Source organism: Bacteroides faecis MAJ27 (genome assembly GCF_900106755.1).
GTDB lineage: Bacteria > Bacteroidota > Bacteroidia > Bacteroidales > Bacteroidaceae > Bacteroides > Bacteroides faecis.
Map to the genome: position 1 here is coordinate 173,015 of NZ_FNNN01000004.1, position 96,319 is coordinate 269,333.

The 96,319-nt window shown below is 43.8% G+C and carries 76 protein-coding genes and 1 rRNA gene (1 of these 77 only partly in view); 32 read left to right on the forward strand and 45 right to left on the reverse strand.

Going from position 1 to position 96,319, the window contains the following annotated elements; genetic code table 11:
• From BLW31_RS05255 to BLW31_RS05275, 5 genes are all read right to left on the reverse strand, one after another.
• A protein-coding gene (locus BLW31_RS05255; protein ID WP_010539001.1) for a glycoside hydrolase family 3 N-terminal domain-containing protein crosses the window boundary here: on the reverse strand, positions 1-2,695 show its 5' portion. The gene continues 170 nt to the left of window position 1, outside the view; the window shows 2,695 of its 2,865 coding nt (coding positions 1-2,695); the start codon lies at positions 2,693-2,695; its stop codon lies off the left edge, out of view.
• Positions 2,696-2,724: 29 nt separating this feature from the next.
• Positions 2,725-4,944, reverse strand: coding sequence for a glycoside hydrolase family 3 C-terminal domain-containing protein (locus BLW31_RS05260; protein WP_010539002.1), 2,220 nt, complete (start codon positions 4,942-4,944; stop codon positions 2,725-2,727).
• Positions 4,945-4,994: 50 nt separating this feature from the next.
• Positions 4,995-5,903 carry a family 43 glycosylhydrolase gene (locus tag BLW31_RS25125; protein WP_371441477.1) on the reverse strand — a complete coding sequence of 303 codons (909 nt, stop codon included), beginning with the start codon at positions 5,901-5,903 and terminating at the stop codon, positions 4,995-4,997.
• A 1,424-nt stretch (positions 5,904-7,327) separates the two neighbouring features.
• Positions 7,328-8,173, reverse strand: coding sequence for a patatin-like phospholipase family protein (locus BLW31_RS05270; RefSeq protein WP_010539004.1), 846 nt, complete (start codon positions 8,171-8,173; stop codon positions 7,328-7,330).
• Complete coding sequence (locus BLW31_RS05275; protein ID WP_010539005.1) at positions 8,151-10,376, reverse strand: cation:proton antiporter; 2,226 nt, start codon at positions 10,374-10,376, stop codon at positions 8,151-8,153. The genes BLW31_RS05270 and BLW31_RS05275 overlap by 23 nt, the downstream gene beginning before the upstream one ends.
• A 185-nt stretch (positions 10,377-10,561) precedes the next feature.
• On the opposite strand from BLW31_RS05275, the gene BLW31_RS05280 reads away from it, so the two are divergent.
• A complete protein-coding gene (locus BLW31_RS05280) occupies positions 10,562-11,080 on the forward strand; it encodes a hypothetical protein (protein ID WP_010539006.1) in 519 nt (172 codons plus the stop codon).
• A gap of 195 nt (positions 11,081-11,275) precedes the next feature.
• On the opposite strand, the gene BLW31_RS05285 is transcribed toward BLW31_RS05280, so the two are convergent.
• Complete coding sequence (locus BLW31_RS05285; protein WP_224207205.1) at positions 11,276-11,605, reverse strand: DUF4907 domain-containing protein; 330 nt, start codon at positions 11,603-11,605, stop codon at positions 11,276-11,278.
• Entirely contained in the window at positions 11,592-12,638 is a 1,047-nt protein-coding gene (locus tag BLW31_RS05290; protein WP_029425661.1) for a Kelch repeat-containing protein, read from the reverse strand. The genes BLW31_RS05285 and BLW31_RS05290 overlap by 14 nt, the downstream gene beginning before the upstream one ends.
• A gap of 193 nt (positions 12,639-12,831) precedes the next feature.
• On the opposite strand from BLW31_RS05290, the gene BLW31_RS05295 reads away from it, so the two are divergent.
• From BLW31_RS05295 to BLW31_RS05305, 3 genes are all read left to right on the forward strand, one after another.
• A complete protein-coding gene (locus BLW31_RS05295; protein ID WP_010539009.1) occupies positions 12,832-14,160 on the forward strand; it encodes a DUF4270 family protein in 1,329 nt (442 codons plus the stop codon).
• Positions 14,157-15,362, forward strand: coding sequence for a BamG family beta-barrel-assembly machinery protein (gene bamG, locus BLW31_RS05300; protein WP_010539010.1), 1,206 nt, complete (start codon positions 14,157-14,159; stop codon positions 15,360-15,362). The genes BLW31_RS05295 and bamG overlap by 4 nt, the downstream gene beginning before the upstream one ends.
• A gap of 101 nt (positions 15,363-15,463) precedes the next feature.
• On the forward strand, positions 15,464-16,648 hold the full coding sequence (locus BLW31_RS05305) for a C1 family peptidase (protein WP_010539011.1): 1,185 nt from the start codon (positions 15,464-15,466) through the stop codon (positions 16,646-16,648).
• 110 nt (positions 16,649-16,758) lie between these two features.
• Here the strand turns inward: BLW31_RS05305 and BLW31_RS05310 are convergent, their stop codons facing one another.
• The 3 genes from BLW31_RS05310 to BLW31_RS05320 all read right to left on the reverse strand — a co-directional run bounded on the left by BLW31_RS05310 (position 16,759) and on the right by BLW31_RS05320 (position 19,749).
• Entirely contained in the window at positions 16,759-17,487 is a 729-nt protein-coding gene (locus BLW31_RS05310; protein WP_010539012.1) for a LytR/AlgR family response regulator transcription factor, read from the reverse strand.
• On the reverse strand, positions 17,487-18,701 hold the full coding sequence (locus tag BLW31_RS05315; RefSeq protein WP_010539013.1) for a sensor histidine kinase: 1,215 nt from the start codon (positions 18,699-18,701) through the stop codon (positions 17,487-17,489). The genes BLW31_RS05310 and BLW31_RS05315 overlap by 1 nt, the downstream gene beginning before the upstream one ends.
• 196 nt (positions 18,702-18,897) lie before the next feature.
• On the reverse strand, positions 18,898-19,749 hold the full coding sequence (locus BLW31_RS05320; RefSeq protein WP_022302511.1) for a helix-turn-helix domain-containing protein: 852 nt from the start codon (positions 19,747-19,749) through the stop codon (positions 18,898-18,900).
• 250 nt (positions 19,750-19,999) lie between these two features.
• Here BLW31_RS05320 and BLW31_RS05325 point away from each other — a divergent pair, with 250 nt between their 5' ends.
• The 10 genes from BLW31_RS05325 to msrC all read left to right on the forward strand — a co-directional run bounded on the left by BLW31_RS05325 (position 20,000) and on the right by msrC (position 35,593).
• A complete protein-coding gene (locus tag BLW31_RS05325) occupies positions 20,000-21,340 on the forward strand; it encodes a DUF4925 domain-containing protein (protein WP_022302510.1) in 1,341 nt (446 codons plus the stop codon).
• A 45-nt stretch (positions 21,341-21,385) separates the two neighbouring features.
• On the forward strand, positions 21,386-24,232 hold the full coding sequence (locus tag BLW31_RS05330; protein ID WP_010539016.1) for a TonB-dependent receptor: 2,847 nt from the start codon (positions 21,386-21,388) through the stop codon (positions 24,230-24,232).
• Between the two features lie 509 nt (positions 24,233-24,741).
• On the forward strand, positions 24,742-25,422 hold the full coding sequence (locus BLW31_RS05335; RefSeq protein WP_029425662.1) for a hypothetical protein: 681 nt from the start codon (positions 24,742-24,744) through the stop codon (positions 25,420-25,422).
• Between the two features lie 199 nt (positions 25,423-25,621).
• Positions 25,622-26,494, forward strand: a complete 873-nt coding sequence (locus tag BLW31_RS05340) for an electron transfer flavoprotein subunit beta/FixA family protein (RefSeq protein ID WP_010539018.1) — start codon at positions 25,622-25,624, stop codon at positions 26,492-26,494.
• 2 nt (positions 26,495-26,496) lie between these two features.
• The gene (locus tag BLW31_RS05345) at positions 26,497-27,516 is read left to right on the forward strand and encodes an electron transfer flavoprotein subunit alpha/FixB family protein (RefSeq protein WP_010539019.1); all 1,020 of its coding nucleotides are present in this window, start codon (positions 26,497-26,499) and stop codon (positions 27,514-27,516) included.
• A 6-nt stretch (positions 27,517-27,522) separates the two neighbouring features.
• Positions 27,523-29,229, forward strand: a complete 1,707-nt coding sequence (locus tag BLW31_RS05350) for an acyl-CoA dehydrogenase family protein (protein WP_010539020.1) — start codon at positions 27,523-27,525, stop codon at positions 29,227-29,229.
• Positions 29,230-29,449: 220 nt separating this feature from the next.
• A complete protein-coding gene (locus tag BLW31_RS24370; protein WP_010539021.1) occupies positions 29,450-29,626 on the forward strand; it encodes a hypothetical protein in 177 nt (58 codons plus the stop codon).
• Positions 29,627-29,634: 8 nt separating this feature from the next.
• A complete protein-coding gene (locus BLW31_RS05355; RefSeq protein ID WP_010539022.1) occupies positions 29,635-30,054 on the forward strand; it encodes a hypothetical protein in 420 nt (139 codons plus the stop codon).
• 30 nt (positions 30,055-30,084) lie between these two features.
• Positions 30,085-35,115: a DUF4132 domain-containing protein gene (locus BLW31_RS05360; RefSeq protein WP_010539023.1), complete on the forward strand. Its 5,031-nt coding sequence runs from the start codon at positions 30,085-30,087 to the stop codon at positions 35,113-35,115.
• A gap of 7 nt (positions 35,116-35,122) precedes the next feature.
• On the forward strand, positions 35,123-35,593 hold the full coding sequence (gene msrC / locus BLW31_RS05365; protein ID WP_010539024.1) for a free L-methionine (R)-S-oxide reductase MsrC: 471 nt from the start codon (positions 35,123-35,125) through the stop codon (positions 35,591-35,593).
• A 110-nt stretch (positions 35,594-35,703) separates the two neighbouring features.
• Here the strand turns inward: msrC and BLW31_RS05370 are convergent, their stop codons facing one another.
• The 7 genes from BLW31_RS05370 to BLW31_RS05400 form a co-directional block, all read right to left on the reverse strand.
• Positions 35,704-36,018, reverse strand: coding sequence for a chaperone modulator CbpM (locus tag BLW31_RS05370; protein WP_010539025.1), 315 nt, complete (start codon positions 36,016-36,018; stop codon positions 35,704-35,706).
• 14 nt (positions 36,019-36,032) lie between these two features.
• Positions 36,033-36,998: a DnaJ C-terminal domain-containing protein gene (locus BLW31_RS05375; RefSeq protein ID WP_010539026.1), complete on the reverse strand. Its 966-nt coding sequence runs from the start codon at positions 36,996-36,998 to the stop codon at positions 36,033-36,035.
• A gap of 157 nt (positions 36,999-37,155) precedes the next feature.
• Positions 37,156-38,859 carry a phosphoethanolamine transferase family protein gene (locus BLW31_RS05380; protein WP_010539027.1) on the reverse strand — a complete coding sequence of 568 codons (1,704 nt, stop codon included), beginning with the start codon at positions 38,857-38,859 and terminating at the stop codon, positions 37,156-37,158.
• A complete protein-coding gene (locus BLW31_RS05385) occupies positions 38,846-40,039 on the reverse strand; it encodes a BamA/TamA family outer membrane protein (protein WP_032837195.1) in 1,194 nt (397 codons plus the stop codon). Before BLW31_RS05385 ends, BLW31_RS05380 begins: the two co-directional genes overlap by 14 nt.
• Before the next feature lie 90 nt (positions 40,040-40,129).
• On the reverse strand, positions 40,130-41,143 hold the full coding sequence (locus BLW31_RS05390; protein ID WP_010539029.1) for a threonine aldolase family protein: 1,014 nt from the start codon (positions 41,141-41,143) through the stop codon (positions 40,130-40,132).
• Between the two features lie 52 nt (positions 41,144-41,195).
• Entirely contained in the window at positions 41,196-41,570 is a 375-nt protein-coding gene (locus tag BLW31_RS05395; RefSeq protein ID WP_010539030.1) for a hypothetical protein, read from the reverse strand.
• Between the two features lie 11 nt (positions 41,571-41,581).
• A complete protein-coding gene (locus BLW31_RS05400; RefSeq protein ID WP_010539031.1) occupies positions 41,582-42,130 on the reverse strand; it encodes an RNA polymerase sigma factor in 549 nt (182 codons plus the stop codon).
• Positions 42,131-42,285: 155 nt separating this feature from the next.
• Here BLW31_RS05400 and BLW31_RS05405 point away from each other — a divergent pair, with 155 nt between their 5' ends.
• Positions 42,286-42,702 (forward strand): DUF6249 domain-containing protein, encoded by a 417-nt coding sequence (locus BLW31_RS05405; protein ID WP_010539032.1) that lies wholly within the window; start codon positions 42,286-42,288, stop codon positions 42,700-42,702.
• Between the two features lie 83 nt (positions 42,703-42,785).
• On the opposite strand, the gene BLW31_RS05410 is transcribed toward BLW31_RS05405, so the two are convergent.
• Positions 42,786-43,004, reverse strand: coding sequence for a winged helix-turn-helix domain-containing protein (locus BLW31_RS05410; protein WP_010539033.1), 219 nt, complete (start codon positions 43,002-43,004; stop codon positions 42,786-42,788).
• Between the two features lie 236 nt (positions 43,005-43,240).
• Between BLW31_RS05410 and BLW31_RS05415 the strand changes: the two genes are divergently transcribed.
• The 4 genes from BLW31_RS05415 to BLW31_RS05430 all read left to right on the forward strand — a co-directional run bounded on the left by BLW31_RS05415 (position 43,241) and on the right by BLW31_RS05430 (position 47,506).
• Entirely contained in the window at positions 43,241-44,980 is a 1,740-nt protein-coding gene (locus BLW31_RS05415) for a thiamine pyrophosphate-dependent enzyme (RefSeq protein WP_010539034.1), read from the forward strand.
• Between the two features lie 178 nt (positions 44,981-45,158).
• Positions 45,159-46,076, forward strand: coding sequence for a DUF2157 domain-containing protein (locus BLW31_RS05420; protein ID WP_029425666.1), 918 nt, complete (start codon positions 45,159-45,161; stop codon positions 46,074-46,076).
• The gene (locus BLW31_RS05425) at positions 46,060-47,016 is read left to right on the forward strand and encodes a DUF4401 domain-containing protein (RefSeq protein ID WP_010539036.1); all 957 of its coding nucleotides are present in this window, start codon (positions 46,060-46,062) and stop codon (positions 47,014-47,016) included. The genes BLW31_RS05420 and BLW31_RS05425 overlap by 17 nt, the downstream gene beginning before the upstream one ends.
• Positions 47,003-47,506 carry a GDYXXLXY domain-containing protein gene (locus tag BLW31_RS05430; protein ID WP_010539037.1) on the forward strand — a complete coding sequence of 168 codons (504 nt, stop codon included), beginning with the start codon at positions 47,003-47,005 and terminating at the stop codon, positions 47,504-47,506. The genes BLW31_RS05425 and BLW31_RS05430 overlap by 14 nt, the downstream gene beginning before the upstream one ends.
• Positions 47,507-47,766: 260 nt before the next feature.
• On the opposite strand, the gene BLW31_RS05435 is transcribed toward BLW31_RS05430, so the two are convergent.
• The 5 genes from BLW31_RS05435 to BLW31_RS05460 all read right to left on the reverse strand — a co-directional run bounded on the left by BLW31_RS05435 (position 47,767) and on the right by BLW31_RS05460 (position 55,373).
• Complete coding sequence (locus BLW31_RS05435) at positions 47,767-48,888, reverse strand: OmpA family protein (RefSeq protein WP_010539038.1); 1,122 nt, start codon at positions 48,886-48,888, stop codon at positions 47,767-47,769.
• A 125-nt stretch (positions 48,889-49,013) separates the two neighbouring features.
• The gene (locus BLW31_RS05440; protein ID WP_118036761.1) at positions 49,014-51,932 is read right to left on the reverse strand and encodes a PL29 family lyase N-terminal domain-containing protein; all 2,919 of its coding nucleotides are present in this window, start codon (positions 51,930-51,932) and stop codon (positions 49,014-49,016) included.
• Between the two features lie 373 nt (positions 51,933-52,305).
• The gene (locus tag BLW31_RS05450) at positions 52,306-53,244 is read right to left on the reverse strand and encodes a tyrosine-type recombinase/integrase (protein ID WP_022302501.1); all 939 of its coding nucleotides are present in this window, start codon (positions 53,242-53,244) and stop codon (positions 52,306-52,308) included.
• Positions 53,245-53,411: 167 nt separating this feature from the next.
• The gene (gene groL / locus BLW31_RS05455; protein WP_010539042.1) at positions 53,412-55,049 is read right to left on the reverse strand and encodes a chaperonin GroEL; all 1,638 of its coding nucleotides are present in this window, start codon (positions 55,047-55,049) and stop codon (positions 53,412-53,414) included.
• 51 nt (positions 55,050-55,100) lie between these two features.
• Positions 55,101-55,373: a co-chaperone GroES gene (locus BLW31_RS05460; RefSeq protein ID WP_010539043.1), complete on the reverse strand. Its 273-nt coding sequence runs from the start codon at positions 55,371-55,373 to the stop codon at positions 55,101-55,103.
• Positions 55,374-55,614: 241 nt separating this feature from the next.
• Between BLW31_RS05460 and BLW31_RS05465 the strand changes: the two genes are divergently transcribed.
• On the forward strand, positions 55,615-56,661 hold the full coding sequence (locus BLW31_RS05465; protein WP_074759484.1) for a L,D-transpeptidase: 1,047 nt from the start codon (positions 55,615-55,617) through the stop codon (positions 56,659-56,661).
• Between the two features lie 45 nt (positions 56,662-56,706).
• Positions 56,707-57,402, forward strand: coding sequence for a murein L,D-transpeptidase catalytic domain family protein (locus tag BLW31_RS05470; RefSeq protein ID WP_010539045.1), 696 nt, complete (start codon positions 56,707-56,709; stop codon positions 57,400-57,402).
• 487 nt (positions 57,403-57,889) lie between these two features.
• Here the strand turns inward: BLW31_RS05470 and BLW31_RS05475 are convergent, their stop codons facing one another.
• Positions 57,890-58,441 (reverse strand): NUDIX hydrolase, encoded by a 552-nt coding sequence (locus BLW31_RS05475; RefSeq protein WP_029425668.1) that lies wholly within the window; start codon positions 58,439-58,441, stop codon positions 57,890-57,892.
• A 291-nt stretch (positions 58,442-58,732) separates the two neighbouring features.
• Between BLW31_RS05475 and BLW31_RS05480 the strand changes: the two genes are divergently transcribed.
• The gene (locus tag BLW31_RS05480; protein WP_010539047.1) at positions 58,733-59,398 is read left to right on the forward strand and encodes a hypothetical protein; all 666 of its coding nucleotides are present in this window, start codon (positions 58,733-58,735) and stop codon (positions 59,396-59,398) included.
• Positions 59,399-59,494: 96 nt separating this feature from the next.
• Here the strand turns inward: BLW31_RS05480 and BLW31_RS24375 are convergent, their stop codons facing one another.
• Positions 59,495-59,656, reverse strand: a complete 162-nt coding sequence (locus BLW31_RS24375; RefSeq protein ID WP_022302496.1) for a hypothetical protein — start codon at positions 59,654-59,656, stop codon at positions 59,495-59,497.
• 256 nt (positions 59,657-59,912) lie between these two features.
• Here BLW31_RS24375 and BLW31_RS05485 point away from each other — a divergent pair, with 256 nt between their 5' ends.
• The 5 genes from BLW31_RS05485 (at position 59,913) to BLW31_RS05505 (ending at position 67,825) form a co-directional block, all read left to right on the forward strand.
• Entirely contained in the window at positions 59,913-61,382 is a 1,470-nt protein-coding gene (locus tag BLW31_RS05485; RefSeq protein ID WP_022302495.1) for a 4Fe-4S dicluster domain-containing protein, read from the forward strand.
• Entirely contained in the window at positions 61,363-62,400 is a 1,038-nt protein-coding gene (gene hydE / locus BLW31_RS05490) for a [FeFe] hydrogenase H-cluster radical SAM maturase HydE (protein ID WP_010539049.1), read from the forward strand. Before BLW31_RS05485 ends, hydE begins: the two co-directional genes overlap by 20 nt.
• Before the next feature lie 4 nt (positions 62,401-62,404).
• Positions 62,405-63,823, forward strand: a complete 1,419-nt coding sequence (gene hydG / locus BLW31_RS05495) for a [FeFe] hydrogenase H-cluster radical SAM maturase HydG (RefSeq protein WP_010539050.1) — start codon at positions 62,405-62,407, stop codon at positions 63,821-63,823.
• A 158-nt stretch (positions 63,824-63,981) separates the two neighbouring features.
• Positions 63,982-65,199 carry a [FeFe] hydrogenase H-cluster maturation GTPase HydF gene (gene hydF / locus BLW31_RS05500; protein WP_010539051.1) on the forward strand — a complete coding sequence of 406 codons (1,218 nt, stop codon included), beginning with the start codon at positions 63,982-63,984 and terminating at the stop codon, positions 65,197-65,199.
• Between the two features lie 88 nt (positions 65,200-65,287).
• Positions 65,288-67,825, forward strand: a complete 2,538-nt coding sequence (locus BLW31_RS05505; RefSeq protein ID WP_029425670.1) for a S9 family peptidase — start codon at positions 65,288-65,290, stop codon at positions 67,823-67,825.
• Positions 67,826-67,889: 64 nt separating this feature from the next.
• Here BLW31_RS05505 and BLW31_RS05510 read toward each other — a convergent pair whose 3' ends face one another.
• The gene (locus BLW31_RS05510) at positions 67,890-69,290 is read right to left on the reverse strand and encodes a carboxylesterase family protein (protein ID WP_010539053.1); all 1,401 of its coding nucleotides are present in this window, start codon (positions 69,288-69,290) and stop codon (positions 67,890-67,892) included.
• Positions 69,291-69,473: 183 nt separating this feature from the next.
• Here BLW31_RS05510 and BLW31_RS05515 point away from each other — a divergent pair, with 183 nt between their 5' ends.
• The gene (locus BLW31_RS05515) at positions 69,474-70,046 is read left to right on the forward strand and encodes a DNA-3-methyladenine glycosylase I (RefSeq protein WP_010539054.1); all 573 of its coding nucleotides are present in this window, start codon (positions 69,474-69,476) and stop codon (positions 70,044-70,046) included.
• A 136-nt stretch (positions 70,047-70,182) separates the two neighbouring features.
• On the opposite strand, the gene hisS is transcribed toward BLW31_RS05515, so the two are convergent.
• The 8 genes from hisS to BLW31_RS05555 form a co-directional block, all read right to left on the reverse strand.
• Positions 70,183-71,544: a histidine--tRNA ligase gene (gene hisS / locus BLW31_RS05520; protein ID WP_010539055.1), complete on the reverse strand. Its 1,362-nt coding sequence runs from the start codon at positions 71,542-71,544 to the stop codon at positions 70,183-70,185.
• Positions 71,545-71,729: 185 nt separating this feature from the next.
• The gene (locus tag BLW31_RS05525) at positions 71,730-72,410 is read right to left on the reverse strand and encodes a zinc metallopeptidase (protein WP_010539056.1); all 681 of its coding nucleotides are present in this window, start codon (positions 72,408-72,410) and stop codon (positions 71,730-71,732) included.
• Between the two features lie 119 nt (positions 72,411-72,529).
• Entirely contained in the window at positions 72,530-73,846 is a 1,317-nt protein-coding gene (locus tag BLW31_RS05530; protein WP_029425671.1) for an alpha-L-fucosidase, read from the reverse strand.
• Between the two features lie 118 nt (positions 73,847-73,964).
• Positions 73,965-75,236 carry an adenylosuccinate synthase gene (locus tag BLW31_RS05535; RefSeq protein WP_010539058.1) on the reverse strand — a complete coding sequence of 424 codons (1,272 nt, stop codon included), beginning with the start codon at positions 75,234-75,236 and terminating at the stop codon, positions 73,965-73,967.
• Complete coding sequence (locus tag BLW31_RS05540) at positions 75,233-75,721, reverse strand: Fur family transcriptional regulator (RefSeq protein ID WP_008767710.1); 489 nt, start codon at positions 75,719-75,721, stop codon at positions 75,233-75,235. Before BLW31_RS05540 ends, BLW31_RS05535 begins: the two co-directional genes overlap by 4 nt.
• 170 nt (positions 75,722-75,891) lie before the next feature.
• Positions 75,892-76,560 (reverse strand): DNA alkylation repair protein, encoded by a 669-nt coding sequence (locus tag BLW31_RS05545; RefSeq protein ID WP_010539059.1) that lies wholly within the window; start codon positions 76,558-76,560, stop codon positions 75,892-75,894.
• Between the two features lie 8 nt (positions 76,561-76,568).
• Entirely contained in the window at positions 76,569-78,617 is a 2,049-nt protein-coding gene (locus tag BLW31_RS05550) for a dipeptidyl-peptidase 3 family protein (protein ID WP_029425672.1), read from the reverse strand.
• A 94-nt stretch (positions 78,618-78,711) separates the two neighbouring features.
• On the reverse strand, positions 78,712-79,176 hold the full coding sequence (locus tag BLW31_RS05555; protein ID WP_010539061.1) for a helix-turn-helix domain-containing protein: 465 nt from the start codon (positions 79,174-79,176) through the stop codon (positions 78,712-78,714).
• A gap of 270 nt (positions 79,177-79,446) precedes the next feature.
• Here BLW31_RS05555 and recQ point away from each other — a divergent pair, with 270 nt between their 5' ends.
• Positions 79,447-81,252 (forward strand): DNA helicase RecQ, encoded by a 1,806-nt coding sequence (gene recQ, locus BLW31_RS05560; protein ID WP_010539062.1) that lies wholly within the window; start codon positions 79,447-79,449, stop codon positions 81,250-81,252.
• A 179-nt stretch (positions 81,253-81,431) separates the two neighbouring features.
• Here recQ and BLW31_RS05565 read toward each other — a convergent pair whose 3' ends face one another.
• The 3 genes from BLW31_RS05565 to cysK all read right to left on the reverse strand — a co-directional run bounded on the left by BLW31_RS05565 (position 81,432) and on the right by cysK (position 84,414).
• Positions 81,432-82,520: an acyltransferase gene (locus BLW31_RS05565; protein WP_010539063.1), complete on the reverse strand. Its 1,089-nt coding sequence runs from the start codon at positions 82,518-82,520 to the stop codon at positions 81,432-81,434.
• 114 nt (positions 82,521-82,634) lie between these two features.
• Complete coding sequence (locus BLW31_RS05570) at positions 82,635-83,453, reverse strand: tetratricopeptide repeat protein (protein ID WP_022302484.1); 819 nt, start codon at positions 83,451-83,453, stop codon at positions 82,635-82,637.
• A gap of 10 nt (positions 83,454-83,463) precedes the next feature.
• Entirely contained in the window at positions 83,464-84,414 is a 951-nt protein-coding gene (cysK, locus tag BLW31_RS05575) for a cysteine synthase A (RefSeq protein WP_010539065.1), read from the reverse strand.
• 88 nt (positions 84,415-84,502) lie between these two features.
• Between cysK and BLW31_RS05580 the strand changes: the two genes are divergently transcribed.
• From BLW31_RS05580 to BLW31_RS05590, 3 genes are read left to right on the forward strand one after another with little or no spacing between them, the layout of a single operon-like run.
• Positions 84,503-86,338, forward strand: coding sequence for an LTA synthase family protein (locus BLW31_RS05580; RefSeq protein WP_029425673.1), 1,836 nt, complete (start codon positions 84,503-84,505; stop codon positions 86,336-86,338).
• A 38-nt stretch (positions 86,339-86,376) separates the two neighbouring features.
• A complete protein-coding gene (gene lpxF, locus BLW31_RS05585; RefSeq protein ID WP_010539067.1) occupies positions 86,377-87,060 on the forward strand; it encodes a lipid A 4'-phosphatase in 684 nt (227 codons plus the stop codon).
• An 8-nt stretch (positions 87,061-87,068) separates the two neighbouring features.
• Positions 87,069-87,698, forward strand: coding sequence for a class I SAM-dependent methyltransferase (locus BLW31_RS05590; RefSeq protein WP_010539068.1), 630 nt, complete (start codon positions 87,069-87,071; stop codon positions 87,696-87,698).
• Between the two features lie 5 nt (positions 87,699-87,703).
• Here the strand turns inward: BLW31_RS05590 and BLW31_RS05595 are convergent, their stop codons facing one another.
• The 8 genes from BLW31_RS05595 to rrf form a co-directional block, all read right to left on the reverse strand.
• A complete protein-coding gene (locus tag BLW31_RS05595) occupies positions 87,704-89,023 on the reverse strand; it encodes a DUF4784 domain-containing protein (protein WP_010539069.1) in 1,320 nt (439 codons plus the stop codon).
• Positions 89,024-89,227: 204 nt separating this feature from the next.
• On the reverse strand, positions 89,228-90,289 hold the full coding sequence (leuB, locus tag BLW31_RS05600; protein WP_010539070.1) for a 3-isopropylmalate dehydrogenase: 1,062 nt from the start codon (positions 90,287-90,289) through the stop codon (positions 89,228-89,230).
• Between the two features lie 61 nt (positions 90,290-90,350).
• Positions 90,351-91,895: a hydroxymethylglutaryl-CoA lyase-like TIM-barrel protein gene (locus BLW31_RS05605; RefSeq protein WP_010539071.1), complete on the reverse strand. Its 1,545-nt coding sequence runs from the start codon at positions 91,893-91,895 to the stop codon at positions 90,351-90,353.
• The gene (gene leuD / locus BLW31_RS05610) at positions 91,871-92,470 is read right to left on the reverse strand and encodes a 3-isopropylmalate dehydratase small subunit (RefSeq protein ID WP_010539072.1); all 600 of its coding nucleotides are present in this window, start codon (positions 92,468-92,470) and stop codon (positions 91,871-91,873) included. The genes BLW31_RS05605 and leuD overlap by 25 nt, the downstream gene beginning before the upstream one ends.
• Before the next feature lie 25 nt (positions 92,471-92,495).
• On the reverse strand, positions 92,496-93,890 hold the full coding sequence (gene leuC / locus BLW31_RS05615) for a 3-isopropylmalate dehydratase large subunit (RefSeq protein ID WP_010539073.1): 1,395 nt from the start codon (positions 93,888-93,890) through the stop codon (positions 92,496-92,498).
• A gap of 76 nt (positions 93,891-93,966) precedes the next feature.
• Positions 93,967-95,463, reverse strand: a complete 1,497-nt coding sequence (locus BLW31_RS05620) for a 2-isopropylmalate synthase (protein ID WP_010539074.1) — start codon at positions 95,461-95,463, stop codon at positions 93,967-93,969.
• Between the two features lie 396 nt (positions 95,464-95,859).
• On the reverse strand, positions 95,860-96,102 hold the full coding sequence (locus BLW31_RS05625; protein WP_010539075.1) for a hypothetical protein: 243 nt from the start codon (positions 96,100-96,102) through the stop codon (positions 95,860-95,862).
• Positions 96,103-96,225: 123 nt separating this feature from the next.
• Positions 96,226-96,319 (reverse strand): 5S ribosomal RNA (rrf, locus tag BLW31_RS05630); the annotation flags it as partial.

The window sequence follows — 96,319 nt, forward strand, 5'->3', positions numbered from 1 at the left end:
TGCCTGTGTTTTTTACACTTACCCACACAGTCTTTTGATTCTTTACAAGATTTTCTTCTACTTTAGACACAGTAAGATCAAAATTAGCCCCAAATTCATGCGTATAATTGAGCATCCCTGTGACTCCCTTTTTGTTATCACTATAGCCTACACTATGTTTGATTTCATTCTTAGCTACATAATCAGGACTCATTCCTCCTATCATGATTTTGAACTCACCCTTTTCCACGACTCTGTCCATCCGGTCATTGAGCAATGATATGTCATAAGGAGTCATTTCAAAAGAAACCGTCTTCGACTCTCCCGGCTGCAAATGAATACGGGTGAAGTCTTTCAACTCCATAACACGGGTTTTCACACTGGCATACATATCTGTCACATACAGCTGGGCAACTTCATCACCGGCACAGCTTCCTACGTTCTTCACTGTAGCCTGCACTTCTACATTTCCATTCGCCTTTTCCTGTATTTTCAGATTAGAATATTCGAATGAAGTGTAACTGAGTCCGAATCCGAAGCGATAAAGAGGATAATATTCCATATCTACATATTCGTAACGGCGTCCGGAAGTCTTGAAGTTATAATACAGCGGAAGCTGTCCTACGTGACGTGGGAATGTCATCGGCAAGCGACCGGCAGGATTATAGTCACCGAACAGTACATCTGCCATTGCCGGACCACCTTCCTGTCCCGGCAACCAGTTTACTAGAATAGCTTTACACATTTCAGACGCTTTCAGGATATCATAAGGACGCCCTGCCTGAAGAATCAGTATCACCGGTTTTCCGGTTGCACAAACTGCTTCCAGCAATTCCTGCTGTTTGCCCGGCAGGATTAAAGTCGCCCAGTCATTATTTTCCCCACATGTCTTGCGGACATCATTGGTCGCTTCACTGGTAGAGCAATCGCCCAGTACCATGATTACAACATCCGACTGGGAAGCTGTCTTCACGGCTTTAGGAATATTCGTAGCGTCCGGATTCGTAAAGTCGCATCCCTGTTCATAAAGCACTTTTGTCTGCTTGCCCACCGCACTTTTAATACCGGTCAGAACCGATTTCAATTGTCCCGGCAACAGCTTCGGCGTATAATCGCCCGGTTGAAGATCATCTGCACCGGGACCTACTACCGCAATCGTACGCAGTGTCTTGGACAAAGGAAGAAGATTCTCTTTGTTTTCTAACATTACAATAGACTCACGTGCTGCCTGACGTGCCATTTCTTTATGGCTGTCCGAGTTCCATCCCGGATATATCTTCTTCCAGTCCAGCGGTTTGCAAGGATTCTTCTCAAAGAGCTCATTACGGAACATAGTACTCAACATCGTACGGCATACATTGTCCAGATCTTCCATATTGATACGTCCGTCTTTTGCAGCCTGAATCACTTCTTTATTATTGTAGGTATCTCCACAGTTGGTTGCAATACCGGCAGCCAGTGCCTGATTGGCAGCTTCAATCTTATCTTTTGCCGTGTAATGTTTGCGGGCTGTCAGATTTCCGATAGCACCGCAGTCACTAACGATGAATCCATTGAATCCCCATTCCTGACGCAGAATCTGTTGCAGCAGTTCTTTGCTTTTAGCAACCGGAACACCCATATAATCAGAATAAGCCATCATCAAAGACTGGCAATCATAATTGCGGATTGCATGGCGGAACGGAACCAGATGAATCTCTCTCATTTCACGTTCAGACAGTCCTATGTCATGTGAATCGCGCCCACCTAACGGAGCACCATGTCCGCCAAAATGTTTGGGTGTAGTAAACAGCCCTCTGGATTGGTAACCTTTGATCCATGCACCTCCCATCTGTGAAACCAAGACAGGGTCTTCACCGAAGGTTTCTTCGCAACGTCCCCAGCGTGCATCTTGCGCCACATCCAGCACCGGCGACCATGCCTGTTTTGTATTGGCAGCCACTGTCTCGTCACCGATCACCATTGCTACTTCTTCCGTCAGTTTCTTGTTCCAGGTAGCTCCCATCGCCAGAGCTTGAGGAAAAATAGTGGCGCCACTACCGTAAGAAAAGCCATGTACGGCCTCTACCTTTGTAATAGGCGGCACATACAAATGAGGAATACCGGGAATACCCCATCCTTCACGAATCAGTTCCATTTTATCTTCCGGTGTCATCACAGCCAGCAGGCTCTCTACACGCTCTTCTACCGGAAGCGATACATCCATATAGCGACGGTCGGTTACTTCTCCTTTGCTGTCTGTCAGTACTTTCTCTGCCACAAGTACAGAAATCTCTTTTAAAGAGAAAGGTTTATCCAGTCTTCCTGACTTGAAATTCAACTTCACATGGGCACCATATTTAGGAGTAAACTTGACTTTCATCTGTTTGTCATTCCCCTCGATCCGATAGTTTACGGGAGTTCCCAAATTCATAGGGTCGTAAGTGACAAAGATATCCAGCACCTCTTTCAGTTCATTCTTACCGACACCCTGCATCTGAAGGTCCAGTTCACAGACATCCCCGGGCTGCTGAATGGTAAACATCAGCCACTGTTCAGCCTTCAACGCCTGAGAGGGTAATGTCCACATCGTTTTTACATTCTTGTCAAAAGCTAAAGCGGCATTTTCTGCATTGGCAGAAGCCGATACCGATAATATATCGCTTTGTTGCTGAGCCATGGCTACTGAACATGACAATAGCCCTGCTGCCAACATCCATTTCATTTTGTTTTTCATACAATATTTGTTTTTCAACTATTATTAAATCATTGTTTATCTATCGTGTGTGTATTTCCTGTAATCTTTAACGTAGCTCCTACCCCCTTGAAAGGAGCAGCCAAAGTAGCTACGGGTGAAGAGCCGCCAACCTGTATCTTAACCGTACCCGCCCATACTTTACGAATACCATTTTCGTCAACACAGGACAGATCTTCCGAAGACAAAGAGAAAGTAACCCGTTGAGCTTCACCGGCTTTTAGCTGTATCCGCTTAAAACCTTTCAATGCTGTCAACGGAACCAGTATCTTTTTATCGGGATGAGATACATAGAGTTGCACTACCTCTTCCCCTTCGGTATGCCCCGTGTTTTTCACTGTAACCGTTACCTCTATTTCTTTGTCTGTGGTGCGACACACTTTAGGTAATTTCAATGAAGAATAAGCAAAACTGGTATAGCTCAATCCGTAACCAAAGGGATATAAAGCCTTCCCATTAAAATAACGATAGGTACGTCCCTGCATATCATACGATTCAAAATCAGGTAAATCACTGTCCTTCGCATAAAAAGTCACCGGAAGTTTTCCGGAAGGATTATAGTCTCCGAACAATACATCGGCAATAGCTTCCCCTCCGTATTGTCCGCCATACCAGGCATTCAATATCGCCGGAACATTTTGCGCTTCCCAAGGTATAGCCAATGCACTTCCTGTCATCATCACAAATACAGTCGGAATATGTTCGGCAACCCATGCTTTCATCATCTGAGTCTGAACGGCAGGCAGAGCGATTGTGGTGCGGTCGCCTCCATCGAACCCGTCTTTACTGACCGGCATTTCTTCACCTTCCAGCCGCGGGCTGATACCGCCTATAAAGATCACCGCATCTGCACCTTTTGCCCGATTCACATATTGTTTCAGGTCATCTGCCGAAATAGTGTTCACATGATCCACTCCTTCTATGTATTCCACTTCCGTCCATCCGCCCAGACGCTCACGAATAGCCTGCAAAGGTGTTAACATGCGGGAAGGATTTCCATTATAGTTTCCAAGCAAAGATTCTCTGCTGTCTGCATTCGGGCCCATCACTACCACCTTTTTCAGTTTATTCTTTTGGAGCGGAAGTAACTGGTCGTTTTTAAGAAGCACCATTGATTCACGTGCCAATTGTTTTGCCAAGTCCTGATGTTTTCGGCATTCCAATATAGAAATGGGAATACGCGCATAATCTACCAGTTCCACCGGATCAAACAATCCCAGGCGGAAACGGATGGTGAACAAACGCTTTACAGAAACATCCAACTGTTTTTCTGTGATAATTCCATCTTTCACCGCTTTCACCAAAGCCAGGTAAGCACTGTGTCCGCAATCCAGATCGGTTCCGTGAAATACGGCATCGGCAGCTGCCGTCGCTGCGTCCGGATGTGTTTTGTGATGATTGAAAATATCATCAATAGCTCCACAATCGGAAGTGACGTATCCCGTAAAGTTCCATTTGTCACGCAGAATAGACTGCATCAGCAAATCATTTCCACAACACGGCTGGCCTTGAAAAGCATTGTACGCACACATTACGCCGGAAACTTTCGCATCGACTACCAATGTACGGAAAGCCGGCAGATACGTATCCCATAAGTCGTAGGTGCTTACATCCGAATTGAAACTATGCCGGTTTTTCTCCGGCCCGCTATGTACTGCGTAGTGTTTGGCGCAGGCGGAGGCTTTCAGATACCGGGGATTGTCCCCTTGAAGTCCCTGAACAAAGGCTTCACCTATTCTGGCGGTCAGATAAGGATCTTCGCCATAGGTTTCCTGCCCGCGTCCCCAACGGGGATCACGGAATATATTTATATTAGGCGTCCAGTAAGTTAATGCGTGATATTGGCTGTAGTCTTCTTTTCGTTGTGTGTCGTTATAGATGGCACGTCCTTCGTCGGCTATGGAAGAAGCGACTTCCTTAATCAAAGCGTCATTCCAGGCCGCAGCCATTCCGATAGCCTGTGGGAATACGGTTACATGATATTTAGTGCGTCCGATGCCATGCAGACATTCATTCCACCAGTTATAGGCAGGGATTCCCAGCCGTTCAACAGGAGGTGTGCTATTCAGCATTTGCTTTACTTTTTCTTCCAGCGTCAGGCGAGAAACCAGATCTTCCACACGTTGTTCGACAGGAAGTTGCGGATCTCTGAACGGAAACTTTTCCTGTGCCAAAAGATGCAGGCTCATACTGCATGCAAGGATAGTTAACAAGTCTCTTTTTATATTCATACTATCAGTTTTTTAATTCACAAGCAAAAATAGAAGGTCCGATGTATCTGTTATTTAGTTTGCTTTACCATTTTTATAGTACCATCCGGATTGTAGTACAGCTTGTCCACACAAATGGAACGCAACCAATCCTGACCGGACAGTGCACTGTTGTGATAGAAAGAATACCATTGTCCTTTGAACTCGACAATAGAACCATGATTGGTATAACTGTCGGTAGGTTCCATATAAATTCCCTTGTATTCCCAGGGACCCAGAGGCGAATCACTGATTGCATAACACATCCGGTTGTGTTTTTCCCCGTCGTCATGATTGTCCGAATAAGACAAATAATATTTTCCGTTATGCTTATGTATCCAAGTAGCCTCATGGAAATCTACCAGCCCTTCCATAGTCCGCATGGTACCATCCAGTTCTATCATATTATCTTTCAGCTTCCCTCCTTTGCAGATGCCACCACCGCCATTATAAATGTAAGCTTGTCCGTCATCATCCACAAATACACAAGGATCAATCATCGGGTCCATTCCTTCAATATATCCCTGCACTTTAAATCCTTCTGCGGGTTTATTGCTGGTAGCCACACCAATCTTCCAGCTGTCATTCCAATCCGTTTCACTGGGATGAGGGAAATAAAAATAGTAGGTACCATTTCTGTAAGCACAATCCGGGGCCCACATGAAACCTCCTTCTTTCCGTCCCCACGGCACTTGCTCAGAACTCAGGATTTCTCCATGATCCGTCCAATTGATCATGTCATCGGTGGAGAACACATGATACCGGTCCATCAAGTCGCATCCACGCGGAGGAGCAATATCATGCGAAGCATACACATACAATCTGCCATCTTTCCAGACATGTGCTGACGGGTCAGCAGTGTACATGTGCCTGATAAAAGGATTCGGACCAGCCGGATTCAGTTTAGTATTATATGCTATCGCTTTTTCCTTTCTCAGAATCTTAGCAGCTTCCCCCACCAATTTCAAATAATGATCGCTTTCTACTCCTTCTTCAATAGGTACAAATGTACTTTTCCCTACAGGGACCTTTTGGGCGCATTTAAAGATGGCAGTCCCTTCATCTATTTCATCAAACATAGCTACATAAATCATTTCGGCACCTGCACGAATGGCTCCCGTCAATTGCGTCCAAAGGAAAGAACCTTTATTGCGGGGAATAAACGAGTTATGATCTTTTCCTTTCAGATTTCCCCATGAAAAACCGGGGAAAACCAACGGAGCGTAATCCACCTGATTCTTCTTTGCCCACTGAATATCTTCTTCCACCAATTTCTGGTACTTGGGATAAGTCGTTTCATTATAACGCCCTACAAACCAAGGCATCATAATATCACATTTGCGGATGAGCTCATGCAGTCGGGGGTCCGACTCCGTATCTCCTTCCAGCGCACGCCACTGAGTAGGTACTCCAAGCATCACACTGAATCCTTGTGATTTCAAGCCATCAATAATATGAGCAACTTCTTTCAGTCCGTAACGGTGATTATCATTAAATCCGACTCCCCAAACCGTAACCAGCGGTTTACCGTTGTGATACAAATAAGACGGATTCTTTGCATGGTCTTTTAATGAATAGCGTTCTGATATTTCTGCGATGTCTTTCAGCAATAACCGCTCTTCTCCCGGCTGCATGCCGCTCAGGTCGTACATCACACAGATAGCCCGTTCGTATTTATTAGCAGACTTCATCGCTGAGTTCAACACCTTATTAAAGTGTTTCAATCCGCTTTCATTTCGTATTTCTGTGATAAAACGCTGCATGAAGACACCATCCAGTCCATACTCCTTCATCCATCTGAAATGGACATCTACGGTAGATTCATCATGAGAAGAAAACACATAAGCCGGTTTGCCGTCAGCAAAGGAAAATTCGGTCTTATAGAGTTTCTTATACTCCGACACTTCCGGCCAAAGATCCACCGAACATGAGCCCGGACGGAACCCGTTGCGTCCATTATAATGATGCCAACCACGGCCCGAGCCGTCACCAGGGGTGTTGAACCACCCCTGATAACCTGCCATGACCAATCCTTTGTAAGAATTATACTGTTTCCCACCGGATTGTGCCATCACCCCTATTGAAAACAATAAATACACCAACAACCAATCAAACCTTTTTACCATGTTATTTTTTTATTTTTCATGTTATGTTATTAAGTCTGCCAAAAATTATTTTTCAGCAAAGTAAAGGGGCATCCCTTAATAAATACCACAAAAACCAATTAATAATGACTTAAAATCGAATTAATTGAGGCAAAAGAAGAGTATTTGTAGAAATATTATACAGAAATATATAAATATCACAGTTTGTAGTCCGCATTTCTCATGCGAACTACAAACAAATCAGGTCATTTATTATTTACTTAAACTTCGAACAGGTTTCTTGCACAGTCGTATCCTTCTTCATAAAATTCCGTCAGTTTCTGCACATCCCGTTCAATCCGGTCCACCATAACCGGCTTCAGCGGACGAATGACGATAATCTTTCCTTCATCTTCCATTTGTTCCACCATTTCCAGCTGCTCATTGTAAACAGCACACCGACGGCTCAACGCTTCGCGCAACTTCGGATATTTCCGGTAAACAAAGGATGGAATACGGATATCTTTGGTATCTTTCCGATAACCGCGATTACGAGTAAGTACAACCACATTACGGGTGCAACCGTCAGCAATAGCCCGCTGCAAAGGAATAGAGTCTACAATCCCCCCATCGAGCATCGGAACATCATCCACATAAGTAATAGGACAAACAAAAGGCAGGCTACTGGACGCCCGTACAATATCAATCACGCGGCTTTTATCCCGTTTCTCTTCGAAATAGTTGGCTTCGCCCGTCACACAATTCGTTGTTACCATCACGAAACGTTCGGGAGAAGCAAAGTATGTATCATAATCATAGGGAAGAATATGTTCGGGAAATTCATTGAAAAGCAAATCGAAGTCAAGGATATTACGTTTCCTGAGCAAATGTTTCAAACCGATATAATTGTACTTCTCCAACAAGTCGATATTGCTGAACTTAGCGCGCCCACGCTGGCGGGATGCATACGACAAACCATTGCAAGCTCCTGCCGACACCCCGATCGCATAAGGAAAACGAATATTATGATCCATAAAATAGTCGAGTACACCGCAGGTGAATACTCCCCGCATTCCTCCCCCTTCAAGTACTAACCCTGTATGCTCATCCAATTTCCAGTCTTTCATTTTTTTCTCCCTTATTCTTATTCCTGCGGATGACCAGCAAAGATGACAATTCCCGCATCACAAGTTCATCCTCGGATAATTTTGTATACGAAAGATGGCTCATTACCAACAATCCATCTTTCTCCTTGGTTACTAATTCTTCTATTCCTACAAACCGTACCATCGTTATCTGACCGGAATAACGAGCCTGCAAGTCATTCATGCACCGACAGAACTCCTCATCGTCCGTATCAAAAAGAAAAAGACGCACCGAATGACCGTTTTGCAACATTATACTAATATACGAAAGCAAGAATATATCGATCATTCCTCCCAAAACAAAGCTAACCAGCGCTCCCTCCCGATAACCGCGATTCACAAATACGGCAACAGGACACTTCACCTGTTCCATTATGTCATCAATCTTATCACGGAAAAGCGTCAGCCACAAAATAGCTCCCGGAGTTCCCGGCATTTCGGGACGGTAATGGCTTCCGGCTCCCAAAAGCAACATATCAGGATGTTCTTTGCGGATAAAGTGAATCATTTCCTGCACCAGTTTATCCGTCACCCGATAATGATTGTCCACCTGAATATTCAGTTCGGCAGCTCTTTGATTGAGCAAAGCAAAACTTTCGCTTTCATAATGTTCGGCATCTAACGGATTCAAATCCGTACCCACCGTATAATGCGCTGCAATCACATGTTCTTTCTTCAACTGCTTCCCAAACAATAAATCATAAATGGAAAGCAGACTACGTCCGGATTCCGGACGACCAAAGCAAAATATAAGTTTGCGCTTCAAAGATAACTTTTCTTCCCGATGTACAAAGAAACGTCCGACCAAATGTAGCAGCGGAGTAGTCATAAAGGTTGTAACTAGCGCCATAATGACCAAAATTACGAAAATAGACGGAGGTAGTACTCCCATTTCATAACCGATATTCAATGCAACCAATTCCATCAATCCGCGTGTATTCATCAAGGTGCCGACCGTCAGACTGTCTTTCCACGACTCACCCACCAGACGGGCAGCTATGGCACAACCTCCAAGTTTGCCGACGATAGCCACTGTCACCAACAGCAAACACACCATCCACAGTTCCGGACTGTTGATCAGACCTATCTCCGTACGCAACCCCGTAAACGCAAAGAACAACGGCAGGAAAAAGACCAAAGAAATATCTTCCACCTTTTCCATCATCACCTTGCGGAAACCCAGATTCGAGGGCATCACCACCCCCGCCATAAAAGCTCCAAACAAAGCATGAATACCGATAATCTCGGTCAGGCAGGAAGAAATGATAAGAATCAACAGGATAAATGCCACAAACGTTTTATTGATTGCCTCCTTATTGGCATATACCTCCCCCACCTTTTTCAGAAACGGACGGACCACCAGAAACATTACTGCAATATAGACTACGGCCAACCCTACGGAATAAAGTGCACTGGCAAAGCTACCCGCCTTTGAGATAGCAATAACCACAGCCAGCAAACACCAGGCAGTTACATCATCATTGGCAGCAGAAGCAATCGCAAGAGTCCCCAAGGGAGTTTTGGTCATATTTCGTTCCTGAATGATACGCGCCAGCACAGGGAAAGCGGTAATACTCATGGAGATACCTATAAACAAGGCAAAAGGTAAAAAGGGCGTATGATCGGCGGCATACGTTTCATAAATCCAGTAAGAGGACAGGATACCGAGAAAGAAAGGTACCAAAATCCCGGCATGACTGATCACCAGCGTTTCATTAATCTTATTTTTCAGCACACTGAAATCCAGTTCCATGCCGATAACGAACATAAAAAGGATCAATCCGACCTGGCTCAGCAGTTCAAGATTGGTCAGCGAGTGGACAGGGAACAGAAAGTGAAAAGCTTCCGGGAAAAAAAATCCCAGGACAGAAGGCCCCAAGACAATGCCGGCTACGATTTCCCCAATCACCCCCGGCTGTCCGATGAGACTAAACAAATAGCCGAAAAGACGTACCATTAATAATACGGCAATAATCTGGATAAGCAATGTCGTCAGCGGATGATGCAGATTATCTTGCATAAATTGAAGAAACATGGCAAAAGGACCCTCCTGTACCATGTTTAACGTATTTGCCGCGTGATGTGAAAACCTGTCGCCTTCTTCAATAGCAACATAAATCAGCCCTCCAAACAGAAGGAGCATAAGTACATAGATGATGTAATTCTTCCGGGCTTTATTCTGCATAAACTTGTTTTTTGCTATTTGTTGCATAATTATAATAAAAACAAACGAAAAAGGCAGATAGTTTGGCAAAAATAATAAATATTCAAACAATATCTTGTTTTTTTGCTTCAATCTATGTAACTTTAGGCTAGCTTAATTGTTTAAGTAGGAAAATTCAAAAAAAGTCCTGCCCGCAGGCAAGCACTATGAGAATACAGTTTGAAATTAAAGAAAAGTTGCCGGAAATTATTCAGGAAATTCTACATTCCGACAAATGGCAAACTTCCGTGAAGGAAGAAATCAGCGGTCGGACGACCGTGGTAATTCGTGATCAAGCGTATGGTTCAGAAGCAACCATTGAGATTTATGCTCAGTCAATAGAAATCAAAACCGCCTGGTCAAAGTACTTCTACCGTATATTTACAGCCAACGATCTCGTCTGGTGTGAATATAATGGTGCCTATCGTGGATTACTGGAACAAGTGCTCTTACCAACCATTACTCCTAAAGAAAGCCTGCTTGATTCTGATGTTACGGAGAGTTCACTCTATGGTCGTGAACATAAAAAATTGAGAGAATATGCCGAAGATAATCTGAAGCTGAAACAATTCCGCTGGGAGAACTTCAATGAACAGAGGAACGGAACCGCAGCATTCGACCATCCGAAACGGGTATATGATGAGTTTATAAAAGAGGACTATGTAGTGACACCCAAGACAGAATAATAAATCAAAGGAAGGGGGAATAAATCCAAGGTATTATATCAGTGCGGATAATAAGAATCACGTGAATTTCATTTCATAGAATTCTAATTATCCGCACTTTAGATATAATCTTGTGCCACCGCATTGGCACAACTGTGCCAGCACGATGGCACAAGTGTGCCAGTGGGGTGGCACAAGTGTGCCAATAAGGCGGCACTAATGTGTAATGCCCAAACCTTTCAAATCTTCTTTCGACACGGTAAAATCCTGTCCCGTTCTGATCCGTTCCAGTACTAAGTCTCCTACATGCCGGGCATCCTGTTCTGTCCGGAAAGTCTTTCTCCCGGTGACAGCCGGAATAAAAGGCTGGGCAATAATCACACGTTCTCCTTTATAAATCTGATAGCCATATCCGATACTATCTTCACCTTGTATCACTTCCAAATGATATGGGTCAGAGAGGTTCACCTTCTTATAGCAAGTAATTCCTCCGCCCAACAGCAGAACAATAAGACCAATACCTATCCACTTTTTATTTCTCTTCATATTCATAAGGCTTCAATTCCCAAGTATCATCATAGAATGAAGAGGAGGAAGTTCCGGTGCCACCGGTAGCGACAATTCCCCGTTTACCTGTCGAAAAACAAACCGCTTTCACACGCGAACTGCCTTCAAAATCCGTCAGGTCTTCTCCATCCCACAAGTCCGTTGCCGGATCATATATCCAGTAATTAGAACGAAGGCTCGATGAGGATGTTTGTCCCAAAGCGATATATCCTTTGCCATCAATCACAAAAGCACAGCCATAACAGCGTACAATCGAGGTATAATCATCATCGTAATCATCGTCGCTTGAATCTTTGATATCCCGTAACTGTTTCCAGGGCGTGCTTTGTGAAGGGTCGAAACACCAGAAATCATAAACGTCCGCATTATTATTTTCGCCTCCGCAGATGTAGGCTATATCATCAATGACAAAGACCATCCCTCCCTGACGTTTCTGTCCGCCGAACCCATTAATGATTGTCCACTGCGAACCGGAAGCAGCCGAAGGATCAAACTGATAAAAATCTTTCAGGTAATTATCGTTATACCCCGTACCGACATAACCATAATTTCCTATACCAAATCCCAGTGCATACATACGGGCACCTCCCCCGAAGGGGTCCATCTGTTTCCAGTTTCCCGTCGCCGGGTCGTATTCCCAACAATCATCCAGATAGTCATTGGCATCTTTGTCATATCCACCGACAATATATCCTTTGGTACCTACAGCAAATCCTGTAGCGGCATTCCGTGCGATAGCCTCATCGGGCATATCTTCACACTGTGTCCACCAGTCATTGTCAATATGGTATTCCCAAAGGTCCTTCAGGCGTTCCTTCTTGCTCCCCCGGTACCCACCGCAGAGATAGCCTTTATTGCCAATAGTAAATCCGGCGGCATCCATACGCGCCACTCCGTCAAAATCCGAACGACGATACCAAACTCCGGCTGTATACTCCGTATCTTCCGTACATGCAGCCAGCGACAATAGTGCAACCAGCATCCAAAGTAATCTATTCATTTTTTTATTCATTAAAATTTGTCGTTAAATACAGCCGCAAATGTAGGGGGCAACGGCTATGAATAAAAAAACTATCGACAAACAGAAACATTCTGTCTACCAACAAAATTGAAGTCGATAAATAGACAGACTTAGTCGATAGTTTTTGGGGAACCTCCCTAAATGTCCTTCTTTTGCCGCCACAAAACCAATTGAATTATTGTTCATGAAATCATTGATAACACTTCTTTTTATTTTGATATTCTTCTCCTTTTTCGCCTGCCAGAACGATGCGTCTTTAGTAGGAGGAAAATGGGTGGAAAGTTCGTTCCGGAATGTACAGACAGATACGTGTACGGTATTGCTCAGTACACTCCTGAGCGATTCGCTTGCCACTTCCGGAGATACTGTATGCCAGATAGGACACCGCAAGGACGCGTTGTGGGGAGAAATCACCGCTTCCTTTTATGCGGAGTATGAAGTACCTTCCGTCTCTTTTGACGAAAGTATCGATTACCTGTTCGATTCCATTACGATCCGCCTTTATTCTTCGGGCGACTATCTGGGAGACACATTGGTCACCCAGCGGATTTCGATGTATCCCCTGACAGAAAATATCCAACTGGACGATGCGAATTATTTATATAGTACCAGCAATATAGCTTATGACAGCCAGAACCCACTGAGTTCTTTCAGCTTCACTCCCACTCCCGGACGACGGAGCAAGGAACTGGAAGTCCGCCTGCCCGACGAATGGGGCAAGGAATGGTTCAACCTGCTGCTGGAAGACAACCGGGTAATGGAGTCACAAACCTTTTTTCAGAATTATTTCAAAGGTATCGCCTTCATTCCGGATATGAACGCCGCATGCGTCAATGGATTTCAGGTGAATGATTCCAGCTTCTGCATCACGCTCTATTACCATTCGCTGACGGAGGTCATCACTGAAAAGGAACTGGTATTCAATGCAAGCACTACGCTTACCTTTAATAAAATAGAGTACGACCGGAACGGCACACCGCTAGAGGATCTGCAAAGCGGAGACGACAACGCGTTATCCACCTCTCTGAGCAACCACCAGGCATATATGCAGGGAATGACGGGCATGTACATCTCCATTGATTTTCCCCATCTCAACAATCTTTGTATGGAAGGTGACCTGGTGACCATCGAAAGTGCCACCTTACAATTATATCCGGTAAAAGGGACTTATGGAGGAATGTATCCGCTTCCCCAAACACTGTCACTTTATACCGCCAACAAAGACAATGTGACGCAGGGAGTTATCACGGACCTTACAGGAAACTCCGTACAAACCGGAAATCTCGTCGTCGATGAAGTGACCTACGAAAAGACTTATTACTCATTCGATCTCACCTCTTTCCTGCAAACAAATCTGGGAACGACCGGTTACAACCGACAAAAGCTGCAACTAATCCTTCCGGACAATCTGTTTTTCACGACTCTGCAAGGTGTCATTTTCGGTGACGGAGATAACACGACCAACCGAGAAACCACCAAACTTATCATACTTTACAAAACCTATCAAAAATGAAAAAGATTTTGTTTTGCATTTTGGCTCTTTACAGCCCTGTCTCCATACTGATCGCTCAAAATACCACCAATTCACCTACCTCCATGTTCGGCTTGGGAGAAATCTCTACCGGTGAAGGCGGACAATATGCAGGTTTGGGAGGCGCAGGCATCGCCCTGCGTGGAAGCAATTTTCTGAACACCGCCAATCCCGCATCACTCACCGAACTTACCGAACAGCGGTTTCAGATAGATGCCGGTATTATGGGATCTTACCAGAACTATACACAACGGGGAGCCAGCAATCATTCCGTCACAGGAAACCTGAACAATCTAAGTATTGGTTGCCGGATTATCCCCCGCTGGTATGGAGCCGTTTTTTTGGCGCCCGTGAGCAGTGTAGGATATGCCATCACACTGGATGAAGAAATAGCAGGCACTAATGGAAGCACCGTTTCCTCTCTTTTTCAAGGAGAAGGAGGGCTTTCCAAGATGGGAGTCAGCACGGCGTACCTGTTTGACAAAGGTCTTTCCGTCGGCACCAACCTTTCTTATGTCACAGGAACGATCACTCAAACTGAAACACAAGGCAACGCCACCGAAGAAACCAGTTCTTACAAACATACCTTTTATGCCGATTTTGGTATTCAGTACAAATGGGCAATCGACCGCGAACGTTTCTTCGTTGCCGGAGCCGTATACGGATACTCACAGAACTTCAGGCAAGAGAATAACCTCTACGTCAGCAGCAGTTCAGGAGGAGAAGATATTGAAAGCAGCCTGAAACGGTACCGTCAGTGCCTTCCACAATTTTTCGGTGTAGGAGCATCCTACAACTGTCTGCGCTGGATGGCAACCATCGACTATAAATACATTGACTGGAGCCGGATGGAGTCTTCGCAGTCCAACGTCAGTTTTCAGAACCAGCACCGGCTATCCCTGGGAGGAAAATATACGCCGGGCAATGTGTACCGTAACCCGGTCAGCCTGTTACTGGGAACGGGAATCAGCAATTCATACATCGTTATCCAAAAGAAGAAAGCGACCGATTATTACATCAGCACCGGACTAAATTTCGGATTACGCAATAATAATGTACTCTCTTTCGGCCTGAAATACAAAGGTCAGATGAAGGTCCCTAACGGTATGCAAAAAGAAAACAGCTTCTCTTTGTTCTTAAATATCACCTTCTCCGAACGGACCTATCGCGCTAAGATACAGTAATATTCATTCTTTTTTTATGCAATTTGAGTACAAAAAGACGGATTTCAAGAGAGGAATCCGTATATTTGTAGCCAAAACAATTTAATATTAATTTCATCAGAATGAAAAAGAGTATCCTTATCGCTGCCTTAGGCTTGTTCAGCCTGAGCGCAATGGCACAAGACGCAAAACCCGAAGAGGGCTTCGTTTTCACAACAGTGAAAGAAAATCCGATTACCTCCATCAAAAACCAGAACCGTTCGAGCACCTGCTGGAGCTTCTCTGCTTTGGGATTTCTGGAATCAGAACTACTTCGTTTAGGTAAAGGCGAATATGACCTTTCGGAAATGTTTGTTGTACACAAAACAATGGAAGACCGTGGAGCAAACTACGTACGCTATCATGGCGACAGTTCTTTCTCTCCCGGTGGAAGTTTCTATGACATTATTTACTGTATGAAGAACTACGGTCTTGTTCCGCAGGAAGCAATGCCGGGTATCATGTACGGTGATTCACTGCCGGTACACAACGAACTGGATGCCGTAGCAGAAGGTTACATCAACGCTATCGCCAAAGGTAAACTCACTAAGCTGACTCCGGTATGGAAAAAAGGTCTTAGCGCTATCTACGATACTTATCTGGGAGCATGCCCGGAAAACTTCACTTACAACGGTAAGGAATATACTCCGAAAACTTTCGCTGAATCACTCGGACTGAAAGCTGAAGACTATGTATCACTGACTTCTTACACACATCATCCTTTCTATTCTCAATTCGCCATCGAAATTCAGGATAACTGGCGTAACGGTCTGTCATACAACCTTCCGATCGATGAGTTCATGGCTGTAATGGACAATGCCGTTAAAAAAGGATATACATTCGCATGGGGCAGTGACGTCAGCGAGCAAGGTTTCACCCGTGACGGTATCGCTGTAATGCCGGACGCTGCCAAAGGTGCAGAACTGACAGGTTCGGATATGGCCCGCTGGACAGGTATGACAGCTGCCGACAAACGCAAAGAACTGACTTCCAGACCACTTCCGGAAATGGAAATCACTCAGGAAATGCGCCAGACAGCTTTCGACAACTGGGAAACTACAGACGACCACGGAATGGTTATCTACGGTATCGCTAAAGACCAGAATGGTAAAGAATACTTCATGGTAAAGAACTCCTGGGGCAAATCAGGTAAATATGACGGAATCTGGTATGCTTCCAAAGCATTCGTCGCTTACAAGACTATGAATATCCTGGTACACAAGGATGCACTTCCCAAAGAAATAGCAAAGAAACTGGGTATCAAATAAAGAGATGACTCTTATATAAGAACAAAAGCCCCGGAAGCGATTTCTGCTCCCGGGGCTTTTGTCTTATCATCATCTTCCGCCTGCAACGATTTATCAAAGACAGCAGCGCTTTAAAAGAGACTCAACTTACCGATATATTCCGTAAACTTCTCCTTATAATTATCCCCGACAGGAATATACGTCGTCTTATCAAAGATAATGCGGAGACGGGAAACTTCTGTAATCTTGCGAAGATTGACAATATAAGAACGGTGTACCCGCATGAAATACGCGGGAAGCCGCTCCTCCATCTTCTGAAGGCTGGCAAGAGTAATGACCGGTTTATCCTCACCTTCTATGAAAATACGTACATATTCACTCATACTCTCAATGTACCGTATATTTTTCACATCGATACGTACCACCCTATAATCACTCTTTACAAACAGAGAATCTCCTTTTATCTGCGAACTGTTCCCCAGTTCTCCCTGCTGCTCCAGCAACCGGTATTCAAATTGTTTCCGTGCCTTATCCGCCGCTTTCAGTAAATCCTGGAACTCAAACGGTTTCAAGAGGTAATCGACAGCATCCAGTTTGAAACCGTCAACCGCATATTCAGAATAAGCAGTCGTGAAGATAACCAACGGATGGCTGATAAGCGAACGGATAAAATCCAGTCCGTTCAAATCGGGCATATTGATATCCACAAGGATCAGGTCTATATCCTCATCAGCCAGTACCTTCATCGCCTCAAAAGCATCCTGGCAAGGCTTGACTAAAGACAGAAAAGGAACACGGGATATATAATCCGTCAGTTGCTTCAATGCCAAAGGTTCATCATCAATCGCTATACATTTCATTATAATAAAGGTACAATAAGTAAAACATCAAATTTATTATCTTCCTCCGTAATGGAAAGGGTATAATCATTACCAAACAACAGCCTTAAGCGTTTACGAACGTTCTCCAAACCGATACCATGATGCTGCTCATCAGACGAACCGCCTGTACTGTTGGTACATCTGAAAGAGAGCCTGTTTCCGTCTTCCAGTTGCATCACTACATGAACGAACGATTCTTTCCGGTAGCTGATTCCATGCTTGAAAGCGTTTTCCACAAAAGAGACAAAGAGCAAAGGCGGTATCTGTACCTCGGGTACTTCAAGAGGAAAATTCTTTTCAATGGATACTCTGTCAGGGTAACGCAAACTCATTAACGTGACATAATTCTCCAGAAACTGGATTTCACGCGACAGCAGAATGGTTTTGTTGCTGGCTTCGTAAAGCACGTAACGCATTAACTTGGAAAGTTCCACAATCGTACTTTTCGCTTTTCCCGTATCGATATCCACCAGTGCATGAATATTATTAAGCGTATTCATGAAGAAATGCGGGTTTATCTGATATTTCAGGTATTGCAGTTCGGACTGCAGATGTTGGTGTTCCAGTTCTTTCAGCATCTCTTCGTCCCGGAAGGACTTGAAAAACAACTTGACTGCAATATTAAATCCGACCATCAGAAAAGCTACCACAAAATGAATAAGATAGCGGATAGTGAAAGGAGGAAAAGGATAAGGAGCCGGCTTAGGAAAGCCACCTGGTCGTTGGGGCTTTTCCACATCAGGCTCCATCAGTCGAAGCTCATCCCAATGGATAGACTCTTCTTTACGAGCTCTCTCTCTCATTTCTATAAGTTGATTTCTCCGGTTCTCTTTACTATCGCCATTCTTATCATGAATCTTCTCATGCCTGAACTTCCCCGGAAACCGTTCCATAGAAGGAGCAGGAGCGATCAGGCACGAAATAGCAATCAGAAAAACCACAGAAATAATATAGGGCCAATATCTTTTTCTGAAAAGAAAATACGGAACCAATACGTAATTGTTCAACAGAAACAGCACGAAAAAAGGGAGGATAGTCAACCAGGAGTCATGGATCACCGCACGACTTTCCTCTCTTTCGAGCCCACCATTAACGGCAAAGTATCCGCCGATCAATGGGAGAAGAAAAATAACAGTCCAGATAGCCCCATAAATGCTCTGTTCCAGCAATTGTTGTTTACGCAGTCTTTTCATGCTTCATTGTTCCAAATGACTGATACAAAGATAGAACCGTTACTTCTACTCCACAAAAAGAATCGACCAAAGTACTCTTTTCAACGGTAAACTGCTGTTTACCATCCCCCGGGGCATCCTCCGCCACCCCTCGTATTTCCCACTTGCGTCACCATCGAGCCCGTTGTTAATGTAGCAGCCTGTGCACCGTTCACCTTCAGCATTCCCTATACTCCTGAGGCGTCATCTGCACATGCTTACGAAAATATTTATTGAAAAAGGAAAGGTTATTGAATCCCAACGAAAAAGCTATTTCCTTCACAGGCAACCGGGTAGATTTTAATTGCGCCTTCGCATTCATGACAATAATTCCCGTGATGATGGCCAAAGGACTGTGACCGCTGGCTTTTCGGATAGCACCGGAAAAATGCGCCGGAGTCACTCCGCACTTTTTCGCATAAAAGGAGACTTCATGCTCCTGCGTATAGTTTGCCATCAACAACTGGATAAACTGACGATAGAGTTCATGCTCCCGCTTTATCGGCTCGTTGGTCGTCGGTTTGCAACGTTTATACAGCTCGCCCACTCCCTGAAAGAATATGGTAAATATAGATTTCAGTATCTCCTTATTGTCCAGCGTGTTCGGCAAGGCATAGGCACGAATAAGCAAGCTAAAAGCATTCCGGTACAATTGAGCTATTTCTTCCGTCAGCGGCATAATGGGATTATTCAGAATCATAGGAAGAAAATCCAGAAACGTCTCCACATAACTTACCCGCGCTATAAACTCCGAAGAAAAACCGGCAAAACAGACACGGGTATCCGAAGATACTTCGTGAATCTGGATAAATGATCCGGGAAGCACAGTCACAAAATCATTCCGGCTGATTGTATACTCGGACAGATTGATAGTAGCGCGTACGGTTCCCCGCGTACAAAGCACAAAAACTCCCGCCTTTATATGGCAGGGAAAACGACCGTACTGATTCAGGATGTCACCAGTTATACTGTCATCCGTAACAAAATCAACCGGAAGATCAAATTTGGGAAGCGCATCATCTATAATCATAATTAAGAAATTTAGTTCCACAAAGATATCTTTTTCCTTTTGATATCCAGTCAAGCTTTTTATTAAAATATGAAAAACAGAACATTTATTCAAAAGGAAGGGACATTACGAATATTCATTCCAAGACACATATATACAAAATAATTAGAATAGAACATCGAATACGAAAAATGGAGCTTGACGTAGAAACAAGAATAGACGACATTTGCAATGTTTTAATAAATACTTAGATATAAAAACTAAAAAGAGAATGAAAACATTACGAAAACTATTATTGGTAGCTTGTGCGGCATTCTTCTTTACATCTTGTGAAGAAACCTATAACAACAAGCTGTTCTGGCCGGGCGAACTCAGCCAGGAATATGGCTCGTATATCAAACCATCGACTCTGGACCTGACCTACAGCGGAGAAAAACTAATCGGAAAATCTGTCAGCTTCATCACAGAAGACAGCAAAAAGGGAACATTGACTTTGAATGATGTCATTCCGGGAGAAAAAGAGACATCTTTCCGGGTGGAATTATTAGAAAAGGAAGATAACTACACCTTCAGCGGAGAGACCGTTTCGGCAGCAGGAGCAACCGTTACATACACCGGTGCCATCACTCCGAAAACGATGAAACTGGATCTGAACGTAACCATGCCGCAAAGCCAATGGATGAACAGTTATCTGCTCAGCGAACTGACACGCGGCAGAGGAAAAGACGTCGTACGTAATCAGGAGACCGGACAATACGAATGGGGCGAAGCGGACAACCAGCTATTGACAGCAGCCTTATATACCGACATGGATCTGGAAATGGTCAAAGATGCCGGAAGTTTATATGCCACCGTCTCTACTTTAATAAAAGGTATGGGAGGATATCTCCTGCCACAATTGCTCCGGAATATCAATCTGGAATCCGACGGAAACATCACTGCCGAATATACGACTGACGAAATGCAACTGGGAGAACAGAAGTTCAGTGAAATCAATATGGACGACCCTGAATCGATGCAGCAAGTCAGCATGTTCATCATGATGAAACTCATGTTCAATACTTTATCTGCCGAAGACATCGCTGCCGCAACTCAGGGACGCGCTTATGCTCCCTCTCCCCGTGGACTGGCTCACTGGTATGTAAAGAATGACCTGCTTTATGTCAAACTGAACCTCCCCGCCATCATCAGCCAAGCTATACAAGGACAGGGAAAGACGGTCGACGGCAATCTGATTGCAGGCATCGCAGATGCCATCTTGAAAGCCAACCCCTTCTTACTGAAAACACTGCTCGGAGCAGTAAACGAATCGTTGGATAATTCTTTGTTGTCCATGATTGCCAATATGGACTACCAAAGTTTCCAGATGTTCTTTTCGTGGATAAAAAAAGGTATTCCCATGCATATAGAAAAGGTGAACGGGCATACTCATATATATCTGGACAGGGCAGCATTGAGCCCTATCATCGCTTTCATTCCGAATCTTCAGCCTGTCATGGAAGGCATTCCTAACTTCGGCCCGATGTTGTACGACTCTTATCTTGGTCCGTTGTACGATAACTGGTCTATCATTACCAAGCTGGACTTGGGACTTGACTTGGTTGACAATTAATCATCCGTTTTTCCATCCTAAGAAAAAACATAAATTATAGAAACAATGAAGAAACTATATATACTGACAGTACTGATTCTCCTGACCGGATTCGGAACTGCTTTTGCCCAGACACTGAAAGGACATATATATGATGCCAACACGAACGAACCTTTGGTCGGTGCAGCTGTGACATACAAGCTACACGGTAATCAAGGGGTAGTATCCGACATCAACGGAGCATACGAAATCAAGTTGCCCGAAGGAGGAGTCGACCTGGTATTCAGCTATGTGGGATATGAAGATGTTCTCATGCCCATAGTGATCGGCAGACGGGACGTAATCACCAAAGATGTTTATATGAAAGAAAGCACCAAGCTGCTGGAAGAAGTAGTAGTCAGTGCCGGACGCTTCGAACAGAAGCTGAGCAACGTCACCGTATCGATGGATTTGGTAAAGGCAAGCGATATCGCCCGCCAGGCACCAACGGACATTACTTCCACGCTCCGCACACTGCCCGGTGTGGACATCGTAGACAAACAGCCTTCCATGCGTGGAGGCAGCGGATGGACCTACGGTGTAGGTGCCCGCAGCCAAATTCTGGTAGACGGAATGAGTACGCTGAATCCTAAAACGGGAGAAATCAACTGGAATACCGTACCCCTCGAAAACATCGAGCAGGTAGAAGTGATCAAGGGCGCCTCTTCCGTATTATACGGTTCGTCAGCCTTGAACGGTATCATCAATATACGTACCGCCCGTCCGGGACTGACACCGAAAACCCGCTTCAGCGCATACGTCGGTGTATATGGCGATGCGGAGAACGACGAATACCAATGGAGTGACAAAAGCTTCTGGAAAGACGGAAAATATTCGGTGAAACCTATCCTGCGCGGCAGCCTGCTGAGCGGAATAAGAAATCCGATTTATGAAGGCTTCGACCTTTCCCATTCCCGTCGTATCGGTCATTTCGATGTCAGCGGAAGCATCAATCTGTTCACTGACGAAGGATACCGCCAGCAGGGATACAACAAACGGTTCCGTATGGGCGGCAACCTGACTTACCACCAGCCGGACATGGGAATGAAGATACTCAACTACGGGCTGAATGTGGACTTCCTGACCAACCAGTACGGAGACTTCTTTATCTGGAGATCACCGACCGAAGTTTATAAGCCCTCTCCTTTCACCAATATGGGACGGGAAGAAAACAACTTCCACATCGACCCGTTCATCAACTACGTGAATCCGGAGAACGGAACTTCCCACAAGATCAAAGGCCGCTTCTACCATAGTGCCGACAATATTGTACGTCCGAGTTCGGGTGCATCGATCACCGATATCCTGGGAAATATGGGCACCAATGCACAGACCATCCAGAACATTGCAGGAGGCGACTACAGCTCCCTCTACCCGGCACTGGTAGGTATCGGGTCGGGCCTCATCAACGGAAATCTGGAAGATGCCATGAACGGAGTATTCACTTCACTGGGCAACATCTTCCCGAACGCGACAACGGCAGACTACTGCGACCTTATCTCCTGGGTCATGGACAACGGGCTCCCCGGCGATCTGGGCAGCATACAGAACGGACAACTGCCCAGCGACCTTATCCCGTGGCTATCAAACGTAATGAATCCGTCCAGAAATGATTCAAAGACTAAAACGGACAAAAGCTACAATTATTATCTCGACTACCAGTTCAACAAGAAATGGGACGGCGGTGCACAGATCACTACCGGAATGACTTACGAGCACGTCCGTTATGATTCCTCCATTATGGACGAGGTATACAAAAGTGATAACGTGGCTGCCTTCTTCCAGTACGACCAGCGTTTCTGGGACCGTCTGAGCGTATCGGCAGGAGTACGTGCCGAATATTATCGCGTGGACAACCATTACCGCGAAGCGGAAACAAAGATACTCGGAACCAAAGTTCCGTTCCGTCCCGTATTCCGTGCCGGACTGAATTACCAGTTAGCCGACTATAGCTTTATCCGTGCCAGTATAGGTCAGGGTTACCGCAATCCGTCCATCAACGAGAAGTATCTCCGCAAAGATATCGGAGGAGTAGGCATTTATCCGAACCTCGATATCAAACCGGAGAAAGGATACAATGCGGAACTAGGATTCAAACAAGGATACAAAATCGGCAATTTCCAGGGATTTGTCGATGTAGCCGGATTCTATACCGAATATAAAGACATGGTCGAATTCCAGTTCGGTCTGTTCAACAATGCGGATTATAGCATGATCAACAGTATCAGTGATGCCATCCGGATGCTGATGGACGGCAAGGGATTCGGCATCGGGGCACAGTTCCACAACGTATCGAAAGCGCAAATCTATGGAATGGAAATATCAACAAACGGAGTTTATAACTTCAATAAGAATACAAAATTGTTCTACAACTTAGGATATGTATATACCGAACCCCGTGATGCCGACTACAAAGAGCGCAACGAGTTGGAAGATACCTACTCCGATGCCCTCCAGATGAAAGAAAAATCGAATACGGGCAAGTATCTGAAATATCGTCCGAAACATACTTTCAAAGCTACGGTAGACTTCCAGTGGAAGCGTATCAACCTCGGCGCAAATGTGGCCTGGAAGAGTAAAATTCTTGCTGTGGATTATCTGATGCTGGATGAACGAGAAAAACAACAGAAAGATCTGATGGATTATGTACGTACCATTCTCTTCGGGCAGTCAAGAGGAGAAACGCTGGCGAGCTATTGGAAAAAACATAATACGGACTATGCAACCGTTGATTTACGCTTCGGAGTAAAAGCTACGAAAGAAGTCGCCTTCCAGTTTATGGTCAACAATTTGCTGAATAAGGAATATAGCTACCGTCCGATGGCTGTAGCTGCTCCCCGCACTTTCGTACTGAAAATGGACGTCACATTCTAGAACTACTAAGGAGTTAAAATTGCAATTTCTATTGTCACTTGTCACTTTTCGCAGTTAATACCCTATCAACCAGAAAAGTAAAAGTGACAATACGCGGTGATAATAAGGTGATAATAGACATGGAGACATTTTCTATTATCACCTTTTTCCGTTCCCCACATGCCACATATTAGAGTAAAACTCCGTAGCTCCAATAGGAGAACAAGGCTTCCCCAAGCACTTCCGAGCGTCATCTGCCTTCGCTTCACGTATGTGATCCCACCGGTCTACATACGTGATCCCGTTGGTTCATGTACGTGAACCGACAGAATCACGTACATGAAACGAAGCCTTGTTACTACCCGAAGATGTTAATCTAACGTAGGAAAGATACTAATAAACAGACCATTGACCATTAACTCCGGCAGACTGTACAAAATAGGAAGGCATCTTTTAAGAAAAGAAAAAATGCCGTATCTTTGCCGCCCGTAAACAACAAGACGCTAACTCGTAAGCAACAAGACCATAAAATGAAAAAACAACTCCTACTTATTGCAATCTTATTTTGCGCCGTTTATACACAGGCGCAGGAAGTCTTTGTTAATGCAGATTTTGTCAGCAGCTATATCTGGAGAGGTATGGACAGCGGCAATGCCAGCGTTCAGCCTTCACTTGGCTTCAACTGGAAAGGGCTGACCGTCTACGCCTGGGGGTCGACAGAATTCCGTCATAAGAACAACGAGATTGACCTCTCACTGGAGTACGAATATAAGAACCTTACCTTATATGCCAACAACTATTTTACTCAAACGGAAGACGAACCTTTCAAATATTTCAATTATAAAGCACACTCCACCGGACATACTTTCGAAGCCGGTGCCGGATACATGCTTTGCGAGAAATTCCCGCTTTCGGTGAGTTGGTACACCACATTTGCCGGCAATGACTATCGCGAAAACGGAAAACGCGCCTGGTCCAGCTACTGCGAACTCAGCTATCCGTTTCACATAAAAGGAGTGGATTTTGCCCTCGAAGCAGGCTTCACTCCGTGGGAAGGCATGTATTCAGACAAGTTCAATGTTGTCAACGCAGGGCTTTCCGCCAGCAAAGAATTGAAGATTACCTCCACATTCTCACTGCCCGTATTCGGAAAGCTGATAGCCAACCCCTACGAAGAGCAACTCTACTTTGTAGTCGGCTTCAGTTTATGATTGAAATATAAGTTTATTTTCCTCCTCATTTGCTCAAAAAACTTAATACTGTGCATTTTTTACTCGTATTTCTTGTCAGAACCAAGTGTTTGAGTAATTTTGCACGCTGATAGTTAACCGGATAGTTTGAATAGCAAGATACTTACTACTTGACTACTGGCTGCTAACTTGTAGAAATACTAATACTAAAATTAATAGCATGAGTTTGAAAATTGTTGTATTGGCAAAACAAGTTCCCGACACACGTAACGTTGGGAAAGATGCCATGAAAGCCGACGGCACTATTAACCGTGCGGCACTCCCTGCCATCTTCAACCCCGAAGACCTGAATGCCCTTGAGCAAGCTCTTCGCCTGAAAGATGCTCACCCAGGCTCTACCGTAACCATTCTGACAATGGGACCGGGACGCGCTGCTGATATTATTCGTGAAGGACTTTTCCGTGGTGCCGATAATGGTTATTTGCTGACTGACCGTGCTTTTGCCGGTGCAGATACGCTGGCTACAAGCTACGCTCTGGCAACTGCTATCCGCAAAATCGGTGAGTGCGACATTATTATCGGCGGTCGTCAGGCTATCGACGGTGATACGGCACAGGTAGGTCCGCAGGTGGCAGAAAAACTTGGACTGACGCAAATCACATACGCTGAAGAGATTCTCGAAGTAGGTGACGGCAAAATCAAAGTGAAACGCCACATCGACGGTGGTGTTGAAACAGTGGAAGGTCCGCTGCCTATCGTTATCACAGTCAACGGCTCGGCTGCTCCCTGCCGCCCGCGCAACGCGAAGCTGGTGCAGAAGTACAAACATGCTAAAACCGTGACGGAAAAACAACAAGGTAACCTCGACTATACCGACTTGTATGACAAGCGCGACTATCTGAATCTGACAGAATGGAGCGTAGCGGATGTAAACGGTGACCTCGCCCAGTGTGGTCTTTCCGGTTCGCCTACGAAAGTAAAAGCCATTCAGAACATCGTGTTCCAGGCTAAAGAGAGCAAAACCATCAGCGGCAGCGACCGTGATGTGGAAGAACTGATTGTTGAACTGTTAGCTAACCATACCATCGGATAATCATGAATAACTTATTTGTATATTGCGAAATAGAAGAAGGCATCGTCGCAGACGTCAGCCTGGAGCTTCTGACAAAAGGTCGTTCGTTGGCTAACGAACTCAACTGCCAACTCGAAGCAGTAGTTGCCGGCACCGGCCTCAAAGAAATTGAAAAGCAAATCCTTCCTTACGGAGTAGACAAACTCCACGTTTTCGACGGCAAAGGACTTTATCCCTATACTTCACTTCCCCACACTTCTATTCTGGTCAATCTCTTCAAAGAAGAAAAACCGCAAATCTGCCTGATGGGTGCAACCGTTATCGGTCGTGACCTCGGTCCGCGTGTTTCCTCTGCTTTGACCAGCGGTTTGACTGCCGACTGTACCTCACTGGAAATCGGCGACCACGAAGACAAGAAAGCAGGAATAGTTTATAAAAACCTGTTGTACCAGATCCGTCCGGCATTCGGCGGTAACATCGTTGCAACGATCGTGAACCCCGAACACCGCCCACAGATGGCAACCGTTCGCGAAGGTGTGATGAAGAAGGAAATCGTTTCTCCGGCTTATCAGGGAGAAGTGATCCGCCACGATGTGAAGAAGTACGTAGCCGACACAGACTATGTGGTCAAAGTAATCGAACGCCACGTAGAAAAAGCGAAGAACAACCTGAAAGGCTCTCCGATCATCATCGCCGGTGGTTACGGAGTAGGTTCCAAAGAAAACTTCGACTTGCTGTTCAGCCTGGCCAAAGAACTTCACGCAGAAGTAGGTGCAAGCCGCGCCGCTGTCGACGCAGGTTTTGCAGAACATGACCGTCAGATTGGTCAGACAGGTGTAACGGTTCGTCCGAAACTCTACATTGCTTGTGGTATCTCAGGACAAATCCAGCATATCGCCGGTATGCAGGAAAGTGGTATCATCATCTCTATCAACAACGATCCGGATGCTCCGATCAATACGATTGCCGACTACGTAATCAACGGAACCATCGAAGAAGTTGTGCCGAAGATGATTAAGTATTATAAACAGAATAGCAAGTAAAGAAAGATGGCAAATTTTTACACAGAAATACCGGAACTCAAGTATCACTTGAACAATCCGATGATGAAACGTATTTGCGAACTCAAAGAACGCAACTACAGAGATAAAGATGAATTCGACTACGCTCCCCTGGATTTTGAGGATGCACTCGACTCTTACGATAAAGTATTGGAGATCACCGGAGAAATAACAGGCGAAATTATCAATGCAAACGCTGAAGGCGTTGACGAAGAAGGTCCTCACTGTGCCAACGGACGGGTGGAATACGCTTCCGGTACGAAAGAAAATCTGGACGCGATGGTGAAAGCCGGACTGAACGGAATGACAATGCCCCGCCGTTTCGGTGGTCTGAACTTCCCGATCACTCCGTACACCATGTGTGCTGAAATCGTTGCCGCTGCCGATGCAGGTTTCGGAAACATCTGGTCTCTGCAGGACTGTATCGAAACACTGTATGAATTCGGTAATGCCGACCAGCACAGCCGTTTCATCCCTCGCGTATGCCAGGGCGAAACGATGTCTATGGACCTCACCGAACCGGATGCCGGTTCCGACCTTCAGGCAGTGATGCTGAAAGCAACTTACAGCGAAAAAGACGGATGCTGGCTGCTGAACGGTGTGAAACGTTTCATCACCAACGGCGACGCAGATATCCATCTGGTACTTGCCCGTTCGGAAGAAGGAACCAGAGATGGTCGTGGTCTGTCTATGTTCATCTATGACAAACGTCAGGGCGGTGTTGATGTACGCCGTATCGAACATAAGTTAGGTATTCACGGTTCTCCTACCTGCGAACTGGTTTATAAGAATGCAAAAGCCGAACTTTGCGGTGACCGCAAACTCGGTCTGATCAAATACGTAATGGCCTTGATGAACGGTGCCCGTCTGGGTATCGCCGCACAATCGGTAGGATTGAGCCAGGCTGCTTACAACGAAGGACTGGCGTATGCCAAAGACCGCAAGCAGTTCGGAAAAGCAATTATCGAGTTCCCTGCCGTATACGACATGCTGGCCATTATGAAAGGAAAACTGGATGCCGGACGTGCACTGCTTTATCAGACAGCCCGCTACGTAGACATCTACAAAGCACTGGATGACATCTCCCGCGAACGCAAACTGACTCCGGAAGAACGTCTGGAACAGAAGAAATACGCCAAACTGGCAGACAGCTTCACTCCGCTTGCCAAAGGTATGAACTCTGAATACGCTAATCAGAATGCTTACGACTGTATCCAGATTCACGGAGGTTCGGGCTTCATGATGGAATATGCCTGCCAGCGCATCTACCGCGACGCACGTATCACCAGCATCTACGAAGGTACGACTCAGTTGCAGACTGTAGCTGCTATCCGCTACGTAACCAACGGTTCTTACCTTGCTACCATCCGCGAATTCGAAACCGTTCCCTGCTCACCGGAAATGGAACCGCTGATGTCTCGCCTGAAAAAGATGGCTGACCAGTTCGAAGCCAGCACCAATGCCGTTAAAGAGGCTCAGGATCAGGAACTGCTCGACTTCACAGCCCGCAGACTGATGGAAATGGCTGCTGATATCATCATGTGCCACCTGCTGATTCAGGATGCAAGCAAAGCTGCCGACCTGTTCTCCAAGTCTGCACATGTATATCTGAACTTCGCAGAAGCGGAAGTAACGAAGCATACTAACTTTATCAAGAATATGGATAAAGAAGACTTGGCTTTCTACAAAAAATAACCCGGAAAGGGTGATTCACGATAAAAGCATCCCTTCTAACGAAGCGGATGCTTTTTTTGTCCTCTTCTTTCCAAAGGGAACTTACTAAATCTCACAACATTAGTATTCTCATTGTCCTCAAAAATATCCCCCTCCCATTTCACTCCTTTTTCATTATTATTCAGTACTTTTGTACAAAAAGAGAGTAATAGCAATCTACAACTTATTAAAAGAGGGAAATATGACGTTTAGACTCAGACCTTTACACGAGGATAAGCTACATTTTGCAGATTTATCAAATACACAAATTCTGATACTGGCACTCGAAGCGTCTCAGAAAATTAAATGGAATATCGAAGAGATCACTCTTCGTGAAGTCCGTTTTTATGCTCCGATGGGAACTCAACTTGATAAATAAGAATAAGTATGAAAGCATATATACAAGTGAAACAATTAGGAAAAAGGAAATGCAGCATCGAAAAGATGCCGGTCGATTTCCCCGTTGCTCCTGCCAGTGTACAGGAGCTGATTGAAGCGGTTGTCAGCTGGCAAGTAAGCGAATACAACGAACGCCTGCTACAAAGTGAAATGCTGAAATACCTCACCCGCGAAGAGATGGAGGACAAGGCCGCCGCCGGCAAAGTAGACTTTGGAGCCAACTATAACGGCAAGCCGGCTGCAGAAGCCGAAGCCATCATCAATGCTCTGCAATCTTATGAAGACGGAATCTTCCGCATCTTTCTGAATGATGCGGAACTCGGAGAGTTATCCTCCCCCATCCAACTGAAAGAAGAATCTACACTTACCTTTATCCGGCTGGCAATGCTGTCAGGAAGACTTTGGTAACTGAAATAAAAACTCTAAAAGCTTAAAGTCATGAGAATTACTTACAACGACAAATTGAACAAGCTGCTAAACCCCTATTTGGAGAGTTTACTAAAGGAAAAAACAAGTCTGGAGCCGGAAACGCTTACCCTGTTCGACATGTTCATGGAAGATTTGGATATGGGAGGCCGATATGGTATATTCAGTGAGATACTGGAACCCCGTCTGGAAGAAATCATCCGGGAAGAAAACATCGAAAGCATTGCCAACCTGATGGACGGCAAGCTGCACAAACTGTTCCACTATATGCTGGGCGACGAATTTGCCACTTTGTTCCGTACTTATCTGCAACTCGAAGCACGCTGCCCGCATACCATCGGATACGACCGCCGCGCCCAGCGCTCCACTCATCCGTCCAACCATCTGGACCACGCCAGAGACGCATGGCTCCAGTTTCTGAAGTTGCGTGCCACCGGATTCTCGGTAGAGGCCATCTTAAAAGGAGGAAATACACCGGAAGATATAGAAGAATTCAGTGGCTATATGAACTCTTCCTACTGGCTGGCTGCCCAAATAGCACAAGGTAACGAAACTGTTATCGAATACCTGCATCAAGTACTGACCAGCGAAAACAACGCTAACCGCCTGCAACGCTGGTATCTCCACGCCATCGCCATCAGCGGACACCGTCCGTTGCTGGAATTGGAAGGCAAACTGCTGCTGGCTGCCAAACTACAGGAAGGACTGCGCCAAGCCATCGTAGAAACGATGGACGAAGGATGCCCCGAAAGTTACCTCTACCTGTTCTCCATTATCTATCACAATGGGCTGCAACGTTTTGCCTCCGTCAAACGAAGCATCGCCGTATGCACCGGAATCGGTGAACAGGACAGCAGCGAACGGATCACCAACAAGTATGTAGATCTGATCTGGAATTTCCTGAATCATCCCGAAGCTGCCCGCAACACCCTGCAAAGCAAAGATACAGTCGAACTTTATCTGGCTTTGTGGAGCATCGGATTCTATGATACTGATGAGATAAGAGTCATCGTGCCGGATATCATCAGAAAAGGTGCCAAGCATCAGATACAGACGTTATTGTACTTCCTGCGCTGTACGCAATCATCTCAAATGAATCATCTGATCAGCAAAGACGCATTCGAAGTGTGGCACGACGACCCAAAAGTCGTGGCGGCCATCCTTCCTCTTTATATGGACGGTCTTTATCTGAGCCGGTATAGCGATAATAAGGAGACTCCCGCACTCAGCGATTATTTTGAAACACCGGAAGAGGCTGTCCGCCAATACGAATACCTGAAACAAGTCTATCAGTCCATTTCTGCCAAGGAGACTTATTCACCCTACGTATTTCCCTGGGACAGCATCATACTTACCCGTTCGGACGTAGTTCTCAAAATGGCGTACATCGCATGGATGACCAACGATGCCCGGCTGAGGGAGGAACTTTGCGAGTATCTTCCCGCACTAGAGTCTTACAGCCGTGCCAGCTATATCGGAATCGTTATGGCCCATACCGAAAGCAAAGTGGAACAGGAATATGTGCTGCAATCGCTCGGTGACCGCTCGACAGACATACGGGACGAGGCATACAAGGTATTGTCCGAAATGTCCCTGTCCCCCGAACAATATCAGAGTATAGAAGAACTGCTCCGTTTCAAATATAGTGAGATGCGCATCAATGCCATCAACCTGCTGATGAAACAGCCGAAAGAACAACTGACCGGCAGTATCCGCCGATTGCTGAGCAACAAGAATGCCGAACGTCGCCTGGCAGGACTGGATATGATGAAGACCATCCGTAACGTAGATTTCCTAAAGGAGAGTTATCGGGAACTGCTGTCCACAGTCAGAGAGATTCAGAAGCCGAATGCCAAGGAGAAGATTCTGATCGAATCGCTCATCGGAGACGGCACGGAACAGAGTACGACAAGTAACTATACCCGAGAGAATGGCTTCGGGTTATACGATCCCGCGTTTGAGGTCAACCTGCCCGCTATTACTCCCGATGCCGGATTCAACGTTAAGAAAGCATTTGAGTTTATCCGTCTGGGAAAAGCCAAGGCAATCTTCGACAAGCTGAACAAATATATCGAAAAACATAAAGAAGACGAATTCACTGATAAATACGGCGAGGTACGTCTGGTGGGCAACAGTGTGTTACTGAACTGGTACAAGCACTACGACGGACTGAGCGAACTCGGACTCCCGGAGCTCTGGCAGGATTTCTACCAACAGGAAATCGGAAGTTACGACAAGTTGCTGATGATGAAATTCATGCTGGCATCTACCGGCGCTCCTAATGAAATAGAAGACGACGAGGACGATGAATTTGACGAAGAAGAGCAGGAAGACAAAGAAGCGGCTATCCAATCGCTCAACACGTTCGAACCGCTTATCAATAAGATGTATGCAGGCTTCACTTACCGCGGGTTACAAAAGTCACTCCGCAAGCTGACTTATTACACACAGATAGAGGATATTATCGACGGACTGGCACATGAGTACAGAAATGAAGCAACCTATCAGCAGTTCTCCGTCAATATGCTTTTACAGTTGCTGCCCCTGCTCAATGCGAAGAATATCTTCCGTCAATACACCAATAAGCATACATGGCTCAGAGACAAACAAGAATACGGAGCAAGGGAGATCGTTTATCCGATACATAACAACAAGTTCGTACGCTTCTGGCTTGATGCGCCTCAGCATCCCATCAATGATGCGCTCTTCACCCGTTATTTCACCGTACGCTACCAGCTCTACAAGCTCACCAATTACATGGAACATACTCCCGAACTGGAAGAGACCGAAGTCTACCTGCAAAGTATGGACTTTGCCCACGCATGGATGTTAGGGCTCATTCCTGCCGAAGAAATATACAGGGAACTGATGGGACGTATCAATTCCCCCACACGCATCAAAGATGTGACTACGGCATTGGACGACCGTTGTCATCCTCTCTTCCATTCGCTGACACAGAAGGTAGTGAACCGGATTCTGGAAATAGAGCTGCAACGGGGAGACTCCGAAACCCAAGTCACCCGCCTGGCTGAAGAACTGCACCGTGTCTACGGAGCGGAAACACTGATCCGCATCCTGCAAGCGTTCGGCAAAGACACTTTCATCCGCGACAGTTACAACTGGCGCAACACCAAACGGGGAGTATTGAGCAGTCTGCTCCATGCCTGTTATCCATCTCCGGACGATGACAGTGATACACTGAAGGAGCTGGCCCGCCAAGCCGACATCAGCCATATACGACTGGTGGAAGCTGCCATGTTCGCCCCGCAATGGCTGGAACTCACCGAAAAAGCGACCGGATGGAAAGGGCTGGAAAGTGCCGCCTACTACTTCCATGCCCATACCAGCGAGTGTTTCGACGATAAGAAGAAAGCGATCATCGCCCGCTACACCCCGATTGATATAGAAGACCTTCAGGAAGGTGCTTTTGACATCAGCTGGTTCAAGGAGGCTTATAAGACCATCGGCAAGGAACGTTTTGAGGTAGTATACAATGCTGCCAAGTATATTTCGTTAAGCAATACTCATACCCGTGCCCGTAAATTTGCCGATGCCGTCAACGGTAAGACGAAAGCGGCAGATGCAAAAAAAGAAATCATAGCGAAGCGAAATAAAGACCTGCTGATGAGCTACGGGCTGATCCCGTTGGGACGGAAAGCGGATAAAGAATTGCTCGAACGTTATCAGTTCCTGCAAAAGTTCCTGAAAGAAAGCAAGGAATTCGGCGCACAAAGGCAGGAAAGCGAAAAGAAAGCAGTCGCTATCGCCCTGCAAAACCTGGCACGCAACTCCGGTTACGGAGATGTCACCCGCCTGACATGGAGCATGGAGACGGAACTGGTCAAAGAAATCATCCCTTACCTGACCCCTAAAGAAATAGAGGGCGTGGAAGTATACGTGCAGGTCAACAATGAGGGCAAACCGGAAATCAAACAACTAAGAGCCGGAAAAGAACTGAACAGCCTGCCTCCCAAACTGAAAAAGCATCCATACGTGGAAGAACTGAAAGCGGTACACAAAAAACTGAAAGACCAGCACGCCCGTTCGCGTATCATGCTCGAACAGGCAATGGAAGACTGTACCCGTTTTGAAGAAAGCGAATTGCGTAAACTGATGAAGAACCCGGTGATCTGGCCGTTACTGAAAAATCTGGTCTTCACCAGCAATGGCAGGACTGGTTTCTATACTGACGGATTATTGATTACAGCCGACAACATGTGTCTTCCGCTGACTCCGAAAGATGAGTTGCGCATTGCTCACCCCACAGACTTGCATGCAAGCGGCAACTGGCATGCCTATCAGAAATTCCTGTTCGACAAATCCATCCGCCAGCCTTTCAAGCAGGTATTCCGCGAATTGTATCTTCCCACCCCGGAAGAGGAAGATGCTACGCAATCCCGCCGGTATGCCGGAAATCAGATTCAGCCGCAGAAAACGGTTGCCGTACTGAAAGGACGCCGCTGGGTAGCCGACTACGAGGACGGGCTTCAGAAGATATATTATAAAGAGAACATTATCGCCACCATCTATGCGATGGCGGACTGGTTCTCTCCTGCCGACATCGAAGCTCCCACACTGGAATTTGTCTGCTTCCACAACCGTCAGGATTATAAGCCGATGAAGATTTCGGAGATTCCGCCCGTGATCTTCTCCGAAGTGATGAGAGACGTGGATCTTGCTGTCAGTGTGGCACATGCCGGAAGTGTAGATCCGGAAACCAGTCATTCTACAATTGAGATGCGCCGTGCATTGGTGGAACTCACGCTGCCTTTGTTCCATTTCAACAACGTGAAGGTAAAAGGAAACTTTGCATACATCGAAGGCAAGTTGGGCAAATACAACATTCATCTGGGCAGCGGTGTTATTCATAAAGAAGGCGGCGCACAAATAGCCGTTCTTCCGGTACACTCGCAAAGTCGCGGACGACTGTTCCTGCCTTTTGTAGATGAAGACCCGAAAACTGCGGAGATACTGACGAAAATCATTTTCTTCGCAGAAGATGACAAGATAAAAGACCCTGGTATCTTAAACCAAATCAAATAGAAAAGAAATGGCAGAAAATTTACTGATCCACACAGGCAGCAAGGAAGAGAAATATCGTGAGCTGCTTCCACAGCTACAAGCATTGGTAAGTTCAGAAACGAATCTTATCGCTAACTTGGCGAATATAGCTGCCGCACTGAAGCAGACTTTCCACTTTTTCTGGGTGGGCTTTTATCTGGTGGAAGGCGACGAACTTGTATTAGCACCGTTTCAAGGGCCTATCGCCTGCACACGCATTCGTTTCGGCAGAGGAGTTTGCGGTACGGCATGGAAGGAGGCGCAGACGCTGATTGTTCCTGATGTAGAGCAGTTTCCCGGCCATATAGCTTGCAGTTCCAACTCCAAGTCGGAAATAGTAGTGCCTGTTATAAAAGAGGGAAATGTCATCGGAGTGCTGGACATCGACAGCGATACGCTGAATAGCTTTGATGAAACGGATGCACGCTATCTGAGAGAAATCTGTACGTACATCGGATAGCTTTCTTTGTACTGTAACCGTCCTAATAAAACAGAGGCTCCGTTCATATGAATCAGAGCCTCTGTTTACTATAAATAGAGCCTCCGTTTGCACCAAACAGAGGCTTCATTTTACCAGTCTGCTTCTTCTATTTCTTTTTCCCGAAACAGCATGAGTTGTTTGCGGAGAGAAGCAATTTCACGCCTCATCCCTTCCATCCTTTCCAGCATATGATGAATGGCGTCGATGCCTTCCATATTAATGGATAAGTCATAGTACATCCGGCTATAACGTTCCACATTCGGAAGTTCGGAGACAAGCAGATAATGCTCGCCGGCTTCGGTACGTACAGTTATCAAACCACCTTCTTCCAGCATCTCAATGAATGAAGGTTCAATATGACATTTGTGACAGTATTCACTGACAATAATTAATTCGGTCTGCATAGTGCTCATTCATTTTAGTTCATACTCTGTAATTGACGGAACAACTCCTTCTGCGCTTCTGTCAGATTCGTCGGAATCTTGACGGAATAGGTCACTATCAAGTCACCGGATTGTCCTTCCTTCTTATAAACCGGGAATCCCTTACCTTTCAGACGTACTTTCGTACCGTTCTGAGTCTCCGGCTTAATCTTCAGCTTCACTTTACCGTCCAGCGTGTCAACCACTTTTTCACCACCTAATACAGCAGTATAGAGGTCTACTTCCACATCTACGTACAAATCATCACCCAAGCGTTTGAACACAGGGTCTTCGGCAATGACGAACGTGATGTACAGGTCACCTGCCGGGCCTCCGTTCACCCCTTCGGCTCCGTAGCCTTTCAGTTTAATCACCTGTCCGTCGGCCACACCTGCCGGAATGGTAATACGTACTTGTTTACCATTAACGGTCAATATCTGTTTATGCGTCTGAGCAGCATCACGAAGGGAAAGATGAAGTTCAGCATTAAAGTCCTGTCCACGGAATCCGGCAGAGCCTTGTCCCCTGCCCCGATGTCCGAACATCGATTCGAAGAAATCAGAGAAACCACCGGCATTGCCTCCGGAGAACCCTTCACCACCGTCGGACGAATACCAATATGTTCCGTTGCCATCAGAGAATCCCTGACCTGCACCACCGAATCCTCCGAATCCGCCGGCACCGCCATAGCCACCTGCTTGTTGCTGTGCTCTTTTCTGAGCTTCGAACTCATCAGCATGTTTCCAGTGCTCCCCGTATTCGTCATACTTCTTACGTTTCTCGGGGTCACTCAATACTTCATTGGCTTCATTTATCTCCTGAAACTTGTCCTTTGCACTCGGGTCATTAGGGTTCAGGTCAGGATGATACTTACGGGCCAACTTACGAAAAGCCTTTTTTATATCATCCTGAGAAGCACTTTTGTCAACTCCAAGAATCTTATAATAATCTATATAGGCCATGTTTTATGAATTTAATCGTTCATACTTCTATATCGCAAATAACACGCCAATCCTGCTTTTGGATAAAAGAATTAACAAGGATTAATGAATAAGTATTAGGTATTACACCGTAGCTGTATAGGCAGAGCTACACGACGCTACGATCAATACCTGATACCTAATACTTAAATCCTGTTGCTTTCAGCATCTGGAAGTCCGGCTTTCTCATTCCCAGATCATCTAACGGACGGGGTTCATTATGGTCATTCAGATATACTCTCGGCTTCATGGTGTAAAGAGGGCTGACCACAGAGTATGCGTCGTTGCGATAAGAGGTTTCCACTCCCCCCAGTTCCAGCATGGTAGGAAAGAACGAACAGCTGGAAGATATATTTTTATCCTTATTCTCCACCATTGCTTTCCAATGTTCCGGATACGTTTCCCGATAGATGTCGGACATCCATATCAGGAAAGGGACATGGAGTTGATAATAAGAAGGAACCGGAGAAGCATGAAGAAACAGATGACGCGAATCATCAAAAATATCTTCTCCGTGATCAGAGGTGTAGAGCATGGCAGCATCCACCTGCTGCTCTTCAAGCATATGAATCAGACGTGCCAGGAAACCATCCGTATAACGGATAGTGTTATCGTAAGCATTCACCAGATTATCACGATACTTTACTTCTGCTTCTACCGGATAGTCAGGCAGGAAGAAGGCATCTTCCGACGGATAACGTTCGCGGTAATTGAAATGAGAACCGTATGTATGAAGCACGATAAACTGTTTCCGGTTCCCTTTCGCCAATTCTTTTTCTACCAGTTTCAGCAGTTCATCGTCGGAAGGATTGTATGCCGCATCCGGCGAGTCTTCTTTTATAAAATCAAATGTGTCGGCTTCCATCCCGAAGAAATCGATGAAAGAATGATTATAACGCTGATTGGAAAAAAAGGCCGTCCGGTAACCAGCTTCGCTAAAGGCTGTGATGATTCCTTTCTGATAGTAAATGGAATCGAAGTTACAGGCGGTAATACCGGACATCAGCATGGGTACGCTTTTGTGGGTGGTATTGGATTCTGTCAGAACTTTCGGGAAAGCAACGATTCCCGGTTGACGGGACAACAGTGGATTTGTCTCACGTTCATATCCGTATAGTTGCCAGTTCAATGCGCGGGATGTTTCTCCTACTACCATTACGTACACTTCGCGCTTATCCGCCGGATGAGTGGCTTTAGCATGAAAAGTGAATTCTTTCGAGGTGTGGTGGTAATTTTGTGTCAATGCTGTCCGTTGAAAAGCAAGTCCCACGTTATAGCATACATTGAAAGGGTACAGGTCCGATTTCAGTTCATACCGGGAGTCTTCCCAATAAGCACCGGCAAGAGTCAGAAGGGAGATTCCCAGCAGCACAAAAGCTCTTTTCCGTTCTCTGCGGATAAATTCCACAGAAAGCCGGCGCTTGCGGAGAATAGAAATCATACCCAATATGAGAGCAGGGATATATAGCAGGACTACAGTGACGATAGCCGGCAATAAGTTGTCCAGCAATTCCATCGCTTCACTCGAATTGGTCGTTACCAAATTCAGAAACATATCTACAGCGATGATGGACTGTCCGAACAGATAAAGCAGCACGATCTGGAAGGCTCCGAAAAACAGGAACACGAACAGAATCCAAAGCATCTTACCACAGTTGCGGGACAAAGTCATCAACAGATAGTAACAGGCAAAAGGCAACAACACATTGCATACTTTCGCCATTAGCGGCAAAGGTTCTGTAAAACACAGAACGATGTTGGGCATTATCAGAACAATCAGGAACAAATAGAACAAGTGTTCCTGATTTTCAAACCATTTCTTTATGTTCTTAAAAAGCTTCATTGATATTAAATATAAATCCGGTCTGGTGCTTGCCAAACCCTAAATCCAAACGTACATTTACTCTCTTCTTAAATTCCCAGCGGTAGCCGAAACCGTAATTGGGAAGAATATGTTTCGGCGTAAAATTGGAGAAGCGCGGAAATACAGTTCCCGCTCCTGCCCATACGGCAACTCCATTCCGCTTCCAGACATGCTGACGGAGTTCTATCTGTGCATCCATTGCACACTTGTCGCGATAGCGCCCTTCATAATAACCACGCATCGAGTAAGAACTTCCGAGTGTTGCCATCAATCCCCACGGAGGATTGCCATAATTCAGCAAAGTGTGAAACTGCCCTGCCAATACCCCGCCTTTCCATACCGAATGGTAATAGCTGGTCGTCAGTTCCGTACTGCTGAAAGCATATTTATTGCCAAGAAAAGCCGGACTAAATCGTTGGTCGATCCGCAGATAATATCCCCGATAGGCATTTGTCAGAAAATCACGGGAATCATAAAGGAGGGAAAGCCCGAGACTCGTATTGGTAGTCCGTGCCGACATGCCTTCCCAAAGCTCCGGTTTCTCAAGGTCACGTCCGTCTATATAATCGAACACAGCCGTTGGCCCGATATAGAAACTCTTCGCTACACGGAACATGAAGTCTACTTTCACCTGTGCCTGAAAGCGTTTATAGTCACTTTCATTATCAGAGTTCGCTCCATTATCATATCCCCTTCCCCAATAAAGGCTGGGGAAAGAATAAAAATAAAGGTTATAATTCAAGCGGTATTTTTCTTGTGGGAACAGGTGATTGCCTCTTACACCCAACAGGTAGAATCCAACAGTAGAGACATCTCCATAAAGAGAAACATTCGAAGGAGGAAGAATCGTATCATTGCGGTCTGTGCGATACAGACCTGCTGCCACCAATCCAAGCCCAAACTTTGTGTCACTGGAATAATGAGGACCACCAATGACACTGAAATCGAATTTTTTATTTTTCTTTTCCTTATTGGCGTCATTAAAGTAGTCGAGAAACTTCTTGAAAAAGCTACGCTTTGCCTGGAGTGAGTCCGACGTTACTATAGAGACAGAATCTACCGGCAAATCTTTGCCCATAGAGTCAGTCTGCGCATGTATAGTAGTTCGTGTCAACAACAATAGCGCCAATAATATTAGTCCGTTTCGTCTAGTATCCATCATAATAAGAAAAAATATGGGGACAAAGTTAGTCCCAAACTTCTTATTACAACAGTATTATAGGCGCTTTTGTTGTTCCATTCTTCTCTTTTAACGTCTCAAAAGTCGAATAAATTGATTTACATCCTCTTCCGTAGTATCAAAAGAAGTCACCAGACGGATCTCATTATTCGCTTCATTCCAGAAATAGAAAAAATAAGATTCCAGCATCCGGTCGATAGTCGGGCGGGGCATGGTCAGAAACAACTGGTTGCTCTCCGGCTTTTGAGTGAAGGTAACTTCCGGCAGTTCCTTCAGTGCCTGATAAAGCTTGCCTGCCATCTTATTGGCATGAGCGGCATTCTTCAGCCACAAATCATCGGTCAGATAGGCAGTAAACTGACAGGAAAGATAACGCATCTTAGAAGCCAACTGGGCAGATTGCTTTCGGACAAAGCGGGCTTCTCTTTGCAGATCTTTATTAAATATAATCACACATTCTCCCATCATCAGCCCATTTTTAGTTCCACCGAAACTTAGGATGTCTACACCACAGTCTACAGTCAGCTCTTTAAGGGAAAGACGGAGAGCGGCACAGGCATTGGCTATTCTTGCTCCGTCCATGTGGACATACATACCGTTCAGATGGGCAAAGTCAGTCAGGCGTTTCAGCTCTTCGGGAGTATAAATCGTTCCGAGTTCGGTACATTGGGAAAGGTAAAGCGCTCTGGGTTGCGAATGGTGCTGGTCGCCAAAGCCATGCAGATAAGGTTGCATTAATTCGGGAGTCAGCTTACCATCGGCTGTGGCAATGGGACGAATCTGGCAACCGGTCATCTTAACGGGAGAACCGCATTCGTCTACATAAATATGGGCAGTTTCCGCACAGAAAATAGAATGATACGGACGGGTCATCACTTGCAACGCCACCACATTACTGCCCGTACCATTGAATACAAACAGAGGTACACAGTCCGGGGTAAAAGTTTCTTTTATCTTAGCTACGGCTTCTTCCGTCCATTGATCATCACCATAACCTAACGCATGATCCGCGTTCGCCCGGCTCAATGCTTCCATCACCAATGGATGCACACCGGAATTATTGTCAGAGGCAAAACTTCTCATTATTTCTTCTTGTTTCTTCGCAATGCTTTAATTGTTATGCAAAGTAACAGAATTATTTCCAGATATACTTCTTATGCAGCCAATAATCTAACGCGAGCAAGACCAACGCCAACAAAGCAATATATACATAGAATGCAAACAAAGAAGAATCCTGCCGGAGATTCATTTTCGGCATAATACCGGCAAAACTGAAGTCGAGATAAAAAGTAAGTACGTAGATACCAAGTCCCACCAACGCCAGAACGGATACCAGCAAAGCCACCCACCCTATGCTCGTTTTCCGTTTCGTCTGCTTCTCGGCTTCCAGATGAATACGCTCCATCATCCGATACGAAAAATTGGAAGACAGTTGTTCCGTTTGCCTCCGTTCCAATGCTTGTTTCAGCATATTGCCCGTATTCTCTTTTATCTTTCTTTCCTCTTCCATATCTCCTCTTCTTATTTATTATTCATCAATACACAGATCTTTTTCCGGGTACGATGAAGTCTGACCTTTACATTACTAATCGATATTTTCAGTACCTCACCGATCTCTTCCAGTGACTTTTCTTCATAATAGAACAAAGTAATCAATGCTTTCTCTTCTCCGTTCAACTGATCTATTGCCCTGCTCAGACGATCTACCTGTTCTTCGTCCTCTGCCCGGGCAAGCACACTGTCCGCTACATCATCGGGTACATTATTAATAGTGTTCTCTTCTATATAAAGCAGTTCCTGCTTCTTTTTCCGGGTAGCCGAGATAGCGGCATTGTAAGCAATGCGATAAATCCACGTAGAAAACCGGCACTCTCCTTTATAACGATTCAAATGGCGAAAAGCTTTCAGAAAAACATCCTGAAGCAATTCTTCCGCATCTTCGTGGCAACCGACAATCTGTACTATCAGCGCATACAACGGACGACTATAGCGGTCAAGAAATACGGAAAAATGTTCCGTTTCTCCCTCCAGTATGCGTTTAATATAGTATGATTCGTCTTTCTGTTCCATCTTGACTCTTTAGACGCCGACCGTTACAAAAGGTTACAGTTCGGGAAAGGAAAAATGCAGGAATCCAAATTATCTGCTTTTCTGTGTAACCTTTTTCCATCCACTGCGTCAAACGATACAAAGAACGAAAATATTCACTTAAAAACAGTATAATTATGATGGATTTTATCACCATTCCCTTGGTAGTAGGTACTATTACATTAGGAATCTACAAATTATTTGAACTTTTTGTATGTAAGAAAGAGCGGATAGCCATGATTGAAAAACTGGCTGACAAGCTCAACACTGGAGAAATTAACAGCAACTTATCTCTCAACCTTAACTACTCCCGTTCCCGGTTCACTTTCGGATCTTTGAAAAGTGGTCTGCTGATGCTCGGAATAGGACTGGGTCTGCTGGTTGCCTTCTTCATCTGTATCAACGCATTTCCGGGATATACCAACTCCAGAAACTGGGATGTGGAACGTCAGGCAAGTATCGTATATGGCGCATGTGTACTTCTCTTCGGCGGTGCGGGACTACTGACAGCTTTCCTCATTGAAATGAAAATACACAAGAAAGAGAAAGAATAAAAAAACAGAATCCCCAAAGCCTCATCTACCAAGATGTACCTTCGGGGATTTAATTTGTTCTCATTAAAACATCAGACATTCTTTTATCCAATATAAACATTTACGCAGAGATATACATAAAGCTCTTCATCACATTCGTAGAACTCTATCTTATTTTCTCTCGATAACCAGCCCAGAGCGGCACCCAATTCCTTATCCTTCAACCCGGACTTTCTCTTTAAGGTACCATAGCCCCATTTCTCATTGTTACTCAACAATTGCCAGACTTTACCGGCATACACGCCGATTTGCTTTCTATCCATTTTCTACTGCTATTAAGAGGTTAAAAACATTAGGTTAAGATTTCGCCTATAAAGATAACAAATGGATATCACAATTGTTTCCTTTCCGATACTAAAAAGTTGTTACAAAATTATTTTTAACACAAAACCCGCGATGTGTACCGACACAACGGACTTATTAGCATATGTTAAAACAGAACTTTTCTTGGCATACATCTGTTATTACATTAAGAATCAATCCTAAACCTATTATAAATATGGCAAAAAAAATAGCAGAACAACTGATAGACACTTTAGTTGAATCCGGTGTAGAACGTATCTATGCCGTGACGGGCGATAGTTTAAACGAAGTAAACGAAGCTGTCAGAAAGAATCATAAAATACAATGGATACATGTACGTCATGAAGAAACCGGAGCCTATGCCGCAGCAGCCGAAGCACAACTGACCGGACGAATAGGATGCTGTGCGGGCAGCAGCGGACCGGGGCATGTTCATCTCATCAATGGACTATACGATGCCCAACGGTCGGGAGCACCGGTCATTGCAATCGCTTCTACCATCCCCAGCGGAGAATTCGGAACTGAATACTTTCAGGAAACCAATACCATAAAGCTCTTTAACGATTGCAGCTACTATAATGAAGTAGCGACGACTCCCGGACAATTTCCACGTATGCTTCAATCGGCCATTCAGACAGCCATTACCCGAAAAGGGGTAGCCGTCGTCGGGCTGCCGGGAGATCTTGCCAAAGCATCTTCCGTCTCTGCCGATTCTTCGGTAAAAAATTATCCTGCCCCGCCTGAAGTCTGTCCGGCAGAAGAAGACTTGGCACAATTGGCAGACTTGCTGAACAATCATAAACGCATTACTCTTTTCTGCGGCATCGGCTGTCGGGGAGCACACGAGGAAGTAATCGCGCTTTCCGAGAAACTGAATGCCCCTGTGGTATATACTTTCAAAGGAAAAATGGAAGTACAATATGAGAATCCGTATGAAGTCGGAATGACCGGACTGCTGGGAATGCCCTCCGGATATTACAGCATGCACGAAGCCGAAGTACTTCTTATGCTCGGCACGGACTTTCCCTATGCTGCTTTCCTGCCGGACGACATCAAGATTGCACAAATAGACATCAAGCCCGAACGTCTGGGACGACGCGCTAAAGTAGATATCGGCCTTTGCGGAGATGTAAAAATGAGTATTCAGGCATTACTGCGTATGTTGAATCCCAAAACAGACGACACTTTTCTGCTGAAACAACTGAAAAGATATGAAGGAGTAAAGAAAGATCTGGCAGCTTATACAGAAGACAAAGGAGATATCAACAAAACCCATCCGGAATATGTCATGTCCGAGATTGATAAACTGGCATCGGACGATGCGATATTCACAGTTGACACCGGAATGACTTGTGTATGGGGTGCACGTTATCTACAAGCTACAGGAAAACGCCACATGCTGGGCTCTTTCAATCACGGTTCTATGGCAAACGCCCTGCCACAGGCCATCGGAGCAGCGCTGGCTTACTCCGACCGTCAGGTAATAGCGCTCTGTGGAGACGGAGGTTTGTCTATGACTTTAGGTGATCTGGAGACTGTTATCCAATACAAACTACCGATTAAGATCATCGTATTCAATAACCGCTCCCTGGGAATGGTTAAACTGGAAATGGAAGTCGACGGACTTCCGGACTGGCAGACAAACATGCTGAACCCGGACTTTGCACAGGTAGCCGAAGCAATGGGAATGACAGGATTCAATGTCAGCGATCCGGAAGAAGTACTGACTACTTTATTAAATGCATTCGAACTGGATGGTCCGGTACTGGTAAATATCATGACCGATCCGAACGCTCTTGCCATGCCCCCTAAAATAGAATTCGGGCAGATGGTAGGTTTCGCCCAGTCCATGTACAAACTGTTGATCAACGGACGTTCACAAGAAGTGATTGATACGATTAATTCTAATTATAAACATATACGGGAAGTATTTTAACGATTTCTTCTCCAACGATATTTATTCTTGCACACAAACAAGATGATTATCTTCAGAAAGGCATAACCTGATCTCATTGCTGACTAACAATGAGCCAGGTTCCGCCTTTTTTCTATATCTTACCGAAAGATAATCATTTTATTTTCTTATGTTTGTAATCATTAAAAAAGAGAAGCACATGGAAAAACCGGACTCTTCACTCCTATTCAGACAATCAATGTATGCCGATAAAAAGCAATGGAACCAATTTCTTTCTATCTTCCTGTTGGCCGCAGGCGTTGGTTTTACAGTGGCAGGAATCATCTTTTTCTTCGCCTATAACTGGGAAGATCTCCCCAAATTTGCAAAACTGGGAATAGTACAAACATTACTCGTTGCATCTGTCCTGCTGACAATATTCACTCGATGGAACGTACTTATCAAACAGATTATCCTCACCGGAGCCACTTTCCTGGTAGGTACACTCTTTGCCGTATTCGGGCAAATCTACCAGACGGGGGCTGATGCATACGACCTGTTTCTGGGCTGGACACTGTTCACCATCCTTTGGGCAGTCGCCATCCGCTTCACTCCACTCTGGCTCACATTTATAGGACTGCTCTGCACGACTATATGGTTATACGTTCTGCAGATTGTGTCTGATAATCTATGGGCAGTCACTTTACTGACCAGCGCAGTAACCTGGATTTGTGCCCTGACAACTGTCATCACAGAATGGATGAGTATAAAAAGAACTTTCAGCAGACAGAACCGCTGGTTTGTCAGCCTGCTTTCACTGGCAACCATTGTACACGTGAGTTATCTTATGATTGCGGCAATTTGCGAAGAAGGTGTTATTGTATCCGTTCCGCTCGCAAACACTATCCTGTTGTTTTCGGCTGGATTATGGTTCGGATGGAAACAGAAGAATTTATTCTATCTTTCCGCTATTCCTTTTGCAATACTGATGATTCTGCTGTCCCTGTTTATCTGTCACAGCAAACTAAGGGAAGTCAACATATTCCTCTTTTCAGGAATTATCGTCATCACGGGTACCACCTTATTGATTTATACAATCCTCCATCTTAAAAAACAATGGTATGGCACAGAAGAGTAACCTGACAATCGAAGTCCTTTCAATTATCGGAGGGATTCTGACTGCTATCTTTTTCCTGGGATTTCTGGCACTCGCCTCCATCCTCCGCTCCGAAATTTCCTGTCTGATCACAGGAAGTATTTTAATCATTACTACTTTGATTATCAATCGCCGCCTGACCAAGCCTTTTCTGGATGCGATGAATATCACCTGCTATATAGCCGGATGTATATTAGCCGGTTTTGGCATGAGTTCAAACATAGATGTCCTCTTTATCGTACTGATAGGAATCAGCATAGTTACAATGTTACTATCCAAAGGATTCATCCTGACTTTCCTTTCGGTGATTTCATTTTATACAGCCTTATTCGGAGAAATAACAAATTTACTCTCTCCGCCGAATCCTCTGAATGTGGCTATTGTACCTATCATGGCTGTTTTTTTATTTGTCAATCTATTGGAGACGAAAATACTCAGCCATACAAATGGGGATCTTTCTAAATACAAACCGATTCATTCCGGTCTGTTTGTCTCATGCGTCCTTGCGTTGGGAGGATTGTCTATCAATTACTTAACCCAAAGCAGCAATGATTGGATCATATCAGTTTTCATGTTGGCGGGAATCCTTATAACAGTTTATAAAATCATGCAGGTGATGCAGGTCAAGAGCCTGATACATCAAGTGTGCATTTATCTCCTTTGCATCCTTATCTGCCTTCCCAGCCTGCATGCCCCTTATTTATCCGGCAGTATCCTGTTGATACTGATATGTTTTCATTATGGCTATAAAGCTGAGTGCGCAGCCGCACTCCTTCTCTTCATTTACGCTATATCCAAATATTACTATGATCTGGATATAACTTTGCTGACGAAATCAATCACCCTGTTCTGCACAGGAATCGTGCTGCTTATAGCCTGGTATGTGCTCACTCAAAAAAAGACAAGACATGAAAAAATATAGTTCCATACTGATCATCGCTAATTTAGTCCTTCTTTTGGTATACTTCAACTGGTCTGTCTATCAGAAAGAACAGACGTTGAAAGAGGGACAGCTCGTATTGCTGCAACTGGCTCCTGTCGATCCCCGTTCACTGATGCAAGGAGACTATATGAGACTTAGCTATAAAGAAGCCAATTCTGAGTTGACAGACGGTCAGGAAGCCAAACGCGGTTATGTCGTACTAAAACTGGATCATAATCATGTCGGAAAAATAATGCGGCTGCAGGAATCTCCCGAACCTGTAAATGAGAACGAAATTGTACTGAAATATAAAACAATAAATGGCAGGTTATTCCTCGGTGCCGAGTCCTTCTTTTTTGAAGAAGGACAGGATTCTGTCTATAATGATGCCGCTTATGGTGGCTTAAGGGTAGATAGCAAAGGAGAAAGTTTACTCGTGGGATTGTATGACGAGGATTTCCGGCAGATAAAACCGTATAGAAGCAAATAAGCTGATTCCGTCCGGCATAAAAAAGAGGATGCCAGTGAGAAAGGGTGGCATCCTCCATAGGGGACAAATAGTAAAGGAGTACTTTCACAAGTACAATCTCTATATTCGGATTCCCCTTTGAGTCTTTTCACATTCTAGTGAAAAAGGGAATATAGAAGTCCCGACTTTCACAAGCATAGACTTCTATGTATTTCTCATGCAAGAACACCTCATATCGAGGTTAATGGGGAAAATAGAATCTCACATGAGAGTGGGAAATATCATTCTGCAATACAAATACTTACACGGTTCTCTTCAGGAGTGGAATAAGGTTGTACAGTATCCCCCTTAAAATCTACGATAATCCGATCAGCTGTAATACCTTTAGCTTTCAATGCTTCAGCGACATTGTTAGCCCGAGCTTCAGACAATCTTCTGTTGATTCCAGGATTACCTGTATTGACATCCGCATAACCTGTCACATTCATTGTTGCAGTAGGGTACTTTTTCATATATTCAATCAAAGAAGCAATCTTAGCTTGCTGGTCATCTTGAATACGTGCAGAATTTAAAGCGAAAAAGATATTCTGTTTCAAAGCTTTCCTGATAACTGTTTCTTTTTTCGGTTGCTCCACTACAGGAGCAGATTTAACTTCTTCCGCCACTGGTATTGTAACCGGTGGTTCCACTTCATGGTAAACAGGAGCTGTCGTTCTATGGCTTTTACCCAACGTAAAAGTAAGACCTGCCAAGGCATTGAATTGCCAGTCAGCATTACGTCCCTTCTTTGAGTTGAACTTGTCAGATAGCATATTGGCATTCAGTTCCAGATTAATGGCTACATGGTCGTTCAAACGAAAGTTTGCTCCCACACCACCACGTCCTGCAACATATACTTTCTTACCTGTCCAAAGATGATGCAGTTTATATCCGCCCGCGTTTAATGCTACAGCTTCATCATTACTAAAAGCGCCATTCAAGCCCACTCCCAGAAAGAGATAAGCATTGAAAATACGTTCGGAATTAAAGCCACGACACAAATCACTCAGATCGAGCATAGCATCTACACTGCCTTGCAAATACTTATATTTATAAGTAGTAGTCGGATTCACCCAGCCTCCCTTAGCTTGCCAGCCGCTAACCTCAGCCCGGAGCCCGAACAAAGGAGTAAACTTATAACCAAAAGCCATTGCTACAGACGGAGAAAGTAAATCTCCAAAAGCAGATTCACCCACAGTATAAGCACCGCCACCCTGAACAGATAAAAACCAATGTGGATTGAACACCGTCTTCCCTTCCTCTATAGCACGAGGTTGGCCGCTTATATTACCCGACTGTTGAGCAAAAACGACAGTAGAGCACATCAAAAATGCAACTAAAAGAATGTGATAGTTATTCTTCATGTTTGTACTATATAATTTCAATTCAAAACAGAGAACGCCCCTTTATTTCCTTGGAACGTCCTCTGTCATTATGAAAAGCCATACTTTTTCAAGTCAGACTTTTTTTGTGAGGAGACAATAGTCTGTTATTGAGCGTCTTTTGCCAATTTAACAGGGATATTACATGTTACGACTGACAAGTCTTTGAATGTAACCTTCGCTGTCACAGTAAGATTGTAGTCTTTCACCAAAGTAGAACCTTGATTTTTCCAAGTTACAACACCTGTTACATCATTTACTTCCAGTTTAGAATCCTTAGACATATTAGAAGTCAGTTCAGTCCAAGCAGCATTCTCTACGAAAGCATATTCTACGCTGACAATATCATTAGTCAACTTATAAGTATCTGTAGCCTTAGAGCTTAATACCAAAGTTTTTGACGTATTGTTGTAAGAATAGATATTGCTACCTTCATTGTCTTTAACAACAACCTGCGGCATCGTTGCACCTGTGTTCTCACCAATACCATTACCATAAATACTTATGCCATTAGTAGTACCGGCAACAAACGGATTAACGAATACAATGTTATAGTTGAAGTTACATGTTTCATCGTTCACCAAAGTAACCTTGTAAGTCATGTTCTTAACATCGTCACGCTTAGTCATCGCTTCAGTCAACTTCACAGTTTCATCCGTATTGAATGAAGTCAAAGGATCAGGAGTAACTCCAGTAATACCACTAGCCCACTGGAACTGGAGAGCGTTCACATTATTCACCTTATTATAATATTCGAAGATATTCTCTCCTTCCATATTAGCGAAGTGCTCGCTTACTACAGAAGACATTTCCCAGTGACCGGAAGTATTCTGTCCCTTTATCACGATACAGTCATTATAAGTTTTGCCATCAGCAAGAGACTTATAAGTTTCGTTGTAATACAGAGGATTATAAACATAAGGAACACATTCTTCCTTCACATAGAATATTTGCTCAAGTTTAATATCGCCATGTGAATTATCATTAGAAGGAATGATAATCTTCACTGAATACTTAGCACCCTTACCGTCAATATCCTTATAAGTGTTCTGAGTCTTAATCAGGTTGTTGATACCAACTTTAATAGCTGAAGTCTTAGTAGCATCATCATTCAACTTAATGTTAAGCAGAAGACCCTTATTAGAGATTACAACATCAGTTTGCTGAGAAACTTCTTCACTGATGATTGTTTCTTCCTGACCACTCTTATTTGTTACAGTAACCAATACATTATATTTATGATCCTGACCACCATAATAATTCCAGAATGTAGTAGAAGTCAACTTAGCAGTACCATAAATCTTATTGTTGATAGCCTGATAATCCATGTTCACATTATCAAGAGGATAAGCATTGGTAAATGCATTATCATCGCTTTCTAACTTATGATAATCAGCAGCCTTAGGATCAGACATATTGATAGTACCATAATCAGGTTTAGTACCCGGAGTAGGATCTTCTTCTGTAATAGACAGTTTAATGTAAGAAGAAGCAACCAGTTTCTTCGCACCATTATTGCTAGTCAGGAAAGCATCTACTCTCACTACCGGAGTACGTCCGATAGCCGGAGTTCCGTTAACGACTTCCGGATTAACTTTGATCACACCATTAGCAAGAGTGTTTTCTCCCTCTTTTGTAATAAACCACTGTTGATTAGTCTTTTCATCATCATTAGCCAGATATTTTTCAGGTATAGAGAATTCATAGCTCATACCTTTGAAACCCAATTCAGCCAACCAGTCAGTCTTGATATCAGAATACAATCCTACGTAATCTTTAAGATTAATAGTGCCTGTATACTTAAATGCGGCATTTGCCTCAGCATCCAGTGCAACAAACTGTTTGATGAAAGCGTCTGATTCACCTTTAGCAATAGATTGTGTACGTTTGTAGAATGTTACAGCAGCCTCACCCTGCACCGTTTTTACACTATCGGCAAGTACGAGGTCTATTTCTTCAGAAGTCACATGAACATAATCAGAAGTCAAAGGTGTCTGACCATACCATGCCTGCAAAGCAGCGATGTTATATTCTTGATTTTCAACCAATGCATTCGGATTGACAGTAGCATCGATGACAGCAACACCATCACTTACAGTTTTATTGTCTACGTTCAAAAGAACAGTTCTGTCACCGGCAGCACGAGTCGTAATTTTACGGTCAATGAAACCATATACAGTTTTTGCATCTACATTTGCATCTTCCGGATTCAAACGATAGTTCATTGCAACAACGTTAGATTTTCCCCAGTCAGACTGTTCTTTGAAAGCGTTGTTAGCAGTATTATACTTAGTTTCATCCAAATAGTTCTTAATATGATAGAAAGGATTACTAGTAGTAGCATATGGAACATCCTGGCTTACAACATCAGGTATAAATGCTATAGAAGACAAAGCGATACCAGAAACCAAGTCAACAGAGATAGACTGACCATCTTTTCCCTGAACACCGGTAAGAGTTAACACATTACCATTAAGTACTGCGCTAATACCTCCTTCAGAGGCAACTTTCCAATTGATGTCTGTTGATTCAACAAATTTGTTATCTTTCCATATATCAAAGCATCCGGTTTCCTGATTAGGTACATAGTACAGCCCATTTTCACCCGGCTTGCCATCTTCACCCGGTTTGCCATCAGCTCCCGGCTTACCATCAGCACCTGCTTGTCCATCTACACCGACAGCTTTGTATTGAGTCTTCACGCCATCTTTATACCAATAGCCACCACTTTCGCCGATTGTCCAGACAGCAGCATCTTTACCAGCAGCACCGTCCTTACCGTTTGTCAACTCATAGCTTTTACCATCGCTGAGCGTTACAGTAATTCCATTTTCTCCCTTAGTAACGTTCGTGATGACAGCTCCACCATTTACTTTAGCCTGCAATTCATCCAGTGACACTTTTACAGCATCAATCTGTTGTTGCAGATTGTCAATGTCATCATCGTAGTCTTTACAGCCTACATAGGTGACAGTAGAAAGTGCCAACGCCCCGAAGAACATCACTCTTACAAATTTTCTTTTCATAACTACTTAAAAATTACATTAATAATATATTATTAAACACTAAGTTTCAATAATAAACGCCCGTTACTTTATAGGTAACAGGAAAACCTTTGTCCAGGCTTTTAGAGGGCCTTCTATACGAAAAACTAAATGATTTGGCTACGAAACATATTTACCCCTGCTTCTGAAATGCGGCAGAGGGGAGGGAAATCTTTTATTCTGATGAAAGGATTACAAAAGTCCAATACTAAGAAATCCGCTGTTTTATCGTGTAATTTCTCTTTTTTTAGTAGTTTACTAGAAATAATATCTTTTTTGTTTGCATGTTTTCCAAAATATATCCATCTTTGCAACGCTATTCGGCTCTGTTACCTATAAAGTAACATCCTTATTTTCAGACGATTGCCCATCCAGTTGATCGCCGAACAAAATCCACGATCTTTTTATTAGCCTCATCAATTTTCTTATTATGAAAAGGCTTCAGATAGGTTTCTGTCACAGTGATAGATGAATGTCCCATTGCTTCGGAAATAATTCCCGGATGGATTTCACAATGATACGCAGTCGTAGCCCACGTATGGCGAGCCGTGTATGAGCTCAATTTTCCTTCCATCCCCATCAATTTCCCCAATAGCATCAGTTTTTGGTTGAAGCTACGCAAAGCCAGTTGGTATTCACGGTAAGCCTCTTCTGTTCCTTCATCACTACTCAGAATTGGAAATAAATAAGGAGAACTCTCATTACGATCCATATATCGTCGCAACAACACCATTGCTTCCGGTGCAAGAGTGACAGACAACGAACGTCCCGTTTTGCGGCGACGATAAGTGATTACATTGTCTCGCAAATCACTTTTCCGCAGATAAGCCAGATCTACAAAAGGCAGACCACGAAGCAGGAACATCAGAATAAACAAATTCTGCGCATGCCTTAAATCCGGGGTCACTTCTGGCAATTCCGGCAGACGTCCGAAAACCTTGCGCATTTCTTCATCCTCCAACGCTCGCTTTCTATCAGCACGTGTACCTGTATAAACAGAACGAAACAAATGAGGGATATACTCCGCTTTCCGAAGATCCACGGCTCGATTGTAAACTGCACGAAAAACCCGAAGATAGGTGGAAACAGTATTCCAACTACACCCCCGACTCCGAAGATTTACTTCAAAGGCTTTCAACCATTCGGGAGTCACCCGACGAAAATCAAGATGTTTACTTCCATGAAAGGTGATCACGGTATTCAACGTACTTCGATATACATGGGCAGTCCCAAAATTTCCCTCTGCCCGTAGCTCATCGGCTACTTTTCTAAAAAATAAAATTAAATTCCCCATCGTATTAAAACTGTTAATTACAAAACCAAAAATACACACTTTTCCTATAAACAGTAACAGTGAGTCCAGAATTAACAAAATCGGGGAACAAAGAGTTTAACGCAAAAAAGAACCGCCCCCTGTAGGGAAGCGGTTCCAAACTATTTTTTAATCTAAGAAAGACGAGATTACATCATTCCGCCCATGCCTCCCATTCCGGGAGCACCCATCGGCATTTCAGGTTTATCTTCTTTCTTTTCCACGATCACACATTCAGTAGTCAGGAACATACCTGCGATAGAAGCTGCGTTTTCAAGAGCTACACGAGCCACTTTAGCTGGGTCTACTACACCGGCAGCATGCAAGTTTTCGTAAACATCAGTACGGGCATTGTAACCGAAGTCACCTTTTCCTTCACGTACTTTCTGAACAACTACAGCGCCTTCTTTACCTGCATTAGCTACAATCTCGCGAAGCGGCTCTTCGATAGCACGTTTGATGATACCAATACCGGTTGTTTCATCAGCATTGTCACCCTTCATGCCTTCCAAAGAATCGATAGCGCGGATATAAGCTACGCCACCGCCCGGGATGATACCTTCTTCGATAGCTGCACGAGTTGCACGCAATGCATCGTCTACGCGGTCTTTCTTCTCCTTCATTTCTACTTCAGAAGCAGCACCTACGTAGAGAACTGCTACACCACCTGACAATTTAGCCAGACGTTCCTGCAATTTCTCACGGTCGTAGTCTGATTTAGTAGCAACGATCTGAGCCTTGATCTGATCGCAACGTTCTTTGATGTTTTCTTTATCACCGGCACCGTTTACGATGGTAGTATAGTCTTTAGAAACTGTTACTTTGTCAGCAGTACCCAACATTTCGATTGTAGCCTGTTCCAGTTTCAGACCTTTTTCTTCGCTGATTACCATACCACCTGTCAGGATAGCGATATCCTCCAGCATTTCTTTACGACGGTCGCCGAAGCCCGGAGCCTTCACAGCACAAATCTTCAACTGAGAACGCAGACGGTTTACTACCAAAGTAGTCAACGCTTCGCTATCTACATCTTCTGCAATTACCAACAGAGGACGACCTGTCTGTACAGCCGGTTCAAGGATAGGCAAGAAATCTTTCAGGTTAGAAATCTTCTTGTCGTAAATCAGGATGTAAGGTTTCTCCATCTCACATTCCATCTTTTCAGTGTTGGTTACGAAGTAAGCTGACAAGTAACCACGGTCGAACTGCATACCTTCTACTACACCGATTGTTGTGTCAGTACCTTTAGCTTCTTCGATAGTGATCACACCGTCTTTAGATACTTTGCGCATTGCATCAGCAATCAATTTACCGATAACCGGGTCATTGTTGGCAGATACGGTAGCAACTTGTTCGATCTTGTCATAGTTGTCACCTACAGTTTCTGCTTGTGCCTTGATTGATTCCACCACTTTGGCAACAGCCTTGTCGATACCACGTTTGATATCCATCGGGCTTGCACCGGCAGTCACGTTCTTCAAACCTTCAGCTACGATAGCCTGAGCAAGAACAGTTGCAGTCGTTGTACCGTCACCTGCATCGTCACCAGTCTTTGAAGCAACTTCTTTCACCAGTTGAGCACCGGTGTTCTGGTAAGCATCTGCCAATTCGATTTCCTTTGCTACTGTCACACCGTCTTTTGTGATGTGCGGAGCACCGAACTTCTTCTCAATGATAACGTTACGTCCTTTTGGACCGAGAGTTACTTTTACTGCATTTGCCAATGCATCGACACCTTTTTTCAATTGGTCACGGGCATCGATATTGAATAATATTTCTTTTGCCATCTCCTTATTTACTATTTAATGATTTACAATTTTCTATTTAAGATCCCGAAATTAACCCAAGATAGCGAGAACGTCGCTCTGACGCATGATAAGGTATTTAGTACCTTCGACTTCAAGTTCTGTTCCGGCGTATTTGCCATAAAGAACTGTATCGCCTACTTTCAATACCATTTCTTCGTCTTTCGTACCGTGACCTACTGCCACAACTTCACCCTTCAAAGGTTTTTCTTTTGCTGTATCAGGAATAATGATACCACCAATTGTTTTTTCTTCTGCAGGTGCAGGGAGAATAAGCACTCTGTCTGCTAACGGTTTAATGTTCATAGTTCTTTTTTGATTTTATTTGTTATACATTATATTCATGTTTTGTCCTCTTTTGAAGAGGACGCTAAACTCATTGCGAAAAGCGTGCCAAAGCAAAAGAATGATTGTTTGGCAGAGTTTGACTGACAAAATGACTGACAACCTGCTCCTATTGGCAAAAAAGCATATTTGTTCCTTACTTTTTAAACAAAAGAAGAGGATTATTCCTTTTAATAGTGTATATTCGTAAACGAACCTCAAAATGCATTGTATTAATAATATGAATAAAATAGGATTCGGTATATCCGTCACGCTCTGTATCCTGTGTTCCTGCACATCGCGTACAGGAGACATGCCTTCTACCGAAACACTGCAAACAGACTCCCTCATGCAAGATACGATTGCGGAGACGGTAGCCGAACCTGTAGTTAAAACAATTACTCCGGAACAAATCCATATCACCAAAGAACTGCTATATGACAAATATACGCTGGAGGACACCTATCCTTATAAGGATACTACCCGCAGTTTTCAGTGGGATAAGATAAAGGAACAGCTTGCTTTGCTCGAAAATATACAGCAGCAGCCTTCTCAATGGGCGATACTGCAGAACTACAAAAACAGAAACGGCGAAGCGCCTCTGGTGAGAACATTCAAAAGAAATGCTTACGGACGTGTAGCAGATACTCTCGGCGTAGAACGTTACCAGTCCGTTCCGCTTTATCTGCTGACAGATACCTTAGTACCCGAACGTTACGGTCAAGACGGGGAACTGACACGATTCCTCGAAGACAGGGAGAAATTCGTGAAAGCAGAACCTATATTTACCGGAGGAGAATGGATGATTCCTAAAAAGTATGTCAAGGTAATCGGTGACACGGTTGTTTTCAACAAAGCGATCTTTGTAGACCGCCACAATCAGAACATCGCCACGCTAGAACGAACGGGCGAAGGCGAATGGGTAGTACGCAGCATGAATCCTTCCACGACCGGACTTCACCGTCCGCCATATGCGCAGGAGACACCTTTGGGGATGTTCGTACTGCAAGAGAAAAAAGTAAAGATGGTCTTTCTGAAAGATGGTTCCAAAGAGACAGGCGGCTACGCTCCTTATGCCAGCCGTTTCACGGATGGAGCATACATTCATGGAGTACCTGTCAACGAGCCACGAAAGACGCAAATAGAATATAGCTGGTCATTGGGAACAACTCCCCGATCGCATATGTGTGTACGGAATGCGACCTCCCACGCTAAGTTTATTTTTGACTGGGCACCTGTTAACGAGACGATTATTTTTGTTTTGGAATAAAATAGTTTTTATATTTGCCACGTTTTTATTCCTAGCTTACACACTATGTTTCAGAAAGTTATCTTTTGTTTGTTATTTCTTTTCATTCCTCTGAACCGTGCTGCTGTCAATACGGTTGCCAACTCTCCTTTTACCTCTTCGGAACCGGTTTCGGAGCTAGCCGCCGGTGAGCTGCTTTTCGAAGAAATGGAATTAGGAGGAACTGTCAATTTCATTGCTTTCCGGCAGGCTGTAGCAGGTTATAATCGAATCAAAGAAAAAAGCAAACCGATTCTGACACTGATAGACTTCTCCAAACCTTCTACCGAGAAACGCTTCTTTGTGTTTGACATGGAAAAGAAGAAATTACTGTATTCATCAGTCGTTGCACACGGCAGAAATAGCGGAGAAAATTACGCCACATCATTTTCCAACCAATATGGTTCATATAAAAGTTCGCTAGGCTTTTATCTTACCGAAAATACTTACCAAGGAGGAAACGGATATTCCCTTATTCTCAACGGACTGGAAAAAGGAATCAACGATAAAGCAAAAGCACGGTCTATCGTAGTGCACGGAGCTCCATACGCCAATCCGTCAGTAGCTGCTTCGGGGCGATTAGGCAGAAGCCTCGGATGCCCCGCCCTTCCGACTAAACTCGCCCGCCCCATTATCAATACGATCAAAGACGGCAGTGTCATGTTTATCTATGCCAATAATCCGCATTATCTGGCACAAAGTAATATTCTACATAAGAATTAATCAATCTTTTCATCTTTCACATTCATCAGATTATAGTATACTAATAGACTGGCTGTAATTCATTAATAGACAAATTCCGTTGCATCAGGAGCAAACTTCATTTGTTCTAATGATAAACTTATCTTTTATCTAAAGCAAACTCAAAACGCAAGCTTTGTTTTTATAAATGCAAGCTTCATTTCTATAAACGCAAGTTTCGTTTATAAAAACAAAGCTTGCGTTTTGAGTTTGGATCTAATACAAAGGAAGTTTGCCATTAGAGGAAAAGAAGTTAATCTCTAATGAAACAGAACTTATCTATTAATAGATGACGGAAAGAGTAATAGGTTATTAGATAAGGAAACAGAGACCAAGATGAAAAAAGGGTGAAAGATGAAAGATAGGTGAAAGATCTTTCACCATCACAGACCCTTGATCAATAAAGAGATTCCGCAGTATCGGTGAAAGATGAAAGATCTTTTTGAAGTTTTTATTCAGGAGAGAAATGTTATTTCAAAGCAGCCATATACTTCCAAAGCGGAGCTACATTCAATGCCTGCATTATCTGATTGTTGTCCAGCAGGCTTCTAACTTCTTCCAGAGTCAGCAGATGAACAGATAAATCTTCTGTTGCTTCCAGATGCTGATGGTCTATCAATTCTACATCAGTGGCAAGAAAGCAATAGGTCAGATTGGTATGAGTACTTGGATTGGCAGAGATCACCATATATTCCTGCCAGTTTCCCTTGCCGTATCCGGTTTCTTCCCACAATTCACGTTGGGCGGATATCAGAGGGGAAGCATCCTCCTTTTCACAAACGCCTGCACAAAGTTCATAACAGGTCTTTTCTACTCCCGGACGATATTGGCGCACAAACACGAACTTGCCTTCTTTCGTAATGGCAATCGTATTCACCCAGTCGGGATACTCCAGTATATAATACTCAGGGATATGATTCCCATTGGGAAGCAACATATCTTCGCAACGTACAGTCAACCAAGGACGGCGAAACAGGTATTTACTGCTCACCGTTTTCCATGCTTTCTCTTTTTCATCCATAATGATTCCATTTGTCTTTGACAAAAGTAATGTTTTTCTTCGGATTCCCCAAAATGAGTTTATAGTAGGAAGTCTCATCAAACAGTCAATAACAAGCAGCATAATAACCAAGAAAAAAAGATTCACCAAATAAACTTTAATTTTTAGCGTTTAGTCACATCATTCCACATAATAGGCTCATATAGCGAATTATACATTTTTTGATGTTATTTTTAAAGTATACATTTGCGGCTGATAAATAACACACAACTTAATAACAAAACATTATCAAATTATAAAAGCGATACTATTATGAAAAGTTTAAATTACTGGATTTTGATGCTATTAATGGCAACTTCATGCCTCACATTAGCTTCTTGTGGAGACGACGACGACGAACAAGGAAACGAAAACACAAAAAAATGTTATATAGACACTGATGGAAGACATGTCGACTTCAAGTATGCTTATCTTTCAATAGATGAACCCTCCTATTCTGGCGGTTTATATGAGTACGAACTTGAATTCTCTAATATTGACTATTTTTATTATACTAAAAAACAAGAAGAAATTATTGGTAAAAAAGTGTCTTTTGCAGTCATCTCTTTTGTTTCACCTAAGAAATATGACATTAATTCTCTTCCTGAAGGAGATTTTCCTTTTCAAGCATATTATAGTAGTAAAAAAGATGACTATTATTATGACTGTGAAATTAATATCAATTGTGTAAAAAATAGTGATGGAAGTGACTATTGTGAACAATATTATGAGGCAGATTGGAACAAGGGATATCAATCAAGCGATCTAATCATTAGCAAGACATCAGATGGACTGTATAAAATAGAAATTAAAAATCTGAATTTAGAAGCCGCTCAACCCGGCGAATTTGACATAGAACAAAATAAAGAACGTAAAACTACCGGTTCATTCTATTTTGAAGGAAGATTCGAAGATATATCTTCTTTAGATTTTGATTAAAAACATATAATGGACACATACTAAAAGCCCCTTTCGATTTTCTATTTTTTTAATTCAAAAGAAAATCGAAATAGGCTTTTGCTATATTCCCCCCTTTTATTCGCAAGAGATCTCAATGGTTTGCACCTGTTCCAAATACTTTTTTGTAGCACCAACCAGCGAACTCCCCATATAATACAAAAACATCAGGCTGACAATAATCATCAATGCACCGATCATCGCAAAGCGACTTCTTTGCTCCAACATACTACTACTCATATCTCTTTCTCCTCTCTATTTTATGCTTCACAAAGATAACACCGGAATGCTACAAAAAATTGACAAGAATGTTTCAAAAAACTTAAATATTGAATTTATTTAACCAACCGGAAAGACATAACTTCTTATATTCGGATTGTTTTATCCATCCGGAAACATGAATGTAACAATCTGCGACATTCAATTTAACGATTATTAGTTTATCCGCAAACTAGTTACTATCTTTGCACCCACTAACAATCCTTTTAATTACTATATGGCTTTTACGAATAATATTATGATTGTCCGGCACAAATTGCTGGCTGACCTTGTCAGACTCTGGAAAAACGACCAGTTAGTAGAAAAAATAGACCGCCTCCCTATTGAGCTGAGTCCGCGCAAATCAAAACCGCTGGGACGTTGCTGCGTACATAAAGAACGCGCTGTATGGAGATACAAAACTTTTCCGCTGATGGGACTGGATATGACAGATGAACACGACGAAGTAACTCCTCTCTCCGAATATGCACGGATGGCACTGGACCGTCCGGAGCCAAGTAAGGAGAATATCATGTGCGTCATTGATGAAGCCTGTTCTTCCTGCGTACAGATTAATTACGAAATTACCAATCTTTGCCGGGGATGCGTGGCACGCAGCTGCTACATGAACTGCCCCAAAGATGCGATACGTTTCAAGAAAAACGGTCAGGCAATGATTGATCACGATACTTGTGTCAGTTGTGGTATTTGTCATAAGAGTTGCCCTTATCATGCGATTGTATATATCCCTGTGCCCTGCGAAGAGTCCTGCCCGGTGAAAGCTATAAAAAAAGACGAACATGGCGTGGAGTACATTGACGAGAGCAAATGTATCTATTGCGGAAAGTGTATGAATGCCTGTCCATTCGGTGCTATCTTCGAAATCTCACAGACATTCGACGTATTGCAGCGAATCAAGAAAGGAGAAAAGATGGTTGCCATCATCGCTCCGTCTATCCTCGGACAGTTCAAAACGTCTATTGAACAGGTGTACGGTGCTTTCAAAGAGATAGGCTTCACCGATATCATCGAAGTAGCCGAAGGAGCCATGATGACCACCAGCAACGAAGCACACGAACTGTTGGAAAAACTGGAAGAAGGACAGAAATTCATGACTACTTCCTGTTGCCCCTCTTACATCGAACTGGTAGAGAAACATCTGACAGAAATGAAACCATACGTTTCTACCACAGGATCACCGATGTATTATGCAGCAAGAATCGCTAAAGAGAAGCATCCCGATGCGAAGATTGTATTTGTCGGTCCATGTGTAGCCAAACGGAAAGAGGTACGCCGTGACGAAGCGGTAGACTATATCCTGACTTTCGAGGAAGTCGGTTCTATCCTTGATGGAATGGACATTCAACTGGAGCAGGTGGATTCTTTCTCCATCCTGCATACTTCCGTACGCGAAGCACATGGTTTTGCGCAGGCCGGCGGTGTGATGGGAGCAGTGAAGGCATATCTGAAAGAGGAAGCGGATAAGATCAATGCTATCCAGGTATCAGATATCAACAAAAAGAATATAGCCTTGCTGCGTGCCTGTGCCAAAACAGGAAAAGCAGCGGGACAATTTATCGAAGTGATGGCTTGCGAAGGCGGTTGCATCACCGGACCAAGTACACACAATGACATTGTTTCAGGACGTCGTCAATTGGTACAAGAGCTGCTCAAGCGAAAAGAAAGCTATGAGACAATGGGTAGATAAACTACGAAAAGAAAGGACACTCCGACCGGAAGAATTTCGGCAACTGTTGACCGAATGTGACGGAGAATTATTGCGCTATATCAACGAACAGGCGCAAGAAGTCAGCCTCCGTCATTTCGGTAACCGGATTTTTATTCGCGGGCTTATTGAAGTCAGCAACTGTTGCCGGAATAACTGCTATTACTGCGGTATCCGGAAAGGAAATCCGAATCTGGAACGTTATCGGCTAACCGCAAAAAGCATACTGGATTGCTGCAAGCAGGGCTATGAACTCGGTTTCCGCACATTTGTGCTGCAAGGAGGAGAAGATCCTGTACTGACAGATGAACGGATAGAAAGTATAGTCTCAGCGATTCACCGGAATTATCCCGATTGTGCCATTACACTGTCACTCGGTGAAAAGCCGTGTGAAGCATACGAACGTTTTTTCCAAGCAGGTGCCAACCGCTATCTGCTGCGTCACGAGACTTATGATAAATCGCATTATCGGCAACTACACCCCGAGGGTATGTCGTGCGGACATCGTCTGCAATGCTTGCAGGATTTAAAAGAAATCGGTTATCAGACGGGAACCGGGATCATGGTCGGCAGTCCGGGGCAGACAGTGGAACATCTGATCCAGGACATTTTGTTTATCGAACAATTTCGTCCCGAAATGATTGGTATCGGTCCTTTCCTGCCTCATCGTAACACCCCTTTTGCCCAGTCCCCCTGCGGAACCGTGGAACAGACCATCCTTTTATTATCCATCTTCCGACTGATGCATCCGTCGGCACTGATTCCGGCCACCACAGCACTGGCTACACTCACTCCCGACGGACGGGAACGGGGAATACTGGCTGGCGCCAATGTGGTCATGCCCAATCTGTCGCCACAGGAAGAACGTAAAAAATACAATCTGTATAACAACAAAGCCTCCCTCGGAGCGGAATCTGCGGAAGGACTTAGAATATTACAACAACAGTTGGAAAACATCGGTTATCAAATCTCCTTCGACAGAGGCGATTACAAACAATAAAGAAATGTATAAAGTAGATTCATCCCAAGCAGAAAAATTCATTCATCATGAAGAAATTCTGGAAACTCTTGAATATGCACGGAATCACAAAGACAACCGCACATTCATAGAACAGCTGATCGAAAAAGCCGCTCTTTGCAAAGGATTGACGCATCGCGAAGCAGCCACCCTGCTGGAATGTGACCAGCCTGACCTGATAGAACGAATCTTCCATCTCGCCAAAGAAATCAAACAGAAGTTTTACGGCAACCGCATTGTCATGTTCGCGCCACTCTACTTGTCAAATTATTGCGTAAACGGGTGTGTGTATTGCCCATATCACGCAAAGAACAAAACAATCGCCCGCAAAAAACTGACACAGGAAGAAATTCGCAAAGAAGTAATCGCCTTGCAGGATATGGGGCATAAACGTCTGGCACTCGAAGCCGGAGAACATCCGACACTGAATTCACTGGAATATATACTGGAATCTATCCGGACCATTTATAGCATCAAACACAAGAATGGGGCTATCCGCCGGGTTAATGTGAATATCGCAGCCACTACCGTCGAAAACTATCGCCGGTTGAAAGATGCCGGTATCGGTACCTATATCTTATTTCAGGAAACATATCACAAAGAGAACTACGAAGCCCTCCATCCCACCGGGCCAAAAAGCAACTACGCTTATCATACGGAAGCAATGGACCGTGCCATGGAAGGAGGAATCGATGACGTAGGAATGGGAGTACTTTTCGGATTGAACACTTACCGTTATGACTTCGTAGGATTGTTGATGCATGCAGAACATCTGGAAGCCCGTTTCGGTGTAGGTCCCCATACTATCAGCGTACCCCGTATCTGTTCGGCAGATGATATTGATGCGGGAGATTTTCCCAATGCAATTTCAGATGATATATTCAGCAAGATTGTAGCCGTCATCCGAATAGCAGTTCCTTATACCGGAATGATTATATCAACCAGAGAGTCACAAGAGTCCCGCGAAAAGGTTCTTGAACTCGGCATCTCACAGATCAGTGGCGGTTCCCGTACAAGTGTAGGCGGATATGCAAAGACAGAGCTTCCGGAAGACAACTCTTCACAATTTGATGTGAGCGATACCCGGACGCTGGACGAAGTGGTCAACTGGTTGCTCGAATCCGGACATATCCCCAGTTTCTGCACCGCCTGTTATCGGGAAGGACGGACCGGTGACCGGTTTATGTCTTTAGTCAAATCGGGCCAGATAGCCAACTGCTGCGGACCGAACGCATTAATGACTCTGAAAGAATACCTCGAAGATTATGCATCGGAAGATACCCGAATCAAAGGAATGAAGTTGATAGCTAAAGAGACCGACCGGATTCCGAACCCAAAAATCAGAGAAATAGCGATTCGAAATCTAAAAGAAATAGCGGAAGGAAAAAGAGATTTCAGATTTTAATTCATCATAAATTAGGCACGGATGACGCGGATTACACAGTTCTTATTAATGTGTTAACGCAAAACAAAACCGTGTAATCCGCATCATCCGTGCCTAAATAATTATAAATATCTGATTCTCAATTTAAGTAGAAAACAACATTATTTATATCCACTTATATGCATAGCAGTTTTACTCCCAATGCCAGCCGGCTCCATATCGCCCTCTTCGGAAAGCGCAATAGCGGGAAATCTTCCCTGATCAATGTGCTGACCGGGCAGGATACCGCTCTTGTTTCCGACACTCCCGGAACAACGACCGACCCCGTACAGAAAGCAATGGAAATTCACGGTATCGGTCCTTGCCTGTTCATAGACACTCCGGGATTCGACGATGAAGGCAAATTAGGAAACATGCGCATCGAACGTACATGGAAAGCCGTAGAAAAAACCGATATTGCCATTCTGCTTTGTGCAGGTGATGCCTCCATAGAAATACCCGAAGATGCGGATTTCACCGAAGAACTTCACTGGCTGGAACAACTCAAAGCAAAAAACATTCCGACTATTCTGCTTATCAACAAGGCAGATATACGAAAATCCCCCGCATCACTCGCTACCCGAATAAAAGAAACTTTTGGGAATCATCCTCTCTTGGTCAGTGCCAAAGAGCGGACAGGCATAGAACTGATACGCCAGGCGATTCTGGAAAAACTGCCGGAAGATTACAATCAGCAAAGTATCACAGGCAGATTAGTAACAGAAGGAGACCTCGTCTTACTGGTTATGCCACAAGATATTCAGGCTCCTAAAGGGAGACTGATTTTGCCACAAGTACAAACCATGCGGGAACTGCTCGACAAGAAATGTCTGATCATGAGCTGCACCACAGATAAATTATCAGAAACATTGCAAGCTCTCGCCCGCCCTCCTAAACTAATTATTACAGACTCACAAGTATTCAAAACAGTCTACGAGCAAAAACCGACAGAAAGCAGACTGACCTCTTTTTCTGTTCTTTTTGCAGGTTATAAAGGAGATATCGGATACTATGTAGAAAGTGTCTCAGCCATCGAAAGCCTGACAGAATCCTCCCGCATACTGATAGCCGAAGCTTGTACACATGCCCCTCTATCCGAAGATATCGGCAGAGTAAAGCTCCCACGCTTATTGCGAAAGCGGATTGGAGAAAAGTTACAAATAGACATCGTGGCAGGAACCGATTTTCCACAAGATCTCACTCCCTATTCTTTGGTTATCCATTGCGGCGCCTGTATGTTCAACCGCAAATATGTACTGAATCGTATCGAAAGAGCCAGGCAACAGAACGTACCGATGACAAATTACGGAGTGGCTATTGCTTTCCTCAACGGGATACTTAATCAAATAGAATATTAAAATAAAAAGAACATTTGGTTGCATGCTTCAAGCATTTGTCTTATATTAGTCACGCAATCAAATATTTATTAACTTTAGACATAGACAAATGAAAAAGAGAACTATGGCTTTAGCCATCTTTCTGGCAACCGGTGTTACTATTCAAGCACAAGACAGACTGACACAGTACAAAGTCCGGAATGCCATCAGCGTTCGTACCCCCATTATGAACGACAGCATCAATCCTAAAGGAGAAAAACACACTAAAAAGATGTTACTCCAAACCCCAGTCGTACTGCACTTACCGGATACACCGATGCAGTCACTCACTACTGACACAGCAGGGTATCTAAGTTTTGAAAAAGCGGATAAAGACAACAAACTTTACCTGGTCAAGACGCAGATTCGTGCAGAGCGCTTCTTGAAAGGGAAGTTGAAAATCACCTCTCCCGTCCGCTGGGAAGTCTTTATTGACGGAGCCTCCAAACAAGTGAAGGATGCGGCAGAGGACAGTATCACTTCCGGATCATCACGCGACATAGCCCTTAGCCTGGAACCCGAACGGGATTACGAAATTATCATCAAACTGCTTTCTGCTGCCGATGACAAAGCCACTCCAACGCTGAAATGCGAACTGATCAAAGACGAGAAATTCAAAGACATTCCCTGCAACTTAGATCCGGAAGCACGAAAACGTTTTTCCCTTGACAATACAGTATATGGAAGCCGGGCCATCGCTGTTTCTGTCTCTCCCAGCGGAAAATATCTGTTGACCCGCTACTGGGACAACCACGCTGCCAAACGTTCACGTACCTATTGCGAACTGACAGAGCTAAAATCCGGTAAAGTACTCCTGACCAATCTCAGAGACGGTATGAGCTGGATGCCGAAAAGCGATAAACTATACTATACAGTAACTGCCCTGGCCGGAAATGATGTAATCAGTCTCGATCCTGTCACACTCCGCGAAGAGACTATCCTACAGAGTATCCCTGAGCAGAGTTTCACCTGGTCACCCAACGAAGATTTCCTGATTTACTATCCCCGTGAGGAAGGAGTAAAGGAGGATGGGCCTCTCCGTCGTATCGTTAGTCCGGCAGACCGTATTCCGAATACTCGCGGACGGAGTTTCTTAGCTAAATATAACCTGTCCGACGGAGTTTCCGAACGACTGACCTATGGTAACCACAGCACTTACCTGCAGGACATTTCGCCGGACGGAAAATACATGCTATATAGTACCTCTAAAGAAAATATCACTCAACGTCCGTTCTCTTTATCCTCACTCTATCAAGTAGATCTGGAAACATTGAAAGTCGATACTCTCTTCTACGAAGACCGTTTTCTGGGTGGTGCAGGCTATTCACCGGATGGAAAACAGTTACTGCTGACAGGCAGCCCCGAAGCCTTCGGCGGCATTGGAAAGAACTGTGGCGATCATCCTATCGCCAATGATTTCGATACCCAGGCTTTCATCATGGACCTCGCTACCCGTAAGATACAACCAATCACCAGAGATTTCAACCCCACTGTCAGCCCCTTGCAGTGGAACCGTGGAGATGGTTGCATCTACTTTAACACGGAAGATGAAGACTGCAAAAACATCTATCGTTATTCACCGAAAGACGGACGTTTTGAAAAACTGAATCTGGAAACAGATGTCACCACTAACTTCGCTCTGTCCGAGTATAATCCGGGCATAGCCGCTTATATCGGTCAGTCGGATTACAATGCGGGAGCTGCCTACCTCTATGACATGAAGAAAAAAACGTCCCGCCTGCTGGCCGATCCGATGAAACCGATTCTGGATAAAATAGAATTGGGAAAAATAGAACCGTGGAACTTTACCGCTTCCGATGGAACTGTCATCACAGGTAAGATGTGTCTGCCTCCGAATTTCGATCCTAACAAGAAATATCCGATGATTGTATATTACTATGGCGGCACGTCCCCGACTACCCGCGGAATCAGTAATCCGTATTGCGCGCAATTATTCGCTTCACGTGATTATGTAGTATATGTCATCCAGCCTAGCGGGACAACCGGCTTCGGGCAGGAGTTCTCCGCCCGCCATGTCAATGCTTGGGGGAAACGTACAGCAGATGATATCATCGAAGGTACAAAGCAGTTCTGCAAGGAGCATCCGTTTGTGGACGATAAAAAAATCGGTTGTCTCGGTGCTTCCTATGGAGGCTTCATGACGCAGTATTTGCAGACACAGACCGATATTTTTGCCGCAGCCGTATCACACGCGGGCATCAGTGATGTAACCAGCTACTGGGGTGAAGGTTATTGGGGATATTCCTACAATGCTATCGCCGCTGCTGACAGTTATCCGTGGAAGGACCCGGAATTATTCACCAAGCAAGGCTCTCTGTTCAACGCCGACAAAATCAACACTCCATTGCTGTTGCTTCACGGTACGGTAGATACGAATGTACCTGTCGGCGAAAGTATCCAGCTTTTCAATGCGCTGAAAATACTTGGCAAAACGGTAGAACTTGTAACCGTAGACGAAGAGAATCACTTTATTTCCGATTACGACAAGCGAATCAAATGGCATAATTCTATTATGGCATGGTTTGCACGCTGGTTGCAGAATCAACCGGAATGGTGGAATGAAATGTATCCGGAACGCCACTTATAATAGAAAATTCGTGCAGCATCCTTTGCGTTCGCTGCACGAATTATTTTTTATCCTAAAACGCATTCTAATCCAATTCTACCTCTATGGACGCTGGATAAAGTCGTAGGGGATCAAAGAACGCAGCGCAGCTGTTGACTATGTTCTTCAAATCGGCTTTCATTTTTCCTTCAAACACCTTTTTGCCGTTCACTGTCAAAGTCACCTTTTCATTTAAATCAACCAGTTTATCACAGAGATAAATGATAACTTTCCCCTTGTGTGCCTGCATATATTTCTTTGCAAACTTCATCTCTATTCCCCATCGGGGATCTTTCTCTATGACTTCATAAACAACCTCATTTACCTTCAAAGAAATATCATTTCCTGAAATATTCATCTCATAATAAGTACGAGACTTCCCTTCTTCATCGGATCTTTCCTTCACATACAAATTATAAAAGCCCGTCCGGTAAATTCCGTCCATTTCAAAGTTCTCCCAACTTACATATCTGGGATAAGGATTACGGACATATTGCTTTAGCCAAGGAGTTGTCGGACGATAATCAATGCTGTGTCCCATTCCGGGAATCAGTTCTATCTTATGAATAAAATGGCCAGGACGTTGATGTGCCAAACTATCAAATGCTTCCAACGCGTATCCGGTCAGTGTATTCCGATAAAATCCGGTATCTTTATCCCCTGTCCGCAAAGAAAAAGCGATGTTACTACAATTCTCTGCCGGAGCATTCTTCAAAGGTTCCCCTCCCGCCATCGGTCCCGCTGCAGCCCAATAATCAGCATAAAACGAAGCCAGACGCTGACTACCATATCCGCCTTCCGAAATTCCAAAGACATAAACTCTATTCGGATCAATCTCTCCCAAGAGCAATGCTTGCCTCAGCAATTTCTCCCAGGCAAACTGTTTAGCTTTCTGCCACCAACGATAGTAATCACCTTCATTCGGAATCTGTGGAATAAAGTAAACGGAAGGAGCATCATCAAAATTCCGGCAAATTTTCAACCCTGTACTCCATTCCCGCTCCTTAGGGCCCGAGCCATGCAGATAGAGAAATAATGGAAGTTCAGCTCCTGTTTCAACCGCTCCTTTCATTCCCCAACAATAGGGCATCACAGCATTCGGTTCCAAGTTTTCAGGAAGTTTCCAATAACCGGAAGAATTAGATGAAAGTGTATCCAAAGCTATTAATTTTTCTTCCTCAAAACCAGCATTTGCCTCTTTCCACAACTGCCATACGGCATCACGATACTGCTCCACTTCTGACAGTTTCAATGACTTTCCTGCATCAAAGGTGGTTGTTTTACCAGAAAGGTATTCAGAAAAGAACGTAACAATCTCTTTTCTTACTTGCGTCTTCACTGATTTCTTTGGATAGATCTTATTAAACTCGAATTCATGAGCTGTCGAAGAGACAGTAGTGACAGCACAGATAATGCCTAAAAATAACGTGTTTCTAATCGTATTCATATAACTCTGGATTTTGTCGTTTTTCAAATATTTGCCAATGATTTAATGTTATATACAAAGATATTAATTAATGCCCAGCTCTCCCTGCTTTTTCCGTTTAATCTAAAGTGAATATCTTTTGTTTTTGAATAGTATACTCATGATTTTTATCTATATTTGTAATATACTATAAATGTTATGCTTATGCAAGATATAATAAACGGACGCTGTGGTTGGTGCGGAACTGACGAGCTGTATGTGAAATACCATGATCAGGAGTGGGGAAAACTGGTAACCGACGACAAGACGCTGTTTGAGTTTCTTGTGCTGGAGAGTGCCCAAGCCGGATTGAGTTGGATAACCATTCTTAGAAAACGTGAGGGATATCGCAAAGCTTTTTGCGATTTCGACGCTGAACTTGTAGCACAAATGACCGACGAAGATGTTGAAAGGCTGATGCAGTTTGACGGTATTGTGAGAAACCGCCTGAAAATCAAATCGACAATCACCAATGCAAAGCAATTTCTCGCCATACAAAAAGAATTCGGTAGTTTTTATGACTACACACTTTCATTCTTTCCCGACAGAAAACCAATTATCAGTACCGTTCGTTCATTGAGTGAGATTCCTGTATCATCTCCCGAATCCGATACCATGAGCAAGGATATGAAAAAACGAGGATTTAAATTCTTCGGAACTACGATTTGCTATGCTCACTTGCAGGCTGCAGGATTTATCAACGATCATCTGGCAGACTGTATTTGTCGAAAAAGATAAATACAGATAAGTTTCTTATCCGAAGTAAACACGAAAGTCAATATTTAAGAACTGCCTCCACAGAATCTTCACATTCCATAGAGGCAGTCTTTATATAAAATAAGAAAATCGCACACTTAGAGATTCTCCATCCAATCTATTTTATTTTTGCAATCAGTTCTTCCACCGAAACAAGATTCTGTTCGCCAGTCTCCATATTTTTCAGCATTGCTTTGCCTTCATTCATCTCGTTCTCTCCTACAATAGCAACGAACGGAATATTCTTCGCATTGGCATAGCTCATTTGCTTCTTCATCTTTGCCGCATCCGGGAAAATCTCAGCACGAATACCTGCCGCACGTACTTTTGCCAGCATATTCATAGAGAAAGCAGCTTCCTTCTCACCAAAGTTCACGAACAGCAATTCTGTACCGTTTACAGCTTCTTTCGGATAAAGATCCAGTTGATTCAAGACATCAAAAATCCGGTCTGCACCGAAAGAGATTCCGACACCCGACACTCCAGTCATACCAAATACTCCTGTCAGGTTGTCATAACGACCACCACCGGTGATACTACCGATCTGTACATCCAGAGCCTTCACTTCAAAGATAGCACCGGTATAATAATTCAATCCGCGAGCCAAAGTCAAATCAAGTTCAATTTCATTCTGTAAGCCCATTGTTTCTAACGTACCCAGAATAAATTCGCTTTCTTCCACTCCTTTCATACCTGTTTCGCTAGCTGCCAATACACTCTTTAAAGTAGCCAGTTTTTCAGCATTTGTTCCGCTCAACAAAATAATTGGCTGCAATTTGGCAATCGCCTCATCACTGATACCTTTCTCTTTCAGTTCCGTATTGACATTCTCCAAACCAATCTTATCCAGTTTATCAATAGCCACTGTGATATCTACGATTTTATCAGCTTCCCCAATGATTTCAGCGATACCGGAAAGAATCTTGCGATTATTAATCTTAATGCACACACGGATATTGAAACGGCTGAATACTGTATCGACAATCTGCATTAATTCTACCTCATTCAGCAAGGAATCACTACCGACCACATCGGCATCGCATTGATAGAACTCACGATAACGTCCTTTCTGCGGACGGTCTGCACGCCAAACCGGCTGTATCTGATAACGCTTGAACGGAAAAGTAATTTCATCACGATGCATTACCACGTAACGGGCAAAAGGCACCGTCAAGTCATAACGCAAACCTTTCTCACAGAATTTGCTTGCCAGCTTAACGGCATTACGACTCAATAACTCTTCATCCGTGATGCCTGAAAAGTAATCTCCGGAATTCTGAATCTTAAATAGAAGTTTATCACCCTCATCGCCATATTTCCCCATCAGTGTAGAAAGCATCTCCATCGATGGAGTCTCTATCTGCTGGAAACCATACAGATGATATACATCACGAATCGTATTGAATATATAATTACGCTTCGCCATTTCTACCGGCGAAAAGTCACGAGTTCCTTTAGGAATACTTGGTTTTGCTGCCATGATATAATTACTGTTTAGTATTTTAATTGCGCAAATTTACTGCAAATTTCCGAGCAACGCTTGCATATATCCGAAAAAATCGTCAATATTGTAAAAAACGTGAATATACGTATTATGACTAAACAAGACGCCTCCACCGTCTTTGAAAACGATGGAGGCGCCCTAATAATTATTAAATTGGCTTCTTAGTCTCTTCTACCCATTGCAATCATAATATAATAAATCAATGTAGCCAACGAACCCAGTGCAGCTACTACATAGGTATATGCAGCAGAACGAAGAGCATCTTCGGCTTGTGTATGATTGTATGAATTTGTAATGCCGGATGAACTTAACCACACCAATGCACGTTTACTTGCATTGATTTCTACCGGCAAGGTGATAAAACTGAACAAAGTGGTGGTAGCAAACAGAATGATACCAATCCACAACAATTGCGGAAACGTATTGAATAGTAAAATACCACCCAACAACACCCAAGTCATGATAGAGGACGAAAAATTCACTACCGGAACCAAGGCACTACGCATTTTCAATGGAGCATACATGCGAGCATGCTGAACAGCGTGTCCACATTCGTGCGCTGCCACGGCAGCCGCCATGATACTATTACTTTCGTATACACCTTCACTCAGATTCACTGTTTTGTTAGCAGGATTGTAGTGATCGGTCAACTGACCGGGTGTATGAGTTACTTGTACATCATAAATTCCATTGTCGTGCAGCATCTTTAAAGCTACGTCGCGTCCTGTCATACCGTTTCCTGTCGGAATTTTGGAATACTTCTTGAATTTGTTCTGCAAATTCATCTGTACCAACCAACTTGCTACGGCAATACCAATAAATAATACCCAGTAAGACATCATATACTTTTCATTTTAATTATTACTCTATATCTATATAAACAAATTGTTTGCCAAAAATAAAGGGAAACTACGTATGTAACGATAGTTTCCCTATGCTTTTATGAAGAATTAGCTAAAAATTAGTCAATTGTTAGTTCTACAACGTAATCAACATCTTTGGGTATCTCTGCAAATTCCAGCAACACACCTGCTTTATTTTTAGAAAAACGGACGGGAGTACCATTTTTAAATAGCACTGCCTTCTTGACTTTCTTGTCTGCCAAAGGCAAGAACAACGCCTTATCCTGCAAATTCAAAATGTGTACATATAGTCTGTTCCCCTTCTGCGTCGTCACTCCCCAATCGTGTGGAGCAACTACACCGCCACGGGTTCCATATATCGTTTCACCGTATTGCTTCATCCACTCTCCCACTTCTTTCAACCGTTGTACGGCTACCTCCGGAAGTTCTCCGTCGGGTTGAGGACCGATATTCATCAGTAAGTTCGCATTCTTTCCTGCCGCTTTCACCAAATAATGAATCAGTGTCTTCGTCGATTTATAATTCTGATCTGTAATCTTATATCCCCACATGCCATTCATCGTTTCACATGTTTCCAAAGGCAGATGGCTAACACTTTGTCCGGAAAGTCCTGCTGTATTTTCTCCGGGCAGATCACGCTCAAATATCTGAATATCTTCACCGGAGAAGGGAGTCTGATGATGATTGTTTCCTATCAGGCAACCTGGCTGTAATCTATGTATCAGGGCATATTGTTCCGGCAATTCCCAATTAAAGTCAGGATTTCCATCCTGGTCCCACCAACCGTCAAACCAAATTGCTCCTATCGGACCATACTTAGTCAGCAACTCCGTCAGCTGATTATTCATGAATTGATAATAACTTTTCCAGTCTCCTTTCGGATTCGAACGTCCCGTTCCCCGTCCTGTACGTCCCCAGGGATAATCTTCCCGCGTCCAGTCAAGGTGAGAATAGTAGAAATGAAGTTTGATTCCCTGTTTGCTGCAAGCAGCTGCCAATTCCTTTATAATATCCCGTTTAAAAGGAGTTGCCTTTACAATGTTGAAATCCGAATACTTGGTATCGAACATGGAGAAACCATCATGATGGCGGGAAGTCAGACAAATATATTTGGCACCCGATGCCTTGATGGCAGCCACCCACTTATCTGCATCAAATTTGGAAGGATAGAAGCCACCTGCCAGTTTGGCATATTCCTTATAATTCAGATTATTGTTTGTCATAGTCCACTCACCGGTGGCAAGCATGGCATACAGTCCCCAATGAAGAAAAATTCCGAACTTATTATCCTGAAATTCTTCACGGGCTTTGAGATTTTCTTCACTAGGTTGGTAGGAAGGCTGTGCATAGAGCTGAGAAGATACTCCCAGACTCATACCTATTAACAATAGGAAAGAGATGAAATGTGTTTTCATAATGCGTTATAGTTAATATTGGGGGTAAAGAAAAAAAAGCGGAGTAATTTCCATTTCTCCGCCTCTCTCATTAAGTTATAGAACAAAGTTATTCTTCTATTCGACAGAATAACATTTCTTATTCTTCAGTATACCGTTCGATAGTCTGCGCTCTGTCCGGTCCAACAGATACAATCTTGATTTCCACACCAAGTTGTTCTTCAAGGAAAGTCAGATAAGCGTTGAATTCCTCGGGGAATTCGTCTTCACTCTGCATCTTTGTCATATCTGTCTTCCAGCCCGGCAGCTCTGCATATACAGGCTCTACACCTTCATTGATGTCGTATGGGAAATAATCTATCTCTTCGCCATCTATTTTATAAGCTACACAAGCTTTGATCGTATCGAATGTATCGAGTACATCGCTTTTCATCATGATCAACTTGGTAACACCATTTATCATTACAGAATACTTCAAAGCTACCAGATCAATCCATCCGCAACGACGTTTACGTCCTGTTACTGAACCAAATTCATGTCCCAGTGTGCACATATTGTCACCAGTTTCGTCGAACAGTTCTGTCGGGAACGGACCGGCACCTACACGAGTACAGTATGCTTTGAAAATACCAAACACTTCACCGATACGGTTCGGAGCTACTCCTAAGCCGGTACATGCGCCTGCACAAACCGTATTGGAAGAAGTTACGAACGGATACGAACCGAAATCAATATCAAGCATAGTTCCCTGAGCACCTTCGCAGAGAACGCTCTTGCCATCTTTCAGATAGTTGTTTACTTCATGTTCACTGTCCACAAAATGGAATTGCTTCAGATATTCGATACCTTCCATCCATGCTTTTTCGAGTTCAGTGAGATCATATTCATAGTTCAGACTCTTCAGAATTTGTTCGTGACGAGCTTTTGCCGCACCATATTTCTGATCGAAGTTATGAAGAATATCACCTACACGAACACCATTACGGCTTACTTTATCCGTATAAGTAGGACCGATACCTTTACCGGTAGTTCCTACTTTCGCATCTCCTTTAGCTGCTTCGTAAGCGGCATCCAGAATACGGTGCGTCGGAAGAATGAGATGAGCTTTCTTAGAAATGTGCAAACGCTCTTTCAATGGGTGTCCCGATGCTTCGAGTGCCTCAGCTTCCGCTTTGAACAATGCCGGATCGAGCACTACACCATTACCGATAATATTTACCTTATCTCCCTGAAAAATACCGGAAGGAATAGAACGAAGTACATACTTCTGTCCTTCGAACTCAAGTGTATGACCGGCATTCGGACCGCCCTGGAAACGAGCGACCACATCGTACTTAGGTGTTAATACGTCGACTACTTTTCCTTTACCTTCGTCGCCCCATTGTAATCCTAATAGAACATCTACTTTCATTTTTCTTTTTTATTGTTGTTACTGACTTTTTTCCGTTTATTAGCTCTGTCACACTTGCTGCACAATCCATATATATATAAGGAGTAATGCGAAAGTTGAAAGCGGCTTAATTTTGTATTTTCGATGGCATGCTGTAATTCCTCGTTCTGAAACTCGGTCACTTTGCCGCATTGAGTACATATCTGATGATGATGTGTCTCGCGATTGTATGATTTTTCGTATTGGGAGGAAGTACCGAACTGATGCTTGATGATCAGCCGTGCGTTGATAAGCAGAATAATAGTATTATAAAGAGTTGCCCGACTTACCCGGAAATTCTCCTGATCCATCATTCTGGAATAGAGCATATCGATGTCGAAATGGCCGTCGATGGAATAGATAGTTTCGAGTATGGCGTAACGTTCGGGAGTCTTTCGATGCCCGTTCGCTGTGAGATATTCTGTGAATATCTGTCTTACCGTATCTTTCACATTTTGAGTTTCCATCATCAGCACAAAATTAGCGCGAACAAAGTTAAGCCTTTTTTGTGGAAAGCAAAAAAATTTCTGAGAAATAAGTAACAGGTAATAAGTATTAGGTATGAACCGTAGTTACTTAAAATTCCATTCGGCGGATGATGCCCACATGACAATACCTAATACTTAATATTTATTACTTAATACTTATCATTAGCTTCTTCTCTCACCATATTATAGAGCATCTGCTCCGTTTCCACTGTAGAATCCGCCATCCCATCAACCAGCCGGCATACACGAAAAGCATGCTCTTCGTTATGTTGCATATACTTACGGATAACCAGCATAGCTGCATTCCGCACATGATAACTTTCAGAATGAACGGCACAGAATGCCTGGTCAAGCAACTCACCGGAAGCTCTTTCCGTCATATCCCCCTTTTTCATCAAAAGACGGGCTGCCGTCAGGAAACCGCAGGTTTGCACATATTCCTGTTCATCAGCCATCCAATGAAAAGATTTAGCAGGGGCATACGGCAGATGCTGAAAAAGATTCATACAGGTCAGCTCCGCTATCTCTATGTTACGGATGCTTTCTACCCAGATATCGGCAATCTCGGGATAAAATGTATCGATAGGCTGTAACATTCCCGCCATGATTTTACACTCGCGAATGTCCTCTTTCCACAATGCCTGCGCCAGGCCGTGATTCTTTTCGTAACCTTCGGCAATCATCTTTATGCGAGGAAGTTCAACTCCGAAATTGAGTTTGTATACCAACCCCTTTTCACGCATACTTTGGGACACAGCCCCGTTCATAGAGAGACGGAGCTGTGTTTTAATATCTTTCAGTTGTTCTTTTATATCCATTTTCAATATTAGTTATTTACGGAAGGCAACGGAGAATAATCTTTGCTGTAACGCAACATTTGCTCTACGTAGTCTTCGTCATAAGACACGGTAACATCAGTGATATTTCCATCCTTGTCAGTCACCAGTTCATATACCGGATTTATAAACCCTTTATAAGGAGCCAGATTCAGCTTTTTATAACGCTCCAACACTTCGGCATGCAAAGTCGGATCAACTTTCACCGCATAATTTTCGACCAATGTACGGGCTCCTTCAAAATCACCTGTTGACTTGATTCGCTGAATTTCAGCCAGCAGTTCACCGAACAGTTCACGTACTTTCTCGTAATCATTGACTACTACATAAGTTTTTCCGTCCTTCTTCACCATTTCGACCACTTTGTCGGGAGCACCTTTTTCAAATACCCAACGGGCAATCAGCTGGCGATTGCGCATGTGAGCCTCCTCTATATTGTTTCCCGGCTCAATGCGTACGAGTTGAGTCATCAGACCATTCATCAGGAATGTATAATACTCCGCTTTATATGCTTCAGCATCGGGAACAAGTTTCAATTCCACCAGCTTCGGATCAGCTACATAATACAGTCCGAACAAGTCAGCACGTGCTTCTTCGATTGTAGAGCCATAAGCTTTCAATGCATCAGGATCTACCCCTGGAAGAAGCTTGCCGGAACCGTGTCCGAGACATTCATGTAAGTCGGTATGAAGTTCACCTGTCAGATCACCATATTGATCGATTCGCTGTCTTTCTTCATCATTGTAAACGAATTCTTCATTAAAACCATTTCCGTGAGCCGCCTTATTATAAGCATCTGTGATGTTACCAATCGTTACAGACTTAGAACCATGATGGGCGCGAATCCAGTTAGCGTTCGGAAGATTGATACCGATGGCAGTTGCAGGATATAAGTCGCCGGCAAGAATAGCTGCGGTGATCACCTTAGCAGATACTCCTTTTACTTTCTCCTTTTTGAAAGATTTATCGACCGGAGAATGATCTTCGAACCATTGCGCATTGCTGCTGATGATCTCCGTACGGTGGGTAGCTTCCAAATCCTTGAAGTTAACCAATGATTCCCAACTGGCTTTCACTCCCAGCGGATCACCATAACTTTCTGTAAAGCCATTCACAAAATCGATTCTGGAATCAAGATCTTTCACCCAAAGAATAGCATATTCATCGAAGTCCTTCAGACTGCCTGTTTCATAAAATTGAATCAGTTTGCCGATCACTGCCTTCTGCGCATCATTTTCAGCTACCGATTCCGCTTTCTTCAACCAGTATACGATCTTTTCAATCGCCTGAGTATAAAGTCCGCCTACTTTCCATACTTTTTCCTGTATTTTTCCATCCTCTTTGACCAGACGGCTGTTCAGTCCGTATGAAACCGGAGTTTCATCTTTCGGATCTTTCATTGCTCCGTAGAAGCTTTCCGCCTCCTGCTGAGTAACTCCGTCATAATAATTGCAGGCCGAAGTCAACACCAAGTCTTCACCATCCGCCTGATTTACACGTTTCGACATGATAGCCGGATCAAACATTACCGGGAAAAGCTCGTCACAGAGTTGTTCAGCAGTCTGTCCTTCCGCCAGCGGAAGTAATTGGGCATCCATTCCGAGTACAGCCTTCTTCAGGAAGTCTTGCGAGAAATCGGGCACAAACTTTTCCATACCATAATGATGATGAATGCCATTGGAGAACCATACCCGTTTGAGGTACACTTCCATATTTTTAAAGTCGGAAGTCGATTTGTCACCTTGATAATGGGTGTAAACAGCTTCGAGCATCCGACGGATTCTCAAGTTATACTTTCCATTCTGATCAAACAGGATGTCACGTCCTTCCAGGGCAGCCTGAGTCAGATAATAAACCAATTCTTTCTGTTTCAGCGTCAAAGTCTCGAATTCGGGGACCTTGTACCGCAATATTTGTAAGTCTGCAAATTGTTCCACTGTATAATCAAATTTATCTGCTTCAGCAGTTGTTGTTTTGGCTCCACCACAGGATGCAAGGATCGTAGCGGTTACGGCCATCGAAATAAAATGTTTTTTCATAATTACTGATATTGATTAATTAAATAAGAAAAGGAATTATCTCCGAACTTTTCATTCAGAGGTAATTCCTTTTGGTCAGTATCGGAAAACGCAATTACTTCTTACTATCAGCGTGTTTCTTGCGATATCCGTTAGGAGTTTCACCTACATTCTTGTAAAATGCAGCGTAAAAAGATTGACGATTTGCAAAGCCAACCATTGCGCTGATTTCTTCTACATTCTTGTCGGCATAACGCTTATCTGTCAACAAATGCAGAGCGTCTTTTACTCTGTATTCATTCAACAAACAAGAATAGTTCATACCAAAACGAGAATTCACTACTGCAGAAAGGTAACGAGTGTTCGTTTTCAATTCTTTAGCTAAATCCTTAGCTGAATAATCAGGATCTTTGTACTTCTTCTGAACAACTACAATGTTCAGAATCTTGTCATACAACTCGTCTGCCAGTTCCGGTCTGATTAATGACCGATATGCAGCCTTCTTTTCTTTCTTTTCCCTCAAATTGTAGGGACGTTTCTTTGGAGCTTCCTCCGCTTTTTTGTTCTCTAAATCACTCATTGAATTAACTGGTTAGGGTTTGTTTATTTGTTATTAATTGCTCATTTGCAACGTTACATGTTACAAATGTCTTACTTTTTTTTTAAACACACAATTATTTTGTGCATTTTTTTTTCTAATAAAACAATCAAAAACCTTGAAAAAGAGGAATTAAGGGTGAATAATAAGAAACTTTAACTCTTGAAGCATTAAAATCAAAACAGAAATCGAGACATGATAAAGATTGCTAAAGAAAAGCGTACCTTTGCCACAAAGTTTAAATAAATGTTGATGAAAGAAACTCTAAAAACATATTTCGGTTATGACAGCTTCCGCCCGTTGCAGGAAGAGATCATCCGTCACGTACTGAATAAGCAAGATGCACTGGTATTGATGCCCACCGGCGGAGGCAAATCGATCTGTTACCAACTGCCCGCATTGCTCTCCGAAGGAACGACTGTAGTAGTTTCTCCGCTTATTTCCCTGATGAAAGATCAGGTAGAAACATTGCAAGCCAATGGTATCGCGGCAGGAGCACTCAACAGCAGCAATGACGAAACTGAAAACGCCAATCTCCGTCGTGCCTGCGTTGAAGGCCGCCTGAAACTGCTTTATATCTCACCGGAAAAGTTGATAGCGGAAAAAGACTATCTGTTGCGGGATATGAGCATTTCACTCTTTGCCATTGACGAAGCGCACTGTATTTCCCAATGGGGCCATGACTTCCGACCGGAATATACACAAATGGGAATGCTCCATCAGCAATTTCCTCAGATACCGATTATCGCATTAACGGCAACAGCGGATAAAATAACCCGCGAGGATATTATCCGACAGTTGCATCTGGTTCAACCCCGGACGTTTATTTCTTCTTTTGACCGTCCCAACATCAGCCTGGACGTGAAACGCGGTTTTCAGGCAAAAGAGAAAAATAAAGCGATTCTGGAATTTATCCATCGCCACAGAGAAGAAAGCGGAATCATCTACTGCATGAGCCGCAATAAAACGGAAACCGTAGCACAGATGCTGCAAAAACAAGGAATCCGATGCGGTGTTTATCATGCCGGACTGTCTTCTCAACATCGGGACGAAACTCAGAACGATTTCATCAACGACCGCATTCAGGTAGTATGTGCTACGATTGCCTTTGGTATGGGAATCAATAAATCGAATGTCCGTTGGGTCATCCATTACAACCTTCCTAAAAGTATTGAAAGTTTTTATCAGGAAATCGGGCGTGCAGGGCGTGATGGCTTGTCAAGTGATACAGTATTGTTCTATTCATTGGGGGACTTGATACTGTTAACTAAATTCGCCACAGAAAGCAGCCAGCAGACCATCAACCTGGAAAAACTGCAACGTATGCAACAATATGCTGAAGCAGATATCTGCCGCAGAAGAATTCTGCTAAGCTATTTTGGAGAAACCTCAACAGAAGATTGCGGAAACTGTGATGTCTGTAAAAATCCGCCACAACGGTTTGACGGTACGGTGATTGTACAAAAAGCGTTAAGTGCCATTGCCCGGGCGAATCAACAAATAAGTACGGGTACATTAATAGATATTCTTCGTGGAAGTTATTCGGCAGAAGTGACGGCAAAAGGATATCAGGAATTAAAAACATTTGGTGCAGGAAGAGACATACCACCTCGTGACTGGCAGGATTATTTACTCCAGATGTTACAACTGGGCTATTTTGAAATAGCCTACAATGAGAACAACCATCTCAAAATTACTCAAAGCGGAAGTGACATTCTTTTTGGAAAAGCAAAAGCGACACTCGCTGTGATTCACCGGGAAGAAATCGCGACAGGAAAAGGGAAAAAGAAGAAGGTAGTCATTGCCAAAGAACTTCCTTTCGGCATCCCCGGTGGAGAAAACGAAGATTTATTCGAAGCATTAAGGGCATTGCGGAAACAAATAGCAGATCAGGACGGACTTCCTGCATACATCGTCTTGTCTGATAAAGTGCTGCATCTGCTTAGTATTTCTCGCCCGACTACCATCGAAGAATTCGGAGAAATCAATGGTATCGGAGAGTTTAAGAAGAAGAAATACGGAAAAGAGTTCGTGAACCTGATCCGACAGTTTGTATAGTAATCCGGTGCTAATTTATCGACTTCGTAAAAAACGCTCGATATAAAAAAGACATATTATTACGTCGTTATGAAATAAAATCAGGCACAGAATTACACGGATGAACAGGGTTTTAGTAGTCTATCCAATCTCCTAAAACCGTGAAATCTGTGTAATCCGTGCCTAAAAAAATCAGTTATTTATCCTATTATCCATTTACTTCCCGGTATAAACGAGATAAGTTTCGTAGTCACATAACAGCAGATAAATGTACTTACTGCAATGCATGGTATCGCGGCAACAGTAGGTAATTCCAGAGTACTCTTGAACACCGTCGCCCACAATCCGAGCCAGAATATGTGCATAAGATACATACCATAGCTGAGTTTCGACATGTCAGTTACAAGCCGTGGAGCTTCCGCACGGTTTATGCATGTGAAAAGCAAGAATGTACCGGCAGTTAAAAGTACGCAGTTGATTGTACAGAAGGCCCATCCTATCTCTATCACAGGTGTAGAAAGAGTTTCTCCGGGTATAGCCTGTATATAGAATGAGTAAATTGTCAATGCAGCTCCGACAACCATCAAAACAAGTCCTACGATAAAACGTCTGGAGCGGTCCCAAGTTAGATGTACACGTATATAATGTGCCAGTACAAGATATCCAAGGAAACCTGAGAAGTACCATAACATGTGGTATTCATTCCAGAAACATTGTCCCCACACTTCACCAAACCAGCGGTTAAAGTACGGCATACATGTTGATAACAGGAACAGTCCAATGAAGAAACGTTCTTCTTTCGCCGTGGCTTTACTCAGCCATGGAGATATAATAGGTATAAACAGGTAAAGGCTGATCAGAGGATACATGAACCAAAAGTGTCCGGCAAGCGTCGGGAAATTCAGGAGTATCCGAGACAAGTCCTTTAATGATGTTTCTCCATCTAGCTGTCCCCACAACATTGGCAGGGTAGAATATAATATCATAAATATGAAAAACGGCGGCAGGATATGAGTGAAGCGGCGGTGATAAAATTGCCATGAGGTCTGCCCCTCTTTCATCGGTACCAGCAAATAGGCAGAGACAATCATGAACAGTGGTACTGCCATACGTGAAAAGCCGTCGTACACGGCCACCCACAAACGGTCTGCCTCATTAGCTAAATAAGACTGCGGTCCTGCCATATCGGTAGATCCGGCAGCACCGTAAAAGTTTTCACTGGCGTGGACCACCATAACAAGGAAACATGCGAACACGCGCACGTAATCTAAAAAAACGATACGTTTCATTTTCTGTTTGAGTATTAGTTAGTAGTAAAAATGTTTTTAGTTTTGTCTTTTCTATGCGGAACATGTATTCATAGCGGAAATACTGCACTTAGTTTCCGTATACTGTCTGAAGTTCTACTTACATTGTTTTAGCTGCTCGTGCAAATCAGCAGGAGGTATGCCCAGCGAAATAGCTTTTTCAAAATCCGTTTTAGCCAATGCTTTCTTTTTCTGTGTCAGATAAATATTGCCACGCAACAGATAGGCATCCGCCGAAGACGGCTTCAGGCGAATCGCTTCTTCCAGGTCAACGAGAGCCAAATCTTCATGCTTCATTTCACGTTCTACATCAGCACGGGCAATATAGAGAGTCGCATCTTCGGGAGTCGCCGCAATCATCTTATTAAGGATTTCGAGCGCTTCCTTGAACTTCCCTTCTTTCTGTTCCAGGGTAGCCAGACCCAGCCGCCCGCTATAATTCTGCGGATCAAGCTCCAACAGGCGATTATAATCGATTCGTGCCGCAGGATAATCCCTCCGGAGCACATAGATATATGCCCGCATCAACAGCGCTTCTTTATTTTGCTTGTCTTCGTCAAGTACCAGGCAATAATCGGTATAGGCACGATCCGTATTTCCCATTTCCAGATTGATCGCAGCCCGATCCAGCAAGATAGGCACTGCCAATGGAGCAAAGTTCAATGCAAAGGAATAAGATTCGAGTGCCTTATCATATTCCCCCATACGGCGCTGTACCAACCCCAGATTGGAGAAAAGCATGGCATTCTTCGCATTCTTCGGTTCCAGTTTCAAAGCCTGAAGCAAAAGCTCTTCCGCTTTGTGGAGACTGTCCATCTCGATATATTCAATCGCCTTTTCTGATAATTGCTGATAGGTTTGCGCACATAAGGCAACTGGAAAGCTAAACAATAAAATTAAAATAATTCTTATCATGGTTTAAGTATTAATCCAAAGGATAGGCATCAAAAGCGAACAATTCCGTCGACAGATAGCGTTCTCCCGTATCAGGTAACAACGCAACAATTCTTTTGTTCTTGAATTCCGAACGCTGTGCCAACTGACGGGCTGCATAAACAGCCGCTCCCGAAGAGATTCCGGCAAGCAACCCTTCTATAGCAGCCAGCTCCCGTCCGGCACGAATAGCTTCATCATCGGGCACACCGATTACTTCATCCACTACAGAAGCATCATAAAGTCCGGGAATAAAATTCGCTCCGATTCCCTGTATACGATGGGGAGCAGCCTGCCCTCCCGCCAATATGGGAGACGACGCAGGTTCTACCGCAACAATATATACATTCGGATTATGTTTTTTTAAAGCACGTGCTACACCGCAAATCGTCCCTCCGGTTCCTACTCCGGCAACGAACACTGCCACTTCGCCATCTGTGTCCCGCCAGATTTCTTCTCCCGTTGTCCGCTCATGGACAGCAGCATTCGAAGGATTTTCAAACTGTTGCAGAATGACCGAACCGGGAATACTATCCCGCAACTCCTGCGCCTTGGCAATAGAAGCTGCCATACCTCCCAGTCCATCCGTCAACACAATCTGCGCACCCAGTGCTTTCAACAGATTTCTCCGTTCCAGACTCATCGTTTCGGGCATAGTCAATATCAGATGATATCCTTTAATGGTCGCTACCATTGCCAGTCCAACTCCTGTATTTCCACTGGTCGGTTCAATGATTGTAGCACCGGGCTTCAGTGCTCCACGGGCTTCCGCATCTTCAATCATGGAAAGAGCGACTCTGTCTTTCACGCTTCCCGCCGGATTAAACGCCTCCAGTTTAGCAATAATATTCTGTTCAAGACCATACTTTCCACTATAACCGGAAAGTTCCATTAGAGGTGTATTACCCACTAAATCTGTTAATTTATTCGCAATTTTTGCCATCATTCACCTCGTTTTATCAGGTTGATGCGCAAAGATACAGAAAAGAATTGTACCTTTGTCTCCGTTCATTATTTTTAAGTTTATAGATATGAAAAAGAGAATACTGCAATTTCTCACGACTTATTTTTTGTTCGTTCTTCTGTTTGTCCTTCAAAAACCTATTTTCATGGTTTACTACCATGAACTTTATACAGACGCCTCCATCGGCGATTATTTCAACGTTATGTGGCACGGCTTGCCTCTGGATTTCTCACTGGCAGGATATCTGACTGCTATTCCGGGCTTCCTGCTTATCGCTTCCGCCTGGACGAAATCTTCCATATTACGCCGTATCCGGCAAGGTTATTTCGGAATCATCTCTTTTGTGATGTCCTGTATCTTCATTGTCGATCTGGGCTTGTACGGCTTCTGGGGATTCCGGCTGGATGCTACTCCGATCTTCTATTTCTTCTCCTCCCCGAAGGATGCGATGGCGAGCGTCAGTTTCTGGTTTATATTACTCGGTGTACTGGCTATGCTGATTTACGCAGCCATTCTCTACGGTATTTTCTACACCGTACTTATTCGGGAGAAAACACCACTGAAAATACCTTATCAACGGCAATATGTATCCCTCGTTCTTTTGTTGCTGACAGCTGCGCTTTTCATTCCCATCCGCGGTGGTTTTTCCGTGTCAACCATGAATCTGAGTAAAGTATATTATAGTCAGAATCAGCGAATGAATCATGCTGCCATCAATCCGGCATTCAGTTTTATGTATTCCGCTACCCATCAAAACAATTTCGATAAGCAATATCGGTTCATGGACCCGAAAGTTGCGGATGATCTGTTTGCAGAAATGCTGGATAAACCTGTTACTGCAACAGACAGTATCCCACAAATTCTGAATACTCAGCGCCCGAATATTATCTTTATCATCCTCGAAAGTTTTTCTACACACCTGATGGAAACGATGGGAGGACAACCAAATGTGGCAGTGAATATGGATAAATTCGGAAAAGAAGGAGTGTTATTCACTAATTTCTATGCAAACAGTTTCCGCACAGATCGCGGACTGGCCTCTATTATCAGTGGTTATCCCGGTCAGCCAAGTACCAGTATTATGAAGTATCCTGAAAAGACAGACGGGCTCCCTTCCATTCCACGCAGTCTGAAAGATGCCGGATACAGTCTGGAATACTACTACGGAGGAGATGCAGACTTCACTAACATGCGTTCCTATCTGGTTTCATCGGGCATTGAGAAGATTATTTCAGAGACAGATTTTCCTTTGTCCGAACGCCCGGGCAAATGGGGAGCACCGGACCACGCACTCTTCCAACGTTTTATGAAAGACCTGAAAGAAGAGAAACAACAGGAACCCTTCTTCAAAATTATACAGACATCAAGCAGTCATGAGCCCTTTGAAGTTCCCTTCTACCGGTTGGATGACAAAGTCCTGAATGCTTTCGCCTACGCAGACAGTTGTGTAGGAGATTTTGTGAAACAGTATAAGGCGACTCCTATGTGGAAAAATACGCTGATTGTACTTGTACCGGATCATTTGGGTGCCTACCCCCGTCCGGTAGAAAATCCGCTGGAGGGACATACAATTCCGCTCATACTTATCGGAGGAGCTGTGAAGGAACCACGAGTCGTAGAGACCTATGCTTCACAGATTGACATCGCTGCTACTCTACTTTCTCAGCTGGGATTACCGCATGATGACTTTACCTTCAGTAAGAATATCTTCAATCCGGCTTCTCCCCACTTCGGGTATTTCACAGAACCGACCCTGTTCGGCATGGTGACTGCGGAAAATCAATTAGTGTACAATCTGGATGCCAATACCGTTCAGATAGACGAAGGAACTGAGAAAGGAGCGAATCTGGAAAAAGGAAAAGCCTTCCTTCAGAAGCTATATGATGACTTGGCTAAACGATAAGATCAAACAAATCCCTTTTCAATAATACGATTTATTTTATGATAGAATTTCTTTCAGATATAGACACCCAACTGCTTTTATTCTTCAACGGAATACATTCGCCTTTCTGGGATTACTTCATGAGTGCATTCACAGGTAAAGTTATATGGGTACCGATGTATGCCAGTATTTTATATATACTGCTCAAGAATTTTCATTGGAAAGTGGCATTGTGCTATGTGATAGCAATCGCCCTCACTATCACGTTTGCCGATCAGATGTGCAATAGTTTTCTTCGTCCGTTGGTAGGTCGCCTGCGTCCCTCCAATCCGGAAAATCCAATAGCGGATTTGGTCTATATCGTGAATGGAAGACAAGGAGGAGGATTCGGTTTCCCTTCCTGTCATGCTGCCAATTCTTTCGGACTTGCCATATTTCTGATTTGCCTGTTCCGTAAACGCTGGTTAAGCATATTTATCGTGCTTTGGGCATTTACCAACTCTTACACACGCCTGTATCTGGGATTGCATTATCCCGGTGATTTAGTAGCAGGAGCCATTATCGGTGGATTCGGAGGTTGGCTGTTCTACTTTATCGCCCACAAGTTAACGGCACGACTTCAGTCAGATACTCCTACTCCTGCTCTTGAAAAGGGTACCGGCATGAAACAAACGGAAGTTATGATCTATACCGGATTGCTGACTTTAGCAGGCATTATCATCTACTCCATCGTGCAAAGTTAGTTTATAACATGGGTAAAAAAAATATCATCCATAAGTTATTCAACAATCTCAAAAAACCGAAAGGCTTTTGGGGAAGAGTCATTCTCCGGGAAATGAACAAACGGCACACTTTGCTTTCCGAATGGGGAATGTCAAATATAGCATGGAATAAGGAATGGAATGTGCTCGACATTGGTTGCGGTGGCGGAGCCAATCTTACACAGTTGATGCGTCGCTGTCCGCAAGGAAAAGCATACGGCATTGACATTTCACCGGAAAGTGTCCTTTTCGCACAGAAGAAAAACAAGAAATATCTTTCCACCCGCTGTTTTATAGAACAAGGCACGGTAGACACACTGCCTTATACCGATGAAATGTTCGACGTGGTCACTGCCTTCGAGACGGTTTACTTTTGGAACGATCTTCCGAAAGCATTCACCGAAGTAACACGGGTATTAAAGCGGAACGGACATTTCCTGATTTGCTGCGAACTGAATAACCCGTCAGTCAAAACTTGGACAAATCTGATTGACGGGATGATTATTCGTTCTTGTGATGAATTGAAATCCATACTCTTGCAGTCCGGCTTTGTCTCCATTGCTTCATATAAGCATGAAAAAGGGCCTTTGTGCATAGTAGCCCGGAGAATAACTGAGTAATAATCTTATCGGGCTAATACGATTTCTGAATAAGGAAATCCGCCCCCTGGATATAATGACTCCCAGCTACCTTTTAGTAAATCATATACATAAATCAGCCTTCCATTCCGACTACCATCAAACAATACATAAAGTTCTTGTTTCTTAAAATCTTCCGAAACAAGTGTGGCTACTGAACACGCAGCATTAGAGAATGTGGTGAAAGGTTCGTCCAGCGTCTTTGTAGCCGGGTTCCATAACCTAAATTCTGTTCCATCTCCCTCCTCTGCCGTCGCACCATTTCTCTTCGATACGATATATCCGCCAACACGTGTATATTTAGCCGTTCCCATACCTTCTACAGGCTTAACTATCCAAAAAGGGATCAATGCCACAGCCTGTATCGGCTCGCCAACATATATACTTTTCTCTTCCATATTTTGTCCGTTCAAGACTACTGGTGAAAAAGTTCCATCGCCATTATCAGCCGAACAGAGTATATTTCCATCACTCATTTGTATACAGGGATAACGTGACAATACTTCAGCCTTCATTCCTTCGGGCAGCAGAAAACCATAATCAGGTTTCTCCGGTATATACATTCTGGTATAGGGCATCACATTAACTGTTTTAACAAATAAACGGTCTCCACCTTGATATACCCCAAATACAGAGTTACCGGTCGCTATCCCCATTGTTACAAGCTGATCAGCTCCCGTTTTTTCCCAATAGTTCATAGAAAGATCATAAAGCCCAGTCGTACGACGATTATCCTGCGTCCATACTCCACTAAGACTCCAGCTTCCGGGAAGGTTGACTACACAAGAGAAGTCTTGATTGTCTGCAAGTCGTACTATCTCTACTGTCTGTGGCTTTTCAAGATTGATGTATTCGATAGCATAAGGACGGTCAGTATTGGAACGAGAATTAATGATACCATAAAGCTGAAAATCTTTGGGTGCCTGTCCATCCGCCACTGAAATCTTTCCTAAAGACATCATTTGACCGGAGCGGCATAACAAGATTTCCGTTGTAGAAGCAGGCCAGTGTCCGGGAGCCAGAAAAGTAATGCTCGTAGCCGTCTTTTCCGTTATAACACCCCGTCCCCCTTTAGCATATCCTTCATGCAGCACTTCATCTTGAAGCGGCCAGCGGATATCGAACATGATTTCATCATTGTCCTGGAATCCTTTCGCCATTATCGTTACCTTTTCACCAGGCTTGAATACTGTTCCCGAAGCAGGCATTACAACATTGGTCACTAAAATCGGTTGTTCATCCTTGTCATCAGAGCTACACGCTGCAAGCAGCAAACCCAACAGTAAGAATAGATAATTTTTTGTCATAGCATTTGTGTATTAATCTGTGCAAATATACTGTTTTTCATTAGCAAATATCTTACTCTTTTACTTTTTAACAGTCCGACTAGTTTTTTCTCCCAACGGACTCATTTTATTCAGTAAAAAAACAAAGAAACGAAATGAACAAAAAAGAGGCTGAACTCCGTTTTAAGAATCCAGCCTCCATATATCTTGTTCAGAATGATCTGTTTAAGCCTTCTTAATATAGTCAACAATCCACTGTCCTACTTCCTTTGTACCGTATTTGGCACCATCAGCTACTTGGATTTCCGGTGTACGCACGTTTTCATCCAGTGATGCATCAACCGCCTTACGAATCAGCGCACCTTCTTCCTTGCAATCGAAATATTCAAACAACATAGCTACAGACAGAATCTGTGCCAACGGGTTCGCAATATTCAAGCCCTTCGCCTGTGGCCATGAACCATGAATCGGTTCGAATACCGGAGTACTTTCACCAGTAGAAGCTGAAGGAAGCAATCCCATAGAGCCGCTGATAACAGAACCTTCGTCAGTCAGAATATCACCGAATGTATTTTCAGTCACCATCACGTCAAAGAAAGCAGGTTCCTGGATCATCTTCATTGCAGCATTATCCACAAACATATAGTCAGTAGTCACTTCCGGATAGTTCGGAGCCATTTCCTGTGCAATCTGACGCCACAGACGGGAAGAAGCCAAAACGTTTGCCTTATCCACCACAGTCAAGTGTTTTCTGCGCTTCATTGCATATTCAAAAGCAACTTTCAGAATACGTTCAATTTCCGGACGAGTGTAGTAGTTAGTATCGTATGCCTTATCATTATCCTGATATTTCTCACCGAAATACATACCTCCGGTCAACTCACGGATACAGATAAAATCTGCATTTTCAACAAGTTCTGCACGCAACGGAGATTTATGGATCAGACATTTGAATGTCTGTACCGGACGAATATTGGCAAACAATCCTAATTTCTTACGCATTGCCAGCAATCCCTGTTCAGGGCGCACTTTTGCAGTAGGATCATTGTCAAACTTCGGATCGCCTACGGCTGAAAACAAAACAGCATCTGCATTCTTGCAAACCTGATATGTTTCTTCCGGGAACGGATCACCCACTTTATCAATCGCATCTGCACCGCAGATCGCATATTCGTAACTTACTTTATGACCAAATTTCTCGCAAACGGCACTCATTACATCTACACCTTGTACCGAAATCTCGGGTCCGATGCCGTCGCCTGCTAATACAGCAATCTTAAAATCCATAATCGTCAATTCTATCTATTTATATACTTATAAAAACATTCTTCGGGCAAGTAACTTCCACTTACTCTTTCTCATATTCATCTTCAATGAGGTTCAGCATCTTCATTGTAGCTTTGATAGCTGCCTCAGTCTGGTCGGCATCCAGTCCGCGGGTACGGAACACTTGTTCGTCATAACTCCAAGTGATGACTGTCTGCACAAATGCATCCGTACGTCCACCGGGAGGGATCGTTACCGCGTAATTCGTCAACATCGGGAACTTGCGTCCCAATGTCACCTTATATATCTTACGCAATGCACGTACAAAAGCGTCATATTGTCCATCGCCACCCGAGCTTTCCTCGTACTCCTTGCCGTTGATTTCTATTTTCAAAGTAGCCATCGGTTTCAGTCCATGAGCCAGATTTACAAAATAACTCTTTAACTTGACCTTCTCACCTACTGCTCCATGCTTCAACACATCAGAAACAATGTATGGCAAATCTTCCTGAGTGACTAGTTCTTTCTTGTCTCCCAGTTCGATAATGCGCTCCGTTACTTTACGCATTGCATCTTCGTCCAGCTCCAATCCGAGGTCTTCAAGGTTCTTGCGGATATTTGCTTTGCCACTCGTTTTCCCTAACGCATATTCGCGTTTACGTCCAAAACGTTCGGGAAGCAAGTCATTGCAATACAGATTATTCTTGTTATCGCCATCGGCATGCACTCCTGCTACCTGTGTAAATACATTCTCACCGACAATCGGCTTATTGGCAGGAATTACAATACCCGAATACGATTCTACTACCCGGCTGACATCGTTCAAGCGACTTTCATCAATATTGGTTATAGCATTGAAATGATCTTTCAGAATAGCCTGAACACTCGCAAGAGGTGCATTACCCGCCCGTTCGCCCAGTCCGTTTATAGTAGTGTGAAGTCCTTTAACGCCACTCAGCACAGCAGCCAACACGTTGCTCACAGCCAGATCATAATCATTGTGCGCATGGAAGTCAAAATGTGTATCTGGATACCGTTTCTTCATCTTCCGCATATACTCTATCACTTGCAGCGGATTCAGGATTCCCAGTGTATCGGGCAGCATATAGCGTTTGATACTCGTTTCCTTCAAGCCATCCATCAACTGAAACACATAGTCGGGAGAATCCTTCATTCCATTGCTCCAGTCTTCCAGATATACGTTCACGTTGATATCCTGCTCGTCAGCATAGTGTACTACGTTGACGATATCCGCGATGTGTTGTTCCGGAGTTTTTTTAAGTTGCTGCGTACAATGCTTCAGCGAACCTTTACAAAGGAGATTGATTACGCGGCAGCCGGTATGTTGTATCCAGTCCACCGAAGTCTGACCGTCAACAAACCCCAGCACTTCCACCTTGTGAAGCAGATTGCGGCGGGCTGCCCAGTCGCAAATCATCTTCACGGCTTCAAACTCACCGTCCGACACACGCGCTGACGCAACCTCTACCCGGTCTACTTTTAAGTCTTCTAACAGTAAACGGGCAATCATTAGTTTCTCATGAGGCACAAAAGACACTCCGCTGGTCTGTTCACCGTCACGGAGCGTTGTGTCCATGATCTCTATTTTGACGCCTTGTTTTCCCATTCTTCTATTTTATTTTTATTGCTTAGCAAAAAGTCGATGTCGTCCAATCCGTTCATCAGACAAAGTTTCTTATAAGCATTGATTTCAAAATGTTCACTCTTGCCTGTTGCTTTGTTAGTGATGGTCTGTTCCGGAAGATTCACTTCCACCTCCATCTTCGGATTGGCAGCAATAGAGTCAAAAAGCTCCTGCAAGAATTCTTCTGTAACAACTACCGGAAGAACGAAGTTGTTCAACTCATTATTCTTATGAATATCGGCAAAGAAACTTGATACCACTACACGGAAACCATAACCGGCAATTGCCCAGGCTGCATGCTCGCGGCTGGAACCCGAACCGAAATTCTTTCCTGCCACCAATACTTGCCCGCTGTAAGTGGGATCATTCAACACAAAGTCCTTGTTCAAAGAACCGTCAGCATTATAACGCCAGTCACGAAACAGGTTATCACCAAAAAACTTTTCTTCACGAGTGGTCGCTTTCAGAAAACGTGCCGGAATAATCTGGTCAGTATCTACATTTTCTAAAGGAAGGGGTACACAAGTACTTGTTATTATATTAAATTTTGTCTTCATTTCATTTTCAATTATCAATTATCCATTAAATAAGTTCCCGCGGATCGGTTATCACTCCTGTCACCGCAGCGGCAGCAGCAACCAGCGGACTGGCCAGCAATGTGCGCGCTCCCGGACCCTGACGACCTTCAAAGTTACGGTTGCTAGTCGATACAGAGTACTTTCCGGCAGGAATCTTATCGTCATTCATCGCCAGACAAGCTGAACATCCCGGCTGACGGATTGCAAATCCTGCCTCAGTCAATATCTTGTCAATTCCTTCCTTACGAATCTGCGCATCTACCATCCATGATCCCGGAACCAGCCATGCGATTACATTATCCGCTTTTTTGCGTCCCTTCACGAGAGAAGCAAATGCACGGAAATCCTCAATGCGACCATTAGTACAAGCACCTAAGAATACATAATCAATCTTTTTGCCCAGCAATGATTCACCCGGCTGGAATCCCATATATTCCATCGATTTATTGAAAGAAACCTGTGCAGCTTCTCCCATCCCTTCCGTAGTAGGAATGTTTTGCGTAATTCCCATTCCCATTCCCGGATTAGTTCCATAGGTAATCATCGGTTCGATATCTGTCGCATCAAAACGAACCTCCTTATCGAATACGGCATCATCATCGCTCTTCAGTGTCTTCCAGTATTCTATAGCCTGATCCCATGCCTCCCCTTTCGGAGCATTTTCACGACCTTTGATATATTCGAAAGTCACTTCATCCGGAGCAACCATTCCACCACGTGCTCCCATTTCAATAGAAAGGTTACAAAGAGTAAGACGTCCTTCCATAGTCAGATTGCGGATTGCCGAACCTGCATATTCCACAAAGTAACCGGTAGCACCGCTGGTAGTCATCTTAGACATCATGTACAGGGCAATGTCTTTCGCTGTCACGCCCTTACCCAGTTCACCATCTACAGTAATGCGCATTGTTTTCGGTCTTGACTGAAGGATACATTGTGAAGCCAGCACCATTTCCACTTCACTGGTACCAATACCGAAGGCGATTGCCCCCATTGCCCCATGAGTGGAAGTATGCGAGTCGCCGCAAACGATCGTCATGCCCGGTAATGTCAACGCACGTTCCGGACCTACCACATGGATAATTCCATTTTTAGGATGCATCATACCGAAATGTGTCAGACCGAAGTCTTTTGCATTCTTCGTCAGCGTATCCACCTGAGTTTTGGAGATCGGATCTTCAATCGGTTTATCCTGATCATGTGTCGGAGTATTATGGTCGGGCATGCAGAACACCTTTTCCGGGCGCAATACCTTGATTCCACGCTCACGCAATCCGGCAAAAGCCTGCGGGCTGGTCACTTCATGACAATATAAACGATCAATATAAAGTTGTGTCGGGCCATCTTCCACCGTAGTCACCACGTGGGCATCCCATATCTTATCAAATAATGTATTCATCTGTTATCTATATTTTTACTATGTATGATTTATAATTAATGCGAGTTACGTATTTCAGTACCACTTTCTTTATTCCTTACGCCTTGAATTTGTTAATACAGTCGATATAAGCTTCTACTGATGCAGCAATAATATCCGTATTTGCTCCGAAGCCATAATATATCTGATTATCGTATTCCACCTGCATGTGAACCTTACCTACATCATCACTTCCCTTGCTGATTGCCTGAATAGTGAACTCTTTCAATGTCATGTGACGGTCTACAATCTTCTTCAGTGCCTTAATAGCAGCATCCACCGGACCATTGCCACTTGCACAGGCTTCAAACTTCTCACCGGAAATATTCAGTCCCAGACTGGCAACCGAACGGACGCCAACACCGCTTGTCACCTGCAAGTATTCTAACTTAATACGGTGATTCTGGCTACGGTCTGCTCCTGCCAATACCAGCACATCATCATCATTGATGTCTTTTTTCTTATCAGCCAACTTCAGGAACTCTTCATATACCTTGTCCAACTTCTCCTGATCCAGGTTCACTCCCAAGATCGAAAGGCGATTCTTCAATGCCGCACGTCCGCTACGGGCAGTCAGTACGATCGAGTTATCATCAATACCTACATCATGCGGATCGATAATCTCATAAGTCTGCACATTCTTCAATACGCCGTCCTGGTGAATACCCGAAGAATGAGCAAAAGCATTACGGCCTACGATCGCTTTATTCGGCTGAACAGGCATATTCATTAAGCTCGATACCATACGGCTGGTCGGGTAAATCTTCTGTGTATTGATATTTGTCTGAATATCAATTTCGTGATGACTCTTGATAATCATCGCGATTTCTTCGAGAGCAGTATTTCCCGCACGTTCGCCGATACCATTGATTGTCACCTCTACCTGACGTGCCCCATTCAAAACACCCGCTATTGTATTAGCTGTTGCCATTCCCAAATCGTTATGACAGTGGGTAGAAATGATTGCGTTATCGATGCCATCTACATGGTCAATCAAATATTTAATCTTAGCACCATATTCTGAAGGCAGACAATAGCCTGTCGTATCCGGTATATTCACCACCGTAGCTCCTGCTTTAATAACCGCTTCTACCACACGTGCCAGATATTCATTGTCCGTACGCCCTGCATCCTCTGCATAAAACTCCACATCATCCACAAAACGACGTGCATACTTCACTGCTGCTACCGCACGTTCAATAATCTCTTCCCGATTGGAATTGAATTTATATTTAATATGAGAATCAGAAGTACCGATACCTGTATGGATACGTTTATGCTTGGCAAATCTCAATGCATCTACTGCTACATCGATATCCTTCTGAACCGCACGGGTCAACGCACAAATAGTAGGCCAAGTCACCGCTTTTGAAATTTCAATCACTGAATTAAAATCTCCCGGGCTGGAGATAGGGAAGCCGGCTTCAATTACATCCACTCCCAAAGATTCGAGCGCCTTCGCTACCTGAATCTTCTCCACTGTGTTCAACTGACATCCCGGAACCTGTTCACCATCCCGAAGGGTGGTATCAAAAATAAATAACCTATTGTCCATCTTCTATCATTTTATGTTATTATTAGCTCAAAAAAAAACCTTTCGCACTTGGAAGTGAGAAAGGCTTTCGTATATTTTCAGTATACACAGTTACGCGCAGCACTCACTTCCACTAACCTTTGATAGTAGAATAATAATACCGCATAGTAGAATATGTATAAACATCTGATTCATTTTTTGTCTCTTTTATAGTTTGACGGTGCAAAGGTATGGATTATTTCTATACTACCAAATAATACGTTACTTTTTTATCGAAAATAATTTCATTTCATAAGTTAAAGTCGGTTATTAGCAAAAAAGTATCACTAATTAAGCACTGCATTTCGTCAAACAGAAAAAGGGGGTATAGTGCAGACACACCATACCCCCTTTAATTTATCGTTCTAAATCAATAGATTACTTCTTATCACAGCATTCTTTCTTTTCTGCGCAATCAGCTTTCTTATCGCAAGCAGTAGCACAAGAGTCTTTAGCCTGGCAGCAAGAGTCAGTTGCTTCAACAGCAACAGCTTCTACAGTTTCAACTGTTGCTTCTTCACCTTCAGAAGCGGCAGCATTATTAGTTTTGTTACCAGAACAAGAAATCACAGCGAAAGAAAATGTTACTGCTACAGCAGCCAAAAAAAGTTTTGTTTTCATACCTTTTAATTTGCTTTAAACGTTTAATAAAATAATTGTCGCCGGCAAATATAGCACTTTTTTCCTAAACCGCCAAAACACAGAAATCCCCGCCAGTCAATAAAGACTGGCGGGGACTCTTTAAAACGGCGGCTACCTACTCTCCCACTGTTACGCAGTACCATCGGCGTGACGAGGCTTAACTTCTCTGTTCGGAATGGGAAGAGGTGGAACCCTC

Excerpts from the sequence above, each read along its gene's own strand:
- BLW31_RS05555 (WP_010539061.1), bottom strand. The coding sequence starts at position 79,176 with ATGAGTGATTTAGAGAACAAAAAAGCGGAGGAAGCTCCAAAGAAACGT.
- BLW31_RS05460 (WP_010539043.1), bottom strand. The coding sequence starts at position 55,373 with ATGAACATTAAACCGTTAGCAGACAGAGTGCTTATTCTCCCTGCACCT.
- BLW31_RS05510 (WP_010539053.1), bottom strand. The coding sequence starts at position 69,290 with ATGAATACGATTAGAAACACGTTATTTTTAGGCATTATCTGTGCTGTC.
- leuB (WP_010539070.1), bottom strand. The coding sequence starts at position 90,289 with ATGGATTTTAAGATTGCTGTATTAGCAGGCGACGGCATCGGACCCGAG.
- BLW31_RS05620 (WP_010539074.1), bottom strand. The coding sequence starts at position 95,463 with ATGGACAATAGGTTATTTATTTTTGATACCACCCTTCGGGATGGTGAA.
- BLW31_RS05465 (WP_074759484.1), top strand. The coding sequence starts at position 55,615 with ATGCATTGTATTAATAATATGAATAAAATAGGATTCGGTATATCCGTC.
- hydG (WP_010539050.1), top strand. The coding sequence starts at position 62,405 with ATGTATAAAGTAGATTCATCCCAAGCAGAAAAATTCATTCATCATGAA.
- BLW31_RS05470 (WP_010539045.1), top strand. The coding sequence starts at position 56,707 with ATGTTTCAGAAAGTTATCTTTTGTTTGTTATTTCTTTTCATTCCTCTG.
- BLW31_RS05410 (WP_010539033.1), bottom strand. The coding sequence starts at position 43,004 with ATGGATAGAAAGCAAATCGGCGTGTATGCCGGTAAAGTCTGGCAATTG.
- hydE (WP_010539049.1), top strand. The coding sequence starts at position 61,363 with ATGAGACAATGGGTAGATAAACTACGAAAAGAAAGGACACTCCGACCG.
- BLW31_RS05370 (WP_010539025.1), bottom strand. The coding sequence starts at position 36,018 with ATGCAGACCGAATTAATTATTGTCAGTGAATACTGTCACAAATGTCAT.
- BLW31_RS05290 (WP_029425661.1), bottom strand. The coding sequence starts at position 12,638 with ATGAATAAAAAAATGAATAGATTACTTTGGATGCTGGTTGCACTATTG.
- groL (WP_010539042.1), bottom strand. The coding sequence starts at position 55,049 with ATGGCAAAAGAAATATTATTCAATATCGATGCCCGTGACCAATTGAAA.
- BLW31_RS05485 (WP_022302495.1), top strand. The coding sequence starts at position 59,913 with ATGGCTTTTACGAATAATATTATGATTGTCCGGCACAAATTGCTGGCT.
- bamG (WP_010539010.1), top strand. The coding sequence starts at position 14,157 with ATGAAAAAGATTTTGTTTTGCATTTTGGCTCTTTACAGCCCTGTCTCC.
- BLW31_RS05430 (WP_010539037.1), top strand. The coding sequence starts at position 47,003 with ATGAAAAAATATAGTTCCATACTGATCATCGCTAATTTAGTCCTTCTT.
- BLW31_RS05380 (WP_010539027.1), bottom strand. The coding sequence starts at position 38,859 with ATGAAGCTTTTTAAGAACATAAAGAAATGGTTTGAAAATCAGGAACAC.
- BLW31_RS24375 (WP_022302496.1), bottom strand. The coding sequence starts at position 59,656 with ATGAGTAGTAGTATGTTGGAGCAAAGAAGTCGCTTTGCGATGATCGGT.
- lpxF (WP_010539067.1), top strand. The coding sequence starts at position 86,377 with ATGATAGAATTTCTTTCAGATATAGACACCCAACTGCTTTTATTCTTC.
- BLW31_RS05480 (WP_010539047.1), top strand. The coding sequence starts at position 58,733 with ATGAAAAGTTTAAATTACTGGATTTTGATGCTATTAATGGCAACTTCA.
- hisS (WP_010539055.1), bottom strand. The coding sequence starts at position 71,544 with ATGGCAGCAAAACCAAGTATTCCTAAAGGAACTCGTGACTTTTCGCCG.
- BLW31_RS05550 (WP_029425672.1), bottom strand. The coding sequence starts at position 78,617 with ATGAAAAAACATTTTATTTCGATGGCCGTAACCGCTACGATCCTTGCA.
- BLW31_RS05590 (WP_010539068.1), top strand. The coding sequence starts at position 87,069 with ATGGGTAAAAAAAATATCATCCATAAGTTATTCAACAATCTCAAAAAA.
- BLW31_RS05270 (WP_010539004.1), bottom strand. The coding sequence starts at position 8,173 with ATGAAAGACTGGAAATTGGATGAGCATACAGGGTTAGTACTTGAAGGG.
- BLW31_RS05350 (WP_010539020.1), top strand. The coding sequence starts at position 27,523 with ATGGCAAATTTTTACACAGAAATACCGGAACTCAAGTATCACTTGAAC.
- BLW31_RS05425 (WP_010539036.1), top strand. The coding sequence starts at position 46,060 with ATGGCACAGAAGAGTAACCTGACAATCGAAGTCCTTTCAATTATCGGA.
- BLW31_RS05625 (WP_010539075.1), bottom strand. The coding sequence starts at position 96,102 with ATGAAAACAAAACTTTTTTTGGCTGCTGTAGCAGTAACATTTTCTTTC.
- BLW31_RS05545 (WP_010539059.1), bottom strand. The coding sequence starts at position 76,560 with ATGGATATAAAAGAACAACTGAAAGATATTAAAACACAGCTCCGTCTC.
- BLW31_RS05345 (WP_010539019.1), top strand. The coding sequence starts at position 26,497 with ATGAATAACTTATTTGTATATTGCGAAATAGAAGAAGGCATCGTCGCA.
- BLW31_RS05475 (WP_029425668.1), bottom strand. The coding sequence starts at position 58,441 with ATGGATGAAAAAGAGAAAGCATGGAAAACGGTGAGCAGTAAATACCTG.
- BLW31_RS05570 (WP_022302484.1), bottom strand. The coding sequence starts at position 83,453 with ATGATAAGAATTATTTTAATTTTATTGTTTAGCTTTCCAGTTGCCTTA.
- BLW31_RS05295 (WP_010539009.1), top strand. The coding sequence starts at position 12,832 with ATGAAATCATTGATAACACTTCTTTTTATTTTGATATTCTTCTCCTTT.
- BLW31_RS05315 (WP_010539013.1), bottom strand. The coding sequence starts at position 18,701 with ATGAAAAGACTGCGTAAACAACAATTGCTGGAACAGAGCATTTATGGG.
- BLW31_RS05525 (WP_010539056.1), bottom strand. The coding sequence starts at position 72,410 with ATGATGTCTTACTGGGTATTATTTATTGGTATTGCCGTAGCAAGTTGG.
- BLW31_RS24370 (WP_010539021.1), top strand. The coding sequence starts at position 29,450 with ATGACGTTTAGACTCAGACCTTTACACGAGGATAAGCTACATTTTGCA.
- hydF (WP_010539051.1), top strand. The coding sequence starts at position 63,982 with ATGCATAGCAGTTTTACTCCCAATGCCAGCCGGCTCCATATCGCCCTC.
- BLW31_RS05605 (WP_010539071.1), bottom strand. The coding sequence starts at position 91,895 with ATGGGAAAACAAGGCGTCAAAATAGAGATCATGGACACAACGCTCCGT.
- BLW31_RS05330 (WP_010539016.1), top strand. The coding sequence starts at position 21,386 with ATGAAGAAACTATATATACTGACAGTACTGATTCTCCTGACCGGATTC.
- BLW31_RS05305 (WP_010539011.1), top strand. The coding sequence starts at position 15,464 with ATGAAAAAGAGTATCCTTATCGCTGCCTTAGGCTTGTTCAGCCTGAGC.
- BLW31_RS05535 (WP_010539058.1), bottom strand. The coding sequence starts at position 75,236 with ATGAAAGTAGATGTTCTATTAGGATTACAATGGGGCGACGAAGGTAAA.
- BLW31_RS05275 (WP_010539005.1), bottom strand. The coding sequence starts at position 10,376 with ATGCAGAATAAAGCCCGGAAGAATTACATCATCTATGTACTTATGCTC.
- BLW31_RS05540 (WP_008767710.1), bottom strand. The coding sequence starts at position 75,721 with ATGGAAACTCAAAATGTGAAAGATACGGTAAGACAGATATTCACAGAA.
- BLW31_RS05355 (WP_010539022.1), top strand. The coding sequence starts at position 29,635 with ATGAAAGCATATATACAAGTGAAACAATTAGGAAAAAGGAAATGCAGC.
- BLW31_RS05260 (WP_010539002.1), bottom strand. The coding sequence starts at position 4,944 with ATGAATATAAAAAGAGACTTGTTAACTATCCTTGCATGCAGTATGAGC.
- BLW31_RS05385 (WP_032837195.1), bottom strand. The coding sequence starts at position 40,039 with ATGGATACTAGACGAAACGGACTAATATTATTGGCGCTATTGTTGTTG.
- BLW31_RS05325 (WP_022302510.1), top strand. The coding sequence starts at position 20,000 with ATGAAAACATTACGAAAACTATTATTGGTAGCTTGTGCGGCATTCTTC.
- BLW31_RS05340 (WP_010539018.1), top strand. The coding sequence starts at position 25,622 with ATGAGTTTGAAAATTGTTGTATTGGCAAAACAAGTTCCCGACACACGT.
- recQ (WP_010539062.1), top strand. The coding sequence starts at position 79,447 with ATGAAAGAAACTCTAAAAACATATTTCGGTTATGACAGCTTCCGCCCG.
- BLW31_RS05565 (WP_010539063.1), bottom strand. The coding sequence starts at position 82,520 with ATGAAACGTATCGTTTTTTTAGATTACGTGCGCGTGTTCGCATGTTTC.
- BLW31_RS05435 (WP_010539038.1), bottom strand. The coding sequence starts at position 48,888 with ATGAAGAATAACTATCACATTCTTTTAGTTGCATTTTTGATGTGCTCT.
- BLW31_RS05375 (WP_010539026.1), bottom strand. The coding sequence starts at position 36,998 with ATGGCCTATATAGATTATTATAAGATTCTTGGAGTTGACAAAAGTGCT.
- BLW31_RS05280 (WP_010539006.1), top strand. The coding sequence starts at position 10,562 with ATGAGAATACAGTTTGAAATTAAAGAAAAGTTGCCGGAAATTATTCAG.
- BLW31_RS05515 (WP_010539054.1), top strand. The coding sequence starts at position 69,474 with ATGCAAGATATAATAAACGGACGCTGTGGTTGGTGCGGAACTGACGAG.
- BLW31_RS05395 (WP_010539030.1), bottom strand. The coding sequence starts at position 41,570 with ATGGAAGAGGAAAGAAAGATAAAAGAGAATACGGGCAATATGCTGAAA.
- msrC (WP_010539024.1), top strand. The coding sequence starts at position 35,123 with ATGGCAGAAAATTTACTGATCCACACAGGCAGCAAGGAAGAGAAATAT.
- BLW31_RS05595 (WP_010539069.1), bottom strand. The coding sequence starts at position 89,023 with ATGACAAAAAATTATCTATTCTTACTGTTGGGTTTGCTGCTTGCAGCG.
- BLW31_RS05420 (WP_029425666.1), top strand. The coding sequence starts at position 45,159 with ATGGAAAAACCGGACTCTTCACTCCTATTCAGACAATCAATGTATGCC.
- BLW31_RS05320 (WP_022302511.1), bottom strand. The coding sequence starts at position 19,749 with ATGATTATAGATGATGCGCTTCCCAAATTTGATCTTCCGGTTGATTTT.
- BLW31_RS05310 (WP_010539012.1), bottom strand. The coding sequence starts at position 17,487 with ATGAAATGTATAGCGATTGATGATGAACCTTTGGCATTGAAGCAACTG.
- BLW31_RS05440 (WP_118036761.1), bottom strand. The coding sequence starts at position 51,932 with ATGAAAAGAAAATTTGTAAGAGTGATGTTCTTCGGGGCGTTGGCACTT.
- BLW31_RS05450 (WP_022302501.1), bottom strand. The coding sequence starts at position 53,244 with ATGGGGAATTTAATTTTATTTTTTAGAAAAGTAGCCGATGAGCTACGG.
- BLW31_RS05390 (WP_010539029.1), bottom strand. The coding sequence starts at position 41,143 with ATGAGAAGTTTTGCCTCTGACAATAATTCCGGTGTGCATCCATTGGTG.
- BLW31_RS05505 (WP_029425670.1), top strand. The coding sequence starts at position 65,288 with ATGAAAAAGAGAACTATGGCTTTAGCCATCTTTCTGGCAACCGGTGTT.
- BLW31_RS05335 (WP_029425662.1), top strand. The coding sequence starts at position 24,742 with ATGAAAAAACAACTCCTACTTATTGCAATCTTATTTTGCGCCGTTTAT.
- BLW31_RS05360 (WP_010539023.1), top strand. The coding sequence starts at position 30,085 with ATGAGAATTACTTACAACGACAAATTGAACAAGCTGCTAAACCCCTAT.
- BLW31_RS05580 (WP_029425673.1), top strand. The coding sequence starts at position 84,503 with ATGAAAAAGAGAATACTGCAATTTCTCACGACTTATTTTTTGTTCGTT.
- BLW31_RS05415 (WP_010539034.1), top strand. The coding sequence starts at position 43,241 with ATGGCAAAAAAAATAGCAGAACAACTGATAGACACTTTAGTTGAATCC.
- BLW31_RS05400 (WP_010539031.1), bottom strand. The coding sequence starts at position 42,130 with ATGGAACAGAAAGACGAATCATACTATATTAAACGCATACTGGAGGGA.
- BLW31_RS05285 (WP_224207205.1), bottom strand. The coding sequence starts at position 11,605 with ATGAAGAGAAATAAAAAGTGGATAGGTATTGGTCTTATTGTTCTGCTG.
- cysK (WP_010539065.1), bottom strand. The coding sequence starts at position 84,414 with ATGGCAAAAATTGCGAATAAATTAACAGATTTAGTGGGTAATACACCT.
- leuD (WP_010539072.1), bottom strand. The coding sequence starts at position 92,470 with ATGAAGACAAAATTTAATATAATAACAAGTACTTGTGTACCCCTTCCT.
- BLW31_RS05530 (WP_029425671.1), bottom strand. The coding sequence starts at position 73,846 with ATGAAAACACATTTCATCTCTTTCCTATTGTTAATAGGTATGAGTCTG.
- leuC (WP_010539073.1), bottom strand. The coding sequence starts at position 93,890 with ATGAATACATTATTTGATAAGATATGGGATGCCCACGTGGTGACTACG.
- BLW31_RS05405 (WP_010539032.1), top strand. The coding sequence starts at position 42,286 with ATGATGGATTTTATCACCATTCCCTTGGTAGTAGGTACTATTACATTA.